General features: G+C 69.8%; 114 protein-coding genes, 3 tRNA genes, 1 pseudogene and 1 riboswitch (1 of these 119 cut by a window edge). Of the genes and pseudogenes, 56 read left to right on the top strand and 62 right to left on the bottom strand.

The window, feature by feature from the left end; translation table 11 throughout:
• Positions 1-137: the beginning of a TatD family hydrolase gene (locus P2F65_RS17815; protein ID WP_275811020.1), read on the bottom strand. The gene continues 727 nt to the left of window position 1, outside the view; the window shows 137 of its 864 coding nt (coding positions 1-137); it begins with the start codon at positions 135-137; its stop codon lies off the left edge, out of view.
• Complete coding sequence (metG, locus tag P2F65_RS17810; RefSeq protein WP_275811017.1) at positions 124-1,944, bottom strand: methionine--tRNA ligase; 1,821 nt, start codon at positions 1,942-1,944, stop codon at positions 124-126. The genes P2F65_RS17815 and metG overlap by 14 nt, the downstream gene beginning before the upstream one ends.
• 56 nt (positions 1,945-2,000) lie before the next feature.
• Between metG and P2F65_RS17805 the strand changes: the two genes are divergently transcribed.
• The 3 genes from P2F65_RS17805 to P2F65_RS17795 all read left to right on the top strand — a co-directional run bounded on the left by P2F65_RS17805 (position 2,001) and on the right by P2F65_RS17795 (position 4,668).
• Positions 2,001-3,170 (top strand): RtcB family protein, encoded by a 1,170-nt coding sequence (locus P2F65_RS17805; RefSeq protein ID WP_275811014.1) that lies wholly within the window; start codon positions 2,001-2,003, stop codon positions 3,168-3,170.
• A gap of 36 nt (positions 3,171-3,206) precedes the next feature.
• Positions 3,207-3,800, top strand: coding sequence for a DUF4126 domain-containing protein (locus P2F65_RS17800; protein WP_275811010.1), 594 nt, complete (start codon positions 3,207-3,209; stop codon positions 3,798-3,800).
• 67 nt (positions 3,801-3,867) lie between these two features.
• Positions 3,868-4,668: a CPBP family intramembrane glutamic endopeptidase gene (locus P2F65_RS17795; RefSeq protein WP_275811007.1), complete on the top strand. Its 801-nt coding sequence runs from the start codon at positions 3,868-3,870 to the stop codon at positions 4,666-4,668.
• A 10-nt stretch (positions 4,669-4,678) separates the two neighbouring features.
• Here the strand turns inward: P2F65_RS17795 and rsmI are convergent, their stop codons facing one another.
• Positions 4,679-5,515 carry a 16S rRNA (cytidine(1402)-2'-O)-methyltransferase gene (gene rsmI, locus P2F65_RS17790; RefSeq protein ID WP_275811004.1) on the bottom strand — a complete coding sequence of 279 codons (837 nt, stop codon included), beginning with the start codon at positions 5,513-5,515 and terminating at the stop codon, positions 4,679-4,681.
• Positions 5,516-5,559: 44 nt separating this feature from the next.
• Between rsmI and P2F65_RS17785 the strand changes: the two genes are divergently transcribed.
• Entirely contained in the window at positions 5,560-7,122 is a 1,563-nt protein-coding gene (locus P2F65_RS17785) for a phospholipid carrier-dependent glycosyltransferase (RefSeq protein ID WP_275811002.1), read from the top strand.
• Between the two features lie 418 nt (positions 7,123-7,540).
• A complete protein-coding gene (locus tag P2F65_RS17780; protein WP_275810999.1) occupies positions 7,541-8,245 on the top strand; it encodes a hypothetical protein in 705 nt (234 codons plus the stop codon).
• 77 nt (positions 8,246-8,322) lie between these two features.
• On the opposite strand, the gene P2F65_RS17775 is transcribed toward P2F65_RS17780, so the two are convergent.
• Entirely contained in the window at positions 8,323-9,063 is a 741-nt protein-coding gene (locus tag P2F65_RS17775; protein WP_275810996.1) for a hypothetical protein, read from the bottom strand.
• Between the two features lie 331 nt (positions 9,064-9,394).
• Between P2F65_RS17775 and P2F65_RS17770 the strand changes: the two genes are divergently transcribed.
• The 6 genes from P2F65_RS17770 to P2F65_RS17745 all read left to right on the top strand — a co-directional run bounded on the left by P2F65_RS17770 (position 9,395) and on the right by P2F65_RS17745 (position 14,556).
• Entirely contained in the window at positions 9,395-9,703 is a 309-nt protein-coding gene (locus P2F65_RS17770) for a metal-sensitive transcriptional regulator (protein WP_275810993.1), read from the top strand.
• Positions 9,704-9,830: 127 nt separating this feature from the next.
• Positions 9,831-10,046: a heavy-metal-associated domain-containing protein gene (locus P2F65_RS17765; protein ID WP_275810990.1), complete on the top strand. Its 216-nt coding sequence runs from the start codon at positions 9,831-9,833 to the stop codon at positions 10,044-10,046.
• Positions 10,047-10,086: 40 nt separating this feature from the next.
• A complete protein-coding gene (locus P2F65_RS17760; RefSeq protein ID WP_275810987.1) occupies positions 10,087-12,363 on the top strand; it encodes a heavy metal translocating P-type ATPase in 2,277 nt (758 codons plus the stop codon).
• Positions 12,364-12,375: 12 nt separating this feature from the next.
• The gene (locus tag P2F65_RS17755; RefSeq protein ID WP_275810984.1) at positions 12,376-12,546 is read left to right on the top strand and encodes a hypothetical protein; all 171 of its coding nucleotides are present in this window, start codon (positions 12,376-12,378) and stop codon (positions 12,544-12,546) included.
• A 44-nt stretch (positions 12,547-12,590) separates the two neighbouring features.
• Positions 12,591-13,898: an MFS transporter gene (locus P2F65_RS17750; RefSeq protein WP_275810981.1), complete on the top strand. Its 1,308-nt coding sequence runs from the start codon at positions 12,591-12,593 to the stop codon at positions 13,896-13,898.
• A complete protein-coding gene (locus P2F65_RS17745; protein WP_275810978.1) occupies positions 13,891-14,556 on the top strand; it encodes a metalloregulator ArsR/SmtB family transcription factor in 666 nt (221 codons plus the stop codon). Before P2F65_RS17750 ends, P2F65_RS17745 begins: the two co-directional genes overlap by 8 nt.
• A 34-nt stretch (positions 14,557-14,590) precedes the next feature.
• Here the strand turns inward: P2F65_RS17745 and P2F65_RS17740 are convergent, their stop codons facing one another.
• Positions 14,591-15,529, bottom strand: coding sequence for a cation diffusion facilitator family transporter (locus tag P2F65_RS17740; RefSeq protein WP_275810975.1), 939 nt, complete (start codon positions 15,527-15,529; stop codon positions 14,591-14,593).
• Positions 15,530-15,709: 180 nt separating this feature from the next.
• Here P2F65_RS17740 and P2F65_RS17735 point away from each other — a divergent pair, with 180 nt between their 5' ends.
• The gene (locus P2F65_RS17735; protein ID WP_275810972.1) at positions 15,710-15,973 is read left to right on the top strand and encodes a hypothetical protein; all 264 of its coding nucleotides are present in this window, start codon (positions 15,710-15,712) and stop codon (positions 15,971-15,973) included.
• Positions 15,974-15,987: 14 nt separating this feature from the next.
• On the opposite strand, the gene P2F65_RS17730 is transcribed toward P2F65_RS17735, so the two are convergent.
• From P2F65_RS17730 to P2F65_RS17700, 7 genes are all read right to left on the bottom strand, one after another.
• Positions 15,988-17,196 (bottom strand): YibE/F family protein, encoded by a 1,209-nt coding sequence (locus P2F65_RS17730; protein WP_275810969.1) that lies wholly within the window; start codon positions 17,194-17,196, stop codon positions 15,988-15,990.
• A 181-nt stretch (positions 17,197-17,377) separates the two neighbouring features.
• Positions 17,378-17,836, bottom strand: coding sequence for a hypothetical protein (locus tag P2F65_RS17725; protein WP_275810966.1), 459 nt, complete (start codon positions 17,834-17,836; stop codon positions 17,378-17,380).
• 22 nt (positions 17,837-17,858) lie between these two features.
• Positions 17,859-18,647 (bottom strand): F510_1955 family glycosylhydrolase, encoded by a 789-nt coding sequence (locus P2F65_RS17720; protein WP_345803716.1) that lies wholly within the window; start codon positions 18,645-18,647, stop codon positions 17,859-17,861.
• Between the two features lie 131 nt (positions 18,648-18,778).
• Positions 18,779-19,381 carry a DUF305 domain-containing protein gene (locus P2F65_RS17715; RefSeq protein WP_275810960.1) on the bottom strand — a complete coding sequence of 201 codons (603 nt, stop codon included), beginning with the start codon at positions 19,379-19,381 and terminating at the stop codon, positions 18,779-18,781.
• Between the two features lie 7 nt (positions 19,382-19,388).
• Positions 19,389-21,944 carry a heavy metal translocating P-type ATPase gene (locus tag P2F65_RS17710; protein WP_275810957.1) on the bottom strand — a complete coding sequence of 852 codons (2,556 nt, stop codon included), beginning with the start codon at positions 21,942-21,944 and terminating at the stop codon, positions 19,389-19,391.
• A gap of 84 nt (positions 21,945-22,028) precedes the next feature.
• A complete protein-coding gene (locus P2F65_RS17705; protein WP_275810954.1) occupies positions 22,029-23,576 on the bottom strand; it encodes a multicopper oxidase family protein in 1,548 nt (515 codons plus the stop codon).
• Positions 23,577-23,608: 32 nt separating this feature from the next.
• On the bottom strand, positions 23,609-23,854 hold the full coding sequence (locus tag P2F65_RS17700) for an SHOCT domain-containing protein (RefSeq protein WP_275810951.1): 246 nt from the start codon (positions 23,852-23,854) through the stop codon (positions 23,609-23,611).
• A gap of 138 nt (positions 23,855-23,992) precedes the next feature.
• On the opposite strand from P2F65_RS17700, the gene P2F65_RS17695 reads away from it, so the two are divergent.
• The 4 genes from P2F65_RS17695 (at position 23,993) to P2F65_RS17680 (ending at position 29,291) form a co-directional block, all read left to right on the top strand.
• Complete coding sequence (locus P2F65_RS17695; RefSeq protein ID WP_275810948.1) at positions 23,993-24,766, top strand: response regulator transcription factor; 774 nt, start codon at positions 23,993-23,995, stop codon at positions 24,764-24,766.
• Positions 24,763-25,893, top strand: coding sequence for a HAMP domain-containing sensor histidine kinase (locus tag P2F65_RS17690; RefSeq protein WP_275810945.1), 1,131 nt, complete (start codon positions 24,763-24,765; stop codon positions 25,891-25,893). Before P2F65_RS17695 ends, P2F65_RS17690 begins: the two co-directional genes overlap by 4 nt.
• A gap of 212 nt (positions 25,894-26,105) precedes the next feature.
• Positions 26,106-27,500, top strand: a complete 1,395-nt coding sequence (locus P2F65_RS17685) for a threonine/serine exporter family protein (protein ID WP_275810942.1) — start codon at positions 26,106-26,108, stop codon at positions 27,498-27,500.
• Between the two features lie 273 nt (positions 27,501-27,773).
• Positions 27,774-29,291 (top strand): MFS transporter, encoded by a 1,518-nt coding sequence (locus P2F65_RS17680; protein WP_345803718.1) that lies wholly within the window; start codon positions 27,774-27,776, stop codon positions 29,289-29,291.
• A gap of 7 nt (positions 29,292-29,298) precedes the next feature.
• On the opposite strand, the gene P2F65_RS17675 is transcribed toward P2F65_RS17680, so the two are convergent.
• The 15 genes from P2F65_RS17675 to P2F65_RS17605 all read right to left on the bottom strand — a co-directional run bounded on the left by P2F65_RS17675 (position 29,299) and on the right by P2F65_RS17605 (position 45,784).
• Complete coding sequence (locus P2F65_RS17675; RefSeq protein ID WP_275810936.1) at positions 29,299-29,424, bottom strand: hypothetical protein; 126 nt, start codon at positions 29,422-29,424, stop codon at positions 29,299-29,301.
• Between the two features lie 49 nt (positions 29,425-29,473).
• A complete protein-coding gene (locus tag P2F65_RS17670) occupies positions 29,474-29,938 on the bottom strand; it encodes a DUF6069 family protein (protein ID WP_275810933.1) in 465 nt (154 codons plus the stop codon).
• A 205-nt stretch (positions 29,939-30,143) separates the two neighbouring features.
• Positions 30,144-31,502, bottom strand: coding sequence for a dipeptidase (locus P2F65_RS17665; protein ID WP_275810930.1), 1,359 nt, complete (start codon positions 31,500-31,502; stop codon positions 30,144-30,146).
• Positions 31,503-31,505: 3 nt separating this feature from the next.
• Entirely contained in the window at positions 31,506-31,949 is a 444-nt protein-coding gene (locus tag P2F65_RS17660) for a hypothetical protein (RefSeq protein WP_275810927.1), read from the bottom strand.
• A complete protein-coding gene (locus P2F65_RS17655) occupies positions 31,946-33,415 on the bottom strand; it encodes an APC family permease (protein ID WP_275810924.1) in 1,470 nt (489 codons plus the stop codon). Before P2F65_RS17655 ends, P2F65_RS17660 begins: the two co-directional genes overlap by 4 nt.
• A 200-nt stretch (positions 33,416-33,615) precedes the next feature.
• Positions 33,616-34,752, bottom strand: coding sequence for an aminopeptidase P family protein (locus P2F65_RS17650; RefSeq protein WP_275810921.1), 1,137 nt, complete (start codon positions 34,750-34,752; stop codon positions 33,616-33,618).
• 441 nt (positions 34,753-35,193) lie between these two features.
• Positions 35,194-36,579, bottom strand: coding sequence for an anaerobic sulfatase maturase (locus tag P2F65_RS17645; RefSeq protein WP_275810918.1), 1,386 nt, complete (start codon positions 36,577-36,579; stop codon positions 35,194-35,196).
• Positions 36,576-37,823 carry a cation:proton antiporter gene (locus P2F65_RS17640; RefSeq protein WP_275810914.1) on the bottom strand — a complete coding sequence of 416 codons (1,248 nt, stop codon included), beginning with the start codon at positions 37,821-37,823 and terminating at the stop codon, positions 36,576-36,578. Before P2F65_RS17640 ends, P2F65_RS17645 begins: the two co-directional genes overlap by 4 nt.
• Before the next feature lie 250 nt (positions 37,824-38,073).
• Positions 38,074-38,532, bottom strand: coding sequence for a DUF6325 family protein (locus tag P2F65_RS17635; protein WP_275810911.1), 459 nt, complete (start codon positions 38,530-38,532; stop codon positions 38,074-38,076).
• Between the two features lie 57 nt (positions 38,533-38,589).
• A complete protein-coding gene (locus tag P2F65_RS17630; protein ID WP_275810908.1) occupies positions 38,590-41,493 on the bottom strand; it encodes an arylsulfatase in 2,904 nt (967 codons plus the stop codon).
• Positions 41,494-41,556: 63 nt separating this feature from the next.
• Complete coding sequence (locus tag P2F65_RS17625) at positions 41,557-42,627, bottom strand: AI-2E family transporter (RefSeq protein WP_275810905.1); 1,071 nt, start codon at positions 42,625-42,627, stop codon at positions 41,557-41,559.
• Between the two features lie 1,329 nt (positions 42,628-43,956).
• A complete protein-coding gene (locus P2F65_RS17620) occupies positions 43,957-44,085 on the bottom strand; it encodes a hypothetical protein (protein WP_275810902.1) in 129 nt (42 codons plus the stop codon).
• A gap of 338 nt (positions 44,086-44,423) precedes the next feature.
• Positions 44,424-44,496: transfer RNA gene (locus P2F65_RS17615), tRNA-Ala, on the bottom strand.
• 50 nt (positions 44,497-44,546) lie between these two features.
• Entirely contained in the window at positions 44,547-45,275 is a 729-nt protein-coding gene (locus P2F65_RS17610; RefSeq protein ID WP_275810899.1) for a zf-HC2 domain-containing protein, read from the bottom strand.
• Positions 45,272-45,784, bottom strand: a complete 513-nt coding sequence (locus P2F65_RS17605) for a sigma-70 family RNA polymerase sigma factor (RefSeq protein WP_275810896.1) — start codon at positions 45,782-45,784, stop codon at positions 45,272-45,274. The genes P2F65_RS17610 and P2F65_RS17605 overlap by 4 nt, the downstream gene beginning before the upstream one ends.
• A gap of 156 nt (positions 45,785-45,940) precedes the next feature.
• Here P2F65_RS17605 and P2F65_RS17600 point away from each other — a divergent pair, with 156 nt between their 5' ends.
• Together P2F65_RS17600 and P2F65_RS17595 are read left to right on the top strand one after the other, a co-directional pair.
• Positions 45,941-46,453 carry a hypothetical protein gene (locus tag P2F65_RS17600; RefSeq protein WP_275810893.1) on the top strand — a complete coding sequence of 171 codons (513 nt, stop codon included), beginning with the start codon at positions 45,941-45,943 and terminating at the stop codon, positions 46,451-46,453.
• A 2-nt stretch (positions 46,454-46,455) separates the two neighbouring features.
• On the top strand, positions 46,456-46,896 hold the full coding sequence (locus tag P2F65_RS17595) for a DUF2231 domain-containing protein (protein ID WP_275810890.1): 441 nt from the start codon (positions 46,456-46,458) through the stop codon (positions 46,894-46,896).
• Positions 46,897-46,913: 17 nt separating this feature from the next.
• Here P2F65_RS17595 and P2F65_RS17590 read toward each other — a convergent pair whose 3' ends face one another.
• Genes P2F65_RS17590 through galU form a run of 6 tightly spaced genes read right to left on the bottom strand, consistent with a single transcriptional unit; the run spans position 46,914 to position 51,663 of the window.
• Positions 46,914-47,906, bottom strand: coding sequence for a hypothetical protein (locus P2F65_RS17590; protein ID WP_275810887.1), 993 nt, complete (start codon positions 47,904-47,906; stop codon positions 46,914-46,916).
• Between the two features lie 11 nt (positions 47,907-47,917).
• Positions 47,918-48,580: a GNAT family protein gene (locus P2F65_RS17585; protein ID WP_275810884.1), complete on the bottom strand. Its 663-nt coding sequence runs from the start codon at positions 48,578-48,580 to the stop codon at positions 47,918-47,920.
• Positions 48,580-49,059, bottom strand: a complete 480-nt coding sequence (locus P2F65_RS17580) for a MogA/MoaB family molybdenum cofactor biosynthesis protein (protein WP_275810881.1) — start codon at positions 49,057-49,059, stop codon at positions 48,580-48,582. The genes P2F65_RS17585 and P2F65_RS17580 overlap by 1 nt, the downstream gene beginning before the upstream one ends.
• The gene (moaC, locus tag P2F65_RS17575; RefSeq protein WP_275810878.1) at positions 49,056-49,544 is read right to left on the bottom strand and encodes a cyclic pyranopterin monophosphate synthase MoaC; all 489 of its coding nucleotides are present in this window, start codon (positions 49,542-49,544) and stop codon (positions 49,056-49,058) included. The genes P2F65_RS17580 and moaC overlap by 4 nt, the downstream gene beginning before the upstream one ends.
• A complete protein-coding gene (gene glp, locus P2F65_RS17570; RefSeq protein WP_275810875.1) occupies positions 49,541-50,761 on the bottom strand; it encodes a gephyrin-like molybdotransferase Glp in 1,221 nt (406 codons plus the stop codon). The genes moaC and glp overlap by 4 nt, the downstream gene beginning before the upstream one ends.
• Entirely contained in the window at positions 50,758-51,663 is a 906-nt protein-coding gene (galU, locus tag P2F65_RS17565; RefSeq protein ID WP_275810872.1) for a UTP--glucose-1-phosphate uridylyltransferase GalU, read from the bottom strand. Before galU ends, glp begins: the two co-directional genes overlap by 4 nt.
• Before the next feature lie 64 nt (positions 51,664-51,727).
• Between galU and P2F65_RS17560 the strand changes: the two genes are divergently transcribed.
• Positions 51,728-52,294, top strand: a complete 567-nt coding sequence (locus tag P2F65_RS17560; RefSeq protein ID WP_275810869.1) for a 5-formyltetrahydrofolate cyclo-ligase — start codon at positions 51,728-51,730, stop codon at positions 52,292-52,294.
• Here P2F65_RS17560 and P2F65_RS17555 read toward each other — a convergent pair.
• A complete protein-coding gene (locus P2F65_RS17555) occupies positions 52,283-54,853 on the bottom strand; it encodes a penicillin acylase family protein (protein ID WP_275810866.1) in 2,571 nt (856 codons plus the stop codon). The genes P2F65_RS17560 and P2F65_RS17555 overlap by 12 nt on opposite strands.
• A 79-nt stretch (positions 54,854-54,932) precedes the next feature.
• On the opposite strand from P2F65_RS17555, the gene P2F65_RS17550 reads away from it, so the two are divergent.
• The 5 genes from P2F65_RS17550 to mscL all read left to right on the top strand — a co-directional run bounded on the left by P2F65_RS17550 (position 54,933) and on the right by mscL (position 58,895).
• The gene (locus P2F65_RS17550; protein WP_275810863.1) at positions 54,933-56,462 is read left to right on the top strand and encodes a potassium/proton antiporter; all 1,530 of its coding nucleotides are present in this window, start codon (positions 54,933-54,935) and stop codon (positions 56,460-56,462) included.
• Positions 56,463-56,550: 88 nt separating this feature from the next.
• Positions 56,551-56,829, top strand: coding sequence for an FmdB family zinc ribbon protein (locus tag P2F65_RS17545; protein ID WP_275810860.1), 279 nt, complete (start codon positions 56,551-56,553; stop codon positions 56,827-56,829).
• 98 nt (positions 56,830-56,927) lie between these two features.
• The gene (locus tag P2F65_RS17540) at positions 56,928-57,779 is read left to right on the top strand and encodes an S-methyl-5'-thioadenosine phosphorylase (RefSeq protein ID WP_275810857.1); all 852 of its coding nucleotides are present in this window, start codon (positions 56,928-56,930) and stop codon (positions 57,777-57,779) included.
• Positions 57,780-57,786: 7 nt separating this feature from the next.
• Positions 57,787-58,464 carry an SAF domain-containing protein gene (locus P2F65_RS17535; RefSeq protein ID WP_275810854.1) on the top strand — a complete coding sequence of 226 codons (678 nt, stop codon included), beginning with the start codon at positions 57,787-57,789 and terminating at the stop codon, positions 58,462-58,464.
• A gap of 59 nt (positions 58,465-58,523) precedes the next feature.
• A complete protein-coding gene (mscL, locus tag P2F65_RS17530; RefSeq protein WP_275810852.1) occupies positions 58,524-58,895 on the top strand; it encodes a large conductance mechanosensitive channel protein MscL in 372 nt (123 codons plus the stop codon).
• Between the two features lie 80 nt (positions 58,896-58,975).
• Here mscL and P2F65_RS17525 read toward each other — a convergent pair whose 3' ends face one another.
• Together P2F65_RS17525 and P2F65_RS17520 are read right to left on the bottom strand one after the other, a co-directional pair.
• Complete coding sequence (locus tag P2F65_RS17525) at positions 58,976-63,142, bottom strand: AAA domain-containing protein (protein ID WP_275810850.1); 4,167 nt, start codon at positions 63,140-63,142, stop codon at positions 58,976-58,978.
• A gap of 142 nt (positions 63,143-63,284) precedes the next feature.
• On the bottom strand, positions 63,285-64,547 hold the full coding sequence (locus P2F65_RS17520) for an MFS transporter (protein WP_345803715.1): 1,263 nt from the start codon (positions 64,545-64,547) through the stop codon (positions 63,285-63,287).
• 177 nt (positions 64,548-64,724) lie between these two features.
• On the opposite strand from P2F65_RS17520, the gene P2F65_RS17515 reads away from it, so the two are divergent.
• Positions 64,725-65,348, top strand: a complete 624-nt coding sequence (locus tag P2F65_RS17515) for a vitamin K epoxide reductase family protein (RefSeq protein ID WP_275810847.1) — start codon at positions 64,725-64,727, stop codon at positions 65,346-65,348.
• Positions 65,349-65,451: 103 nt separating this feature from the next.
• Complete coding sequence (locus P2F65_RS17510; protein WP_275810845.1) at positions 65,452-65,754, top strand: hypothetical protein; 303 nt, start codon at positions 65,452-65,454, stop codon at positions 65,752-65,754.
• Positions 65,755-65,842: 88 nt separating this feature from the next.
• On the opposite strand, the gene P2F65_RS17505 is transcribed toward P2F65_RS17510, so the two are convergent.
• Positions 65,843-66,739 carry a universal stress protein gene (locus tag P2F65_RS17505; protein WP_275810843.1) on the bottom strand — a complete coding sequence of 299 codons (897 nt, stop codon included), beginning with the start codon at positions 66,737-66,739 and terminating at the stop codon, positions 65,843-65,845.
• A gap of 174 nt (positions 66,740-66,913) precedes the next feature.
• On the opposite strand from P2F65_RS17505, the gene P2F65_RS17500 reads away from it, so the two are divergent.
• From P2F65_RS17500 to P2F65_RS17480, 5 genes are all read left to right on the top strand, one after another.
• On the top strand, positions 66,914-67,534 hold the full coding sequence (locus P2F65_RS17500) for a hypothetical protein (protein ID WP_275810841.1): 621 nt from the start codon (positions 66,914-66,916) through the stop codon (positions 67,532-67,534).
• Between the two features lie 142 nt (positions 67,535-67,676).
• Positions 67,677-68,024 carry a hypothetical protein gene (locus P2F65_RS17495; protein WP_275810839.1) on the top strand — a complete coding sequence of 116 codons (348 nt, stop codon included), beginning with the start codon at positions 67,677-67,679 and terminating at the stop codon, positions 68,022-68,024.
• 294 nt (positions 68,025-68,318) lie between these two features.
• Positions 68,319-68,564 carry a hypothetical protein gene (locus P2F65_RS17490; RefSeq protein ID WP_275810837.1) on the top strand — a complete coding sequence of 82 codons (246 nt, stop codon included), beginning with the start codon at positions 68,319-68,321 and terminating at the stop codon, positions 68,562-68,564.
• A 267-nt stretch (positions 68,565-68,831) separates the two neighbouring features.
• Positions 68,832-69,929: a medium chain dehydrogenase/reductase family protein gene (locus P2F65_RS17485; RefSeq protein ID WP_275810835.1), complete on the top strand. Its 1,098-nt coding sequence runs from the start codon at positions 68,832-68,834 to the stop codon at positions 69,927-69,929.
• Between the two features lie 789 nt (positions 69,930-70,718).
• Positions 70,719-70,794, top strand: a tRNA-Arg gene (locus P2F65_RS17480).
• A gap of 15 nt (positions 70,795-70,809) precedes the next feature.
• On the opposite strand, the gene P2F65_RS17475 is transcribed toward P2F65_RS17480, so the two are convergent.
• The 7 genes from P2F65_RS17475 to P2F65_RS17445 all read right to left on the bottom strand — a co-directional run bounded on the left by P2F65_RS17475 (position 70,810) and on the right by P2F65_RS17445 (position 76,905).
• Complete coding sequence (locus P2F65_RS17475; protein ID WP_275810833.1) at positions 70,810-71,958, bottom strand: site-specific integrase; 1,149 nt, start codon at positions 71,956-71,958, stop codon at positions 70,810-70,812.
• Positions 71,955-72,158 carry a helix-turn-helix domain-containing protein gene (locus P2F65_RS17470; RefSeq protein WP_275810831.1) on the bottom strand — a complete coding sequence of 68 codons (204 nt, stop codon included), beginning with the start codon at positions 72,156-72,158 and terminating at the stop codon, positions 71,955-71,957. The genes P2F65_RS17475 and P2F65_RS17470 overlap by 4 nt, the downstream gene beginning before the upstream one ends.
• A gap of 32 nt (positions 72,159-72,190) precedes the next feature.
• The gene (locus tag P2F65_RS17465; protein ID WP_275810829.1) at positions 72,191-73,723 is read right to left on the bottom strand and encodes a replication initiator; all 1,533 of its coding nucleotides are present in this window, start codon (positions 73,721-73,723) and stop codon (positions 72,191-72,193) included.
• 2 nt (positions 73,724-73,725) lie between these two features.
• The gene (locus P2F65_RS17460) at positions 73,726-75,318 is read right to left on the bottom strand and encodes an FtsK/SpoIIIE domain-containing protein (protein ID WP_275810827.1); all 1,593 of its coding nucleotides are present in this window, start codon (positions 75,316-75,318) and stop codon (positions 73,726-73,728) included.
• Between the two features lie 16 nt (positions 75,319-75,334).
• A complete protein-coding gene (locus P2F65_RS17455) occupies positions 75,335-75,583 on the bottom strand; it encodes a hypothetical protein (protein ID WP_275810825.1) in 249 nt (82 codons plus the stop codon).
• Positions 75,583-76,044, bottom strand: coding sequence for a plasmid replication, integration and excision activator (locus tag P2F65_RS17450; RefSeq protein WP_275810822.1), 462 nt, complete (start codon positions 76,042-76,044; stop codon positions 75,583-75,585). Before P2F65_RS17450 ends, P2F65_RS17455 begins: the two co-directional genes overlap by 1 nt.
• Before the next feature lie 84 nt (positions 76,045-76,128).
• On the bottom strand, positions 76,129-76,905 hold the full coding sequence (locus tag P2F65_RS17445; RefSeq protein ID WP_275810819.1) for a GntR family transcriptional regulator: 777 nt from the start codon (positions 76,903-76,905) through the stop codon (positions 76,129-76,131).
• A 56-nt stretch (positions 76,906-76,961) separates the two neighbouring features.
• Here P2F65_RS17445 and P2F65_RS17440 point away from each other — a divergent pair, with 56 nt between their 5' ends.
• The 5 genes and pseudogenes from P2F65_RS17440 to P2F65_RS17420 all read left to right on the top strand — a co-directional run bounded on the left by P2F65_RS17440 (position 76,962) and on the right by P2F65_RS17420 (position 81,445).
• Positions 76,962-77,408 (top strand): NUDIX hydrolase, encoded by a 447-nt coding sequence (locus P2F65_RS17440; protein WP_275810816.1) that lies wholly within the window; start codon positions 76,962-76,964, stop codon positions 77,406-77,408.
• A 138-nt stretch (positions 77,409-77,546) separates the two neighbouring features.
• Positions 77,547-77,684: pseudogene (locus P2F65_RS17435) on the top strand (translation initiation factor IF-2 N-terminal domain-containing protein); the annotation flags it as partial.
• Between the two features lie 234 nt (positions 77,685-77,918).
• The gene (locus P2F65_RS17430) at positions 77,919-79,403 is read left to right on the top strand and encodes an AAA family ATPase (RefSeq protein ID WP_275811065.1); all 1,485 of its coding nucleotides are present in this window, start codon (positions 77,919-77,921) and stop codon (positions 79,401-79,403) included.
• Entirely contained in the window at positions 79,400-80,527 is a 1,128-nt protein-coding gene (locus P2F65_RS17425; RefSeq protein WP_275810813.1) for a hypothetical protein, read from the top strand. Before P2F65_RS17430 ends, P2F65_RS17425 begins: the two co-directional genes overlap by 4 nt.
• Positions 80,528-80,626: 99 nt before the next feature.
• Positions 80,627-81,445, top strand: a complete 819-nt coding sequence (locus tag P2F65_RS17420) for a hypothetical protein (protein WP_275810810.1) — start codon at positions 80,627-80,629, stop codon at positions 81,443-81,445.
• Between the two features lie 385 nt (positions 81,446-81,830).
• On the opposite strand, the gene P2F65_RS17415 is transcribed toward P2F65_RS17420, so the two are convergent.
• The gene (locus tag P2F65_RS17415) at positions 81,831-82,763 is read right to left on the bottom strand and encodes a toll/interleukin-1 receptor domain-containing protein (protein WP_275810808.1); all 933 of its coding nucleotides are present in this window, start codon (positions 82,761-82,763) and stop codon (positions 81,831-81,833) included.
• Between the two features lie 422 nt (positions 82,764-83,185).
• Positions 83,186-83,566, bottom strand: coding sequence for a hypothetical protein (locus P2F65_RS17410; protein ID WP_275810806.1), 381 nt, complete (start codon positions 83,564-83,566; stop codon positions 83,186-83,188).
• A 282-nt stretch (positions 83,567-83,848) separates the two neighbouring features.
• Between P2F65_RS17410 and P2F65_RS17405 the strand changes: the two genes are divergently transcribed.
• Positions 83,849-84,316, top strand: coding sequence for a hypothetical protein (locus P2F65_RS17405; protein WP_275810803.1), 468 nt, complete (start codon positions 83,849-83,851; stop codon positions 84,314-84,316).
• A 311-nt stretch (positions 84,317-84,627) separates the two neighbouring features.
• Here the strand turns inward: P2F65_RS17405 and P2F65_RS17400 are convergent, their stop codons facing one another.
• Complete coding sequence (locus P2F65_RS17400; RefSeq protein ID WP_275810801.1) at positions 84,628-84,906, bottom strand: hypothetical protein; 279 nt, start codon at positions 84,904-84,906, stop codon at positions 84,628-84,630.
• A 1-nt stretch (position 84,907) separates the two neighbouring features.
• A complete protein-coding gene (locus tag P2F65_RS17395; protein ID WP_275810798.1) occupies positions 84,908-85,072 on the bottom strand; it encodes a YjzC family protein in 165 nt (54 codons plus the stop codon).
• Between the two features lie 553 nt (positions 85,073-85,625).
• On the opposite strand from P2F65_RS17395, the gene P2F65_RS17390 reads away from it, so the two are divergent.
• From P2F65_RS17390 to P2F65_RS17370, 5 genes are all read left to right on the top strand, one after another.
• Complete coding sequence (locus P2F65_RS17390; RefSeq protein WP_275810795.1) at positions 85,626-85,982, top strand: hypothetical protein; 357 nt, start codon at positions 85,626-85,628, stop codon at positions 85,980-85,982.
• Positions 85,982-86,320, top strand: coding sequence for a hypothetical protein (locus tag P2F65_RS17385; protein ID WP_275810792.1), 339 nt, complete (start codon positions 85,982-85,984; stop codon positions 86,318-86,320). Before P2F65_RS17390 ends, P2F65_RS17385 begins: the two co-directional genes overlap by 1 nt.
• On the top strand, positions 86,317-87,687 hold the full coding sequence (locus tag P2F65_RS17380) for a hypothetical protein (protein ID WP_275810790.1): 1,371 nt from the start codon (positions 86,317-86,319) through the stop codon (positions 87,685-87,687). The genes P2F65_RS17385 and P2F65_RS17380 overlap by 4 nt, the downstream gene beginning before the upstream one ends.
• A 79-nt stretch (positions 87,688-87,766) precedes the next feature.
• Complete coding sequence (locus P2F65_RS17375; RefSeq protein WP_275810787.1) at positions 87,767-88,471, top strand: hypothetical protein; 705 nt, start codon at positions 87,767-87,769, stop codon at positions 88,469-88,471.
• 97 nt (positions 88,472-88,568) lie between these two features.
• Entirely contained in the window at positions 88,569-89,288 is a 720-nt protein-coding gene (locus P2F65_RS17370) for a DUF3800 domain-containing protein (protein WP_275810784.1), read from the top strand.
• A 59-nt stretch (positions 89,289-89,347) separates the two neighbouring features.
• On the opposite strand, the gene P2F65_RS17365 is transcribed toward P2F65_RS17370, so the two are convergent.
• Complete coding sequence (locus P2F65_RS17365; RefSeq protein ID WP_275810781.1) at positions 89,348-89,650, bottom strand: tyrosine-type recombinase/integrase; 303 nt, start codon at positions 89,648-89,650, stop codon at positions 89,348-89,350.
• 328 nt (positions 89,651-89,978) lie between these two features.
• Between P2F65_RS17365 and P2F65_RS17360 the strand changes: the two genes are divergently transcribed.
• From P2F65_RS17360 to P2F65_RS17350, 3 genes are all read left to right on the top strand, one after another.
• Positions 89,979-91,583: a helix-turn-helix transcriptional regulator gene (locus P2F65_RS17360; RefSeq protein WP_275810778.1), complete on the top strand. Its 1,605-nt coding sequence runs from the start codon at positions 89,979-89,981 to the stop codon at positions 91,581-91,583.
• A gap of 170 nt (positions 91,584-91,753) precedes the next feature.
• Positions 91,754-92,968 (top strand): NAD(P)/FAD-dependent oxidoreductase, encoded by a 1,215-nt coding sequence (locus tag P2F65_RS17355; protein WP_275810775.1) that lies wholly within the window; start codon positions 91,754-91,756, stop codon positions 92,966-92,968.
• An 884-nt stretch (positions 92,969-93,852) separates the two neighbouring features.
• Entirely contained in the window at positions 93,853-94,260 is a 408-nt protein-coding gene (locus tag P2F65_RS17350) for a nuclear transport factor 2 family protein (RefSeq protein ID WP_275810772.1), read from the top strand.
• Positions 94,261-94,573: 313 nt separating this feature from the next.
• On the opposite strand, the gene P2F65_RS17345 is transcribed toward P2F65_RS17350, so the two are convergent.
• The gene (locus P2F65_RS17345; protein WP_275810768.1) at positions 94,574-94,873 is read right to left on the bottom strand and encodes a thioredoxin family protein; all 300 of its coding nucleotides are present in this window, start codon (positions 94,871-94,873) and stop codon (positions 94,574-94,576) included.
• A gap of 105 nt (positions 94,874-94,978) precedes the next feature.
• On the opposite strand from P2F65_RS17345, the gene P2F65_RS17340 reads away from it, so the two are divergent.
• The 5 genes from P2F65_RS17340 to P2F65_RS17320 all read left to right on the top strand — a co-directional run bounded on the left by P2F65_RS17340 (position 94,979) and on the right by P2F65_RS17320 (position 99,169).
• A tRNA-Ser gene (locus P2F65_RS17340) sits at positions 94,979-95,050 on the top strand.
• A gap of 311 nt (positions 95,051-95,361) precedes the next feature.
• Positions 95,362-96,384: an NADP-dependent oxidoreductase gene (locus P2F65_RS17335; protein ID WP_275810765.1), complete on the top strand. Its 1,023-nt coding sequence runs from the start codon at positions 95,362-95,364 to the stop codon at positions 96,382-96,384.
• A 330-nt stretch (positions 96,385-96,714) separates the two neighbouring features.
• Positions 96,715-97,038 carry a hypothetical protein gene (locus P2F65_RS17330; RefSeq protein WP_275810762.1) on the top strand — a complete coding sequence of 108 codons (324 nt, stop codon included), beginning with the start codon at positions 96,715-96,717 and terminating at the stop codon, positions 97,036-97,038.
• A 480-nt stretch (positions 97,039-97,518) separates the two neighbouring features.
• Entirely contained in the window at positions 97,519-97,971 is a 453-nt protein-coding gene (locus P2F65_RS17325) for a hypothetical protein (protein WP_275810759.1), read from the top strand.
• 373 nt (positions 97,972-98,344) lie between these two features.
• Positions 98,345-99,169 (top strand): adenylate/guanylate cyclase domain-containing protein, encoded by an 825-nt coding sequence (locus P2F65_RS17320; protein WP_275810756.1) that lies wholly within the window; start codon positions 98,345-98,347, stop codon positions 99,167-99,169.
• A gap of 16 nt (positions 99,170-99,185) precedes the next feature.
• On the opposite strand, the gene P2F65_RS17315 is transcribed toward P2F65_RS17320, so the two are convergent.
• From P2F65_RS17315 to P2F65_RS17300, 4 genes are all read right to left on the bottom strand, one after another.
• Complete coding sequence (locus tag P2F65_RS17315) at positions 99,186-99,398, bottom strand: hypothetical protein (RefSeq protein ID WP_275810753.1); 213 nt, start codon at positions 99,396-99,398, stop codon at positions 99,186-99,188.
• Between the two features lie 96 nt (positions 99,399-99,494).
• Entirely contained in the window at positions 99,495-99,977 is a 483-nt protein-coding gene (locus tag P2F65_RS17310) for a C40 family peptidase (protein ID WP_275810750.1), read from the bottom strand.
• Between the two features lie 7 nt (positions 99,978-99,984).
• Positions 99,985-100,149: riboswitch (cyclic di-AMP (ydaO/yuaA leader) on the bottom strand.
• 279 nt (positions 100,150-100,428) lie between these two features.
• Positions 100,429-100,863 carry a putative immunity protein gene (locus P2F65_RS17305; protein WP_275810747.1) on the bottom strand — a complete coding sequence of 145 codons (435 nt, stop codon included), beginning with the start codon at positions 100,861-100,863 and terminating at the stop codon, positions 100,429-100,431.
• Positions 100,864-100,871: 8 nt separating this feature from the next.
• On the bottom strand, positions 100,872-101,423 hold the full coding sequence (locus tag P2F65_RS17300) for a hypothetical protein (protein WP_275810744.1): 552 nt from the start codon (positions 101,421-101,423) through the stop codon (positions 100,872-100,874).
• A 203-nt stretch (positions 101,424-101,626) separates the two neighbouring features.
• Between P2F65_RS17300 and P2F65_RS17295 the strand changes: the two genes are divergently transcribed.
• Positions 101,627-101,941, top strand: coding sequence for a hypothetical protein (locus P2F65_RS17295; protein WP_275810741.1), 315 nt, complete (start codon positions 101,627-101,629; stop codon positions 101,939-101,941).
• A 58-nt stretch (positions 101,942-101,999) separates the two neighbouring features.
• Complete coding sequence (locus P2F65_RS17290) at positions 102,000-102,467, top strand: glutaredoxin domain-containing protein (RefSeq protein WP_275810738.1); 468 nt, start codon at positions 102,000-102,002, stop codon at positions 102,465-102,467.
• A gap of 87 nt (positions 102,468-102,554) precedes the next feature.
• Here the strand turns inward: P2F65_RS17290 and P2F65_RS17285 are convergent, their stop codons facing one another.
• From P2F65_RS17285 to P2F65_RS17275, 3 genes are all read right to left on the bottom strand, one after another.
• Positions 102,555-103,070 (bottom strand): DsrE/DsrF/DrsH-like family protein, encoded by a 516-nt coding sequence (locus P2F65_RS17285; RefSeq protein WP_275810735.1) that lies wholly within the window; start codon positions 103,068-103,070, stop codon positions 102,555-102,557.
• A 69-nt stretch (positions 103,071-103,139) separates the two neighbouring features.
• The gene (locus P2F65_RS17280) at positions 103,140-103,454 is read right to left on the bottom strand and encodes a TusE/DsrC/DsvC family sulfur relay protein (RefSeq protein ID WP_275810733.1); all 315 of its coding nucleotides are present in this window, start codon (positions 103,452-103,454) and stop codon (positions 103,140-103,142) included.
• Between the two features lie 5 nt (positions 103,455-103,459).
• Entirely contained in the window at positions 103,460-104,719 is a 1,260-nt protein-coding gene (locus tag P2F65_RS17275; RefSeq protein WP_275810730.1) for an FAD/NAD(P)-binding oxidoreductase, read from the bottom strand.
• Positions 104,720-104,889: 170 nt separating this feature from the next.
• Between P2F65_RS17275 and P2F65_RS17270 the strand changes: the two genes are divergently transcribed.
• Positions 104,890-105,162: a hypothetical protein gene (locus P2F65_RS17270; RefSeq protein WP_275810728.1), complete on the top strand. Its 273-nt coding sequence runs from the start codon at positions 104,890-104,892 to the stop codon at positions 105,160-105,162.
• A 2-nt stretch (positions 105,163-105,164) separates the two neighbouring features.
• Positions 105,165-107,024: a heavy metal translocating P-type ATPase gene (locus P2F65_RS17265; protein WP_275810726.1), complete on the top strand. Its 1,860-nt coding sequence runs from the start codon at positions 105,165-105,167 to the stop codon at positions 107,022-107,024.
• Between the two features lie 22 nt (positions 107,025-107,046).
• Here P2F65_RS17265 and P2F65_RS17260 read toward each other — a convergent pair whose 3' ends face one another.
• Positions 107,047-107,478 carry a MarR family winged helix-turn-helix transcriptional regulator gene (locus P2F65_RS17260; protein WP_275810724.1) on the bottom strand — a complete coding sequence of 144 codons (432 nt, stop codon included), beginning with the start codon at positions 107,476-107,478 and terminating at the stop codon, positions 107,047-107,049.
• Positions 107,479-107,577: 99 nt separating this feature from the next.
• Between P2F65_RS17260 and P2F65_RS17255 the strand changes: the two genes are divergently transcribed.
• Positions 107,578-108,261 carry a maleylpyruvate isomerase family mycothiol-dependent enzyme gene (locus tag P2F65_RS17255; RefSeq protein WP_275810722.1) on the top strand — a complete coding sequence of 228 codons (684 nt, stop codon included), beginning with the start codon at positions 107,578-107,580 and terminating at the stop codon, positions 108,259-108,261.
• 75 nt (positions 108,262-108,336) lie between these two features.
• On the opposite strand, the gene P2F65_RS17250 is transcribed toward P2F65_RS17255, so the two are convergent.
• The 3 genes from P2F65_RS17250 to P2F65_RS17240 all read right to left on the bottom strand — a co-directional run bounded on the left by P2F65_RS17250 (position 108,337) and on the right by P2F65_RS17240 (position 110,214).
• Positions 108,337-108,624, bottom strand: coding sequence for a hypothetical protein (locus P2F65_RS17250; protein ID WP_275810720.1), 288 nt, complete (start codon positions 108,622-108,624; stop codon positions 108,337-108,339).
• 53 nt (positions 108,625-108,677) lie between these two features.
• Positions 108,678-109,115 (bottom strand): adenylyltransferase/cytidyltransferase family protein, encoded by a 438-nt coding sequence (locus tag P2F65_RS17245; protein ID WP_275810718.1) that lies wholly within the window; start codon positions 109,113-109,115, stop codon positions 108,678-108,680.
• A 118-nt stretch (positions 109,116-109,233) separates the two neighbouring features.
• Positions 109,234-110,214, bottom strand: a complete 981-nt coding sequence (locus P2F65_RS17240) for an aminoglycoside phosphotransferase family protein (protein ID WP_275810716.1) — start codon at positions 110,212-110,214, stop codon at positions 109,234-109,236.
• A 165-nt stretch (positions 110,215-110,379) separates the two neighbouring features.
• Between P2F65_RS17240 and P2F65_RS17235 the strand changes: the two genes are divergently transcribed.
• Positions 110,380-111,126 carry a class I SAM-dependent methyltransferase gene (locus tag P2F65_RS17235; protein ID WP_275810714.1) on the top strand — a complete coding sequence of 249 codons (747 nt, stop codon included), beginning with the start codon at positions 110,380-110,382 and terminating at the stop codon, positions 111,124-111,126.
• A 36-nt stretch (positions 111,127-111,162) separates the two neighbouring features.
• On the opposite strand, the gene P2F65_RS17230 is transcribed toward P2F65_RS17235, so the two are convergent.
• Entirely contained in the window at positions 111,163-111,468 is a 306-nt protein-coding gene (locus P2F65_RS17230; protein ID WP_275810712.1) for a hypothetical protein, read from the bottom strand.
• Positions 111,469-111,685 lie beyond the last annotated feature (217 nt).

Below are 111,685 nucleotides of genomic sequence, written 5' to 3'. Positions count from 1 at the left end.
GCCACGTCGGACGGCTCCTCGCCGTCGCGCGCGATGTCGAGGTGGGTGTGGTTGTCGACCACCGGGATGGGAAGCGGGTCGGGGGCCGTGGGCACCCGACGACCGGTCGCCGGACGGGACGGCTCAGGCGTCGCCATCGGCCTCGTCAGCGGCGTCACCCTGCAGCCGCCTGAGCTCCTCCTCGACCACGGAGTCGTCGAGCTTCTGGAACACCGGAGTGGGCTTGGTCACAGGGGCCCCGACACGCACCGGACGGGACTCCCACGAGGGGGTCGAGGAGTACTCACCGGTGATGACCGGGTAGGGGTGGCCGTCGTCGAGGTCGGTCACCTCGTCGACGCGGGGCATCGGCATGAACTGCCCCTCGCCGCCGAAGGTCGCGTGCACCGCGTTGGACGAGTGCGGCAGGAAGGGGCTGAGCATGGTGTTGAGGTCGACGACGGCCTGCGCGGTCACGTGGAGGATCGTGCCGAGCCGCTCGCGCTCGTCCTCACCCTTGAGCTTGAACGGCGCCTGGTCGGTGACGTACTTGTTCACCTCGCCGACCACGCGCATGGCCTCACCGATCGCCTGGCGCAGCCGGTGCCGGCCGATGAGCCCGCCGACGGTGTCGAAGCCCTCGCGCACCTTGGCCAGCAGCGCCTCGTCGTCAGCGGTGAGCTCGGCCGCGGGTGGGATCTCACCGAAGCTCTTGGCGATCATCGACGCCGTGCGGTTGACCAGGTTGCCCCAGCCGGCGACGAGCTCGCTGTTGGTGCGGGTGACGAACTCACGCCAGGAGAAGTCTGCGTCCTGGTTCTCCGGGCCTGCGGCGCAGAGGAAGTAGCGCAGCGCGTCGGGCTGGTAGCGCGAGAGCACGTCGCGCACGTAGATGACGTGGCCGCGGGAGGAGGAGAACTGCTTGCTCTCCATCGTGAGGTACTCGCTGGAGACGACCTCGGTGGGCAGGTTGAGCACCCCGTACGGACCGGGCTCTCCCCCGCGAGCCCCCTTGCCGGCATACCCGATGAGCTCGGCGGGCCAGATCTGGGAGTGGAAGGTGATGTTGTCCTTGCCCATGAAGTAGTAGGTGAGCGCCTCGGGGTCGTTCCACCACTCGCGCCAGCGCTCGGGCTCGCCGAGCCGGCGGGCCCACTCGATGGACGCCGAGAGGTAGCCGATGACGGCGTCGAACCACACGTAGAGCCGCTTCGTGGGCTGCTCGCGCCAGCCGTCGAGCGGCACCGGGATGCCCCAGTCGATGTCGCGGGTCATCGCGCGGGGCTTGATGTCATCGAGGATGTTGAGGCTGAACTTGATGACGTTGGGCCGCCAGGTGCCCGACGCCTCGCGCTCCTCGAGCCACTCGCGCAGCGCGTCGGCGAGCGCGGGAAGGTCGAGGAAGAAGTGCTGGGTCTCGATGAACTCCGGTGTCTCACCGTTGATCTTGGACCTGGGGTCCTTGAGCTCGGTGGGGTCGAGCTGGTTGCCGCAGTTGTCGCACTGGTCGCCGCGCGCCTCGGGGTAACCGCAGATGGGGCAGGTGCCCTCGATGTAGCGGTCGGGCAGGGTGCGGCCGGTCGACGGGGAGATCGCGCCCTTGGTGGTGCGCTCGATCATGTAGCCGTTGTTCCAGACCTGTGTGAACAGCTCCTGCGCCACGGCGTAGTGGTTGGCCGTCGTGGTGCGGGTGAACAGGTCGTAGGAGCAGCCGAGGTCGGCGAGCTCGTGGGCGATGACCCGGTTGTTCTTGTCGGCGAGCTCGCGGGCGGTCGTGCCCTCCTTGTCGGCCTGCACCAGGATGGGGGTGCCGTGCTCGTCGGTGCCGCTGACCATGAGCACGTCGTGGCCCGCCATGCGCATGTACCGGCTGAAGACGTCAGAGGGGACGGCGAACCCGGCCACGTGGCCGAGGTGCCGCGGCCCGTTGGCGTACGGCCAGGCGACAGCGGAGAGGACCTTCATGGGACGCAATCCTAGGGGGCACGCCACACCCGGCCTCGGGGTGCACGATGGTGGGCATGGAGCGGATCAGCCCCAGGCTCGTCAGCTGGGCCTCGGTGGTCGACGCCCAGGCGCTGGAGCAGGCTCGCCGCACGGCCGAGCTCCCGTTCGTCCACCCGCACGTCGCCCTGATGGCCGACGCCCACCCGGGCCTCGGCGCCACGGTCGGGTCGGTCATCCCGACGGACGCGGCCATCATCCCCGCCGCCGTCGGGGTCGACATCGGCTGCGGGATGATCGCCGTGCTGACGCAGTTCCGGGCCCCTGACCTGGCGGGCAAGCCCCTGCGCGCCCTCCGCGGTGCGATCGAGCGGGCCGTCCCGTTGTCCGCCGGCGCGGCCAACCGGCGCATCGTGGAGACCGCCGCACCGCGGGTCGCCCTGCTGGAGAAGGAGGCCGAGGCGATCGGCCTCGACCCCCACCGCTACTCCGACCGCTGGCGCGAGCAGCTCGGCTCGCTCGGCTCGGGCAACCACTTCATCGAGGTGAGCCTCGACGAGCAGGACCGCGTCTGGGCCTTCCTGCACTCCGGCTCGCGAGGGGTGGGCAACAAGCTCGCCCAGCACCATATCGACATCGCCCGGCGGATCATGAAGCGCGACCGGGTCGACCTGCCCGACCGCGACCTGGCCTACCTCACCGAGGGCACCGCCGAGTTCGACGCCTACATCCAGGACCTGCACTGGGCCCAGCACTACGCCCTGCTCAACCGCGAGGAGATGATGGACCGGGTCATCCGGCAGCTCGGCGAGTTCCTGCGTGAGCCGGTCGTCGAGGCCGAGCGGGTCAACTGCCACCACAACTTCACCGAGCGCGAGACGCACTCGGGCCGCGCCGTCTGGGTCTCCCGCAAGGGCGCCATCGAGGCACGCAAGGGGCAGCTCGGCCTCATCCCGGGCTCCATGGGCACCCGCTCCTACGTCGTCGAGGGACTCGGCAACGAGCTGTCGCTCTGCTCCGCCCCGCACGGCGCCGGCCGGCAGTTCTCCCGCACCGCGGCCCGCCGTCGCTTCAGCCGGGAGCAGCTACGCCGGGCCATGGCCGGCATCGAGTACCGCGACACCGACGCCTTCCTCGACGAGCACCCGCAGGCGTACAAGGACATCGACCAGGTCATGGCCGACTCGGCCGACCTCGTCCGCGTGCGGCACACGCTGCGCCAGGCGGTCAACGTGAAGGGCGACTGAGGCGCCGTTCGGGTCCTCGTGCGCCACACTCGTCGTGTGATCGAAGCCCTCACGGGAATGGGGCTGTCCGCAGCCGCGGGCCTGAACGCCTACATCCCCTTCCTCATCGTCGCGCTGGTGGCGCGGTTCACCGACCTCATCACCCTGCCGGCCTCCTACGCGTGGATCGAGAGCGGGTGGGCGATCGGCATCGGCGCCGTTCTGCTGCTCAGCGAGGTCGTGCTCGACAAGATTCCCGCGGTCGACACGGTCAACGACGCGGTGCAGACGTTCATCCGCCCGGCCATGGGCGGCCTGATGTTCGCCGCCACCTCGGCGGCGGCCGAGATCGACAGCTCGACCTGGATGGCCGAGCACCCCTGGGTCGGCATCGTGCTCGGCGTGGTGGTTTCCGGGCTCGTGCACACCGGCAAGGTCGCGGCCCGTCCAGTGGTCAACATGGGCACGGGTGGCCTCGGCGCGCCGGTGGTCTCCACCGCCGAGGACGGCGCCTCGGTGGGCCTGAGCCTGGCCGCGCTGTTCGCCCCCATCCTGTGCCTCATCGGCCTGGTCCTGCTGGCCTGGGCCCTCATCGCCGGCAGCCTCAGGGTGCGCCGGTGGCGCAGGCGCCGCGGAGGGGTGCCTGTCTGACCCGCCACCGAGCCCGCACGGCGGTGGGCGGCACCGGCACGCGGCCACGCGGCATACGCTGGCGCCCATGAGCTCCGGGGAGGCCACCGCCAGCGCGGCCGAGTCAGTGCCAGCGGAGTCGCTGAGCCGCCGCCAGGTGCTCACGGAGACCTGGCTCGTGCTGGGCGTCAGCCTGGGCGCCTCGGCCGTGTGGTCGGTGCTCAGCATCATCCGCAAGGTGACTGCCGAGGCCGCGCTGAACCAGCAGACCACGGCGATGAACTCGTCGGTCACCCCCGACCGGCCGTGGCTCGACCTGGCCTACCAGCTGGCCGGGATCGGCCTGGCCCTCGTGCCCGTCCTCCTGGCCCTGCACCTGCTGCGCCGGTCCGACCCCGACGCCCACCACGCCATCGGGGCCGACCTGCGCCGGCCCGGCCAGGACCTGCTGCGGGGCCTGCTGCTCACCGCAGCGGTGGGACTGCCCGGCCTGGCCCTCTACGCCGGCGCCCGGTCGCTCGGGCTGAACACCACCGTCGCTGCCGCCAACCTGGGCGAGCAGTGGTGGACCCTGCCGGTCCTCGTGCTGGCCGCCGCCCAGAACGCGGTGCTGGAGGAGGTCGTGATGGTCGGCTACCTCTTCACGCGCTGGCGCCAGGTCGGTTGGTCGGCGCCGCTGGTCGTGGGGCTCTCGGCGCTGATCCGCGGGACCTACCACCTCTACCAAGGCTTCGGCGCCTTCGTGGGCAACATCGCGATGGGGCTGCTGTTCGGCTGGGTCTACACGCGCACCCGCCGGGTCGGCCCCCTGGTGGTGGCGCACACCCTGCTCGACGTGGTCGCCTTCGTCGGCTACACGCTGCTGCGCGACCGCCTCTCCTGGCTCTGAGCCGCTCCTGCTACCGGGCGGCGAGGGCCGCGTCGTAGAGAGCCTTCTTCGACAGGCCGGTCTGCGCCGCCACGTCGGCGCACACGTCCTTGAGGCGCTCGCCCGCCGCGACCCGCTCCTGTATGCCGGGCAGCGCCTCCTCGACGGACGTCGTACGCCCGGGCGCCCCGGCGACCACGACCGTGATCTCGCCCTTGACGCCCTCGGCCGCCCAGTCGGCCAGCTCGGCGAGGCCTCCGCGCCGGACCTCCTCGTAGGTCTTGGTCAGCTCGCGGCACACCGCTGCCGGCCGTTCCGACCCGAAGGCCTCCGCCATGGCGCGCAACGACGCCTCGATGCGGTGTGGGGCCTCGAAGAAGACCATGGTGCGGCGCTCGTCCGCGAGCGCCTCGAGGGCGCGGGACCGCTCGCCGCCCTTGCGGGAGAGGAAGCCCTCGAAGCAGAACCGGTCGACCGGCAGGCCGGAGACCGCGAGCGCCATGAGCACCGCGCTCGGGCCGGGCACACAGGTGACGTGGACGCCGGCGTCGACGGCGGCAGCAACCAGGCGGTACCCCGGGTCCGACACCGACGGCATACCGGCGTCGGTCACGACGACCACCCGCTCGCCGGCCCGCAGGCGCTCGACCAGCTCCGGGGTGCGGCTCGCCTCGTTGTGCTCGTGGTAGCTGACGACCGAACCCCCGGGCGCGACGCCGAGGTCGGAACACAGGCGCTTGAGGCGGCGGGTGTCCTCGGCCGCGACCACGTCAGCGCTGGCGATCTCCTGCCCCAGCCGGGGCGCCGCGTCACGCGGGTCCCCTATCGGGGTGGCGGCGAGGACGAGGACACCGGTGCTGGCGGTCACCGGCTGATCCTCTCAGGTGGGGGCACCCCTCTACGATGGCGCCCATGACGCGCACCGAGCAGCTGCGATCCCGCCTGCTCGGATACCGGCCCACCGACGTGTTCTGGGGCTGGGCGGGCCCGCTGGCCCTGGCGCTGGTCGGCGGCCTCATGCGCTTCTGGTCGCTCGGCCGCCCCGACCAGCTCGTCTTCGACGAGACCTACTACGTCAAGCAGGGCGTCTCGATGCTGCGCCACGGCGTCGAGATGCGGGTGCCCGACTCGCTGAAGAAGCCCGACGAGCTCTTCACCAACGGGACGCCCGACGTGTTCGGCACCGAAGGTGACCTGGTGGTGCACCCTCCCGTGGGCAAGTGGGTCATCGCGGGCGGCGAGTGGCTCTTCGGGCAGACCTCGTCCTTCGGCTGGCGCTTCTCCGTGGCCCTGCTGGGCACCCTGTCGATCCTCATGATCGGGCGGGCGGCGCGGCGGATGTTCGGCTCGACCCTGCTCGGCACCGTCGCGGCCTTCCTGCTCGCGTTCGAGGGGCACCACTTCGTGCACTCGCGCACCGGGCTGCTCGACATCATCGTGATGTTCTGGGCGCTGGCGGCGTTCTGCGCGCTGCTCATCGACCGCGACCGGTCGCGGGCCCTGCTCGCCGAGCGTGTGGCGGCCCGCTCCCCGGCCGGACTGCCGTCACGTCTGGGCTGGGGCCCGTGGCTCGGCGCGCGCCCGTGGCGCTGGGTGGCGGGCGCCTGCCTCGGGCTCGCCGCCGGCACGAAGTGGTCGGGGCTGTTCTTCCTCGTGGCCTTCGGGCTCATGACCGTCTGGTGGGACATGGGCGCCCGCCGTGCGGCCGGGGTGCGGCACTGGTTCTGGGCGACCATCGTCAAGGACGGCCTGTTCGCCGCGCTCGCCCTGGTGGGTGCGACGCTGGCCACCTACCTGGTCTCCTGGGTCGGCTGGTTCCGCTCGACCGCCGGCTACGACCGCCAGTGGGCGGCGGAGAACCCGCGTTGGGGGTGGAGCTGGGTGCCCGACCCGCTGCTGTCCCTGTGGAAGTACCACCAGGAGATCTACACCTTCCACGTCGGGCTGACCTCCGACCACCCCTACAAGACCAACCCGTGGTCGTGGATGGTCCAGGGGCGTCCGACCTCCTTCTTCTACGAGGGCCCGAAGAAGGGCCAGGACGGCTGCGCGGTCGAGCAGTGCTCCAAGGCGATCACCTCCATCGGCACGGTCTCCATCTGGTGGCTGGGCGCGATCGCGGTCTTCGTGCTCCTCTACCACTGGCTGCTGCGCCGGGACTGGCGCGCCGGCGCCGTGCTCGCGGGCCTGGCCGGCGGCTACCTGCCCTGGTTCAACTACCAGCACCGCACGATCTACTCGTTCTACTCGATCGCCTTCGAGCCCTGGGTGGTGCTGGGCGTGGTGTTCGTGCTCGGCCTGGTGCTCGGGAGGCGTGGCGCATCGTGGCGGCGGCGCCAGTGGGGCCTGTATGCCGTCGGCGGCTACCTGCTGCTGACCCTCGCCCTGTTCGCGTGGTTCTGGCCCATCTACACCGCGCAGGTGATCCCGCAGCCGCAGTGGTCGGACCGCATGTGGTTCCCCAGCTGGATCTGAGCCAGCGCGGGGCTGCGCCTCATACAAAGGGATGAGGCCCCGCTAGGGCCTTCGTCCACACATGGCGACCGCCGTCCCCCGCCACCCCCGCGCCCGCGGGCTCCAGCGCTTCGGGAGCATCCAGACATAGGCGGGCAGACCGATCCGCGGCACTGCTGCCCAACACGTCGAGTCAGGCCCCTTTGCCATCGTTTGCCTCTTCATGACTGATCCTTGGCGCTCTCTTTACTATCTCTTGACGTTTCCACCAGCCACTCGCAGACTCTCGTCCACTGGCTTCGGAAACGCCCGATGCCACACGATTCAGCGATATCGGGGACAGCAAGCAGGGGGATCGTCCGGTCGGGGCACATCGTGCGCGCGACCGTGGGGGAACTCGTCGGCACCACCTCGGATCGCCAGAGCGAGAGGCACCCCGATGAAGACACGCGTCATGGCCGCCGCCGGGACCCTGGGTCTCGTCGTCGCACTGTTCCCCCTGGCGACCGCGACCGCCGCACCCGGAGACCTGATGGTCTGCCACAACGGCAGCCTCGTCCCGTCCGGCAACAGCAACGGCCATGAGAACCACCCGGGCGACCTGATCGAGGGCCGCGACGGCACCGCAGAGCAGATCCGTGCAGCCTGCGGAGGCTCCTCCACCCCGACCACGAGCACCACGACGACCACGAGCACGTCCACCGCGACATCGACGGTGACCGAGACGGTCACCAGCACCGTCACGGTGCCCGGGCCGACGGTCACGGAGCCGGGGCAGACCGTGACCCTGCCCGGCCAGACGGTGACGCTGCCGCGTGAGACCGTCACCGTCGCAGGCCAGACTGTCACGCTGCCCGCACAGACGGTGACGCTGCCCGGCGAGACGGTGACCCTGGCCGGGAAGACCAGCACGGTCACCAAGACCGTGCCGGGACCGGTCAGCACGGTCACGGTCACCGGCACCGCCACCACCGGCACCGGCGCGGGCGCGGGCGTCGCGGCAACCGAGGACGGGCCGTCGAAGAGCCTTGCCTACACCGGTTCGAGCGCCTGGGAGCCCGTCGGCCTCGGCGCTGGGCTGCTCCTGGCCGGCCTGCTGCTGCTCCTCGGCCGTCGCAGCCTCACCGTGGAGCGCCGCCACTGACGTCGACGCCGCGACAGCGAAGGACATCACAGGAGGAGCCGGGCGACATCGCCCGGCCCCTCCCGTGATGCGGCGGGTCAGCGCCCGACCGCGGAGACCGCGCCGCCCCGTTCTCGCCCTCCCGTCACGAGGACACCGACAGCGAAGACGAGGACGACCACCAGGAACGCGAGGCTGAGCAGGTCCTGCAGCTCGCTCGCGAGTCCGCTGTAGCCCACGTCCACCCCCATGGCCGTGGAGACCACGCCGGCGAGCAGGGCGGTCCAGCCCAGCCAGCCGGGCACCCGCCGGCTGGCGAGAAGCGCCGCACCGAGGAGCAGCAACGCCCCGCCCATCAGGAGGCGGAAGTAGCTCTGGAAGCCCCATTCGAGCCAGCGGACCGTCTCGGCGCTGGCCAGCCGGATCGGTTTCTCCGTTCCGGTCGCGCTGTACCAGGCGTCGACCGCCTGCTTGAGACCGACGCCGTCGAGGCCCTGCAGCAGCGCCCAGGTCGCGGCCGTGGCCACGGTCAGCGCAGCTGCGAAGTGTGACAGCAGGTTCGGCCACCCAGCGGTGCGCGTCGCGAGGGCGAGGACCAGCAGCCCAGCCAGGGCCAGCAGGACGCCCACGAACTGGCCCAGGTGCACCGTGACCCAGCTGTCGCTCGTCGCGTACGCGGTGAAGATCACCGGGTGGTTGTCCTCATCCCCCGCCGGGTGGAAGCGCGTCGAGACGGCGTTGACCAGGAAGCCCGCGACCAGCAGCGCGCCGGCGAGCCCCACATCGCGCCGACCCGTGCCGACCGACTCCGTGTTTCGTTCAATGGTTTTCGAGCTCATGGGAACCAGTCCTCTCGGTTCCGTCGGCCTGCCCTTGTCTTGTCCGGCAGCGGCCTCCTGCTCGCACGTGGGCACCCGGGCGCCACCGGCTGTGAGGGTCCGGCTGCCCGACGGATGGGGCGACTCGTCCTGGGGGCGCTGCCCGCCGTCGGGTGGCCGGCCATGATCAGCGTGCGCCTCGAGGCTAGGCAGTCCGACGACGAGTGGCCTCATCCGTGACGGGTGAGGCCTCACCGCACCCCACTCGCCTCCGCAGGCTGACGACCTCCCCACCCGCGGGCGGAATAAACCCCATAGGGGTATGGTTGCGGCGTCTGAAGGAGGCGCCACCATGACCGAGCACGAGCCGCACCCCGCCGTCATCCCGGGCTACATCGACAACAAGGACGCCCAGCTCAAGCGCCTGCGCCGCATCGAGGGCCAGGTCCGCGGGCTGCAGCGGATGGTCGACGCCGACACCTACTGCATCGACATCCTGACGCAGGTCTCCGCCGCCACCAAGGCCCTCGAGGCCGTGGCCCTCGGCCTGCTCGACGACCACCTGCGTCACTGCATGGCACACGCCGCCAGCGACCCGGTGGAGCTCGACGAGAAGGTCACCGAGGCCTCGGTGGCGATCGCGCGGCTGGTCCGGTCATGAACCACCACCACGGGAGAGGGAAGGACACGAGATGAACCAGCTGCCCATGGCAGACACCGGCGGAGGCTGCGCCTGCTGCTCCACCGCCACCACCACCAACAGCACCACCGAAACCAAGGAGAGACCTGTGAGCACCCAGACCTTCAGCGTCACCGGCATGACCTGCGGCCACTGCGTGAGCGCCGTCAGCAGCGAGCTCAAGGAGATCCCGGGCGTCACCGACGTCACCGTCGACCTCGTCGCCGGCGGCACCTCTGCGGTGACCGTGGCCAGCAACTCCCCCGTGAGCGAGTCGGACGTCGCGGCGGCCCTCGACGAGGCCGGCGACTACCAGCTCGCCTGACCAGCAGCGCGCCCCGAGAGGGGCGGGAAGGACGGCACCCATGACCACCCACGTGGAAGACGCGCAGCAGCAGAGCCGCGATGTCGAGCTCGTGATCGGGGGCATGACCTGCGCCTCGTGCGCCGCCCGCATCGAGAAGAAGCTCAACAAGATGCCGGGCGTCTCGGCCAGCGTGAACTACGCCACCGAGAAGGCCCGGGTGCACTTCTCCGCCGACGTCGCCCCCGAGGACCTCGTCGCCACTGTCGAGGCCACCGGCTACACCGCCGCCCTTCCCGCCCCGCCTTCGCAGGACCAGCCGGCCGAGGACGCCGGCCAGCGCGCCAAGGACGAGGAGGCTGCGGCCTGGCGCCAGCGACTGGTCGTCTCTGCCGTCCTCACGGTCCCGGTGCTGCTCATGTCGATGGTGCCGGCCCTGCAGTTCGACAACTGGCAGTGGTTGTCGCTGACCCTCGCCTCGCCCGTCGTCGTCTGGGGCGCCCTGCCCTTCCACCGCGCCGCCTGGACCAACCTGCGCCACGGCGCCGCCACGATGGACACGCTGATCTCGGTCGGCGTCGGCGCGGCATACCTCTGGTCGCTCTGGGCACTGTTCTTCACGCACGCCGGCACCACCGGCATGCGGATGCCGTTCGAACTGCTGCCCAGCCGCGCCGGCGGCGACGTCCACATCTACCTCGAGGTGGCCGCGGCCGTCACGACGTTCATCGTCGCGGGCCGCTACTTCGAGGCTCGCGCCAAGCGCACCTCCGGCGCCGCCCTGCGGGCGCTGCTCGACATGGGCGCCAAGGACGTCGCCGTGCTGCGTGACGGCACCGAGGTCCGTATGCCGGTGGGCCGGCTCTCCACGGGAGATCAGTTCGTGGTGCGCCCCGGAGAGAAGATCGCCACCGACGGCGTGGTCGTCAGCGGCACCTCGGCGGTCGACGCCTCGATGCTGACCGGCGAGTCGGTGCCGGTCGAGGTCGGCCCCGGCGACGCGGTCGTCGGCGCCACCGTGAACGCCGGCGGACGACTGGTCGTGGAGGCCACCCGGGTCGGGTCCGACACCCAGCTGGCCCAGATGGCGCGGCTGGTCGAGGAGGCGCAGAACGGCAAGGCCGAGGTGCAGCGCCTCGCCGACCGGGTCTCCGCCGTCTTCGTCCCCATCGTCATCGGTCTGTCTCTGGCGACGCTGGCGGCCTGGCTGCTGACGGGGCACTCGGCCACGGCGTCGTTCACCGCCGCCGTCGCCGTGCTGATCATCGCCTGCCCCTGCGCCCTCGGGCTGGCCACGCCCACCGCGCTGCTCGTCGGCACAGGTCGGGGCGCGCAGCTCGGCATCCTCATCAAGGGTCCGCAGATCCTCGAGTCCACCCGCCGGGTCGACACGGTCGTGCTCGACAAGACCGGCACCGTCACCACCGGGCAGATGAGCATGACCGATGTGCACCCCGCCGAGGGCGAGTCCGCCGAGGAGGTGCTGGCGGTCGCCGGCGCCCTGGAGGACGCCTCCGAACACCCCATCGGGCGAGCGGTCGCCGGGTACGCCCGGGGGGCCGGACACACGCTGGCCCCGGTCGAGGGCTTCGAGGGCCACGGCGGCAACGGCGTCTCCGGCGTGGTCGACGGCCGCGCGGCCATGGCCGGACGCCGGTCATGGCTGGCCGAGCAGTGGTCACTCACCGCGCCCGACAGCCTCGTCCCGCTCGCAGAGGCGGCGCAGGCGCACGGCCGCACGCCCGTGTGGGTGGCCTGGGACGGAGCCGTCCGGGCGGTCGTCGTGGTCTCCGACACCGTCAAGGAGTCGTCGGCGCAGGCCGTCGCCGAGCTGCGCGAGCTGGGCCTGCGGCCGGTGCTGCTCACGGGCGACAACGCCCGGGCGGCCTGGGCCGTGGCCGAACAGATCGAAATCTCCCCCGACGACGTCGTCGCCGAGGTGCTGCCGGCCGACAAGGTCGACGTGGTCAAGCGCCTGCAGGACGAGGGCGCCGTGGTGGCCATGGTGGGTGACGGCGTGAACGACGCCGCAGCGCTGGCGCAGGCCGACCTCGGCCTGGCCATGGGCACCGGCACCGACGTCGCGATCGAGGCCTCCGACCTGACCCTGGTCAGCGGCGACCTGCGGGCGGCGCCTGACGCGATCAGGCTGGCCCGTGCCACGCTGGGGACCATCAAGGGCAACCTGTTCTGGGCGTTCGCCTACAACGTGGCGGCCCTGCCGCTGGCGGCGCTCGGCCTGCTCAACCCGTTGATCGCGGGAGCCGCGATGGCGTTCAGCTCGGTGTTCGTCGTGAGCAACAGCCTGCGCCTGCGCCACTTCACCCCGACCCGCTGACAAGGAGGAGCCGTGCCGACGACCGCACACCTCTCCAGCCACCCGGCCACCGCTCTTCCCCGGGCCGCCGTCGACACCGGCGTCGGCAGCCTGAGCGGGTGGGTCGCCGCCCTCCTGGTGGTGATGGTGCTGGGGGCCATCGCCTGGTGGGCCACCCGGCCCTCCCGCCGCCGCAAGCCGTGACCGGCGCTCGCCGTCCTCATTCCAACCATATGTAGAATGATGGAATGAGGACGGCGAGCTCCCTGCAGCTGGGCCTTCGAGAGAACGCGGCCCAGTTCAGCCTCCTGGTCGCGGTCAACGCGCTCGTCGGCGGGATGCTCGGCCAGGAGCGCACCGTGCTCCCCCTGCTCGGCGAGCAGGAGTTCGGGCTGCGCGCCCACACGGCCGGCCTGACGTTCATCCTCGTGTTCGGCCTGGCCAAGGCCGGCACCAACTACGTCGCGGGCGCCTGGTCTGACCGCTGGGGGCGCAAGCCCGTCCTCGTGGCCGGCTGGCTCGTGGCCGTGCCGGTGCCGCTGCTGCTGATCTGGGCGCCGACGTGGGGCTGGGTCATCTTCGCCAACGTGCTCCTGGGCATCAGCCAGGGGCTGACCTGGTCGACCACCGTGGTGATGAAGATCGACCTGGTCGGCCCCGCTCGGCGCGGCCTCGCGATGGGCCTCAACGAGGCCGCCGGGTATGCCGCGGTGGCAGTCACCGCGCTGGCCACCGGATATCTCGCGCAGACCTACGGCCTGCGGCCTGCACCGTTCCTGCTGGGGGTCGCCTTCGCGGCCCTTGGCCTGGGCCTGTCGACGCTCGCGGTGCGGGAGACCCGCGAGCACGCCCGGCTCGAGGCGGCCAACCACGTCGCGCGTGCCGACGGCAGGCACGACCACCTCCACGGTGAGCTCACCGACCGGCAGGTCTTCACCCAGACCAGCTTCCGCGAGCCGGCCCTGTCCTCGGCCAGCCAGGCCGGCCTGGTCAACAACCTCAACGACGGCCTGGCGTGGGGGCTCTTCCCGATCCTCTTCGCCGGCGCCGGCCTCTCCGTGGCCAGGATCGGCATCCTCGCCGCCCTCTACCCGGCCGTGTGGGGCGCCGGGCAGCTGGTCACCGGCGCCCTGTCCGACCGGTGGGGCCGCAAGTGGCTCATCGCCTCCGGCATGTGGCTCCAGGCGGTCGCGCTCGGCCTGGTCGCCCTGGCCGACGCGTTCGCGGCCTGGGCCGTCGCCGCCGCCCTGCTCGGTGCGGGCACCGCCCTGGTCTACCCCACCCTGCTGGCCTCGATCGGTGACGTCGCCCACCCGGCCTGGCGGGCCCGCGCGGTCGGGATCTACCGGCTCTGGCGCGACGGCGGGTTCGCGGTCGGCGCGCTCCTCGCTGGCATCGTCGCCGACCTGCTCGGGGTCCGTGCAGCCGTGTGGACCGTGGCGGCCCTGACCGCCGTCTCGGGACTGGTCGTCGCGGTACGTATGTACGAGACCCATCACCGCCCGGCGCCAACAGGTGGGCCCGCGGCCGACAGGAAGGTCGTCCTCGATGGGTGAGCGACAGGCCAAGGACGCCCTGTTCGCGGAGTTCGCCGCGGTCGGGAAGGTCCTGGGCAACCCCAAGCGACTCGAGCTGCTCGACCTGCTCACGCAGGGACCCCGCAGCGTCGAGGAGCTGGCCGCCGCGGCGGAGCTCGGCATGAGCACCTGCTCGGCGCACCTGCAGACGCTGCGCGAGGCAGGCCTGGTCGCAACCCGTCGCCGGGGCAAGCGCATCTACTACTCCCTCGCTGGTGACGACGTCGCCGGCCTGTGGGCCCACCTGCGCCAGGTCGCCCAGCAGCGCCGTCCGCACACCGAGCTCGCCCGCCGCGCCTACCTCGGCCCCGACGACACCGAGGCCATCGACACCGAGGAGCTGAGGCGACGGCTCGGCGACGGCGGCACCGTGGTCCTCGACGTGCGCCCGGCCACCGAGTTCGAGTCGGCCCACCTGCCCGGTGCCGTGAGCATCCCCTTGGAGGAGCTCGCCGACCGGATCGCCGAGCTGCCGCGTGACGCCGAGATCGTCGCCTACTGCCGCGGCCGCTACTGCGTCCTGGCCCACGACGCGGTGCGCCTCCTCGCGGCCCACGGCCGGCACGCGAGGCGGGCCGACGAGGGCATCCTGGAGTGGCGCCTGGCCGGCATACCGGTGCAGGGAGGCGCCGCCTGAGGCTCGCCCGCCCGGAGCTGCGGCGACCCGGCGCTCACCAGGCCACCTCCTTGCACCCGGTGTGGGTGTCGGGCTCGACCTGCAAGGTGGCGTGCTCGACGCCGAACCTCACCTTCATCATCTGGCTGGCCTGGTCGAGCACGGCGTGCGCGTCGGCCTCCCGGTCGGTCATCAGGTGCGCGGTGGCGACATTCATGCCCGAGGTCAGGGTCCACACGTGCAGGTCGTGGACGTCGACCACCCCGGGGATGCGCTGCAGCTCACCAGCCACCTCGTCGGGGTGCATCCCACTGGGCGCGTGCTGCCCGAGCACCGCGAGCACCTCACGGCCGAGCACCACCGCGCGCACCGCGACGAAGACCGCGATGGCCAGGGCGATGCTGGTGTCCCACCACACGTCTCCGGTGACCGCGACGAGCGTGCCGGCCACGATCACACCCACCGAGCCGAGCGTGTCGGCCACCACCTCGAGGTAGGCGCCCTTGACGTTGAGGCTCTCCTGCGCGCCGCCGCGCAGCAGCAGGAGCGCGACGATGTTGACGACCAGGCCGAGGGCGCCCACGAGCAGCATCGGCCCCGCGGCGACCTCCGGGCTCGACCCGATCCGCCCGACGGCCTCGAGCGCGATGTAGGCCGAGACGCCGAGCATGAGGAGGACGGCCAGTCCCGAGGCGAAGACCTCGGCGCGGTAGGAGCCGAAGGTGCGCCGGCCCGTCGTGTCCTCACGCGTGGCGATGCGGGTCGCCACCAGGGCTGCGCCCAGCGCGACGACGTCGGCGGCCATGTGGCCGGCATCGCTGAGCAGGGCCAGCGACCCCGAGAGCAGGCCGGCGACGAGCTCCACGACGAAGAAGCCGGCCACCAGTCCGAACGCGAGGCGCAGTCGCCAGCGGTGCGTCGCCCCGGCGTGCCCGTGGCCGTGGCCCTGGCCGTGGCCGTGGCCGAGAGACGACACGGTGTCATCGGATCGCATGATCAGACGCTACGTCCCTGGGCAACCAGGAGCAGCAGGGGTGCGGGCGAGTCCGAGCACCGGCAGAACGCCCGCGCAACCCGCATGTTTCGAGTGCCAGGGGTGGGGGCCCTCGTGAACCGAGCGAACCGCGACCGTTGCGCGGTGTAACCCCGCGGCACCTCCGGCGTTGTAGGGGGCGTGACGACCACGCTGAAGGTCCTGGCGACCGCCATGGTGCTGTACCTCCTGCTCGGAGCCTGGTTCGCGGCCGGCGCGCAGCAGCATCAGCTGTGGGCCTGCCCGGCTCCCGAGGAGCCGCACGGACAGATCCTGCACGACCAGCGGCTTTCACCCGAGTGTCAGCCGACGGTGACGACGGCCGACCGGGTGGAGCAGTTCACGGCCGCCATGGTCTTCGGCATTCCGTTCACGATCATCAAGGCCGTCAATGGAGGCGACTGACGACTTGTCGGTGGCTAGGTCCTGATCCTGACTCGCGCCTGCCCGGCGTCACGGCTGGCTCGGCGAGTGACGAAGGCTGCGGCAGCCGTCGTGACCGGCACGGCGGAGATCAGGCCGATCGTCCCCACCATGCTTCGCACCAGTTCGGTGGCCACGAGCTGGTCGGACAGCACCTGTCCGATCGGGTCGTCAAGTGCCACGACGAGGACGAGCAGTGGCAGCGAGGCTCCGGCGTAGGCGAGCACGATGGTGTTGATCACCGACGCGATGTGTGCTCGTCCGACGCGGATGGCGGCTCGGTAGAGGGTCCCCGTGCTGTAGTCAGGGTTGGCCTCGGCCAGTTCCTGGACGGTGGCGGCCTGGGTGACCGTCACGTCGTCGAGGACGCCGAGGGAGCCGATGAGGATGCCCGCCAACAGCAGGCCACGCAGGTTGACGCCGTGCAGCTGGCCGACGGCGAACGAGCTGTCATCGGCAGCTCCCGCGAGCTGCATCGTCTGCACGGCCACCACGGACAGGACCCCGGTGATGAGCAGGCTGACGATGGTGCCCGCCACGGCGACGGTGGTGGTTCGACCGATGCCGTGGGTGAGGTACAGCACGACCAGCACGATGGCGGCACACCCGACGATCGCGACGGCCAGCGGCGGCTTGCCGTCGAGGATGGCCGGGATCACGAAGCCCAGGATGACGGCGAACGTGAAGGCCAGTCCCAGCAGCGCGGAGACCCCACGCCACCGCCCGAACGCCACCACGGCAAGCACGAACGCACCGACGAGCACCCACAGCTGGGTGCCCCGCAGGTGGTCGACGATGGCGTACTGCGTGCCCGGCGGGTTGCCCGCCGAGTAGGACAGCGCGACCTCGTCACCGACCGCGACGGTCGGCGCGCCGGTGCCGGTCGGGAGCGGGACCGTGACCGTGCTGCCCTCGCCGTCGCCGGTGGTCAGGCGCACCTGGGTCGTGCCGCAGGGACCCGTCGGGGCTGGTGCCCCTCCGGGACTCTCGGTCGGTCGCTGCGGACAGGGCTGTTGCGCGATGCTGGCCACCACGCCCTCGACCTGCTGGGTGCTGCCACCGGGCGCCTCGACCGAGCTGTCCGGCCAGAGCCACACCATGGCGAGCGCGACGAGGATGAGCAGCGCACCGACGCCGGCCAGGACCTTCGGCGGGGTCGGGCCGTCACCGCGACGTCTGTGGGCGTGGGCGTGCCGTCCTGCCACGTCGATGAGTCCTCTCGGCGGGGGGGTGTCCGGGTGAGTCATCCTCCCCTGCCGCCGAGTGCACCCGCAAAGCGGCCCGGGGCCTTCGGCATCCCCTGAGGTCCCCTGAAGGGCCCGGGCCAGAACTGTGCGCCGGGCATGACGTCGAAACCCACCCGATGACGTCCCCGACACAGTGATGTCATGCCGTCGCTCGACCGCGTCGTGGCCACCTGAAGCCGGCATCGACCTGCAGCTGGAGGAACGGCACGACCGCCATCTCGTCCTCACGCAGCCGGTCGTCCGGCTCCGGTGGCGCGGAGCCGGTGGCTTCCCGGACGCCCATCAACAGGTCAAGGGCAACCCCGGTGCGATCGCTGACCTGCCTGAACGTCTCACCTCCGAGGGCGGCAAAGCGCTCGTATGCCGCGGCGTCCAGGAAGGCGAACGAGATCGCCCCGCGCTTGACGGCTGCGGCCACGTGGTCGAAGGGGATCTCCGCATCCTCGAGGGACTTGGCCATCAGCGCCCGGCGCACATCACCCGGCGAGAAGCGACTCGGCTCGTCGGGGGCGACGATGCCCAGGGCCACCAGACGATCGAGGCCGGACGGCTCGATCCCGGCGCGCTCGGCCGCCTCGTCGCGGGAGTACCAGGTCACGCCGACCAGCGTACGAGCCGGCTCAGAACAGACGCTCCAACGTGACCAGCCGGTGCTCGGTGGCGGCGACGACCTCGAGGGTCTTCCCGCTGCCTGTGGCGTCGAGCGCCTGGATGTCGGAGGCTCCCGCCTTCGTGGTCTGCCACGACCTGCCGGCGTCCGTGCTCAGGTGGAGGCGACCCTCCGGCGACAGTCCTGCGACCGTCTGTCCGCCGGCCCAGTCGACGAACAGCAGGAGCGGGGCACCCTTCATCGGCGCCCAACGCCGACCGCCGTCGTCGGAGCCCATGAGCCCGTCGGCGGTGGTGGCAAGGACTCGTCGACCATCGGGCGAGATGGCGAGGCTCCTCGGTGGTGAGGCGAGGTCGCCGGTCTCCCAGGTACGGCCGTCCGTGGTGGTGCGCACGGTTCCGTCGAACCCGAGGACGCGTTCCGGGGTCGCGGCGAGGGCGTGGAAGTCCGATGAACCCCCGCGGGAGAGCACCGTCCAGGACCGGCCGCCATCACGGCTCTCGAGGAGGCCTGCCGGCTGCGGGAGGTCCACGCCAGGCCCGGGGTGGCCGGAGGCGTAGTAGTGGCCGGGCCCTGCCACCGTGAACCCCATGAGGTCGATGGTGGGGCCGACCTTGCGTGGCTCGCCCTTCCCGTAGACGTAGAGTCCCTCGTGCGTCGCCACGAGGACTTCTCCGGTGCCGGGCTCGCGGGCCACGGCGTGGACGTGAGCCGACGGCAGTGCCCGCGCAGTCGGTGTGGCTGAGGGCTTTGCGGTGGTGGCAGCCGGGGCGGAGCTCGGGTCAGGTGCCGCGGTCACGCGCGGGGACGGCACCGCAGTGGCGTCGGTCGCCACCGTCCCCCTGCTCGCACACGCCGATAGCCCCAACGAGGTCGCACAGGCCAGCGCGCTCAGGGCCAGGGCGACGGGTCGCCGTGGTCCTACGGAGCTCACTTGAGCAGGCCCTGCATGGTGGCGATCTCCTTCTTCTGCCCCTCCACGACCGCCTGGGCGAGTCCCTTGACCTCGGCGTCCTCGGTGGAGGAGAGGACGTCCTGGGCCATCGTGACGGCGCCCTGGTGGTGGGCGATCATCATCTCCAGCCAGAGCCGGTTGAACTCGGCGCCCTGTGCCGACTCCAGCGATGCCATGTCCGCCACGGACATCATGCCGCTGGTCCCGTGGTCCATCGATGCCGAGGTCGGAGCTCCCCACTCGCTAAGCCAGCTCGTCATCGTCGCGATCTCCGGGTCCTGGGCGGCCTTGATCTGCTGGGCCAGCCTCTCGACATCAGGGGATGTCGAGGAGTTCGCCAGGGCGAGGTCGGCCATCTCGATGGCCTGCCGGTGGTGGGGGATCATCATCTGCGCGAACATCACGTCGCCCGCCCGGCTGCCGGAGCTCGACTGCGCCGAGGTCGAGCCGGAGCCTCCGTGACCGTTCATCCCGCCCATGGACTGCGAGACGTCCTCGTCAGAGCCACAGGCGCCGAGGAGCAGGACGGCGACGAGGCCGGCACCGGCCAGGGTGATGGATCGCTTGGTGTTGAACACAGGTTGTTCACTCCTTCGGAGGGCGTGGTGGATCGACTCGCGAGGACCCACCCTGGATCTGACAGCTGGGCGAATTCGTAGGCGTTTGCTGAAGATTCGATGAAGATGGGCAGTTCGGTTGGGTCGCCTGCCCCGGTTGGGGGCGTCCCTGACGCGCTAACCCACGCTGCCAGCGGGCACCTGGGGGGCGCCGCTCCGCCTCGTGCGCTGCCGGAGCCGGCGGTTTGGGGAGGTTGAGCCGCTTCAGGAGCAGAGCGTTGACAGCCACGATGACGCTCGAGCCCGACATCGCCAGCGCCGCCACCTCCGGCCGCAGCACCAAGCCGAGTGACGGCTCGAAGACACCAGCCGCGATGGGCAGTGCGACGGCGTTGTAACCCACCGCCCAGCCGAGGTTCTGGCGCATCTTCCGCAGCGTGCCGCGCCCGATCCTCAGCGCGGTGGGGACATCGAGGGGATCCGAGCGCATCAGCACCACGTCAGCCGTCTCGATGGCGACGTCAGTCCCCGCGCCGATGGCGATGCCGAGGTCTGCCTGCGCAAGGGCAGGGGCGTCGTTGACGCCGTCACCGACCATGGCAACCCGCCTGCCGGCCCGCTGCAGCTCCGCGACCTTGGCGGCCTTCTCGCCGGGAAGGACCTCGGCGATGACGGTGTCGATGCCCAGCTGGCCCGCGATGCGGCGTGCAGTGGCCTCGTTGTCCCCACTGAGCATGACCACCTCGACGCCGAGCTCGTGGAGCGCCTCCACGGCCTGCGCGGAGGTCTCTCGCGCGGCATCAGCCAGGCCGATGACCCCGACACCGCGACCGTCCACGGCCACCAGCACGGCGGTGCGGCCCGAGTCTGCAAGCTCGTCGCGACGGGCCAACAGGGTGGCCATCTCGACACCCTCCTGCGCCATGAGCTTGCGGTTGCCGACCACGACCGTCCGGCCGCCCACCTCACCGACTGCCCCATGCCCTGGGACGTTGCGGAAGCGCGACGGCGCGGTGACCGCGACACCCCGCTCCGCGGCATACCGGACGATCGCACCGGCGAGCGGATGCTCGGACTCGTGCTCGACGGAGGCGATCAGTGACAGCAGCTGCGCCTCGTCGATGCCGTCGACGATGACGTCGGTCACCTCGGGCTCGCCCTTGGTCAGCGTCCCCGTCTTGTCCATCACGACGGTGTCGATGCGAGCCGACGCCTCGAGCGCAGCAGCGTTCTTGACCAGGACGCCCCGCTTCGCGCCGAGACCGGTGCCGACCATGATCGCCGTCGGAGTGGCCAGGCCCAGCGCGTCGGGGCAGGTGATCACGACCACCGTGATGGCGAACAGCAGCGCAGTCTCCACACTCGCCCCCGACCACAGCCAGACGAGGAACGTTCCGAGGCCTCCGACCAGGGCGACCAGCACGAGCCAGAAGGCGGCCCGGTCGGCGAGCCGTTGCCCGGGCGCCTTGGAGTTCTGGGCCTCCTGCACCAGGGCGACGATCTGGGCCAGCGCGGTGTCCGAGCCGACCTTCGTCGCGCGGACGCGCAGGGTGCCGGTGGTGTTGATCGACGCGCCGATGACCTCCGACCCCGGCGACTTGGCGACGGGAAGACTCTCCCCTGTGACCATCGACTCGTCGACCTCCGAGACGCCCTCCTCGACGACGCCGTCGACCGGCACCTTGCCGCCGGGCCTGATGAGCAGCAGGTCGCCGACGTGCACCTCTGCGGTGGGCACCTCCACCGGCCGGCCCTCGCGCAGGACCGTGGCCATGGGTGGGGCGAGGTCCATCAGGGCGCGGATGGCGTCGTTCGCGCCGCCGCGGGCCCGCATCTCGAACCAGTGGCCCAGGAGCACAAAGGTGGTCAGCATGGCCGCGGCCTCGTAGAAGACCTCACCGCCTCCCGTGAGGGTCACGCCCACGCTGTACAGCCAGCCCGCTGCGACGGCCACGGCGACGAGCACCATCATGTCGAGCGTGCGGTTGCGCAGGGCACGGAACGCTCCGTCGAAGAAGATCCAGGCGGAGTAGAAGACCACCGGCAGGCTGAGCAGGAGCCCGAAGACGTCGTCACGCAGGCCGAACGGTGCCGGCACGGTGAACCCGAGCATGTCCCGGCCCATCGGCGACCACAGCGTGATCCCCAGCGTCATGACGGCCGCGACGACGAACCGGTTGCGCATGTCGCGGACCATGTCGTCCATCGACATCCCCGCGTGACCGCCGTGACCCATCACCTCGTGGGCAGTGTGCTCCCCGTGCCCCGCCTCAGGCGCTGCCTGGGCATGCCGCGGGGTGGCTTCGGGCGCTGCGTGACCCTGGTGCGTGGCCAGTTCCTCCATCGGCTCGCAGACATGGTTCGGCACCGACCGACCAGCGCAGTGGTAGCCGCAGTCACGCACCCACGACGCGAGATCGTTGACCGACGTGACGCCGGGGTCGAACGTGACCGATGCCGTCTGGTTCGCCGCGTTCGCGTCCACGGCCTCCACACCCGGCCGGCGGAGCAGGCTCTTCTCGATCGCCCGCTCGCTGCTCGCCCAGTGCAGGCCGCCCACGTGCAGCACTGTGGTCTGGCTCATGTCGCCCTCATTTCCTCGTCGGGGTGCATGGCCATGTCAACAGCATACCCCCACTGGGTATTCCGACGCGGGCGGCGATCTGCCTCAGGCCTGGTAGGAGAGCGTCGTCATCATGCCCGCCTCCGCGTGGTAGATGTTGTGGCAGTGAGTCGCCCACTGGCCGGGGTTGTCGGCTTGGAGGTCGACCGCGATGCTCTGCATGGGACGGACGATGACGGTGTCCTTGCGGACGCCGGTCCCGTTCAGGGCGAAGGTGTGGCCGTGAACGTGCATCGGGTGGAACATCATCGACATGTTGCGGAACCGCAGCCGCAGTCGTTCGCCCTGGCTGACGTCGAGGGCGTCGGCATCAGGGAAGGTCTGGCCATTGATCGTCCACCGGTAGGACGCCATCGACCCGCTCAGCAGAAGGTCGTGCGTGCGCTCCACCGGTCGCCCCGCAAGCCGCGCCTGCGGAGCCACGAGGAGGTCCATCGCCGTGACGACCAGCCGGTCGAGCTCGGCAGGTCGAGCCGAAGCCGCTGGCGGCGCGCCACCTGAAGTGCGCACCACGGCGAGACCCTGCCCCTGCTTGCCCTCGGCAGCCGCGACCAGCGGGAAGACGCCGTCTTCCAGGGTGAAGCGGACGTCGTAGCGCTCGCCCATCCCCACCAGCAGCGCGTCGCCCTCGAGGGGCTGCACCGGGAAGCCGTCGGTGTGCGTGACGGTCAGCCGGTGCCCACCCAGGGCGACCCGGAAGGCGGTGTCGCTGCCGGCGTTGACGATGCGCAGACGCACCCGTTGGCCCGCCTTGCCCGACAGGCTGGCCGGCGAGGTGGGCACCCGGCCGTTCAGGAGGTAGTGCGGGTACACGACGTCGCCGGCCACGCCCAGGAGCGGAGAGGTCAGCGCCTCCCCCGCCCCGGCCATGCCCATGCCGTCCATGCCGCCCATGCCGCCCATGCCCATGGACCCGTGGCCCATGCCTCCCATCCCACCCATGCCTCCGTGCCCCATCCCGTTCGAGGCTCCACCGGCCTGGAGGTCCGCGAGGACGTCGTCGGGGGTGCGGCCGGTTCCGTCGACCCAGTCGTCGAGCACGACGACCCACTCGAGGTCGTAGTCGCCCGGCTCCGCGGGGTCGTCGACGACGAGCACGCCGTGCAGGCCCCGGTCGAGCTGGACACCGCTGTGGGGGTGGTAGAAGTACGTGCCCGGGTCGGGAGCAGTGAACTCGTACAGGAACCGCGCACCGGCACCGATGGGCTTCTGCGTCATGCCAGGCACGCCGTCCATGTCATTGCGCAGCGCGACACCGTGCCAGTGGATGCTGGTGTCCGCCGGTAGGCGGTTGTCCACGCTCACCCGCAGCAGGTCTCCGGCCGTGGCCCGGATCAGCGGACCGGGCAGGGACTCGCCGTAGGCCCAGGTGTCCACCACGACTCCGCCGAGATCGACCGTGGTCACCTTCGGCGAGAGCACCGCGTTGACCGTGCGCTGCCCTGCTGTGCGACGCGCTGCCTCCGCCCGGCGCACGCTTTCCGCCGTGGCGGCGACCGCACTCCTGGGCGTGGTGCAGGCTGAGATCCCCACCAGGGACAGCGCCCCGGCAGCGGATCCGAGCAGGAGCGAGCGACGGGTGATCGAAGGCACAGGACCTCCTGGTCGTTGTGGCGGTGGCTCCGTCAGCGGGCGGAGTGCAGGACCTGCTTGCGCTGGCGGTACTCCTCGGCGTCGATCTCTCCTCGCGCGAAGCGCTCCTCGAGGATGTGGTCGGCGCTGTCCTCTTCCCGCCGTGCCGGTCGGGACCCGCTGTCGCGGGTTCCGCGGAAGAGGGCGACGATCCCGAAGACCACGACCGCCCAGAAGGCCACCGTGGTCACCAACATCAGGAGCCATCCACCCCAGCCCATGCCGCTGTTCCACATCATGCTGCTCACCTCTTCTGGTTGTTGCCCTCACGGTGCACCGTGACCACTGGCGCGGCGGTGGAGGTTCCATGAAGGTTCGCTGTAGATGCCGCTCGCCGCGGCCTCGGATGCTCGTGGTCCGCCCCGGCGACTGACACCATGTGGGTCGTGGCCGCGACTTCCCGCTCCGCTGACCCGACACCGAGCTCAGAGCGCTCCGGCACCGCGCTGCGCAATGGCCTGCGGGCGCTGGTGGTGGAAGACGATGTCCATATGGCCTCGCTGGTCGGCACCTACCTGGAGCGGGAGGGGTTCGAGGTCGCGCTGAGCCACGATGGTCTGGACGCGGTGCAACAGGCACGCGAAGTGGACCCGGACATCGTGGTGCTCGACCTGGGGCTGCCCCGCTTGGACGGGATCGAGGTCTGCCGCCGGCTCCGGACCTTCTCCGATGCCTACGTCATCATGCTCACAGCCCGAGCCGACGAGGTCGACACGCTGGTCGGCCTCTCGGTCGGCGCCGACGACTACATGACCAAGCCCTTCAGCCCCCGTGAGCTCGTGGCACGCCTGCGGGCGATGCTGCGTCGACCGCGGCCCCTGGGTGGCGGGGGGCCGGAGACTGCCGACCTCCGTCGATTTGGAGCGCTGGCGATCGACCCGGTCGGACGGGACGTCTGGTTGGGGCAGGAGCCGGTCTCACTGACGCGCACCGAGTTCGACGTGCTCGCGGCACTCTCCGAGCGGCCGAGGATGGCGTTCTCCCGGCGCCAGCTCGTCGACGCCGTGTGGGGTGAGACCTGGGTGGGCGACGAGCATCTCGTCGACGTCCACATCGGGCACCTGCGCCGCAAGCTGGGCGATGACGCCACCGAGCCCCGGTTCATCAGGACCGTACGCGGCATCGGCTACCGAATGGGGACCGGCGAGTGAGATCGCAACCGCTGCCGACCGCGAGGGGAAGGCGGGGCAGCCTGGCGGCAAGGCTGCTCGGAGCCCAGACGCTGGTCCTCCTCGGCAGTGCGGTCACGTCGTGGCTCGTCGCCTCCGTGGTCGCCCCCGGCATCTTCCACACCCATCTCCAGCGCGCTGGAGTGGCGCACACAGCGTCCGAGTCCTTTCACGTCGAGCGTGCCTTCACCGACTCGCTCCTGATCGCCCTCGGCGTCGCCCTCGTGGCGTCGGTCCTCATGGCCTTCGGCGTCACGGCATACTTCACCCGGCGCGTGCAGCGATCCACCGCGGCTGTCGCCACGTCGGCAGCCGACATCGCCGCCGGCCATTACGGCGCCCGAGTTCCCCGTCCCGGGCTCGGATCCGAGTTCGACGTGCTCGCCACCACCATCAACGAGCTCGCCGCGCGGCTCGGCGACGTGGAGACCACCCGGCGTCGGATCCTGGCGGACCTGGCGCACGAGATGCGCACGCCGCTGGCCAGCATCGAGGCACACCTGGAAGCCGTCGAGGACGGAGTGCGCGAGCTCGACGCCGCCACCTTGGGTGTGCTGAGGGACGGCACCCAGCGACTGCGACGCCTCGCCGAGGACGTCAGCGCCGTCTCCCACGCCGAGGAGGGACGGCTCGAGTCCCGCCCGGTCCCGACATCCCCCCATGCCCTCCTGGAAGCAGCCGCCGCTGCCGCGGCAGACGCCTACGACGCCAAGGGAGTCGCCCTGGTGGTTCGCCCGGGCGGCGCCGAGGGGTCGGTCCTGGTCGACCCGCAGCGGATGGCACAGGTCCTGGGCAACCTGCTGGACAACGCCCTGCGCTACACCCCACCCAACGGCATCGTCACGCTCACCGTGAACCGACCCGACAGGCGGTGGGTCGAGCTCCAAGTGCGCGACACCGGCGAGGGCATCGACCCGGAGCACCTGCCTCACCTCTTCGAGCGCTTCTACCAGGCCGACCCGGCCCGGGCCCGCTCCCGCGGCGGTAGCGGCATCGGCCTGACGATCAGCCGGTCACTCGTCGAGGCTCACGGCGGCGGCCTGTCGGCCAGCAGTGGCGGCCCGGGGCAGGGCGCGACCTTCACGGTGCGCCTACCGGTCAGCTCCTAGCGCCGTGCCACAGGCCGCAGTACACGCTCCGGGGCACTGGTTGAGCGCGGGCTGAGGTGGGGTGCGCGGAAGGCGCAAAGCGCCTGCAGCGCGGGGCGCCATGCGGGAGTCCGGCAACCCATCACGACGCCGAGGAGGAACCTGGCCCGCCACTTCGCCTCATCCCCTCTGGACGTGTAGCCGTGGAACTCACCGGTGGCAGTCTTGAGCACATGGCTGGCGAGACGCACTCGGCAGCGGAGGAGCCGCGTCGGCCCGCCCCGCGGCCCAGGGTGCGCACGTTCGGCCAGCGCGCCTGGGAGCGTGTGGCCGAAGTGGCGGTACGGCGGATGGCGCCGCTGGCCGCCTCGCCCGTGCCCCAACCCGAGCCGGTCCCGGCTCCGCCGCCGCAGGAAGTGCTCGACCTCCTGCGCCACCTCGGCATCACCATGTCCCGGGCGGGAGAACCCGCGGACCGTGTCGCCCTGATCCTCGGCCAGGTCGCCACCGTGTACGGCGCCACCGGCCTCACGTTCTTCGTGGTGCCGACCGGAGTGTTCGTGCGCATCGACCTGGGACCGTCAAGCAGTGTGGACTTCGAGACGGGCGCCGGCACACCGCTGCGCCTGGACCAGGTGGACGCGCTCTACCGCCTGATCGACGACATCCGGCTCACGCAGGTGGACGCCAAAGGCGCCATGGCGCGCCTGCAGGCCCTGTTGACCGCCGAGCCGAGGTTCGGCGCCGTTGCCGCGATACTGGGCAGCGGTGTCCTCACCGTCGGCCTGGGGCTCATGCTGAGTCCCACGGCCACTGCGCTGCCTGCGTTCCTGTTGCTGGGCCTGCTCGTCGGGATGCTGCGGTGGTGGGCGGACCGCGAGCCGATCCTCACCCTCGTCCTGCCTGTTGTCGCCGCCATTGTCGTGACTTGGCTGGTGTTCAAGTGGCTGGCGCCCGCACTCGACGCATCAGCACTCGACATCGTCATCCCCTCGCTGGTCACCTTCCTGCCGGGCGCGGCTTTGACCATGGCGACAGTCGAGCTGTCAACGGGCGACATGCTCGCGGGATCGGCGCGCCTGGTCGGCGGCTTGGAACGCCTGCTCCTCCTGACCTTCGGCATCACCATGGGCGCGCAGCTCGCCGGGCTGACGCCGTCTACCGGCCAGGGCCGCTCGGCCCTGGGTGCCTGGGCCCCCTGGCTGGGCGTGCTCATCTTCGGGGCCGGCCAGTACGTGGCCTCCTCAGCGCCGCGGCGCACCCTCGGCTGGCTGCTGGTCGTGCTGTACACCGCCTATGGCGTGCAGGCCCTCTCGGGGCGCCTGCTGGGCTCACTGGGCGCCAGTTTCCTCGCAGCCGCAGTGGTCCTGCCGGTGTGTTACGCGATCCAGAGCCGCCGAAGTGGGCCGCCGGTGCCGGTCACCTTCCTCCCCACGTTCTGGCTGCTGGTGCCCGGAGCGCTCGGGCTCGCCGGCGTCGCGCAGATCGTGGGTGCGGACCAGGCGGCAGGGCTCGGCGACTTCCTCAACGCACTCCTGTCGATCGTCGCGATCGCCGTGGGCGTCCTCGTCGGCTCGGGGGTGTCGGAGCGGATCGGACGGTCCACGTCGACGTGGAGAGGGATCTAGCCGTGACGTCCACCCGGGACATCTCCCTGGCTGGCTTGCAGCCTGCATGCGGCCTGGAACTGTTTGGCAAGGACAGCCCGGGCCGTGTTGTCCCTCGCGACCACAGGGCCCACGACGCCTCGCTTGTCGAAAGCTCAGCACCAATCCCAGCACCAGACGGGCTTCGCAGCGGTCACCCCCAGGGGATGAGGCCCCTTCCGGGGTGCCGTCCTAGCGTCGTGGGTGAGTCAGGTGGGCGCAGGCGTGGCGAAGGGAGAGCCTGGTGTCGGGGATGTGCTCGTCCGCAGGCCAGGGGGCGGGGACGTGACGGCGGCCGCTTCGTCGACGTCGACAGCTCGCGGGGTGCTCGCCGCGACGTGCCTGTCCACGCTCGTTGTCAACGCGAACACCTCTGCAGTGAGCATCCTGCTGCCGGCGATCAGCGAGGACACCGGCATGGACGTGACGACGCTGCAGTGGGCTGTCACCGGGTACTCGCTCGTCGGCGCGGCCGTCATCGTGACGTCGGGCTCGCTGGGTGATGTGTTCGGCCGCAGGAGAGTGTTCCAGGGCGGGCTACTGCTGTTCGTGCTGTCGTGTGTCTTCATCGCAATGTCGTCCTCGGGAGGTGCGGTGATCGCTGGCCGCGTCGTCCAGGGCGCTGCCGGGTCGACGATCCTCGCGTGCGGGCTGAGTCTGCTGTCGGTCGCGAACAGCGGCCAGGCGCAGCTCCGCGCGGTGTCGCTGTGGGGAGCCGCCGCGGCTGTCGGGGCAGCGGCAGGTCCGCTCATGGGTGGGGTGCTGGTCGAACTCGCCGGGTGGCAGGGACTGTTCTGGCTGGACGCGGGTATCGCGGTCGTCTGCATGCTGGTGACGGCGGCGACCGTCGCTGAGTCGAGCGACCCCACCCGGTCGCGCGCCATCGACTACGCGGGCTCAGTGCTCATTGCCATGACCCTCGCGCCGATCATCCTGGCACTGAGCAAGGGAGCGGACTGGGGCTGGTTCTCCGCCGCCACGATCATCTGCGTCCTCATCGGGGTCGTGTCGGGGTTCGCTTTCGTCGCCGTGGAGCGCCGGGTGGCCGTCCCGATGCTCGACCTGCACCTGATGCGCAACCGGATCCTCGTCGGTTCCACCATCGCCATCCTCATCGGCGCCGGCACGATCAACGGCCTGATGTACCTGGTCAGCCTGTACTTCCAGAATCCGAACGCCCTCGGGTTCTCCCCACTCCAGGCCGGCCTCGCCACATTGCCCGCTACCGCCGGCCTCGTGGCCGTCGCCCCTCTCGTGCCGCGCCTCGCGGCGAAGCTCGGCGGGCGCCAGGTGATCGCTGTCGGATTCCTCATCACCACGGTCGGATTCGCCGCGGTCGGATTCGTCAAGGCGGACTGGCGGTACGGCGCGTTCGTCCTGCCGCTCGCGGCGATCGCTGTCGGGATGGGCTTGTCGAACGGCCCCTCCTCGTCGGCGTCGACCGCGTGCGTGCCCGCCAACCAGGTCGGCTCGGCATCCGGTGTCTCCAACATGGCCCGGTATGTGGGCGCGGCCGTTGCTACCGCGCTGGCCGCGACGATCTACGGGGCGGTGATCTCCGACCGGACCGCCGCAGGCCAACCGGCCTCGGAGGCGCTGGCGTCCGGGCTGGCGGCCGCGTCGTGGGTCATGGCGGTGATCAGCTTCGTCGGCGTCCTCATGGCTGTCCTCATGGGCAGGCACCGCCAGCCACGCGGCACCGTCAATGACTCCGCGGCGGCAGCGGCGGCTCACATGCATACGTTGCCGACGACCGCCACACCGATCCACTAGCGCTGGATCAGCCAGGACCCCGACCCATGGTGTCCAGCCAGATGCGCACTCGCACAGAGCCCATCGTCTGGCGGGCGGCCTCGACCACCTCGCCGGGCGCTGGCACGTGGTGCTCGCTCTTCCGCTCAGTCATGAGTGCGCTCCCCAAGCGGGCTGGGGTGGTCACGCGCGGCCCGTCCGAGTCATCCCTGCCAGGATCCTTCGCGATCGAAGGCGGTCCTCGAGAGGACGGATGCGAGCAGCGATCCGATGGCCGTCCCGATGAGGAGGTTGATGACGGACGCGCAGACCTGGGCCGCAAGATCGTCGCCTCGGGTGAAAGGGAGGACGACGGCTGCGGCTGTCATCAGGCCCACGATCCAGGAGAAGAATGCACGCGGTGTGGGCGTGGTCAGGACGAGGACGTGGGCCAGCGCGGTCGCGCCGATTGCGAAGGTGGCCGCGGTGAGCGCGTAGTTCGCCACGAAGGTGTCGGTCACCTCGACAGCTGCTGCCGACTCGGCGACCTCGATGTCCAGCAGGGCGCGACTGACCAAGGTGCCCAGCCAGGCGATGAGTGCAGCTACGCCTGCGGTGGCCAGACCACCAGCCCACAGCCGTTTCCCGTCAACAACGGTCTTTCGTTGGCTCACCATGGCTTTGCCCACTCCCCGGAGAGCTGCGCGGACAGCGCCAGCAGCCTGACCCCACCGCCACGCGCCACCGCGTGTGAGTCGACGCCGCTCTCGACATGCGTCACGCCCTCACTACCGTTCGCGAACAAGACGTGGACTCTCCCCTTCGGATTCTCGCGGCCTGCCGAGTGTTGTCACCTGGGGGCCGGCTGCTGCCTTGTCCGCAGCCGGCCAGGATCTACTCGCGGGGGCCGGCGTAGCGTTGGAGGAAGAGCGCCTCGGTCAGCGCCATGGCGGCGATCTCGCGCGGGTCGACGCTCTCGTTGGGGGCGTGGATGAGAGCCTGCGGCTCCTCGGTCCCCATGAGGATGATCTCCGCACCGGGGTAGGTGTCGGCGAACACGTTGCACAGCGGGATCGAGCCGCCCTGTCCGAGAGTGGTCATCGGCACGCCGTAGGCCTCTTCCATCGCTGCCGCGATGGCCCGGTATGCCGGCCCGTCCACCGTCGCGCGGAACGGTGCGCCGGACGCCTCCAGCACCACGTCGGCGTGCACCCCCCACGGGGCGGCCGCCAACAGGTGGTCGCGCAGCGCCGCCTCGGCCTGCTCCGGCTCCATCCCGGGGGGGATCCGCAGGTTCAGGCGAGCGGCGGCGTGGGGGTTGATCGCCGAGGCGGAGCCGACCACCGGCGGGCAGTCGATGCCGAGGACGGTGACGGCCGGGCGCGACCAAAGCATGTCCGAGACGCTGCCGTCCCCCAGCAGCTCGACGCCCTCGAGGACGCCCGCGTCACCGGCGAACTGGGCAGGGTCGTACGGCGCACCTGACCAGGACTGGGTTGCGTCCAGCCCACGGATCGTGGTGTTGCCCTTCGCGTCTCGCAGCGAGGCCAGCATGGCGATGAGCGCGGCCAGGGCGTCGGGCGCGGCACCGCCGAACATCCCGGAGTGCAGCTCGGACCTCAGTGCCCGCACCGTCACCACGACGTTGACCATGCCGCGCAGGCTGACTGTCACGGCCGGACGGCCGACCGCGGCGTTGCCGGTGTCGCAGACCAGAATCGCGTCGGCGGCGAACAGCTCCGGCTGCTGCGGCACCAGCCCCTCCAGCCCACCGGTGCCCTGCTCCTCCGACCCCTCGACCACGAGCTTGAGGTTGACCGGAACGTCGCCCTCCAGGGCCCGCAGCGCGGTGAGGTGCATGAGGATGTTGGCCTTGCAGTCACAGGCTCCGCGCCCGTACCAACGGCCGTCCATCTCGGTCAGCTCGAACGGCGGCGTGCGCCAGGCCTGCTCGTCCAGCGGCGGCTGCACGTCGTAGTGCGCGTACAGCAGCACGGTGGGCGCACCGGGCGTGTCGCACGGCCGCGAACCAACAACAGCCTTGCTGCCGTCGGCCGTCTCGACCAGGCGGGCATCGGTGAACCCCTGTGCGGCGAACCGCTCACGCACCCACTGCGCGGCGTTGTCGCACTCCTGCTGCGGGTACTGCCGCGGGTCGGCCACCGACCGCATCGAGACCAGCTCCGCCAGCTCCGCGCGGGCCAGCGGCATGAGCTCGTCGACACGGTCCTTGAGGTCAGTGCGAACCGTCATGGCTCACCCCCCTGAGCTCTCGAGCTTGAGGCCGTCAACGAACTCCTGGAAGTCGGCGAGCTCGTCCGGGCAGTAGACCTTGATGACCAGCAGCTCACCCTGGACGGCTTTGCTGTTCGCGATGGTGGCTCGCACACCCGGCCCACCCGCACCGTTGGCCAGCCCCGCGAGGAGGGACGCCCTGGCCAGCGCGGAGTTGGGGTCCTGGCACACGAAGCCACCGTCGTCACCGAGGAGCCGCACGATGGCCTCCTGCGAGGGTGCCCTCGCGCCGGCGTTCTCGAGCTCGGTGATGAGCTGGGCAGCTTTCTCCTGCGCCTCCGCCGTCGACTTGGCGGAGCGGAAGGCGATCAGGCCGACCACCATCAGCAGCCCGAGCACCACGGCCAGGGCGATGTAGAGCGTGCGGCGCTCCTGGGTCGTCTGGGTCTCCTGCACGGTGCTCATGACTGCGTCACCTCCGCCCGGGGTTCCTCGGGCTGCTTCCAGGAGGGCTTGCGCATCCGGTAGAAGAGGAAGGGCACGAGCAGGCCGAGGCCAAGGGCACCGCCGGCCACGATGAGGACGTACACGCCACCATTGCCCTCCCCGAACTGCGACGGCGGGATGAACCCGACGAGCAGGGCGGCCAGGGAGGCGGCGAAGCCGACGCCGCACAGCGACACCAGGATGGGCGCCCGATAGCCGCGCGGGTGGTCGGGGTGGCTGCGCCGCAGCCGAACCGCCGCGACGAACATCAGCAGGTACATGATCAGGTAGACCTGCGTGGTGATGACCGAGAAGATCCAGTAGGCGCTCGAGACCGTTGGGATCAGCGCGTAGCCCAAGGCGATCACGGTCGTGATCGCTCCCTGCGTCACCAGGATGTTCTGCTGCACGCCGTTCTTGTTCAGCTTCTGCAGGAAGGGGGGCAGGTAGCCCTCCTGCCGCGAGATCAGCAACAGGCCCTTGGAGGGCCCGGCCAGCCAGGTGAGCATGCCGCCGAGCGAGGCGGCCACGAGCATGATGCCGATGATCGGGGTGAGCCACTGCCACCCGAACTCGGCGAAGACGGCCTCGAACGCCTGCATGATGCCGGCGGTCAGGGAGAGCTGCTCGGCCGGCACGAACCAGCTGATCGCCAGCGCCGGCAGGATGAAGATGAGCAGCACCAGGCCCATCGCCAGGAACATCGAGCGGGGGAACTCCCGGGACGGGTTCTTCAGCGACCCCACGTGCACCGCGTTCATCTCCATGCCCGAGTAGGACAGGAAGTTGTTCACGATGAGCACCAGGCTGGCCAGGCCCGCCCACTCGGGCAGCAGGTGGTCGGCGTCCATGGGGGCAGCCGACTCGTTCCCCTGCCCCAGGAAGACGAGGCCGAGGGTGACCAGCAGGACACCCGGGATGAGCGTGCCGATGATGAGTCCACCGCTGGCCAGGCCGGCAATGCCCTTGGTGCCACGGGAGGAGACCCACACCCCCGTCCAGTAGACGACCACGATGACGAGCGCCGTCCACACCCCGCTGCTCGCGAGGTCGGGGTTGATCACGTACGCGAGCGTGCTGGCCACGAACCCGAGCAGCGTGGGGTAGTAGAAGATCGTCATGGCGAACTGGCACCAGACGGCGAGGAAGCCCATCGGTTTGGAGATGCCCTCCGACACCCACTTGTAGACACCCCCCTCCCAGCCCGAGGCGAGCTCGGCGGAGACCAGCGAGGTCGGCAGGAGGAAGATGATGGCGGGCACGACGTAGAGGAACACCGCTGCCAGGCCGTAGACCGCCATGGTCGGTGCCGGGCGCAAGCTCGCCACAGAGCTGGTGGTCATCAGCGCCAGGGCCACCCAGGAGATGTATGCCGCGGCGGGTGCGCGGGTGCGCGCCCTCTCGACGGGCACGGATCCGCTGACCGGGACGTCAGCGGCACTCATGGTCGAGCACCCCTTGACGTGAGGGTCCGGGAAGAGATGCGGGAGTCAGTCGTCATCGCCATCAACCCCTGTCACGACACTGTGGAAGCGATCGCTTCCACGCTAGGAGCGACTCCACGGGTCGGACTCACCCGGCAGGGATGAGAACCGGCAGGTCAGAGCTCCGTCGTAGACAGCAGGCCGGTGGCGGGTACGCCAGTTCAGGAGACAACGGCGAGACCGTGGTCGGTGGCGTTGAGGCGCCGACCACCCTCCTCGGTCACCACGACGATGTCCTCGATCCGCACGCCGAACCGGCCGGAAAGGTAGATGCCCGGTTCGATCGAGAAGCACATCCCAGGCACCAACTCCTGGGTCTCCCCCTCCACCATGTAGGGCGGCTCGTGGGTCGTGACGCCGATGCCGTGCCCGGTGCGGTGGATGAAGTTCGGGCCGTAGCCCATCTCCGTGATGATCCGCCGCGCCACCCGGTCGATCTGCTGGCAGGTCACGCCGGGACGCACCGCCTCGAAGGACGCCTGTTGCGCGCGCCTCACCACGCCGTGTACCGCGACCAGCTCCGCCGACGGCTCCCCCACCGACACGGTCCGGGTGGTGTCCGAGCCGTAGCCGTGCATGAGGCCACCGAAATCAAGGACGACGGCGTCCCCCGTGCGGATCACCCGGTCACCAGCCTCGTGGTGCGGGTTGGCGCCGTTGGGCCCGGAACCCACCACGGTGAAGTCGACCTGCTCGTGCCCGAACCGCCGCAGCAGCTCGGCGAGGTCGGCCGCGACCTCCGTCTCGCGGCGGCCGGCAAACGCCATACGGAGGATCTCCCCGTAGGCCGCGTCAGCCGCCTGCCCGGCGGCTTCCAGCCGCGCCACCTCACTGCTGTCCTTGACCGCCCGCATCATGGGAAGGCACTCCGTCAGGGACCGGTATTTCGTGCCTGGCAGCTCGCCTTGGAGGCCCAGCAGGTGCAGGGCCCAGGCGGAATCCGAAATGCCGTACGTCCCAGCCGTGTCCAGGAGCCGGGCGGCCGCCTGGTAGGGGTCCGTGCCATCGGCCCAGTCCAACAGCGTCACAGCCTCCACGCCCTCAGCCGACTCCACGTCGGGACGCTCGAGCACTGGGACCAGTAACGCGGGTTGCTCGTCGACTCGGAGCACTAGCATCGTCAGCCGCTCAGTGATCGCGGTGGGCCGGTAACCGGTCAGCCACACCAGGTCAGGTCCGGGAGTCACCACCACCCCGGCCAGCCCGACAGTCGCCGCACTGTCGACCACCCGCTCCATCCGTTGCCGGTAGTCATCGCTGGTGAAGGCCCGCGGAACTGGGCTTTGAGCGGCGGTCATGGCTTGTCTCCCATCAGGCTCGTCTCCACGACGCTATGAACGACTCGTTCGGTGACACATCACCCTCTGGGGATGGTGAGGGAGGGTCTGGCCAACACCGGCACCCGAGCGTCGGGACTACTGCCTGCCATCCTGAAAGCCGCGGGCAGTTCCATACAAAGCACACCGGACTGGAGCGTCTCAACGATCGGGCCACGCCGGGGCACACGAAAGAAGGCGGAGCCGGAATGACCATGGAAGAACCCTGTCCGACTGGCGGCGGCGGTCGTGGCGGCGATCACCATCAGCCCGGCGCTGGAGGTCAGGCCGCCCGCGATCGGGCCCGCAAGGCTCGCGTACAGGCCGCACACCGGGTTCACCCCGATCAGCGCCGCAGAGGCCATGCCGTCGGGGGCGCTGCTGACTGCGCGCGGCAAACCCAGGGGGCGGCTTCTGCGGGTGTCAGCGGTCTGCTTGGGGTCTGTCATCGCCCACCGATCCGTGACACTTCTTCCACGTCCTGCCCGACCCACATGTGCAGGGCTCGTTGTGGCCACGGTCTGCGTCGTCGCGGGCGTACACGGCCATCAGCTCTGACGGGGCGCGGCCCTCCCGCAAGAGGTGGGCCATCGCCTCCATCGGCTCGCGGACATGGTGGAAGAAGGACAGGTATCCCGAGCACAGGTAGTGCTGACCGGACTCTCCGCTCGGAGCAGTCGCGAACCGGTCCTTGGGGCATCCCCCGTTGCAGGCGAAACGTACGTCGCAGTCGCGGCAGAACAGGGTCAGCGTGTCACGCTTGTCCTGCCCGAACTTCCGCTGCTGCGGCAGGTTGACCAGCTCGAGCATGGTCCGGTCGCCGATGTTGCCGAGCAGGTAGCCCGGCTCGACGAAGTGGTCGCACGAGTACAGGTCGCCGTTGTGTTCCAGTGCCAGCTGGGACCCGCAGGTCTCCGCGTGGACACACATGCCTCCGCCCTCGCCGTACCACGAGGCCAAGGCGGTGTCGAAGATCTGGACGTATACCGACCCAATGTCGCGGCGGACCCATTCCTCGAACACTTCGATCATGAACCGCCCGTACTGTTCGGGTGAGACTGAGCGGTGGGTCACCAAGGAGCCATCCTGGACGTACAGGGGTCGGCCGTGCACCCCACTCCCCCAGCCCGCGTCCGCGATCTGCAGAGTCTCCGGCGTCGCCCGTTCAATGATCGGGATGAACTGGATGAACGACGCGCCGAGCTCGTCGCGCAGGTAGCGGTAGACCTCGTCGCCGTGATCGCCGTTGCCGGCGTGGATCGTGGTCAGCACGTTCCACTCGACGCCGTGCTTCTTCAGCACGTCGAGCCCCTTCAGCACCCGCTGCGACGTGGGCTTGCCGCCCTTGTCGACCCGATACGTGTCGTGCATCGCGGGCGGTCCGTCGATCGAGATCCCGACCAGGAAGTCGTTCTCCTGTAAGAAGGCGCCCCACTCGTCGTTCAGCAGGGTTCCGTTGGTCTGCAGCGTGTTCAGGACCCGCTGACCCGGACGCTTGAACTGCTCCTGCAGTTCCATCGCCCGCCGGAAGAAGTCCAGACCCATCATGGTCGGTTCGCCGCCCTGCCAGGCCATCACGACCTCGGACGCGTCCGGATGGGCGTCCAGCATCTGCCGGATGTAGGCCTCCTGCAGGTCCTCGGCCATGCGGAACCTGCTGCCGGGATACAGCATCTCCTTGGACAGGAAGAAGCAGTACTCGCAGTCCAGGTTGCACACGGCACCCGTGGGCTTGACCATCACATGGAAGAGACGTCGTGCCGCGGGCATGGTGGGAGTCGGACCCGTGGTGGCCTCGTACTTCGTCATCGGCTCAACCGACGGCGCAGCGGGGTGACCTCGACAGGCCCACCGGGCTCAGGACCGGCAGCGGCTGCGAACTCGCCGTAGCGTCGTGCGAGCGGTGCCGCAGTGATTCCGTGCGCGACGACGCTGAGCAGGACGGTCGTGGCGAGTACGGTCACGGCTTCGTCGGCCTGGGTCCCGAGCGTTTCCAGGGCGATAAGCGCGAACACCAGCGAGGCCAGACCACGGGGGCCGAACCAGCCGATGAACAGGATCGTGGTGCGGTCCAGACCTGCACCGAGCGAGACGAGCGCGACGGGGAGCATGCGGACCACCGTGAGGCTCAGGACGGCGTAGATGATGCTCCTGCCGTCGATGCGGTCGAGCATGATCGGGACGGCGACAGCACCGAAGGCCATCCACACCAGCGACGCCAGCAGCATGCCCGTCTGCTCGAGGAACTCCAGCTCGACCGGAGCCCGGCGACCGGCGCACGCTCCGAACGCCAGACCCCCGCAGAAGGCTGCGACGAAGCCGTTGCCCTGCAACGCCAGGGCGCTTGCGTACGCCGCCAGCGCCAACGCCAGGACGGCGATGCCGGCGAACGACTCCGCGGCGGTCTCATGGCGACGGGCCGTCCGCAGTGCCAGGCCGCCCACACCGCCGACCGCGACGCCTACCGCCGCGCCGATGAGCAGCTCGACGGCGGCATGCCCCGCGCTCTCGGCGTGCTCCAGTCCCTCAGCGGCAGCGGCTCCGGCGATGGCGAGCATCACCACAGGGGTGGCGATGCCGTCGTTGAGGCCGCTCTCGACGGTGATGAGCTGCCGGATACGTGAGGGAATGACGGGGTTGCTCACGACCGGCACCCCGAGGGCGGCGTCGGTTGGGGCCAGTGCCGCCCCGACGAACAGGGCCAGCCACATGCCGAGCCCTGGGAAGAACAAGGCGGCCAACCCCCAGCCCAGCACGATGGTCAGCGGCAGGCCGATCGCCAGCAGGCGGAGGTAGCGGCCGGCATCGCGGCGCAGCTCCTGCACAGGCAACCGCGCGGCGTCGGAGAACAGCACCCACACCAGCGTGAGCTCGACCAGCGGTGTCACGGCCTCTGGTCCTGACGGGCCGTCGACCAAGCCCAGTCCGGCCAGAGCAAGGCCGACGACGACGAACGCGATCGGCGCCGTGACGTCGGCCCGCTCCAGGCGGTTTGAGATCAGCCCCCAGACGAACAACGCCGCGGTGACCACCACGATGGCCGTGACATCCACGGTGGCTCTCCTGTCTCGGTGGGCCCCGGGCAGGGTCTGTGCCGGTGCGTGAGGTGGGGCGAAGACAGCAGCCGCCTCTGTCGGCTGGGCCCTCTCGCTCGGGGATGGTCAGTCGCGGCCGAAACGGTCGCGGCGGTCGTCGCGGCGGTCTTCTCGTCGGTCAGATCGACGGTTGATGCCGTGCGCCACCACGACGGCACCTCCGACCGCGGCTACGGTCCTCCTCCTGCGCCTGGCTGCCATGGGCATGTCAGTCTCCTTCCTCGTCGGCCTCGGCGGCGTCGGCCTCGACGGCCGCGATCACCGCCTGGATCGGAATGCGCCCGCTGGCTGCCAGCTGGCCGCCAGCACGACGGACGGCGGAACCGAACGGGGCGGCCCACAGGTTCTCCCACACGAGAACGGCAGCCGCGCTTCCCGGCTCGATGGTCTCGACCAGGTCGTTGACGTCCTGCTCGCTCAGCAGCATCGCCAGCTCCGTCTCGTAGGCGCGCAGCTCACCGATCTCGCTGTCCTCCATGTCGGTGGCCTCGAGGACCTCGTACCCGCCTTCCCGGTCCCTTTTCAGGAAGATCAGGTCCAGGACGCGGATCAGCTCGCGGTCGACCAGGTCTTTGAGGATCGGGGCGATCTCGCCGGTGAACCTCGGCTCAGGGAACTCGACCACGATCCAGTCGACCGGGCCGAGCTCGTCGATGTTGATGCTCATGCATGACTCCTATCGTGCTGCTGGGTACGCCGTACCGGTTGGTTCCGGCGCGGAGGCTCAGCCGGCTGCCCCGTGGGCGAGTGCGGCCTGGGCGGTGGACTCGTGGAGGGAGAGGTCCTCGTCGTGGGCGTGGGGCGCCAGGTCGAAGACGACGTTTCGGACGGTTCCGGTGAAGGCGTAGGGCGCCCGGTCCTCGTAGTCGAGGTCGACGACGCCGCCGTTGTCTCGGGAGATGTCCATGCCTGCGTAGGTCGTGAAGATCAGCGAGACGGTGCGCGGGATGTCTCCCTCCCCGATCTGCTTGTCACCGGCCCACAGCGTGACGTGGCCGGATGTGCCCGGGGTCGGCTGGTCGGCCTCGAACAGCATCTTGAGGGTGATGTCGCCTGTGGGGATCGGCTCGGTGGAGGTCTGTCGGTAGGTGTCGATGCCGAGGTACTGGTAGGTGTGGTTCAGGAGCCGCTTCTGGTCGACCCACAGCGCGAACCCGCCGATGAAGTCGGCAAAGGCCACGAGCACGCCCTCGGCGCCCCCTTCGGGCACGTGCACGTCCGCCTCGATGGCGTACGAGCGACCGATGATCCGGGGGATCTGCGTGGTCTGGATGTTCTGGACGTCGCCTGCGAAGGTGAACCGGGTCTGGGTCGGCATCGGCGGCAGGATCCCGAAGAACACCGCGAACCCGCCGAGCAGCGGAAGGACGCGGTTGCGTTCGGCCTCGGCCCAGAAGAGCTCGACCAGCTCGGCGACCTTTTCGGGGTTGTCGGCAGCCAGGTCATGGGCCTGGGAGAAGTCGTCGGGCAGGTAGTACAGCTCCCAAGGATCCCGGCCGGGGTCCCAGCCGCTGCCGGGGCCGAACCTCGAAAGGGTGGCGGGGGAGAAGTCCCAAGGCAGCTTGTCGAGCTTGGTGCAGGCCCACCAGCCGTCCTTGTAGATCGCGCGGCTGCCGTACATCTCGAAGTACTGCACCGTGTGTTGCTCGGCGGCCTCGGGTGTGTCGAAGGTGTAGGCGAAGCTGGTGCCGTCCATCGGCTCCTGCTCGATTCCGTCGACGACGGTCGGCTCGGGTAGCCCGATGACCTCCAGGACCGTGGGAACGATGTCGATGCAGTGGGTGAACTGCGCCCGCAGGTGGCCACCGCCGGCGATCCTCTTCGGCCACGAGATGATCATCGGGTCACGCGTCCCACCGAGGTGGCTGGCCATCTGCTTGCCCCACTGGAACGGCGCGTTGTTCGCGTGGGCCCAGGCAGCCGCGAAGTGTGGGGCGGTGTGGAAGCCGCCGAGCTCCTCGAGGCCGCCGTACTTGTCGATCATCTTGAACTGTTCCTCGGCGTCGAGCACCACGCCATTGAAGAACGTGGTCTCGTTGAACGAGCCCGTTATGGTGCCCTCCATCGAAGCCCCGTTGTCGCCCCAGACGTAGATGACCAGAGTGTTTTCGAGCTCGCCCATCTCCTCGACCGCGTCGAGCATCCGGCCGACGTTCCAGTCGGCGTTCTCCGAGTAACCGGCGAACACCTCCATCTGGCGGGCGTACAGCTTGCGCTCCGCGTCACTCAGGCTGTCCCAGGCCGGGTACGCTGCGGGCCGCTCGGTGAGCTCGGTCCCGGGCGGGACGATGCCGAGCCTCTTCTGCCGTTCGAGGGTCTTCTCGCGGTACACGTCCCAGCCGTCGTCGAACTGGCCCTTGTACTTGTCCGCCCACTCCTTGGCCACGTGGTGGGGGGCATGGGTTGCACCGGTCGAGTAGTAGACGAACCATGGCTTCTCGGCGTCCTGGGCGCGGACCGCGTGCAGCCACTCGACCGCCTTGTCGGTGATGTCGTCCGGGAAGTAGTACGGCTTCCCGTCCGGACCCTCGGGAACACCGAGGGTCGAGTTGTCCTGGGTGATGATCGGGTCGTACTGACCCGCGGCTCCGGTCAGGAAGCCCCACCAGTGGTCGAAACCCCATCCTGTGGGCCAGTGGTCGAATGATCCTGCCGTGCCCATGTCATGCCCGGGGGTGATGTGCCACTTGCCGAACCCGCCGGTGACGTAGCCGTTCTCCTTGAGGATCCGAGGCAACGCGGCACAGGACCGCGGGCGGATACCGGTGTAGCCGGGGAACGGCGCGGGGAACTCCGCGATCCCACCCATGCCAACCCGGTGGTGGTTGCGCCCTGTCAGCATCGCGGCGCGCGTCGGGGAGCAGACCGCGGTCACATGGAACCGGTTGTAGGTGATGCCCTGCTGCTGGACGCGGGTGAGGTTCGGCGTCCGGATCCCTCCCCCGAAGGTGTCGGGTCCCCCGAAGCCGGCGTCATCGATGAGAACGACGAGGACGTTGGGCGCACCTTCGGGTGCCTTCGTCGGCGCCACGATGCTCCAGTCGCCCACGGACTCGTCGATCGTCCGACCGCCGACGCCGCTGAAGCCGCGGTCCGGTACAGGCAGGACGCTCCGGTCGGGGTTGAAGTTGCCCATCGCCTCCGCCAGCTTCGCCTTCAGCTCATCGATGCCGCGCTCGTCGCTCTCGACCACGGACTTCAGGGGTGAGCCCGGAAGAACCCGCTCGACGTCGAGCCGAGACTCGGCCGGGAACACGCCGATGATCGCCGCCGTGCCCGCCTTCAGCCCCGCACCCACCTGCTGTTGGATGGCCGCGGTGAGCTTGTGGCCGGCGAAGTGGCCGACCACCGCCCCGGCGGCGGCGCCCACCGCCGCCGCTCCGAGCATGGGCGGGGCGAACAGCCCCACCAGGACACCCGCTCCACCGCCCCAACCCGCACCACGACGGCCGAGGTGGTTGCCGGTGTCCATCAGTCGAGGCGTACCGTCGGCGTCCCTGCCGACGAGGATCATGCCCTGGCTCGACAGCTCCTTGGCTCGAATCTTGTCGGCAAGCGTCCGGAACTCAGCCTCGGCGACCTCGACATCGGGGTAAGCCGCCACGAGCAGCATCTGCGTATTGGTCATAGTCCGATTCCTCTCGTACACGGCCACCGAGCTGCGCGCCTGTGACCACTGGACCGCGGGACCTCAGAGGCCATCAGAGGCGAAAGGCCCACGCTCCATGAGGTTCTCGCCCCGTAGCTCGTGATAGGCGTTCACCGCAGCGGAGGTCAGCGGCGCGGCCAGAATCGCTCCCATCACTCCGAAGAGCAGCGTCGCCGTCGTCACGGTGAGCAGGACTGCGAGCGGGTGCAGGCGCAGGCGAGTCCCGAACGCGAAGGGCTCCACCACGTTCTGGATGGTGTTGTTGGCCAAAAGCACAATTGCCAACATCGCCACCGCGTCGCCGAGGCCGCCGGACCCATATGCGATCAGCACAGCGAATGCGCCGGAGACGAATGCACCGAGGTAGGGCACATAGCTGGTGACGAAGGAGACAAGCGCGATCGTTCCTGCAAGCGGAACGCCTAGCACAAGGGCCCCGATGGCAACGACCACAGCGTTCGCCGCACCGATCAAGGTCAGCCCGGCGGCGTATCCACGAAAGGCGTTCACTGTCCCGTCGAGGACGCTACGACCCAGCGCCGGAGGCAGCCCGAGGCGGCCGGCCGACCAACCGACGATCTGCTCCCAGTCCTTCAATAGGAACAGCAGCATGAACATCGCCAGAACCGACCCGACGACGAGGCTGCCCGCAGAGCTGAACAGGGACCCCAGGACCCCTGAGGTGAGCACGCGGACCACCTCATGGGCCGCGTCTACGAGGCCGCCTGAGGCTCCATCCGAAGACGCGGCCCCGTCGTCCACGTGCTTGAACGAGGCTTCCACCTGGGCCCAGATCTCGTCACTCTGGCTCGTGAGCCCGTTGATGACCACGGCGATCGTGACCACGATCATCGAGAGCGCAAGGATGAGGACAAATGTGGCTCCCAGCCACCGGGGCACGCGCCACCGTTCCAGACGATCAGCAAGTGGAACCAGGATGGCCGCCAGCACAGCAGCGATCGCCAGCGGGATGGCCACGTCCGCAACTAACGCGATCAGGACCAGCAGGAGGCTGAGAACTCCGGCGATGCCGAGCAACAGCCAAGCGCCGACGCCGGCGTTACGGAACCAGGCAGGGATATCCGCACCGGCCAGTCCCCGCTGCGCCCCCACGGGCGATCTATGGGTGGATGCACCCTCGACATCACTGGCCATCGGAGTGACCCAGTGAGGAAGTTGCCATGCCTCCCCCTCTCGCAGCAGGCCGCGACGGCAGCTGTGCACACCGCTGATCAACTCCACCGTGCGCAGGTCCTGCCGTCCTCGCGTCACCCGCTGCGGATGACCCTGGGCGAAGCGTTGGGTCCGGCAGCCCGCGGAGTCGCCGTCTCAGCCTTCGTCCGTCTTTGGGCCATACGGTTCGGGTCCTGGGTAGAGATCCGGTCAAGGGAACCGGGCAAATCGGACAAAGAGTGGACGAGGGGCACCCCGACTGTCACCGTCGAAATGTCGACAACGCAGACCTCGGCTGCCCGACAGGACCGCAACCTGTTGTGGTACAACGCAATTCGAGACGTGAACTCTGCGGAAGCTCGTCGTTGTGCGCGGTTGGTGGGGGTGGCTCCCTGCTCAACCGCACGATGACACCGACGGCTGGCTCAAGCTCATAGACCAGCGACCGAGGGGGACCAGGGCGCTGACGGCTCCCCCCAAGGTGGTGCGCCCACATACCGGGTGTTCCGTGCGGACCGGTCCCCCTCGTTCCGCACGGCACACCCTTGTGAGGGGGTTGCCATGTCGCCGACAACCCGCAACCACGCGGAGCATGCGCCGCCTCCCCTACGCTCCGGGGAAGACCGCCCGCTCGAGCTCGATCTCAACGAGATCGCCGAGCGCCAGCTCCTCGCCCGCATGCTGCCCAGGGACTACGACGACTGGTCGCAGGCCCTCTCACGGGTGGGGTTCTGCGCCAACCCCATTCGCCTGGTCGGGCGGTCAGAAGAGTTCGACACCACCACCGGGTCGCTCATCCGCTCATACGGCTCGGCGGACGAGAGGCTGGGCGTGACGTTCACCCGGTGCGGGAACCGCCGTACGGACAAGTGCGAGTCCTGCTCGCGCCTGTATGCCGCGGACACCCTCCAGCTGATCCGCCGGCATCGCCGGAGGCAAGACCGTCCCGGAGTCCGTGGCCGACAACCCGCTGGTCTTCGCCACCCTCACCGCCCCCTCCTTCGGACCCGTGCACGGGACCGGCCGAACGGCGGACGGTGCCGGCCCCGCCGCGACGCCGGCCACCGCTGCCCGCACGGACTCCCGACGCCCTGCATGACCGTGCACGGCGAGGACGACCCGAACGTGGGGCAGCCGCTCTGCGCGGGCTGCTACGACTACGCCTCGCAGGTGGTGTGGTAGTGGTGGGCGCCGGACTGGCGGCGTCGACCCGAGGGCGGGACGTGCAACGGTCCGTTCCCGGCTGCCGATGTGGCTGCAGGAACGCCGTCACTCGGTCTCGGCGAAGACCGACGTCTCCGACGCTGCGCTGGTGCGGCTGGTCCCCCACTCGCTGGCCGCGCTTTCGGTCAACGCCGTGACAGACCGCGAGGTGAGCCGGGCGCTCATCGCGCTCACCCAGAGTGGTCTGGCCGAGTCCTCGGTCCGCCGGTTCCGCGCGTCACTGTCGTCCTTCTTCGCCTGGGCGGTGCGAGAGCGGCTGATCCTGGCCAACCCCGTTGTGCTGACCCGCGTTCCCAAGGTCGGCGGAGCTGCGCGCCGTTCGGGTCCGCGACTTCGTGGAGGTCCCGATGCTGACGCTCGTGGTACCGCGGGCCGAGCCGGAGGGCGGCCTGGAGCGCCTCAACGCACGGGGACGCGCCGCGGGCACACGAAGAGAGGCGGGGTCCGAATGGCCAAGGAAGAACCCCGCCCGACCTGGCGCGTTTGCGCTGGTCAGACGGGGTTCCGTCGGGTGGAGCTGAGGGGATTCGAACCCCTGACCTTCTCATTGCGAACGAGACGCGCTACCAACTGCGCCACAGCCCCTCGATGCGGACGAAACTGTAACACCCGGCGCGAGCGGACAACCAACCGGCTCACGCACGCGCGGCGCGCATCACCGTCTGACCGGTGTCGACGCGGCGGATCTCCACGGCCGCGATCTCCTCAGGCGCCAGCGGCGTCCGCGCCGTGGGGCGCATGACCCGGTTCGGCCGGGCCGTCCAGGTCTTCTCCAGCTCGGCATTGCCCTCCCGGTCGACGACCCAGATGGCGTAGTCCGCCCAGGCCGCCTCGGGGTCGTACCCGGTGGGGCCGGTGGTCGCGTACTGGCACTCCACCCTCAGCTCGGTGCCGGTGCCCGAACGCGCGACGTCGAGGACCGCGGTCATGGTGGACGGGACCACAGCGGAGAAGGCCAGCCGCACCGGCCCCTGCGTCACGCTCGTCAGCGGCGGCCGGCCGGTCTCGGCCCCCATCGAGGACAGGGCATAGCCGCCGAGCCCCCCGACGACCAGAGCCGAGGCGGCCGCGACCGCCGGCACCAGCCAGGCCCTCCGCCGCGGCACCGACTCCCGCGAGAGCTCGGGCATCAACGAGGCCGGCGGCCGCACCGTCAGCGGTCCTTCGTCCGGGGCCCCCACGGTGAGCGCCTCGTGGGCGGGCACCTGGGCGAGCAGCCCCGGCATACCGGCGAGCTCGGCGACCGCCCCCCGGCACGACAGACACTGCGCGAGGTGCCCCTCGTACTCCTGCCGCTCGGCGGCGGACAGCGCTCCGAGGACGTAGGCGGCATCCCACTCGGCGTAGCGGTCACCTGGTCTCATGGCCGCGTCACTCCCCTCTCCTGCAGGGCCAGGCGCAGGCTGCGCAGCCCGTAGTGCAGACGCGACTTCACGGTGCCCGCCGGGATCCGCAGGGCCTCGGCGATCTGGGCCACGCTCCTGCCCTCGTAGTAGGCGGCGGCGATCACCTCACGGTGCTCGGCGGACAGGGCCCCGAGCGCGTCGGCGATCAGCCACCGGTCGAGCACCTCGCTCGTCCGGTCCGCCACCGACTGCTCCACGCCCTCGGCGCCGTCGACCTCGTGACGCACGGCCGCACTGCGCCACCGGTCGACCACGATGTGCCGGGTCACGGTGAACAGCCAGGCGCGCGCTGCGGCGTCGCTGCGATCGGCCAGGCCGGGGTCGCGCCAGGCCCGCAGCAGCGCCTCCTGCACGACGTCCTCGGCGACCTGGGGGTCATGCGTCAACCGCAGCGCGAAGCGCCAGAGCTCGGGCGCGTGCCGGTCGTGCAGGCCGCGCAGCGCCTCTTCCTTCCGGGTCGATCCCACGACCACCCTCTCCCGCACCGATCGTCTCGCCGGAGCACGATGCCGTAAAGGACGAAACAGCCCCCTCGCCGGTTCACCCACCGCCGAGGTGAACCGCGCACGCGGGTGCCTCGTCTCCACCACCAGGTCACCAGACTCACGAAAGGAAGATCCGAGATGGTCTCTCGAATCCTGGGCAGGGCGCCGGTGGCGGCGCTGGCCGCGGTGGCGCTGGCCGCGTTGGCCGGGTGCGGCTCGTCCGACGGCGGCTCCTCCACGACGGCCGGCTCCTCCGGAAACGCCGCCGCCGACCTTGCCGTCGCCGAGAGCGCCCTGGGGCGCATCGTCGTCGACGGGAAGAAGATGACGGCCTACTACTTCACCAAGGACACGCCGAACTCCGGCAAGAGCGCCTGCTCGGGACCCTGCCTGCAGGCGTGGCCGCCGATCACGACGACGTCGTCGAGCCCTGCCGTCAGCGGCGTGACCGGGCAGGTCGGCACGATCACCCTCGCCGACGGGTCGAGGCAGCTGACGGTGAACGGCCGGCCGCTCTACCTGTTCGCCAAGGACTCCAAGGCCGGCGACGTCCTCGGCCAGGGGGTCGGCGGTGTCTGGTACGTCGTGCGACCGGACGGGACCATGGTGACCGAGAAGCCCTCCAGCCGCCCGGCCACTCCCGCCTACTGATCATGGAGGTCAACGGGCTTCCCGCCCACGCACTCCTCGTGCACGTCGCGGTGGTGGTCCTGCCGCTCACGGCTGCGGCCGCCGTCGCCGTGAGCCTTTGGCCTGCGGCGCAGCGGAAGCTGACCTTCCTGGTCCCGCTCGCCGCCGTCGCGGGGCTGCTCGTGGTGCCGCTGACCACGGCGGCGGGCCTGGCCCTGGCCGAGGACCTCGGCAACCCGCCCTTCATCGCGCGCCACCGTGACCTCGGCCTGCAGGTGCTGCCGTGGGCTGCGGCGCTGGCGGTGACCACGAGCGCCCAGTGGCTCTACCTGCGCCGGCCACACCGTCGCGGCGCCACCGGGCGCTGGGTGCTCGCCGCCGCCGTCGTCGTCTCCTCGGCAGGGACTGCGGCGGTGGTCGCCCTGGCGGGCGAGGCCGGCGCGCGAGCGGTGTGGGGCCGGTGAGGCGTGGGGGGTGACCGTCAGGCGCCGGCGACGCGGCGCACGGGCTCGTCGTATGCCGGTTCGGCCAGCTCCGGGGGCACGCCCGAGGCCACCGGCGGAGCCGGCGTGCGCGACGCGACCGCTTTCATGGTGTAGGTCGGGCGCGGGACGGGCACCGGGTCCCAGGTGAGGGGGATGTCGTCCTCGTCGACCAGCGGCGTCGCCGGGGCGGCGTGAACGGCCGGCGCCTCGTCGGCCGCCTCGGCGGGGTCGACCGCGACGCTCGGGCGCTCAGCCGCCTCGATGTCGTAGAAGGACTCGCGCACCGGCGCGCCCGGCCCGTCGTCGGCGGACGACGGGGCCTGGCGCTCGGCCGCGGGGGCCGGGGCGGGTGCGTTCTCGCGCACGGAACTACGCGCTGCGGAAGACGACGCGGAGGACGAGCCGGTGCGGCGCGCGTCCCGGCCGGGACGCGCGGCGTCGGCGGCCCGGGCCTGGGGTCGACCAGTCGCCATCGGCCCCACGGCTGCGCGGCGGGCGGCCTGCTCGGCCCGCACCCCCTGACGCACCCACACGAGGGCACCGGCGAAGGCCCCCACCGGCACGAGGACCGCGACCCACGGCACGACACCGAAGGCGGCGAGACCGACCGCGACGAGGATGGCGGCAAGGGAGCCGAGCAGGGTCAGGCCGCGCGTCCTGCGAGTGAGCCGGGAGGCCGGGCGGGCGGTAGCCGCCGGCGCCGCTTTCGGAGCAGCGGCCGGGTCAACGGCCGGCGCCTGGCCGGCGCGCTTGACCAGGATCTCCGGACGGGCCGTGCGAGCCGGGCTCACGGCATACGAACGCGGTTGCGGGGCAGAGAGGTCGGCGACGGGCAGTGCCGAGCGGTGCTCGAGGACGCGCATCGACTCCGAGAACCGGTCGACGGAGCGGGCGGTGGCGAGGTGCTCGCGGCGGCGGACCCAGTGCTGGATGAAGTAGGCAGCCCAGATTGCAATGATGACAAGGAAGATCAGACTGCTCGGCTGCACGGGCACAAACGTTAGGTGCCCTCCGCGCCGCCACCGGGGACGTGCGGCGGTGTGTCGCCAATGTGACTGTTGTGGTTTGTGTGAAAACGCTCGAGGAGGGTCGTCCCACCGAGGTCCTCACGGGTCAGGGCGAAGGTCCGGTGGTCGCGCCAGGCGCCGTTGATGTGCAGGTAGCGCTCGCGCAGCCCCTCGTCGCGGAAGCCCAGCTTGCGCACCACGGCCAGGCTGGCCGCGTTGTCAGGACGGATGTTGACCTCCACCCGGTGCAGGCCGAGGTCGTCGAGGGCGAGGTCGACCGACGCCGCGAGCGCGGTCGGCGCGATGCCGCGACCGGCCACGGACTGCGACACCCAGTAGCCGGCCGCGCACGACAGCAGCGACCCCCACGAGAGGCCGAACAGGTGCATCTGGCCGACGATCCGCCCCTCCGACCGGATCACGAACGGCACCATCCGCCCCGCCCGCGCCTCCCGGTTGTAGTGCCGCACCAGCGCCCGGAAGCCCAGGCCCGGGGCGCGCCCGTCCGGGGAGGTGGCCTCCCACTCCTCCAGCCAGGGCCGGTTCTGCTGGCGCACCGCCTGCCACTCGCGGCGGTCGCGCCGGTGCAGGGGCCCGAGCTCGATGACCTGCCCGGCGGGCGTCGACGCCCGCAGCTCCACCGGCCAGCGGGCCATCAGTGGTCGCCGCCGCCGATCTGGGACACGATGTGCGGCATCACCGGCCCGAGCACGGCCAGCCCGTCGCGGACCGCGCCCGCGGAGCCGGGGAGGTTCACCACGAGGGTCGACCCGGCGAGGCCGGCGATCCCGCGCGAGAGCATCGCGGCCGGCACGCCGCCTGCGATCCCCGCCGCCCGCAGCGCCTCGGCGATGCCGGGAACCTCCTGGGTGATGAAGGGAGCGGTCGCCTCCGGTGTGCGGTCCGTGGGGGTCAACCCCGTGCCGCCTGTGGTGATGAGCACCGCTGGGCGCCGCTCCAGGGCCGCCGCGATCGCCTCGGAGACGGCCTCGCCGTCGGCGACGACCACGGGGTCGGCCGCGTCGAAGCCCCAGTCACGCAGGGCCGCGGTGATCTGCGGGCCACCCCTGTCCTCGTAGACACCGGTGGCCGCGCGCGTCGAGCACGTGATCACCGCGGCACGCAGGGCACTCACTGCCCCTCCTGCCAGTCGCCGGAGCGCCCACCCGACTTGGCGGTGATCCGCACGTCGGTGATGCGGGCGTGCCGGTCGACCGCCTTGACCATGTCGATGACCGTGAGCGCGGCGACGCCCACCGCGGTCAGGGCCTCCATCTCGATGCCGGTGCGGTCCGCCGTGCGGACGGTGGCCGCGATCTCCACGCCCTCGTCGACCACCTCGAGGTCGACCGCCACGGCGTGCACGGCGATGGGGTGCGCGAGCGGGATGAGGTCGGGCGTGCGCTTCACCGCCTGTATGCCGGCGATGCGGGCCACCGCGAGCGCGTCACCCTTGGGCACGTTCCCGGCGCGCAGCGCCGCCACCGCCGCCTCGGACAGCAGCACCCGGCCCTTCGCGCTCGCCTGCCGCGCGGTCACCTGCTTGCCGGAGACGTCGACCATGTGTGCCGAGCCGTCGTCGCGGACGTGGGTGAGCCGCTCGCCCGGGCCCTCGCTCACGGCGCGTCCGTCCCGAGCAGTGGCAGGCAGAGCAGCTCGTCGCCCTCGTGCACCTCGGTGACCTGCGGGGGAACGACGGCCAGCGCCTCGGCAGCGGCAAGCGCGCCGAGCATGTGCGAGCCCTGCCCTCCGGCGAGGCGCACCCGGTCGTCGTCGAATACCACCCGGGTGAACTCCATCTTCCCCTCCACCGAGCGCCACGACTCGGCTGCGGTCGCCGGCACGAACCCCGGCGGCCACGCCTTCTCCGGCCGCCCGGCCATCGCTCGCAGCGCGGGGGCGACGAACACGTGGAACGAGACCAGCGCGCTGACGGGGTTGCCCGGCAACGTGAAGACCGGCACCCGCTCCACCCCGAGCACGCCGAAGCCCTGCGGCATGCCCGGCCGCATCGCGACCTTGTCGAACTGCACGGTGCCCACGCGCGAGAGCACCTCCTTGACGGTGTCGAAGGCGCCCATGCTCACCCCGCCCGTGGTGATGATCGCGTCGGCGCGCACGAGCTGGCCCTCGAGGGCCTCCATCAGCTGGCGGGCGTCGTCGGGCACTCCCCCGACCCGGTGGGGCGTGGCCCCGACGGCCCGCACGGCCGCCGTGAGCATCAGCGAGTTGGAGTCGACGACCTGGCCGAACCCCGGCTCCTTCCCCGGCTCGACGAGCTCGTCGCCGGTGGAGAGCACGACCACGCGAGGCTTGGGCACGACCCGCACCCGGGCGGTCCCCGCCGCCGCGAGCAGGGCGATCTGCCCCGGACCGAGCAGCGCACCCGCGCGCAGGATGACCTCGCCCGCCTGCACGTCCTCACCGGCGTGCCGGACGTGCTGCCCCGGGACCGGCGCGGACCGCAGCGAGACGTGCACCACGCCACCGTCGGTCGCCTCGACGGGCACGACGGCGTCGGCGCCACGAGGCATCGGGGCGCCGGTCATGATGCGCATGGTCTGGCCCCGCGCCAGCGAGAGGGCGTTGGTGTTGCCGGCCGCGATGTCGTTGACCACCGGCAGCACGACGGGGCTCTCCGGGGTGGCCCCCTCGAGGTCCGCCGCGTGCACGGCATACCCGTCCATCGCCGAGTTGGTGAAGCCGGGCAGCTGGCCCTGGGCCACGACGTCGTCGGCGAGCACGCAGCCCTGCGCCTCCAGCACCCCGAGCTCGAAGGGGGGCAGGGGCCGGACCGTGCCGAGGATCCGCCCGAGGTGCTCCTCGACCGAGATCATGACTCCTCGGCGGCCCGCTTCGCCCGCTCCTCGGCGAACTCGTCCAGCCAGGCGCCGAAGTCCTTGCCCAGCTCGGGGTGCACCAGGCCCAGCTTCACGACGGCCTTGAGGTAGTCGAGGCGGTCGCCGGTGTCGTAGCGTCGGCCGCGGAAGACGACGCCATGGACGCCACCGCCCGGCTGGCCGGAGACCGCGAGCTCCTGGAGGGCGTCGGTCAGCTGGATCTCGTTGCCCCGGCCCGGCTTGGTGTGCTCGAGCACCTCGAACACCGACGGGTCGAGAACGTAGCGACCGATGATCGCGAGGTTGCTCGGGGCCTCGTCGGGCGACGGCTTCTCGACCAGCCCGGTCACCTTGACGACGTCGCCCTCGACGGGCTCCACGGCGGCACAGCCGTAGAGGTTGACCGACTCGCGCGGCACCTCCATGAGGGCGATGACGCTGCCGCCACGCTCCTCGCGCACGCGGACCATCTCCTCGAGGAGGTGGTCGCGGCCGTCGATGAGGTCGTCACCGAGCAGGACGGCGAACGGGTGGTCTCCCACGTGCTCCTTGGCGACCAGGACGGCGTGGCCGAGGCCGAGCGGCTGGCCCTGGCGCACGAAGTGCACCTTGCCGAGGTCGGCCGACTCGCGGACTCTCCTCAGCCGGTGCTCGTCGCCCTTGGCCTCGAGGGCGGCCTCGAGCTCCCAGTTGCGGTCGAAGTGGTCCTCGAGGGCTCCCTTGTTGCGCCCGGTGATGACGAGGATGTCGTCGAGGCCGGCCCGGACCGACTCCTCCACGACGTACTGGATGGCCGGCTTGTCGACGACCGGCAGCATCTCCTTGGGCGTGGCCTTGGTCGCAGGCAGGAAGCGGGTGCCCAGTCCAGCGGCAGGGATGACGGCCTTCGTGACACTCATGGGGGTCACCCTACTTGCCGGTCACGGCGCCGCACGGCGGGTCGGGACAGGTCACACTGTGCCTGTGACGGGGTATGCCGGCGGGCCGGCCGAGGATTCCAAACGGGCCCTGCGCGCGCGCTTCCGCGCCGAGCGCCGCGAGCGTGCCGCGCTGCGTGAGCGCGAGACGGACGCCGCCGCCCTCGCCGAGGCCGGCATGGCCGTGGTCGCCGAGACGGGGGTCGCCCCCGGCGAGTGGGTGAGCATCTACGAGTCGACGCCCGTCGAGCCACCCACCCACGCCCTGGTCGACGCGCTGCGGGCGCGCGGCATACGGGTCATGATGCCCATCACCCTCCCGGACCTCGACCTCGATTGGGCCGAGGCGGGGTCCGGCGCCCCCCTGGGCCGGGAGGCCGTCGGGTGGGCCAAGGTGGTCTTCGTGCCGGCCCTGTCTCTCGACCGGGGCGGCACCCGGATGGGCCAGGGCGGCGGGTGCTACGACCGGGTGCTCCCACGCGCCCCGGGCGCCCGCGTCGTGGCCCTCGTGCACCCCTGGGAGGTCAGGGACGAGCAGCTGCCCCGCGAGGCGCACGACCTGCCGGTGACCGAGGTCATCACCGCCGACGGGCCGGTGCGCTCACTCGGGTGAGCCCGGGACGAGCTGCAGCGTGTCGCCGCTCTCCTCCCGCACCGCCTTCTCCGAGAAGGGCCACGGGAAGGTCTCGTTCTCGGCCCAGGCGTCGACCTGGTCGTCGTAGTTGTCGTGGAAGGCGTGGCCGCTGTTGCCGGTGGCGTTGACCCACCGCGAGCGGTCGAGGTTGCCGAGGTCGACGACCATGCGCATCGACGGCCCGAAGCGCGCCTCGAAGCCCTGGCTGGCGTCCCAGCTCGTGGCGTTGACGACCGCCGAGCCGCCGGACACCGCGATGGGCCCGCGGTTGAACAGCATACGGACGGGGCCGGGCACGGTGTCGGAGCCGAGCACGCGGTGCTCCAGGGTCAGGTCGTGCAGCTTGCCCCACTCCCAGGCCCCGGGATCCTTGCCCAGCTCCTTGGTCAGGTCGAGGCGGGCCTCGACGAGGGCCTGGCGCAGGATCTCGGCCTCGCCCTCGGTGACACCCGGGGTGAGCTTGTTGTCCCACCAGGCGCTGCGCGGCTTGTCGAGCAGGGTGGTGACGGCCTGCATCCACTGGTCGCTGCCGTTGGCCCGCAGGTCGTCCGGCAGCTCGTCGTTGAAGGTGAGCTCGACGAGGTTGGACCAGACCGCGTTGAAGTAGGCGGCCGACGCGCTGGAGTCGGAGCGGCCGACGGGGTTGGTGAAGTCCCACCCGCGCAGCAGGTCCTGGCCCTCCTTGGTGAACTCGTCGCTGCCGAGGTCGACCTCGAGCAGGCGCTTGACGAGGGTCGGCGCGAACTCGCTGCGGGTGTCGCCCTGGATCTGGGACATCCGCTCGGGGGTGACCTTCTTCTCCTTCTCCAGCAGCGCGCGGATCCGGTGGGCGCGGAAGCCGTAGTCCCACTCCGTGGTGAGGAACGGCGTGGGGCTGGCCGTGACGGCCTGGTTCGCCGTGACGATCAGGCCCTCCGGCGGGTCGTAGACCCAGGGCATGTCCTCGAACGGGACGTAGCCCTTCCAGTCCCAGGCCGAGCGCCAGCCCGCGGTGGGCCAGAAGCCTGGCACCGCGCCGGGGGTGTCCGAGCGACGGATGGGGATCATGCCGGGCGCCTGGTAGCCGATGTGGCCCTCGCGGTCGGCGTAGACGAGGTTCTGGCTGGGCACCGCGAACCACTTCGCCGCCTGCCGGAACTCCTCGAAGCTGGTCGCCGTGTTGAGCCCGAAGATCGCGTCGGCGGTCCGGTTCGGGGTCAGCGCGGTCCACGCGAGCGCCACCTCGTACTTGCCGGCGCTGGGGCGGCCCGAGACCGGGGCCCGGTCCCCGGTCTCGTCGAGCTCCTTGACCGCCTCCGAGACCAGGGGCCCGTGGACCGTGCTGCGGACCGTCATGGTGTGGTCGCCGCCGCCCGCGACCTTGATGGTCTCGGTGCGCTCCTCGAGGGCGACGTACTTCCCGTCGCGCTGGTAGGTGCCGCCGCGGACCTGCTCGAGGAAGAAGTCGGTGACGTCGGGGTCGAGGTTGGTGAAGCCCCACGCGATCTGCTGGTTGTGCCCGATGACCACGCCGGGCAGCCCGGCGAACGAGAACCCGCTGACGTCGAAGGGGCACTCGCTGCTCACCGACCGGCAGTGCAGCCCGACCTGGGCCCAGACGCCCGGGATGCTGACGCCGAGGTGCGGGTCGTTGGCGAGCAGCGGCTTGCCCGTACTCGACCGCTCGGGTCCCACCACCCAGGAGTTGGAGCCCACACCCGGGCCCCGGCCCACCGACTGGGGCACGGCGGCCAGCGCGCGCTGCACCGCGGCATACGCCTCCTTGGCCCCACCTGTGGTGCGCTCCTCGAGCGGCACCGCCTCGGGCACGGCGGCCCCGGGCACGGCGGAGGCTGCGCCCTGCGCGCCGGCCCCGGGGCTCCAGTTCTGGGCCGACAGGATCGGCTTGTTCTGGCGGTAGGGGTAGGGCGGGTAGAGCTCGTTGATCTGCGCGACGGGGACCCGGCCGAACAGCCGCGCCCGCGTGAGCTCACCCTCGTAGTCGCCTCGCAGGTCCCACGCCATCGCCTTCAGCCAGGCCAGTGAGTCGGCGGGGGTCCACGGCTCGACGCGGTAGTCGTTCACCTGCTGTCCGAGCACGACGTACTCGAGGGCCATCCGCGAAGGGCTGCCCTGCCGGTCGATGTAGGCGTTGACCCCGTCGGCGTAGGCCTGGAGGTAGCGGCGGGTCTCCGGGGCGAGCATCGGCAGCTCGGCCTCGGCCACGCGGCGCCAGCCCATGGTGCGGATGACCTTGTCGGTCTCGAGGCCGCTGGAGCCCACCAGCTCCGAGAGCCGGCCGGCGGTGATGTGCCGGCGCAGGTCCATCTCGAAGAACCGGTCCTGGGCGTGCACGAAGCCCTGCGCCCGGAAGAGGTCCTGGGCGTTGTCGGCGTAGATCTGCGGGACGCCCCGGTCGTTGCGGAGCACGGTCACGCTGCCGCTCAGTCCCGGGACCGAGATCTCACCGTCGGCCGTCGGGAAGGGCCGGCGCACCCACGTGACGCCGAGGATGGCGGCGACCACGAGGAGGACCACGACGAGGGCGGCGACCGACACGGCAATACGACGAACAAGAATGGCGCGCGACACCCTGCGAGACTAGGACACACCGCGAGCGAGAGGACATGACGGGGCCGTGGACGCGACTTTCCTCGCGGAGCAGGGTGACTTCACGCTCGAACACCTCACCCCTGTGCTCCTCATCGGCTCCGTCGTGCTGCTCGTGTCCGTGGCGGCCGTGCGCCTGTCGGTGAAGTCGGGGCTGCCGTCGCTGCTCCTCTACCTCGCCATCGGCCTGGCCATCGGCGAGGCGGGCTTCGGCATCAACTTCGACGACAACGCGCTCGCCCAGGTGCTCGGGTACGCCGCACTCGTCCTGATCCTCGCCGAGGGCGGCCTGAGCACGAAGTGGGACGGCATCAAGGACTCCGTGGCGCCGGCCGCCGCGCTCTCCACCGTGGGCGTCGTCGTGTCGGTGGCCGTCGTCGGGGTGGCCTGCCGCTATCTCCTCGACCTGCCCTGGATCACCGCCCTCATGGTCGGCGCCATCCTCAGCTCGACCGACGCCGCCGCCGTCTTCTCGGTGCTGCGGAGGGTGCCGCTGCCACGGCGGATCACCGGGCTGCTCGAGGCCGAGTCGGGGTTCAACGACGCCCCGGTCGTGATCGCCGTGACGGCCCTGGCGGCCGCGAGCGCCGACCCAGCGCACGCCGATCCGTGGTGGGTGCTGGGCTGGCACGCGGCGGTCGAGCTGGCCGGCGGGGCCGTCGTCGGGCTGACGATCGGCTGGCTGGGCGGCCAGTTCATGCGCCGGGCCGCCTCGGGGTCCTCGGGCCTGTTCTCCATCGGGATCATGTCGCTCACCGTGCTGGCGTATGCCGCTGCCGCCGCCGTGCACACCAGCGGGTTCCTCGCCTGCTACCTCGCCGCGCTCGTGCTCGGCAACATGGCCCTGCCCCACCGGCAGGCCGTCTCGGCCTTCGCCACCTCGCTGGGCTGGTTCGCCCAGATCGGGCTGTTCGTGATGCTCGGACTGCTGGCGTCGCCGCTGGGGATGGGCAGCCAGGTGCTGCCGGCCATCGTCATCGGCCTGGTCCTGCTGCTGGTGGCCCGGCCGCTGTCGGTGCTGGTGTCGATGACGCCGTTCCGCGTGCCGTGGCACGACCAGGCCTTCCTGTCCTGGGCCGGCCTGCGCGGCGCCGTGCCCGTCGTGCTGGCCACGGTGCCGCTGACCGCGGGCGCGCCGGACGTGGACTGGATCTTCGACCTCGTCTTCGTGCTGGTCGTCGTCTTCACCCTCGTGCAGGGCCCGACGCTGCCCTGGGTGGCCCGCCGGCTCGGCGTCGCCGACACCTACCAGGCACTCAACCTGGCGGTGGAGTCCACGCCGCTCGAGGAGCTGGGCGCCGAGCTGTTCCAGGTGACGGTCGGCCCCACCTCGAAGCTGCACGGCGTGGAGGTGTTCGAGCTTCGCCTCCCGCAGGGCGCGAACGTCACGCTGGTGGTGCGGGGCGGCTCGGGGTTCGTGCCCACCCCCAACACGACCATCCGGCGCGGCGACCAGCTGCTCATCGTCGCCACCGCCGAGACCCGGCAGAAGGTCGAGCAGCGGGTGCGCTCGGTCAGCCAGTCGGGCCGCCTGGCGGGCTGGCGCCGACGACGCTGACCCCCCGGCCGGCCGGCCGACGTTGCGACCCCGCCGGACGACGTATACTTGGCACTCGAAGTCCGACAGTGCTAATCGGGGAGGAACCGTGCCGACGTACGCCTACGCGTGCACCGCGTGCGATCACCGCTTTGAGATCTTCCAGTCCTTCAGCGAGGACTCCCTGTCGCAGTGCCCGCAGTGCGAGGGCCGGCTGCGCAAGCTGTTCAACGCCGTGGGCGTGGTGTTCAAGGGTGGCGGGTTCTACCGCACGGACTCGCGCAGCGGCTCCTCCTCGTCAGCGCCCGCCTCGACGGACACGAAGAAGCCCTCCTCGGCCCCGTCGACCTCCTCGTCGTCCTCCTCGGCCGACGGCTCCGCCGCCTGAGGCTCGCTCGTCCACAGCCCGGTATGCCGGGGGGCCGGCTTCCACAGCCCCGCTCCTGACCGCGAGCGGGCCGGGCCCCGCCTCGTAGGCTCGGGCCCATGACTCACGCACCCACCCACACCGACGGGCCGAGGGCCGACCTGGGCGTCATCGGGGGCTCCGGCTTCTACGAGTTCCTCACCCACGCCGAGCGCGTGCCGGTGTCGACCCCGTTCGGCGACCCGAGCGACGACCTGGTCATCGGTGACCTCGAGGGCCGCCGCGTGGCGTTCCTCGCCCGGCACGGCCGCGACCACCGCTTCCAGCCGCACAAGGTGAACTACCGCGCCAACCTCTGGGCGCTGCGCTCGGTCGGCGTCCGCCAGGTGCTGTCGCCGTGTGCCGTGGGGTCGCTGCGCGAGGAGCTCGGCCCCGGCACGATCGTCGTGCCCGACCAGGTCGTCGACCGCACGTGGGGCCGGGAGCACACGCTCTACGACGCCGAGGGGCCGGTGGTGCACGTCGGGTTCGCGGACCCCTACTGCCCGCACGGGCGTCAGGTCGTCATCGAATCCGCCCGGGCTGCGGGCAAGCAGGTCGAGGACGGCGGCACCCTCGTGGTCGTCAACGGCCCGCGGTTCTCCTCCAAGGCCGAGTCGCGGTGGCACCAGCAGGCGGGGTGGACCGTGGTCGGCATGACCGCCATGCCCGAGGCGGCCCTGGCCCGCGAGCTGGCCATGTGCTTCACCACCATCGCCCTCGTCACCGACCACGACGCCGGGGTCCACGGCGTCGAGGCCGTCACCCACGAGGAGGTGCTGCGGGTGTTCGCCGAGAACGTCGAGGACCTCAAGCGGGTGCTCCGCTCCACCCTCGTCGCGATGCCGGAGACCGAACCGGACGATGCGGCCTCGTGCCCGTGCCGTCGCGCGCTCGACGGCATCACCCTGCCCGCCCCGCTCCCGGGCTGACCCGGTCGTGCGCGGCCTGGGGGGAGGCGCCCGGCTGCTGGGTGAGGGACGCCGGGGCGCCTGGCGTCGCCGGGTGCTGCGGCGCGGGCTCTCGGCCGGGCTGGCCGGGGCCGCAGTGCTGGGGAGCGTGGCCGTGGCCCGCACACCGGAGGGCGGACCACGGGTGACCGTGCTGGTGGCGGCCCGCGACCTGCCGGCCGGTCACGAGGTCGGCCCGGGCGACGTGGTGGCGCAGAGCCGGCCGGCAGGCTTTGCGCCGAGCACGCCACCTCGCGAGGTGGGTGCCGTCTCGGGCCGCCGGCTGGCCGGGCCGGTCGGCGCCGGCGAGGTGCTCACGCCCGGTCGGCTGGTGGGGCCCGGGCTGCTGGACGGACAGTCCCCCGGCACTCGGGCCGTGCACGTCCCCGTTGCCGACCCGGGCGCCCTCGGGATGGTGCAGCCGGGTGACCCCGTCGACCTGGTGGCCCCGACCGGCGAGACGGTGGCCGCAGCGGTCACCGTCCTGGCGGTCGTCAGCGGGTCCGAGGCCGGCGCCGGTGGCTTCACCGGCATGCCCGCCGCAGGGGGCGGCCTGGTCGCGGCGGTCACCGCCGAGCAGGCGCGACATCTGGCGAGCGCTCCGCCGGATGAACTGGGAGGCTCGGCGGTGACGGTGGTCCTGCGCAGCGGCTCGTCGCTACGGTGAGGGTCACCGGAACGTCCGTGAACCACGGGTACGTCCGAAACCGAAAGGCGGGGCAGTTCGTGAAGGGCTTCAGGGACTTCGTCATGCGCGGCAATCTCGTCGAGCTGGCCGTCGCGTTCGTCATGGGCGCGGCGTTCGCCACGGTCGTGACCGCGTTCACTGCCATGCTCATGAGCTTGCTGGGCAAGGTCGGCGGCCAGCCGGACTTCGACAACTATCGGCCGGGGGGCGTCCCCGTCGGCGTCTTCCTGACCGCACTCGTGTCGTTCATCATCATTGCCGCGGTCGTGTACTTCTTCGTGGTCAAGCCCTACGAGGCTGCCCGTGAGCGCTTCGTGAGGCAGGAGGAGGACGCCGCTCCCCCGGAGGACGTCCAGCTGCTCAGGGAGATCCGCGACCTGCTGGCCGGACGCCCCACCGGCACCATGTAGTCCGACCACCACGTGCAGGAGGCGCCGACCCCGCGGGGTCGGCGCCTTCTGCACGTGAGGCCCGGGGAGTCAGTCGTTCCTCAGTCCCTGCCCCAGTGCGGCGGGCGCTGCTCCTGCAGCCACCGGTCGTGGGCGCTCTCGTCGAAGAGCTCGCCCCAGCCGGCGTCGGTGTCGTCCTTGGTCTGCTCCGGGGCCCGCTTCGGCTTTCGCCGCAGCACGCGGCGCTTCCGCCCGTCCTCCTCGGCCAGCGCAGGCGCCTGCTCGGGAGCCGGGAACAGGGTCTCGGCCTGGGCCTCGTCCGGCCCGGCGGGGTCGGCAGCACCGGCCGGCTCGACGGTGTCGGGTGCCTGCTCGTCGGCCCGCGACGGCACCGGCTGCTCCTGCTGCTCGTTCTCTGGCACGACCCCAGTCTCCCGCTCGTCACGCCTGCCGGGGCGCGCCTTCTCCGAGGCCCGCTGGGTCAGCGCCACCACCCGGGCCACATCACGGGCAGGGTCGCGGAACAGGTCGGTGCTCCAGACGCGCACGTGCTCCCAGCCGAGCCGGCCGAGCTGCTCGACCCGCAGGCGGTCACGGTCGCGCGTGCTGCGCATCGCGGCATACGCGGGTCCGTCGGACTCCACCGCGACGAGCACGTGGCCCGGCCGGCGGGGGTCCTCGACGGCGAGGTCGATCGGCTGTGCCGAGCCGCCGTAGGCCTCGTGCACCACGAGGCCGGCCTCGCGCAGGCGGCGGGCGAACTCGGCCCGCACCGGCTCCGTCGTGGTCGGGACAGGCACCGCCGGTGCGGCACTCGCGGCGACCTCGCCCGGGCCCTCGGACGGGGCGGGGAGCACGGCGCCCTGCGACTCGGCATACGCGAGGAAGTCGCGGAGCATGGTGGCCCCGCGCGCCTTCAGGCGGGTGGGGTCGAGGTCACTCGCCAGCAGCGACGACACCACGGTCATCCGCCGGCGGGCGCGGGTGATGGCGACGTTGAGACGGCGCTCGCCGCCCTCGAGGTTGAGCGGCCCGAACCGGTGGAGCACCCGGCCGTGCGGGGTCTTGCCGTAGCCGATGGAGAGGAGGACGGCGTCGCGCTCGTCGCCCTGCACCCGCTCGAGGTTCTTGACGAAGAAGCGCTCGGGGCGGTCCTCGTCGAAGAAGTCGCCGACCCCGTCGGCGTCGACGAGCGCCCGGCGCAGCGCCTCGTCGATCCGGCCGGCGTGCTTGATGCCGAGCGCGATGACGCCGAGCGACTCGTGCGGCCGGGTGCGGGCGTGCTCGAGCACCAGGTCGACGACCCGGGCGACCTCGGCCTCGGTGGACTCGATGGCCTCCTCGCCGGGCTGCACCACGCCGGCCCCCTCGACGGCCTCGAGCCGCACGACCGGGTCGCTGCCCGTGCCCGGGAAGGTGACCAGGCCGCCGTCGTACACGTGGCGGTTGGCGAAGGCGATGAGGCGCTCGTCGAGGGAGCGGTAGTGCCAGGACAGCCGCCGGGTCGGCAGCGCGGCGGCGAGCACGTCGAGCACCGACTCGAAGCCCTCGGTGAGCGCCTCGGTCTCGGCAGCACCCTCGTCGTCGACCGCCGCGGTGAAGAACGAAGTGGGCGGCAGCTGGCGCTCGTCGCCCGCCACGACCACCTGGTGGGCACGCGAGATCGCCGAGATCGCCTGGGCGGGCGGCACCTGCGAGGCCTCGTCGAAGATGACGACGTCGAACCAGCGGCCGGGCGGCAGGACGGACGCGACGACCAGGGGGCTCATCGCCCAGGCCGGCTTGATCGCCGTGAGGGTGTGCCCGGCACGCGGCAGCAGCTCGCGCAGCGGTCGGTGGCGCCGCGCCTTGCCCGCCTCTGCGCGCACCAGCGCCTCCTGCTCGGGGTGGTCGGCCAGCACCTCGCGCAGCCGTCGCCCGGCCGCGGCACGGACCCGCTCGGCGCTGCCCTTGAGGTGGGCGTGGTCGGCGGCGACGTACTCACGGGCGACGCGGCGCAGGTGGTCGCCGTCGTGGGCGCCGTAGGCGGGGTCCTGCACGGTGAGGTGCTCGGCGAGCGAGGCCCACCAGACGAACTCGAGCTCGGAGGCCACGTCGTCGACGTCGACCTTGCGGCGGGCGAGGTCGTCGACGAGGGCACCCATGCCCGCCGCGCGCAGCGCATCGACCGTGCCGAGCACGCGTGGGAGCACGGCGAGGCGCTCGGGTCGGGCCGCGAGCGCCGCCATCCGCTGCTGCAGCGCGTCCATGTCGGTGCCGAGCAGGTCGCCGCCCTCGGCCGTGGGCGCGAGCCGCTCCCCCAGCCAGCGCAGGTCGCCGGCCAGGGAGTCGTATGCCGTGCGGGCCCCGTCGAGGTCGACCGGGATCTCGGGGCGCCCGCCGGCGCCGGCCATCTGGTGCCAGGCCTGGCGCTGGTGCTGGGCGTCGACGAGGGCGGCGTGCAGGTCGGCGGGCGGCGTGCCCGGTCGCAGCAGGCCGCGGGCCTGCCGGCGCAGCCGCCACCGGGCGTACCAGCCCAGGGCCACGCCGTTCTGCTCGCGGTACTCCGAGGTGCCGGTGGCCGCGACGAGGTCGCCGAGCGGCAGGTCGAAGACCTCGGGCCGGAAGACCTCGAGGGTGTCGCGCACCCGGCCCACCGTGTCGAGCACGTCGCCCCAGTCGGCGACCCGCCGCGCCTCCGGCAGCGTCACCTCGGCGAAGACCTCGTCGATGGTCTTCTGCACGTCCTGCAGGCCGCTCTGGCTGAGCCGGCCGGTGATGTCCTGCGCGCGCACCGCGTCCTCGGCCGTGGTGATCCGGGCGGCATACCAGGGGTCGGTGCCGTCGTCGGTCGACCAGGCGCCGAGCGAGGCCGCCTCGGTGAGCTCGCGGGCCAGCTCGTCCACCCGCTCGCGGCTGAGGCCGGTGAGCTGTTCGCCGCGGATGCGGACGCGGGAGGTCGGTGAGTGGCGGCGCGCCGACAGGGTGGCGATGGCGTCCTGCACCTGGTGGGCGCTGACGCCCCAGGGCTGGCGCACATCGTGCAGGGCCTTGGCGTGCTCCACGAGCCGTGCCCGGCGCTCGACCAGGGCCTTCTCGACCGCGGAGGTGTCGGGCTCGGCAGCGGCCGTGCCCCGCTCGAGGGCGGCCCCGAACTCCTGGGCCAGCCGGCGCCTGTTGCTCGCCCCGTCGTAGGCGTCGAGCACGAGGTCGGCGAGGCCGACCCGCTCGAGGCGCGAGAGCACGGCGTCGATGGCGGCCCGCTTCTCGGCGACGAAGAGCACGCGCTTGCCCTCACCGGCCAGAGAGGCGATGAGGTTGGCGATGGTCTGCGACTTGCCGGTGCCCGGCGGGCCCTTGATGACGAGGTGGGCGCCGCTGCGCACGGCGTCGATGGCGGCCTGCTGGGTGGAGTCGGCGTCGAGGATGAGATGCTCGCGCGAGGGGTCGGCGTCGGCGGCGGTCTCGGGGACGGTCGAGCGCACCGCCTTCAGCGCGCCGGGGTCACCGGCCAGCGCCGCGACCACGTCGTGGTTGGCGAGCTCGGCCCCCTGCGCCGCGAGGTCGGCCACCATCGGCAGCTTCGCGTAGGAGAAGGTGCCGAGCACGAGCCGCGGCGCCACGGAGAAGTCGGGCACCTGCCCGCACAGGCTCGTGAGCGCGGCATACACGGGGTAGGGGTCGAAGCCGTTGCCCGCGCTGGCCATCTCCTCCAGCGCCGCGGTGTCGATGTCGAGGCCCTGCTCGGAGCGCAGGTAGTGCTCGAGCACGGGGTTGAGCTCCACCTCGTTGCCGAGGTCGATGCTGAAGTCCTCCTGGGCCGCGCCGGTCGGCTTGAGCACGCACGAGCGCAGCAGCACCGGCGCCGCGGGCGGACGGGAGGCGCCGCGGACCGTCCACGTGGCCATCCCGATGGCGATGAACCCGGCGGCGATGCCCCGCTCCTCGGCGAGCTCGAGGGTCTTGGCCCGGATCGTGCGGGCGCGACGGCGGGCCTCGTCGAGGGCTGCGGGCTCACGCACGAGGTCGGACAGCCGGGTCGGGCGCCCGGCGAGCAGCATCGCGACCCCACCGGGGTGGGCGGTCGTCAGGTCGAGGGTCCCGCTGGGCAGGTCGCGGTACCACAGCAGCGTATTGCGGCCGCCGAGGTCGACGAGGTGCCGCTGCCAGACCTGCACGGCGGCGGCGACGCGTTCGGCCCGGGGGTCGGCCGGGGCGGGGTCGGCGGCCTCCGAGGAGGGCGAGGGCGACGCGGGCGACGCCGCCGCAGCGGTCGCCTCAGCCCCCACGCCTGCCGGCTCGCGGCTCTCCCGGCGCGGCTGCGGGGCTGCGTCGTCGGGGGGCGGGACTGCAGGTCTGGGGCGTCGCCGAATCACCCGAGCAGGCTAACGAACGGCACCGCCGGCGACCGCGGTGACAGACCGGCGGGGCTCAGGCGGTTGTGGTCGGGCGGCGCACCACGAGGGCCGCGACGGCGATCACGGCAGCCAGCACCGCCGCTCCCATGCCGAGCACTTCGTAGCCGAGCCGACCGACGACCAGCCCGGCCAGCGCGCCGCCACCGCCGGCCGCCAGGCCCATGGCCAGGTCGGAGGCGCCCTGCACCCCGGCCCGCTCCGCGACCGGCACCGAGCCGGCGATGAGCGTCGAGCCGCTGACCAGCGTGAACGACCAGCCGAGCCCCAGCAGGAAGAGGGCCACGGTGAGGCCGAGCGACCAGCCGGTCGGGGCCTGGGCGGCCAGCAGCGCCGAGGCCACCAGCACCGCGGAACCGGCCAGCACCATCGGCCGGGCGCCGAAGCGGTCGACGGCGAAGCCGACCAGCGGCGAGAAGGCGAACATGCCCAGCACGTGGATGCTGATCACGAAGCCGATGACCCGCAGCTCGGCCCCGCCGTGGTGCATGTGCAGGGGCGTCATCACCATGACGCTGACCATGACCGCGTGCCCGAGCCCGACGGTGAGCATGCCGAGCAGGGCGGCCGGGATGCCGGCCGCGACGCGGAAGCCCCGGAGCACGGAGCCGTGGTGCTCCAGCGGCTCGACGGCGGCCGCCTCGGCGCGGGCGCGGGCGTGGAGCAGGGGGTCGGGTCGCAGGCGCAGGGTGAGGAGCAGGGCCGCGAGCGCGAACCCGGTCAGCGAGAACAGGAACGGGCCGGTGAGGGACGGCAGGCCGAGGCCTCGCGCCACGCGGCCGGCGATGCCGACGAGGTTGGGCCCGAGCACGGCCCCGATGGTGGTCGCCCACACGACGATCGAGAGGTCTCGCCCACGGTGGCGCTCCTCGGCGAGGTCGGCCGCGGCATACCGGGCCTGGTTGTTGGCGGCGGTCGCGCCGCCGAAGAGCACGCTGCCGGCGAGCAGCAGAGGGAAGGACCCGATGAGGCCGGCGGCGACGAGGGCCACGGCGCCGGCGATGCCGAGCAGGTAGCCGAAGTCCAGGCCCGGGCGGCGGCCGCGGCGGGCCATGATCCGGGCCATCGGCACCGCGATCAGGGCGCTGCCCAGCACCTGGAAGGTGCCGCCGAGCCCGGCCAGGTCGGGCGAGCCGAGGATCTCCTCGGCGAGGAGGGAGCCGACCGCGATGCCGCTCGAGACCCCGACGCCGCCGAGCATCTGCGAACCGACGAGGGTGCTGACGGTGCGGCGCTGGAGCGCGTGGTCGGCGGGCGTGGCGACGCCGGAGATGGGCACCACGACAGTATGCCGTCGGGCCCGTTCCGCCCCGCGCCGCCTGCCCGTGGGGGCTGCTCTCCCGGCCGGCGAGCAAACTCTCACAACGGACGAATCGGGGCTTTCGGCCCTGCTGGCCAGGAGGTCCGGCTGGCTAGCGTCGGGCTGCCGAAGCCGACCTGTGCCCGGAGGCCACCGATGACGACCACCCTTCCGCGCCCGGCCGCCACCGGGGCGGCCGCTGCCCCGCCCACGAGCCTGCGGCCGTGGTACGCGCTGATGCTGGTCGGGGGTGCGCTCGGGCTCTTCACCGCGGGGTGGCAGACCGTGGAGCGCATCGCCTGGGCGGCCGACCCGTCGGCGTCGTCGGTGTGCGAGATCAACGCCGTGCTGTCGTGCAGCAGCGTGTTCTCGCACTGGCAGTCCTCGGCGCTGGGCGTGCCGAACTCGCTCATCGCCCTGGCCGTGTTCGGCGTCGTCGCGACGACCGGCCTGGCGGGGGTCCTGGGCAGCCGGCTCTCGCGCAGCCACCTCGCGACGGTCTTCGGCGTGACCCTCTTCATGACGGCGTTCGTCGTCTGGTACCTCGAGCAGTCCGCCCTCTCGATCGGGGTGCTCTGCCTGTTCTGCGTCGGCTGCGCCGTCAACATCATCGTGGCCGGAGTCGGGGTCACGCGGGTGGCGGCGGGCGAAGGTGCCCTGGGTCGTGGCCGCCTCGGTCGGGGGGTCGCCACCATGGTGGAGGCGAACGCCGACGTGGTCGCCTGGGCGGGCCTGGCGGCGCTGCTCACCCTGATGATGGTGCTCGGCCTGACGCTGTAGCCGGTCGCGGGGGAAAGCAGGCTCCGCCCCGGTTGCGTCCGGTGGTCGCGCTCCTAGAGTGAGAGGCAGCCCCCTGTTGACGGGCATGCGCTGGGAGGAAGCCATGACGCTGCAGAGCACGAGGAGCGAGCACGCCGTTGCCGTGGGAGCCGACCACGACCTCGCCGACCTGGGTGTGCGTGAGCTGGTCGCGGCGCTGGCGCAGGTCGAGGACGAGCTGCGGAGGGTCCCGTTCATGGTGCGCCGCCACGGGATGATGGTGGTCAACCCCGAGGTCGCCCCGCTGCTGGCCCGCGAGCGCGCGGTCTCGACGCAGCTGAGCCAGCGCAGGGCCTCGTGGAGCAGCCCGCACCACCACGTCCCGCGCGGGGCCTCGGCCTCGTGGCCGGCCCCGCCCTGGACCTGAGCAGGGCGCCCTGGACCTGAGCACCGCCTGAGGGCGCTGCCTGATGGCGCCGTGCCGGGCAGGCCGGGGCGTCAGCCCACTGCTCGGCTCACTGCTCGGCGCGCACCACCATCACGGGGCACTCCGCCTCGTGGATGACCTTGTGGCTCACCGAGCCCAGCAGCAGCCCGGCGAACCCGCCCCGCCCCCGGCTGCCCACGACGATCAGGCCTGCCGTGGCCCCGAGGCCGCTCATCACCTCGCCGGGGTCGCCGTAGAGCACCTCGGTCTCGACGGACAGGTCGGGGTGGTTGGCCGTGAGCCGCGCGCGGGCGTTGTCCAGCGTCTGCTGCGCCTCTTCCGTGACGGAGCGGGAGTGACTGGTGCCGCCCTTCTCCGACTCGGCGTAGGCCCACCCCTCAGGCGAGAGGAGGTGGCCCACCCGCACGACGTGGAGCCTGGCACCGGCCCTCGCCGCGATGTCGGCCGCCGCGTCCAGCGCCCGCTGCGAGGGCAGGGAGTCGTCGACGCCGACGAGCACCTTGTGCTCGGCGTCGGGGTGGGCGGGCGCCTCGCCGCGCACGACGACCGCCGGGCAGCGGGCGTGGGCGGTCACGGCATACGACACCGAGCCGAGCAGGCCCGCCGCGAGCCGGCCCCTCCCCCGGCACCCGGTGACGACGAAGTCGGCCTTCTCGGAGGCCTCCACCAGGGCGGCCGCCGGGCTCTGCTGGGCGGAGACAGCGCTCACGTCGGAGGGGTCGAGGACCGTGGTGACCCGCTCGACGCCGGCCCTGAGGATGCCCTGGGACTCGTCGGCGAGCTCCTCGGCGAGGCGCTCCGCGCTGTATGCCGGCTCGACCGGGAACGCGGCCGGCTCACCGGAGTGGAGCACGGTGAGCGGGCGTCCCTGCCGCTTCGCCGAGGCGGCCGCCCACATGAGGGCGACCTCCGCGCCGGGCGACCCGTCGTACCCGACGACGATGCCACGAACGTTGCCTTCCATCGCTGACCTCCCTGTCGCCCGATCCGGGGCCCACCCGGAACGGCTCCTTCATCGTGACGCCCCGCGGCGACGGCGTCGAGGGCCCTAGGTCCCCGGCGCGGGCCGTTGGCCTCTGGGGATCGGCACCGGCCCGGCGTCGACTGGGCGGTGAGGTCGGTCCAGGAGGTGGTGCAGATGACGGGCGGGGCGAGCGGAGCGGACCGGCGAGCAGGTGTGCTGCTCTACTGGCTGCCGCTCGGCGCGGGAGGCCACGTGGTGCGGTGGAACGGCCGGGTCTACGAGGTCATCGCCGCACGCTACGGCCACCGGACGGTCAACGACCTCTACCACTCGGCGCTGGAGGTGCTCCTCCGCGGCGAGCGCTACGTGGTCGAGATGGCCCCGGTGTGGAGCGGTGATGCTCCGGAGCGCGGTGTCGTGCGGGTCGGTCCGGTCGGGCTGCCGCTGCTGGGGAGGTCGGCGCTGTTCCGCTACGAGGTGCGGCGGTGGCGCGGCGGGGTGATCCCCGATGCCGACGAGGCGGTGGCCAGTCCGGTGCTGCTCAGCGGCGACACCTCGCGCGCCACGCGGGTGCTCGACCTCGTGCCCGAGGTGCCGGCCCTCACCTGGGGGCGGGACGAGCTCGGGGCCGGGGACATGTGGAACTCGAACTCGCTCATCTCGTGGCTGCTGGCCCGCACCGACCACGACGTGGCAGGCATCGCGCCGCCGCCCAACGGGAGGGCGCCGGGGTGGCTGGCGGGGCTCGCGCTGGCCGCCCAGCAGAGCGGGAGCCGACCGGCTCTGACCGAGTAGACCGTGCGGCCGCTGCCGTGACCCGCCTGGGTCGTGGCGTGAAGATCCTTGTGTGACAGGTGTGCCAGATGTCCATCCACTTTTTGAAATGACTACCCGCGGCATGGCCCGAAATGACTAGTCATCAGGCACCATAGGTCAGGTGATCCCCCGCAACACCCCCCTGTCGAGTCTGAGTGGCACGCCCCGCAAGACGCGCGCCCCCCGCGGCTTCCGCCGCCCACTGACGGTGGACCAGCGCCTGAGCCTGGCACGGTACCTCGTCTACTTCACCCTTCCCGTCCTCAGCATGGCCGCCATGGGTTTGGCCCTCGACGGCAGCAGACGCGCCGTCACGTTCCTGGCGCTGCTCGCGCTCATGCCGACCCTGCTCTTCCTCTCCCGTTCCCGGGTCGAGCCGGTCGGCCCTTGGGTGGCGCGGCGCATCCGTCGTCGCGAGATCGCCCTGCTCGAGCGACTCTGGGCCTCGTCGCCCACGTCCCAGTCGTAGCCAGCCCTCCACGGGCTGCGCACACGCGTCTGGGCCGCGGTGGCGGCATCACCTCGGGTGCAGGTACGTCGATAGGACTCCTCCATTCGCCGGGTCTGACGGGCCCGGTTACCCGATGCCGCTGAGGCGTGCACCAGGCGTTCCATGAGCAGTGGGGGCGCGCGGCGTGTCGAAGGCACGCGGCTCGCGATACCGCTGCTGTACTCGCACGAGAGACGGCACGTTCGTCAGCACGGAGGGTGGGCCATGCAGGACCAACCACATGAACACCAGACGCTTGAACATCGCGTAGACATGGTGGCGGCCAGCACCGTGGCCGCCGCGCACCGCCGGGACCACCGGCACGACAAGACGGCCGAGGAGTGCCACCCGCACTGCGTCGAAGTCGTCCACCTCGGTCACCGCGCCGTGGCCGTCTGCCACTGCTGCCAGGCCGACTCGGGCTTCCTGCCCGCGCGGGAGGCGGAGGGACTGGCACGACGTCACTCGGAGCAGACGAGCGGCCTGGTCAGCGTGCCGCTGGTGGCAGCAGTCGCCTGAGCTCGAGCCCCGGGAAGGCGGACCGGTCGTCCGAACCGACCGCGCCGGTCACGGTGCCCGTGGCGGCAGTGCCAGATCTACCGTGCCCGCCGGAGCTCCGTTCAGAAGGGTGTTGTGGTCTAGCCCTCAGGCACCTCGGAAGCCTGCCCAGCCGGCAGCATCGGTGAGCGGGGTCTCGCGGGGCCGGACGCGATGACGTTCGAAGGCAGCGCCGTCTGTGGGGCCAAAGGCCCTGTTGGGGCCGCACGTGCGCCGTACCTTCGGGGCATGGAGCGGGTGGTGGTCGACCGCTACGGCGGGCCAGAGGTGATTCGCGTGGTGCAGGCCGAGGATCCGCGCCCGGGGCCGGCCGAGGTCCGGGTCCGGGTGTTGGCCGCCGGCGTCTCTTTCACCGACGCACAGTTGCGCGCCGGCACCTATCTGGGTGTCCCGAAACCGCCGTTCACGCCCGGGTACGAGTTGGTCGGGGTCGTGGATCAGGTCGGTCCCGGCTGCTCTCAGCTGCAGGTGGGTGATCGGATCGCCGCGCTGACGGTGTGGGGCGCGGACGCCGAGCGGGTCTGCGTGTTGGAGTCGGATGCGGTGAAGGTGCCGGAGGACCTGGATCCGGCAGAGGTCGCCAGTCTCGTGCTGACCTACATGACCGCGTACCAACTGCTGCACCGCATGGCGAAGGCGCGCCCCGGTGAGTCGGTGCTGGTTCACGGCGCGGCGGGGCGGGTGGGCACCGCAGTGCTGGAAGTGGGAGCGGCGGCCGGACTTCGCCTGTTCGGGACCGCCGCGCAGCGGGACCTGCATGCGGTGGAGCGACTCGGCGCGGTGGCGATCGACTACCAGCACGAGGACTTCGTCACCAAGGTGCGGTCTTTGCCGGAGCGCGGCGTTGACGTGGTGCTCGACGGACTGGGCGGGGTGCTGTCGCTGCGGTCGTTCCGCGCGCTCCGACCCGGTGGCCGGCTCGTGGTGTTCGGCCATTACTCCACGCTGGCCCACGGCCGCAAGAGCTGGCGTGGGTGGGCGCAGTGGTACGCCGCGACCGCCGCCGTAGGGTTGTGGGGGCTGTTCTCGCCACGTCGGAAGGTCACGGCCTACCGGATCCAAAAGCTTCGGGAGGGCCACCAGTTGGTCCCGGTGAGCAGACGGTCCCCCGCGCCGCTCGTCGGCGGAGGACCTCGGGAGCCGGAGCAGTTCCGGGAGGATTTCACCGCGCTGCTCGCCCTGCTCCGAGAGGGCCGGATCCATCCGGTGATCGCCGAGCGGCTGCCGCTGTCACAAGCGCGTCACGCGCACGAGTTGCTGGAGACGTCGGCGGAGAAGGGGAAGCTCGTCCTCGTTCCCGACGGGACGAGAATGGGCACCGGCTGACGGCCGGCAATGGGCCGAAGCGGCCCGCTGCCCTGCTCATCGGCCTTGTCGAAGCAGCCGCATCCTGCTAGCTGTTCCATAGGTCAGCGCGCAGGAGGCATACGACGACGCTTCCGAGCGGCGTTGGCGTCGTCGCGCTGGCCCCGGTAGCGACCCGGTCCGGCATCCGCCCCAAACGGGCCGGGCAGTACCTGGTGTTCACCCCGCTAGACCAGCCGGACCGGCTGCCGATCTTCGAGACGGGGGAAGACAAGCGGGGTCACCTCGTTCCGCGCCGGGCATGCCCAAGTGGTCCGGCTCATCGAAGGGTGCCTGGGAGCGTCGCCGCCGACTGGCCCGGTGATCGGTGAATCCGACGCCCGGAGGGCCGGCGCCGTGCACGGCCAAACGAGCGTGACGCCGAGACGGCGCTGCGCCTCGCCCGCCGAGCCGGTCAACGACCACGCCGGGCCATGCTGCATAACCGGCCGCGACCACCCTGCGTGTTGAGCCAGATCTTGCCCGGCAGGCGGTGAATCAGCCGACCTTGATGGGCCGCCGGGGCGAGCATCTTGGAGTACCGGCCCGGCGCCAAGCGCGGCAGTTGGAAGTGGTCATGTGGACTCACAACCTCCTCGAGGTGCAAGACGCGAGCAGAGACGCCGGGCAGTGGGTGCGCCCGAGGATCGCTTCGACGCGTCTGCTAGCCCGTGCATAGACTCCCCACAGCGTCGGCTAGGCTGCACGCTGCATGACATGCACCCGCTTGGGTTTCCGCGAGGCTTCCAGCGAGGGTTTCATCCATGCACCGCCCTCGTAGCTCAGGGGATAGAGCACCGCTCTCCTAAAGCGGGTGTCGCAGGTTCGAATCCTGCCGGGGGCACCACCACGTTTCCGCAGGTCAGAGCCCATTGGGCCGCTCCTGCTCGCCCGCTTCGTTCCGGCGCCGGGACTCATCCGTACCCGTGCCGTACCCGAGAACGCGGTTGACCCGTTCCAGAGCCGCCCGGTCGGCGTCCGTGCCCATGAGGTGCCCGTACGTGTCGAGCGTCAGCTTCGCCGTGGAGTGACCCAGCCACGCGGACACCGTCTTGATGTCCACCCCGGCCGCGATCCAGAGGCTGGCCGCGGTGTGCCGCAGGTCATGCGGACGCCGCCCCAGCCCGGTCGTCGACCAGTGGACGGACCGCCGCCAGTTCTGGGCGTGCAGGTAGCCGCCCTCCGGCGCGGGGAACAGCAGGTCGTCCGGTTCCCGCCCCTCGGCCCAGGACTCCACCACCGGGCGGACCCGATCAGTGAGCGGCACGAGACGGGACCGGCCGCTCTTGGTGGTGGCTCGTTCGATGACGGCACCCGTGCGCCCCGACTGCGGAACGGACCGCTTCACCACAAGCCCCGGATAGGGCACGTTGACAAGATCCCTCACCCGCAGACCTCGCAGCTCGCCGAAGCGGAGGCCGGTGAGGCCGAGCACAAGCGTGATTTCGACATACCGCCCCGCGAACTCCCGCTGGGTGCTGACGACGTCGAGCAGCACGTCCAGCGCGAAGGGATCGACCTCCACGATCTTGCCCGTCCTCGAGTCGGGGTGAGGCAGCGGGACGGACTCGGCCGGAGACACCTGGAGCCGCCGCGTCCGCACCGCATACCGGAACAGCCCCCGCAGGGTGGTGCGCACCCGGGCCGCCGTTCTGACCGACCGGCACACCGCGAGGTCGGTCAGGAATCGCTCGATCTGCACCGATGCGACCGACGAGATGGGGAGCCTCCCGAAGGCCGGCACGATGTGGACGCGCAGCGCACTCTCGTCCGACTCCCACGCCCGCACCGACACCTGGCCCTGCCGAGAGTCGCGGTACTCCTCCGCCAGCTCGCGCACCGTGATCTTCCCGGCCGATGGCGAGACGAACTCCCCAGAGAGCAGGAGCCGCTTCTGCTCCATCTCCCAACGGACGGCGTCGCCTTTGCGTTGGAACGTCCGGTCGGCAACCACGACGCTCCGGTACTTCACCTGGACTCGCCATGTGCCGTAGGGAGTCTTGACGATCACGCCGATTCCTTCTGCTGCTCCAGCCACTCCAGCAGGTCCTCCGGACGCCAGAAGCAACGCTTCCCGATCTTGATCGCCGGAGCGAACCGGCCGTGGAACCGCAAGTGGTTCAGCGTGTTCCTCGTGACGTGGCACCACGCAGCCGCCTCGTCCACCGTCAGCAGGACCGGAGCCTGCACCTCGTTCGTCTGCCCATCCATGACACTCCCCTCTCACTCGATTCTTCTTGTGCTTACTGCTTCCTCATGCGCTTCTGCTCCGCACGGTGCTGGGCGTACTCCCTCGCTCGGGCGGCAGCTGCGCGGGCCAGCTCGACCTCCCCCTCGTTGTCCCAGCCGACGCCGACGAAGCGCCACTGACCCACGATGAGCGTCGTCTCGTCCTCGTCGTCCGCGAGGAGGTCGGCCTCGATCGCAGCCAGGTCGATGGAGCGGCCGTCTCGCTGAGCGTCGGCGATGAGTGCCTGGGCGCGACGGCGGGCACGGCGGAGGACACCGAGGGTGAGCGAGTAGCGGCGCGACTTGGTCGCGAAGTGCCCCCGGAAGCCCAGCGAGGGGGCCCACTTCCGCAGCAGACCGTAGGGCCAGTCGTTCAGCGGGACGTCGATCTCGGCATGCGCCCAGGCACCTTCGGCCAGTCCGGCGAACTCGGTGGCGACCTCCTCGACCCTGCGCAGGTGAGGGTTCAGTCCGTTGGCGTCGACCGTGTCGGTGGCCGACTTCGTCGAGTACTTCGCGAGGTAGCCGGCAACCTGCTCGGCGGTCAGGGCCTGCTCGGGGTCGTCGGTGCGGTGTCCCGTGCGGACCGGGCGCGTGTCGACCTGGGCACCGAACGCCAGCACCCGTGGGGCGTCGCCATCGAAGACCGGTGGGGCGGTGAACCGCACGGCTGCAGCTGCCTCCGCGACGAGATCCGAGACGAGGTCGGCGGTGAGCCACTCCGGCGCAGCAGCGAAGCCGGTGTCCGTCTTGGGTCCGTCGAGGCGGATCAGGGCGTGGAAGTGGATGAGTCCGCGCAGCTGGTACTCGGCGACCTTGGCGTACTGCACCGTTGCGTAGTCCGGCAGCTGCTTCTCCTTGACCCCGACCCGGTCCGCGAGGAGTCGCTTGAGAGCGATGGTGAAGCGTCGCCACAGCTCCGGGGCCCACCACTGCCACACGACGTGGGAGGCGTAGTCGTAACACTCCCCGCACAACGGCTGCCCCAGCAGCGAGTCCCCATCCTCGTGAGTGGCGAAGCAGGTCGTCGGCCTGCCGTGCTCGCACCGCTTCTCCTTGGCGTGCTGTCGGCAGCGACGGCCGTTGTCCCGCTTCCCGTGGACGTGCCCGAACGACGGTGCGGTGACGGTGGCGAAGACGAGCGGGTTCTCGCTGACTGTGGCGGGGACGCCCTTGCCGCCGCTGACCCCGGCTCGGATGAGGTGGAACATGTCGGCCGCGTAGACCCGCGAGCAGGACGGGCACACGCTGGCTCGGCGGTTGCCGCACCGGGTCAGGGTGGTGCCCATCGGCTCATGGTCGGAGGAGTAGACCGACAGCACCTCCCCCGTCCCGGTGTTAACGGTGGTCGAGGACCCGACGAGGTGGATCGGGTGCAGACAGAACCCGACGCGGGAGACGGCTTCGGACCAGTCGTCGAAGTCCGGCGACAGCATGCGTTTGGCGATTTGCCGTGCCACGGCGGCGGAGCTCAGGTCCAGGTCGAGCGGAGCGTTCTCCCCGTATCCGGAGAACCGCTGGAACCCCGTGGCGTTGTCCGTGGGCATCGTCAGGCCACCCAAGACCCGTCGCGATTGCGGGGCTTGCGCGGCTTCCGCGGTTTGCGTGCGGGCCTCGGGGCAGGACTCTCGTTCTTGCTGGTCGCAGCAGGCTTGGGGTCGGCCTCGACCGTGGGCGCTTGGGCAGGCTCGGCCATCAGGTCGTCGAACAGATCGAGCGGCTTCGGCGGTCGTGGTGCGCTCAGGGCGGGAGATGCGGTAACGGACGACGCGAGAGCCGCGATGTCGTCGTCCGTGAGGTAGGAGGCCCGCACGCGTCGGATTGCACGGGTGCCCTCGACGCGGACGAACGCCACACCAGGCGTGTGCTCGGAGATGTGGTCGGCGGTGGCCCCGAGGTCGCGGGCTCCCTCGCCGAGGACCATGTCGACCTGGATCGGGTTGTCCAGGCGCATCGCCACCCGGGTCGGGAACAGGTCACGCCAGCCGACGACGTCCTTACCGGGGTCCTGCACCGCGGCGAGGACGGTGATGCCGACCGCACGGCCCTTGGTCAGCAGCAGCCCCAGAGCCTGCTCGATGCGGCGCACCACCGACCGTTCCGCGAACGCCGTCAGGGTCGCCAGCTCGTCGATAACGGCCAGCACGTGCGGGGAGTCCGGCGACGGCTGATGCTTGCGGACACCCTGGGCGGCCAGCGTCTTGGCGCGGGCGTCCATCACGGCGGCGAGGTCCTCGAGCAGGTCGCACATCGTCTCGGGAGTGCCGTCTTCGAACCGCGAGAACAACCGAGCACCGGGGCGAAGCTCCATGCCGCCCTTGGGGTCGATGGCCCACACCTGAACCCACCCGGCATCGATGGCCGGGGACAGCCCGTGCAGCAGGGACCAGAGGATGGAGCCCTTGCCCGCACCAGTTGCTCCCGCAATCAGGACGTGGGTTTGCCACAGGGAAAACCGCCACAACGTCCCGTCCTCGTGTCGCCCGATGGGAACCGCGGCAAGGTTCAGCGCGTGGGCGGGCTCGGCCGGGAGCGGTCGGATCGTTGAGGCGAGGACGTCGGAGCGGTGCAACTCGATCCAGACGGACGTCGCCCCGGCCGCAGACACCCGTGCTTCCCTCGCTCCGAAGGCGACTGCAAGGGCATCGGCTCGGCGGGCGTAGTCGTCGAGGGTGAGCCCGACCGGGATCGCCACATGGAGGCGGACGATCCCGGCCGGAGTCACCTTCACCTTGTGCAGTGCGCCGTAGACGTACCGGCGCGAGCGGTCGTTGTCGTAGTCGTGCGCAACCAGACCCACCCGGTGCGCGACCCGCCGCCACTTGCGCGGGTAGGTCAACGACAGCCACAGCTCGTTCAAACGCGGTCTCGCCATGCGCCTATAGGAGTCCGGCGAGCCCAGGCGCCACACAGCCAGCGCGGCACCCAAACAAGCGACGAGGAGGAGAACGGCTGCGTGGCCGGCATAGCGGTCCAGCAGCACCAGCCCAACGACCGGCAGCGCACGCAACGGACGGCGCACCGCGAACCTTGCCAGCCGGAACACCGACCACGCCGCGAACATGACCAGCCGGACCGCCGCCTCGAAAATCAGGGCGACTGGCTCGTCGCTATCGAACATCGCTCCCCTGCGCTCCCCCACGACGGCGCTCCTTCCCTCAGGCGGATCGACGAGCGTCGGAAGCAACCGCCATCACCCGAGACTGCGCGGCACCTAGTGCGGAGTACGCCCGGTAGACACCACGCCGAATCTCGTCGTCCGGTGCGTTCACGAACTCGCGCACCAGCTGTGCCAGCTCGTTGCGGACCCCGTCGACCCGGGCCACCTCGTGGGTCAGAACCGAGGGGAGGTCCTTCACGTCGACGTCGAACGCGTCGGCCCACGCCACGGCATCAGCAGGACGCATCACGCCGCCCCCTTCTCGGGCTGACGCTGACCGTTGCTGGATCCACTCACAGACTTGGTGCCCGGGGCGCGTACAGCATCAGCGCGGTACGACCACGCGATGTTCGGACGGCTGCCCCGGTCGTCGATCCACGCCGTAGCCGTCAGGTTCTCGAACTCAACGGGCCGCAGCTTCTGCCCATCCGGCTTCGGCGGCGGCACCGGCTGGACGTCGGCGGAGATCTTCACCGTGACCTCGCCCTGCCCCTTGCGAGCGTTCTCGTCGAGGTCGACCACGCGGACTTCCCAGACGCGCAGTCCGGTCACCTTGTCCCGCAGCTGGATGTCCCCCGGCTCTCGTCCCGCAGCCCTGGCCGCCTGCAGAGCGTCGAAGTCCTCGACCGCCGCGACCTCGCCACGCATGAGTGCCCCATCCGGGAACACGTCTTCGAACAGCACACGAATCCTCGGCTGAATAGCCATTGCAAATCACCTCTACTTGTCTAGAGCAGTACCGACAGCAGTCAGTAAAGCACACTCCTCTAGACAAGCAAGAGATTGCCGAAGTCAGATCGCTGGGAAGCGGTACTCCAGCACGTAGCTCGGCGCAGCCTTGACCGTGTCGGTCAGCTCCACACGACGACCCTCGGTGTCGAACGCCACCCGACGAACCGTGAGTACGGGAGTCCCAGCAGGCAGACGAAGTCGCCGCCGCTCCTCGGGTGTGGGCATTCGTGCGCCGACCTCTTCCGTGAACTCGGCCAATGTATGGCCGGCCTCCTCGAGACGGGCATATACGCCGCCGGGGCCGGTGTCGGCCTGCTCGATCTGAGTGCCCTTGGCGATCGTCGCAGGAATGTATGAGGACCCGAGTTCCACCGGCTGTCCGTCCATGAGGTAGCGGCGATGGCGCGCCACAACACGGCTTCGCGCTGGCAACTCCAACGCCTCTCGAACCACAGCCGACGCCGCCTCGTAACCGACCTGGATCTCGTCTACGGACGGGGTCCCCACTCCCTCAGCCTCGGCGATGAACGCGGCATGCCCCGCCGCACGGTGCCGGCGCGCGAAGCGATCCGAGGCCACGCGTCGCACAACCGGACGCTCACGAACGAAGACGCCGCGCCCATGCTCGGCAACCAGCAGCCCTTCGGCCCGCAGCTCCGATAGCGCCTGCCGCACGGTCATTCGGGCTACGCCGAAATGCTCCATGAGCTGCGACTCGGATGGAACCTTGTCCCCTGGCGCCAGCCGACCAGCACCGATGGACTCGCGCAGTCCAGCAGCGATCTGCTTGAAGGCGGGCGTGTCGGAGGACTTGTTGACCTCGCCCAGGTCCAGCATGGCTCACTCCTCCAGTCGTCCGTACTGCCTACACTCTGGCAGATGGAGGTGACCCCATGAGCGACACACCGCGCCACTCAGTCAGCGTCGCGGCGGCGATCTTCGACGACACCGGTGAGAACGTCCTGCTCATCAAGCGCCGCGACAATGGGCGCTGGGAGCCTCCCGGCGGTGTGCTGGAGCTCGAAGAGACCATTGAAGATGGGCTCCGTCGAGAAGTCCGCGAGGAGACCGGGGCCGAGATCGCGGTGGGCCCCCTGACCGGCGTTTACAAGAACATGAACCTTGGAATCGTCGCCCTTGTCTTTCGCAGTCAACTCGCATCCAAGCCAAGCGAGGAGTCCCCGGAAGCAGCTGAGGTCGCCTGGCATCCACACTCCCAACTGCCGGACTCCATGCTCGAGGCATACGCCGCTCGGATCACCGACGCACTGGCCCAATCAGGACCCGCGATCCGCGCGCACGATGGAGCGTCCCTGCTGAGGCAGAACCCCACACAGTAAACGGGCACCTGCTATCCCTGGCGCTGGCCGCGGTTTGACGAGCCCAACGGATGAGGTCCCGCGGCGTCGCACCTCCTGTGGGTAGCCTGTGCGCGGCGACAGGGGGCACCACTCTGTCTGCCTGGGAGTGGAGGGGACATGGCGAAGATCAGGGTCTACGAGCTGGCCAAGGAACTTGGCGTGGACTCCAAGACGCTGCTTGCCTACATAAAGAGCCAAGGCGAGTTCGTTCGATCAGCCTCAAGCACGATTGACCCGCCAGTGGTCCGACGAATCAGACAAGAGCTCGCGGGGTCCAGGAACATTCCTCGCGCCGCTGCTCGTTCGACACCTCGGCCCGCTCCTCGTCCGACGCCTCGACCCGCCCCCGTTCGCCCTTCGAGGGAAGTGCAGCCTCCGGGACTGCCCCAAGGCGCACCTGCCACGACTCCGGCCTCCATCTACAACAGTTGGCGGGCAGGGGCCATACCCGAGCCCAGTAGCCCAGATCTCGCCAAGAACGTTGAGCGCTTGGGGCGCCGTTTCCCCGAGTTCATGCGGCACCGCGAGTCACTGCGGAAACTCGGGTCACAGGTCGTTTTTGCTGGCTTGTGCAAGGAGTCCGGCTTCCAGGATTGCGGCATCGCTCTTGTCCGATTCAGCGGCGCCATCGAAGCAGCTTTCGGCCTGACGCGTGAAGTCGTCCTCTTCTATAGCCCGCACCGGGACATCCAGGTCAGGACATACCAAACAGCACGCAATGTCCTCAACCGCCTCGGCCGCGAGGTGTCCCCAGATCTCTTGTTCTTGAGCGCCCCCGACCCCCGCCTTCGGGTCAAGCTCGATGACTGGTCAAGGCCGGAAGTTATGGCGATCCCACTTGAGGCTGAAATGGGAGAGGATGCGTTGTCGTTCATCTCCCTCATCCGGGATTACATTTACAGCCGCGATCTATTCTATGAGACGACCCCCGTCCGTGGGAGCCGATTCTTCGGCCGGCGCACGCTTCTTCAAACCCTGCGGGACGACGTCAAGAACCAGCGCGTCGCAGGCGTGTTTGGCCTCCGAAAAGCAGGCAAGACCAGCGTGCTGATGCAGCTCTCAGACATGCTGCAGTCGACGAACACGGTGACGATTCTGATGGACTTGGAGGCATTTCCGTCGCCCCCAGCCGACCCCACGCCCGACATCTTGGCCGAACTACGCCGCAGGCTTCTGGTGGCCTTGAAAGAGCGTGGACTTCGAACCCAAGAGCTAGCGCAGCTCTCCAAGACGCCCACCATCGTGGAGATGAAGACGGCGCTCCAAACCCTACTTGGGAAACTAGACGCTGACGGCGTAGCGATCCTGCTTCTCCTCGATGAGATCGAGTATCTGACGCCTGCAGACCAGATCGATGTAGCCGAAGGGGCCATGCCTCAAGTAGCGCAGATGCTCGGAGCACTTCGCAGCCTGGTGCAGGAGACGCCCAACTTCACATTCGTTTTGTCAGGGCTCACCAGCGCCATCATCGAGGGCGGACGGCTTTACGGTCGCCCAAACCCGCTCTTTTCATGGGCCAAGGCTCACTACCTTGGACCATTCGAGAGATCTGAGGCTGACGAACTAGCCACGTCAATCGGGGCGAAAATGGGCATCGAGATTGAGGCTGGCGCTCTCGAAGCTCTGTTTGACGCTTCGGGTGGCCATGCATTTCTCTACCGGAACCTTGCCTCTCGAGTGGTCAGTGACTTACCCATAGACGTCTACCGTCGCCGAATCACGCGATCCGAGGTCCTGCACGCTCTGCTGCCTTGGAAGGCATCCGTCACAGGCAACGTCGGCGAGATGGTCGACCACGTGCGTCGCTACTACGCGACAGAGGCGATTCTGCTCGAAATTCTGATGGATTCTCCTAACGACTTCGGGACCCTGGCCGAGACTGAGCCCCAGGCGCTCGACCACCTGTTGAACCTTGGGCTCGTGCACCGAGCGGATCGCGGCTATTCGCTCAACTCACTTCTGGAGCTGATGTGAGCAGCGATTCCTCGTATCTCTCCCAGTGGATCGAGGATGTATCCCAGCAGTCCTCGCGATACGGCCTGGTTCTGGCGCTGGTCGGTTACGCCCATGAGCCCTTGAGAACCGGCTTCACCGCTGTTTCGGAGCATGTCATGACGGTCTCGGACTACTTGGCCGAGACCCTTGACGACGGACCCATTCGAGTGGTGCTCACCGACGTGGAGTCGATGTGCTCCGATTCCGCGGGCAACGGCCTCGGCCTTCTGCGAGAGCGCGTTAGTTCAGACCTGGACAGAAGCATCAACGTCGTCCTGGTGTCTCGATACCCCCGGATCCGATATCCCGCTGTTCCGGGCAGCTCGTTGTTGGAGGACGCAAAACTGCTCCTGCCTCCGCTGGCGACGCCTGTCAGTCGCGAGAGGGGGGACCCCGCCGCGGTCCTGCCCATCCACGCTGAACGTCCCAACCAAGATCTTTGGCAGACTCTTGCCTGCATCTTGGAGGAACTGGGGGACGAAGTTCTCGCGTCCCTGGACCATGCGCTGTTCGAGTCAATGTGCACACGCGATGAGGCTCTGACCCTCCCTACGCCCCGAGTGCTGGAGGCCCTCTGCGGTGCCGGGCTCGTCCAACTTCAGGGCGAGGACTTCAAATGGACAATGCCGACTAGGCACGGCGAGCTCAGAGAAGCCCTCGCGGACGCCCTTGCCGCCATGACGCATACGCCTAGGTCCATGAACGAGACATTCGGCGCCGTATGGTCGCTGGAGCGAACCCTTCGGCGAGCTATCCGCGCACGAGCTAGAACTCTCTGGGGCGCCACCTGGAGGCAGGAGGCGCTGAATGGCGACCTTCCGACCAAAACTCTTGAGAGGGCCAAGGGCGACGCATATGCCGCGGCCAAGAGCATTCGAGAACTCCGGGATCCCCTCGAATGGTTGTCCCTTGGCGAACTCTTGGAGCTTCGACGACGACCTGAGTTCGGCGGCCTAGGCGTTGAAGAGATTGTCTGGACGAAGTTGGCAATGGAGGTGCTTCCAGTCCGCAATCGGCTGTCTCACATGCGCCTCCTTCAGGACGGCGATCTATCGACCGTCCGTAAGTGGCAGCGCATTTTGGACCGCAAACTCCATCGGTGATCTAACCGATGCCACAGAATCTGCCTGTCCACAGTGCCGTCCCCCACACTCCAGCGGACTGCGCTGCCCGCACTACACAACCGACAGAGAGGTGTCCACGTGGCTAAGTCTTCGGACGGCTTACTCGCCCAGATCGAAAACGGAGCACTGGACAGTTCGGTGCCACTTGCCGACACCCTTCGTAAGTGTGTCGCCCTCGGCGGCAGAGCCGGTTCCACGGAACTGCGTGACTGGGCGAGGCGCGAGCTAGACGGCTACGGACCAGACGACGAGTTGCCGGAATACAGAACCGTCGGAGCCATGATTGCCATCGATGGCGCGACAATGCACGCCATCATAACTGGCCAACAGATCGCCCACAGTTCACTGCCTGAATTTGCCCAAGAGGCCATCAAAGAGGAGGTCGATCTGCGCTTCGGAGTCGCTCAACTCGAGGACATGGTTAACAACAGCCGAAAGGGGTTCGTCCGAATCCAAGACGCGGCAATGCCCGACTTGGCTCGCATCATGAATCACGAGGCGCCCTATGGAAACAGCATCAGCGCGGTCTATTGGCAGGTCTCAGCCAACTCAGTCCTCGGGGTGCTTGACCGAACGCGCACAGCACTCGTTTCACTCGTCGCGGAGATGCGCGCGGCCGGACTCGACAGTCAGCAACTGCCGACTCCTGAGGCGGCCAATCAGGCTGTGAGCGTGGTCCTCCACAACGCAAAGCGAAGCGTCATTAACGTCACGACATCCCAATCCTCGGGAGCCGCGCCGGCCACTGCCATTGCAACCGTCGGCGGCGGTAACTCAAGTCAGAGCACGCGCCTCCCTGCCTGGATCCGTGGGCCGTGGGGCTTCCTGGTCGGAGCCTCAACCATCGTGGCTGGAGCGGTCGGTGTTGCAACGTGGCAGGGGTGGAATCCTCTCTGAGTGGCGATGATTTCGTGTGCGCTAAGGGCACCCTTGACTCTGCTGCTTGATTCGGCGCCAAATCAGAGCGAGCGCGGGACCTCCGCGAGGTCGATCTCTTCGCCGTCTACGTCAACCAACGCAGTGTCACCAGCGCACAGCGCAGATCGCGCACAGCGTTTGCATCCAGCAAGGGCGAACCAGGTTCTGCTTGGCCTCCCGATCATGTTGCCGCAAAGCGTGCTCGCATCAGGATCCATCAGTGTGGCGGCGTCGGCCAAGTGAGGTTGAATTCCGCCGGGGCTGTCGACAACGACTAACTCGCGAGTCACCAGTTCACCCTCCTGCCTCTCTGCCGGTCCGTGCTGCTCCAATGCCGGTATGCCCGGAGTCAAGGCCCCGCCGTTTAGCCTGCTTGGACGCCCGTGATAATCGCCCCATCTCCCATCACCACCGCAGATTGCGTTCCCAGATAGGCACAAAGGTCGGTGGTCAACTGGTTCATTGTTTGTTGGCCGAGCCTAGAACCCGTAATCACGGCCACCTCATATCGATGGTCCCCGAGGGCGACCTCAGTCTTGACCCGATACTTGCCCAAAATGTCGTCGAGGCCCGAGCTCGCAACCCATCGCCGCACATCCTTCACGAGGTCGCGTCGCGGTTGCACCTCTGGCATCCGCACAGGAAGACTCCTCACGATCGACCGGACTGCAACGTCGCCATCTCTCATCCCGCGCAGGATCTGCAGCATCTCCTCGAGCATTGACTCGTCGCTGCGACGCGAATTATCGGCTGCATCGGATGCCCCTGCTGACTCGTCGCTCGCAATCGTGGACCCCGATTCATGACGTTCGAGAATTGAAGCCACCTGGTCCTCGAGTTGTGACCAGTAGACCTTTATCCGACGCTCGGCCTTGGACTCGTCCATACCGAAAGCGATGTAGAGGCTTTTAAGCAGCCGGGTCAGCCCATCTTCGTCGAACATGCACGCTTGCAGGATGTTCATCGGACCAGTGAGCTCCGCCGGACTTCCGAAGTCGATGAGCAGCGGGATGACGCGGCTCTTCTCCTCGCCGACCTCCTTGCTCAGGGCCCCGGCCTCGAAATTGAGCCACGGCTTCTCCATGTTCGCTTTGGTCGTGATGATGATTCCGATTTTCGCGTCCTTCAAGGCAGTCTCGATGTCCGCCATACTCCGCGACCCCGCCTCGATGTCGGCGTCGGAGACCCAAGGAGCGATGTCGTCAAAGATGTCCTTCAGCCATGCCCTCATCGCCAGTGCGATCTCCTTAGACGGGCTCCCGGACCAGCTGATGAAAACCTTGTTCTCCGATTCCATGCTCATCCCTACTCACGTCGTCCCCTCCGCTCGCCCGGAGGTTCACTTGCGTCAAATCGGAGACAGGCTCGCCTCACCGACTACTCGGCGCACAGGCTATGCGAGAGATGCCCGTTGCGCTTCGAGCCGCAAGAATAGAGCGCCAGACTCCCCGAGGGCCCAGGGACGCCCTCCGTCCGGCATCCCGCCCATCGTCTCGAACACCACAGGACGTCGGTTGTTCACGGTGTCTCGGACCACGTGTCCGGAGCCGGCCGTGAGTACTTTCTTCACATGGCTCAAGAGCGGCTTCGCCGCCGCGGGGGCCCCGCGATGGGGCCCCGCGCTCCGGGCGCTTCGCGCCCTGCGCGCACCCCACCGCACCCCGCGCATACGACGATGCCCTGGCTGCATCAGCCAGGGCATCTTCCACATGTGAACGCCTACGGCGCCTTTGGCTCCCAGAAGAGCTCTGCACGGACCCGCGCGGCCTCTGACTCGGCAAGCCAATGCAGCTCGTAGATCACGCCATCCCAAGTTAGGGAGGACGAGGCGATGCACTCCTCATACATGGCGTGGGCCCCAGCAGCGTCATGCGTGAACCACACCGGCCAGGCATAGTCACGCTGCGCCGCCGTCTCCTTATCCCAATAGGCCATGTGCAGGGCCGGCAGCGCCTGAACGCCCGTCAGGCGCTTCCACCACAGGTGGCCCTCGATGGTCGCCCAGTCCTGGACCTCCATCATCGCGTAACCCGCCCGAGCACCCGCACAGCGCATCTCGGCGATTGAGCCGTTATACCCCTCGAAGCGTTCGTCAGGCACAACGTCTGAAGGCCAGTGCTCTCGAATCCAGCGCCGACTCACCACAGCGCCAGTCTCGCGGACACTGCCAGACCAGCGGACGAAGACACCACCGCAACTTTGCGTTTCACCTTCACGCCGCCGACCCTGCGCTCCACTCTCCGCCCGCCTCCGGACCGCATCAAGGGCGCTACGCGTCACTCCGTGATGGCCTGCGGCCACCCTTGACCCGGCCACTCCGGCAGGCTCCCCTGCTCCGCTATCGGGTCGGTGGCTGCCTGTGGTCGCCCTAGGATCCACACCGTGAGCGTCAAGCGGAGAGTGCACGTCTACAGCCGGATGGCACGTGCCCTCTATGTCGGGACGTGGGTGATCGGACTGGGCGCGACTCTCGGGGGCATGTTCGACCCGACACCCGGTCCGGACAGGGCAGAGATCTTCCCTGGCCTTCTGTTCGTCGCCCTGGAGGTCCTGCTGATCGTTCGCTCGCTGCGCATAGGTCTTGTGATCGACGACGACCAGGTCAGTTCGCGCGGGATTCTCCGGACGCGCAGGTTCCCGCGAGACTCCGTCACCAATGTGAGGCCGACCGGCTACAGCGGCACCATCAACTGGGGAGCAACCTCCGGGTACTTCAAGATGCTCAAGCTCCGCGCCGCCGGGAACCCGGTCGAAGTGCCCCATCTCATCGGTCCACCGAACGCCGTACGCAGGCGCGCGAACGAGGCCCAAGCCGCCTTGGGTCTGGCACCCGGCCCACAATCGTCCTAGGTACCCCAGAGGTACCCGCAGGGTCCGAAACAGCCGCAAGCAGCCTGTATAGAGCAGTACGAAACCCGTTGCAGCGCAATGGAACTCGAGACACCGCGGAGCCAAGGTCGGACTCCTAAAGCGGGTGTCGCAGGTTCGAATCCTGCCGGGGGCACCACCATTTCCGCAGGTCAGATGGGGAGCGACCGCATATTTGTGCTTCTGCGCCCTGGCGGGTTGCCAACCAGTTGTCAACTGTCAGCCACTGCCAAGGCGCGCCGTCGCATACGGCAACGCCCCACACCCAAACGGTGCGGGGCGTTGCCGCCGTGCTACTTGACGCGGTCGGCCTGAATGACGACGCGGCCCCCATCACTGATCTGCTTGGCGTACTCCGTCAGCTCAGGGTCGGTGACATCGAAGCCAGCGCGCTTCAGTTCGCGCCGGAGGATCGGCTTCACGACTTCCACCGGCTGACCACCATGGGAAGCAAGCACTCGGTCAGCCGCTCGGGTGCCCTCTTTGGCGAGCTTGTCGACGTGAGCCTGGACCATGCGGTTCAGGCCACGCTCCCAGTCGCCGTTGAACTTGATTTCGAAACCGTTGCCCATGTCAGGACTTGTGCTTCGTCTTGTCGACCAGCGTCCACGAGCGTCCCGGCTTGGACGTCGGCGGCAAGGGCTTCCCCTTGATAGCCGTGATCTCGGTCTTGCGGCCGGGCTGTCTGTACTGGCCGGATGCAGGCGCGGGGCGGCCCGGCTTGTTGTTCGAGGCCATAACGGCTCTCCGTTCTGCTCCCGAAGGAGCGGTCTGGAGCACTAGAAGGCCAGGCAACGACTCGGTCACACCCTTGCGTCCCAATTGGAACGCAAGGGTGTGACCGGTGTAGATTCAGTGACCTACCCGCCAAAGTAGACACCGAACCCCGCGCCCGGTCCCCCGACTGGTTGCCGGGGTTTTGTGCTCTCTAGAGAGTTTACCGGTCCCGGATGACACCGATGTAGTTCGTTCGCGCTTGTCCACAGGGTGTGTACGCCAAGGGCGCACCCGTTCGTCCTGTTTGTAACCTTTGTCGAGAATCTCATTAGTCTCTGGGACGCAATACGCTGATCAGATTTCATTATGTGACTTGCGTCACACACCCCTTATCCCCCGGATATCCACAGTGAGTAGCCGGTTGTCCACTTGTCTTCCACAGACTTGGCGGCTTCCGCCTGGACGCGCGTGCGCCCAGCTCTCCGAGGGGGCGCTGTGCGCTGCCTTGGCGGCTCCTCGGGCTATAGTTCACCCTCGGCAGGAGGGAACAAGGACGTCAGCCGGGGGGTGAGCGATGAGCACGTCTGTGACAGCCACGCAGCAGTCCTTGACCTACGTTCAGGCGCTCCCGGTGCTTCTCACCGTTGAAGGCTTCCTCTTGGCGGTCATCAGCCTGGCTGTCACGCTGGGCACGCCCGGCCGTCGTCGACCGGCGGGCACTCCGATACCCCCTTCGGCGATCGCCTGGTGCGCGGCTGGTCTCGCCATCGTCGTGGCCGTGGGGGCGCTGTCTGCGTGGCTCGGCATGTACACGGGTGACACTTGGCTGCCGTTCCCTCAGCTCGTCATCGCGGCCTCCCTGCTCCTGGCCGTCGTCGCACAGCCCGTCATCGCGGTGCTGATGGCCATGGGCCTGCGGTCGGGCGACTGATGGCTTTCAGGATCCCCGCTGAGTGCCAGGACATGGCCAGGACCGCTGACGTCCGCAAGTGGGTACGCAGCAAGAAGTTTCCCCGGAACGAGTACTTCGAGAGCATCGATCTCTTCAGGTCCGAACTGAAGAAGTATGACCCGGACGGCGAGCACTACCCGCACCTGGCAGTCATGCTCGCCCGCTCGATCGACGTCGAGGGGTGCCTCCTCACTCACGTGCTCGAGGTGGGTGTCGAGATCGCCGACGCCAGCAAGTGGGACAAGATATGTGTGGCTGCCGCTTGGGCCGTCCTGCAGGAGTATCAGAACGCACTGGAGAAGGGGGACTGGCCATGAAGCGAGCGCCTGGCAGTGTGATCACAACCGAGGACCTTGATTCCGCCCTGGACGATCTACTCGCCCTCGCAACCAAGGAGGGTGAGCGCCTTCGGGGGCTGTCCATCCGAAACCGGGTGGCGACCTCGTCGCCGCGCAAGCCGGACATCAGCGGTCTGCTACGCGACAGGCTGCGTACTTCGCTAGAGGACGAACTCGTTCCGGCGCCCAAAGCAGAAGAAGGGGAGATCAACTCCTCCGAGGTCGAGCACGAGTTGATGAAGAAGGCACTAATCGGCCTCAAGCTTTCTGCGCTCCGGGAACTCGCAAAGGAACGTGGGGTGCCTTCGTCTGGTGTCGCTGAAGAAGTGGCATCTCGCGTTGCCAGGGCGTACGAGTGGGACCCGGAAAGAGTCGCGAAGCTCGTCATTGCCCATGAGGACGAGCCGACCCCTGAGAGGGGACACACGTCTCGAATCTTCCCCATCCGGGATGGGATCGACCTTGCCAACGCTCACGAGCGCCTGCGCGTGGTGGCTGGTCGCTATGTCCGTGTAGGCGTTGCTCGATGGTTCGTATTTGATTCCATCAAGCGAGATGACCCTTCGACAATTGACGTGACCGGGACCTACCGGGCGTACCGTGCGGCAGTTGATGAAGTCGACGGGGAAGCCTCGCTGCGGCCAGTTCCGGAGAAGCAGCAGGTACACATCCGCGTCGCGGAGGGAAGCACGGTCGAAGTCCTCGGGGCGACGACACAGGCAGCCCGCGCCGCAGCACGCGCTCTCGAGATAGCGGTGGGCGTCGAGCTTCGTGGGTACGTGCCCTTTGCGGATGTCCGATCTACTGGCGTCCCTGGCGGAATTCACCCGGTCTCGGACTTTATGCTGGATCTTCTAGAGACTCGATTCCGGGCGGAATCCCTAACAAAGCTCAATCTCATCGTTGCGCGGTTCAAAGTTTCGGACGAGGAGACAGAAACTCCCGAAGGAGTCATAGCAAAGCCGGCTCTGCGCGCTGTTCGTTTCGAGGGTACGCACCTACTTGATTCCATCGCTGCATGCAGGCTCTTGGCCCACGATGGTCGCCCACTAGTCGACATAGTCCTTCGCATGTCGCACAAACAAGTAGAGAATGACGAGGAAGGACGCTTCCCAGTAAAAACCACATTGGAGAGCGACCATGTGCTAGTCGCCACCGGTTTCGGTAGCGTCCCCGAAGGGTCTTTGCTGGCCCACCGCGCCGTTGTCCGGGCTGTCATGCAGGAAGTGGACGAAGGTGTGGCGGACAGGGAGAAGCTTGAGGTGTTCGTGAACAAGATCCGAGCAAGGGCTGCGGAGACCGAAGCCCCAACGACCGCCACGATGCTCCTGCATGACGAGGATTAGCACCGCTTGCTGCTGACTCGTCTCGCGATCGCGCACGGGCGGTGCGATTGGTGCCAATCGCTCCGATAGCCTCACCGGCGTGCAGAAACACTTCACGATCGGGGTAGGCCTGGCGACGCTGTGGGGCCTCGCCCTAGCGCTCGGGCCTGCTTTCACCCCCGACCTCTACGCCTGGTTGCGGAGAGATGCGGCTTGGTGGTGGTTGCTGCCAGCCTTCGCGGTCACGGGTGTGCTCTGGTGGCTCATCTCAACTTGGTGGGACCGGCGTGGAAGCTCGGAGCAGATGCCAGCGGCCCCTCCCGCCACCGACCATGACCAAGCGCTGTTCGAGGAGCTGCTTCACCTGTTCCCTATGGGAACAGGGGTCATGGGCTGGCTGGAAGTCGTATTCGTGGGGCTGCACTGGAGAAACAAGGACGTTGAGCCGCTGTTTCGCTTTTCAGCCAAGTATGAACATCGCTTCTTTGACGACGAGGCGGTTGAGGCTGCCTTCACCGATTTCAAGACCGCCTGCCAGCGCTTCACGACCTGGCTGATCGAGGAGGCCGGCGAAGAGATCCAGCCTGAGAGCGGTGAATGGGGCGACATACTGAACCGCACCAAGACCCACGTAGTCCGAGGCTGCACTTACGCGGACTACCTGATGGTGGTTCGGCATGGAGAAGGCCTAGCGGGTGACATCCTCCGGTGCAGGAAGGAGCTCGAGAGGGTTGGACGCCGAGAAGGCCTCCGCCCCCCGGCTTCCGTAAGCGCGGCGCAAGGGAACGATTCGTCGAGCGCTTGATGGCGAGCATCGTCCCCCGGCGCGGCAGGGCTCCGTACGCCGGGGGCATGTGTGCGCCGCTGGACCTCTCCAGAGCCTGGTGCTGTATTACTGATCCGTGGCGTCCCTCATCTATGTCGACGAGACGGGCTCGGTAGGCAAAGGGGCCAGCAAGCAGCCGCTCCTGATCCTTGCGGCCGTCATAGTGCACGAGGACCAAGTGCAACCCCTTGCCGCGTCCCTGGGCTCCCTGGCCTTCCGACACTTGGATTACCGCCCAAAGGGGTTTGAGTTCCACGGCGTCGACTTGTGGAACGGGAAGGGCTACTGGGCGGAACTCGACCATGCTCAGCGACTGGCCGCCTACGAGGACGCCATTTCCGTCCTACAGGAACTGGAATTAGAGGTCGCCTACTCAAGCATTCACAAAGCTCGCCTTCACGCGCGACACGGCGGAGCCGCGGACGCCAACGCTTACCTACTGGCTCTCCAGTTTCTCCTCGAGAAGATCGATCTCAACGGTGGCGGAAACAAGATTGTGGTCGCCGATGAGGCGAAGGAACAAGAACTGAGGGCGATCAACATGGTTGCCGACATGGCGAAAGCGGGCGGCGGCGAGGTGCCCGGACGCCGTATCAATACGATGATCGACTCACTGCACTTCGTGAGTTCGCACGCGAGCCCCGGAGTACAGTTGGCGGACCTCGTGGCGTTCATACTCCAGCGCCATTGGTATGCCTACGACCGCCATCCCCTCGCGCAGGCCGCCGTCCAGCGAATGGCCAACGTCGTACAAGCCCGACGGCTCACGTGGCGAGAAACGTGGCCCTCACGCTGAGGTCAGAAGGACCCGATCCGGCGCTATCGGTTCGGGGCTCGTCGCTGTGTGGTTTCGCGTCAGCCAAGTTGGATGACCTTCGCTGCTTCGGCGGCAGCCTTCGCACGGGCAGCCTCGCGACGCTCCGCCACCCGGTCGCCTAGCCCAGCCCCGGAGTCGGTGAACAGATGCCCATAGGTGCGGAGCACAAGAGTTGCGTCGGCATGCCCCATCCGGGTGCTGACGTCCTTGATGCTGAGCTGCGGGTCGCGAAGCAAGTCGGATGCGTAGAAGTGCCGCAGATCGTGGAAGCGCAGCGTCGGTAGGCCGACGGCTTTGGCCGTGGGCAGGAAGACTCGGCGGTAGTAGTTCTTGTGGCGCATCGGCGTCAGACCGTCACCGAAGACCGAACTCTTTACCCTCTTGGCCGACAGCGCAGGGCGTCTGCGTCCATGAGCGATGCGTCATTCCGCCCACTATGGGCGCCCACTCCGCCCACTTCGACTCTGCGTCGGAGGGACGGCGGTCAGCAGCGGCTCCGGCACGGTACGGATTACTCTCGGGGCGGACCGGGATGTGCGCTGGGGAATCATGCCGGCGCTCATCGGGCCGGGTTGACCGGCGGTGTCACCGCCGTCGATTCTGGTTCCGGGAGTGAGGCCGATGCTGGGTGCGGTTGCGCTAGACCGGGGTCGAGCGGCTTTTGCCCGCATGGCATGGCGGGAGGCGTTCGAGCAGTTGTCGGCGGCGGACGATGAAGCGTCCCTGGAGCCCCCTGATCTCGAACGGCTCGCGACGGCGGCCTATCTCGTCGCCGAGGAGGCCGACGCAGCCGCGGTGTGGACGCGCGCGTTCCACGAGTTCCTCGATCGAGATCAGCCCGAGCGGGCAGCCCGGTGCGGATTCTGGCTGGCTCTGACGCTGCTGCTGCGAGGCGATGCTGCGCAGAGCAGCGGGTGGCTGGCCCGAACCCAGCGGCTTCTCGATGAGCGGCGGCTGGAGTGTGCGGAGCGGGGGCTCGCCCTGACGATGGCTGCCCTCATGGCCATGGGCGGCGGGGACGCCGGTGCCGCCCTGGCGACGAACGACGAGGCCGCCAAGATCGGCGAGCGGTTCGGCGATCCGGATCTGGTCGCCCTTGCCCGGCTGCAGCGGGGTCAAGCGCTGATCCAGAGCGGCCGTCCTGCCGAGGGCGTTCGGCTGCTCGACGAGGCCATGATCGGCGTCGTGGCGGGTGAGGTCTCACCCGTCACGGCCGGCATCGTCTACTGCGCCGTGATCCTGACCTGTGCACGCGTCTTCGACCTGCGCCGGGCGCATGAATGGACCGCCGCCTTGGACGAATGGTCCGCGTCCCAGCCCGAGCTGGTCCCCTTCCGCGGGCAGTGCCTGGTGCACCGCTCGGAGATCATGCAACTGCACGGCTCCTGGGCACAAGCACTGGTCGAGGCCCGTCGCGCCTGCGAGTGGCTGACGGACACCACCAAGGGTGCGGCCGGGATGGCGTTCTACCAGTGGGGCGAGCTCCACCGGCTCCAGGGTGCGTACGACCGGGCGGAGGAGGCGTACCGGGAGGCGAGCCGAAGGGGCTACGAGCCGCAGCCTGGCCTGTCGCAGCTCAGGTTGGCCCAAGGTCGCGTCGATACCGCAGTGGCGGCCATCCGCCTCGCCGCAGCCGAGGCCGGGAGCACGCAGGGTCCCGGGGCTGGCACCCCGCTGGCCAAGCTGCTCGGTCCGTATGTGGAGGTGATGCTGACAGCAGGCCAGGTAGCCGCCGCGCGCACCGCCGCCGAGGAACTGTCGACGATCGCATCTGTGTTGGATGCACCGTGTCTGCACGCCATGTCCGCGCAGGCGATGGGGGCGGTTCTGCTCGCGGAGGGGAGGAACCGGGAGTCGCTCGATGTCCTGCGGGCGGCGCGCAGGGTCTGGCAGGAGCTGGCGGCGCCCTATGAAGTGGCGCGGGTGAGGGTCCTGATCGCCCATGCGCTCCAGCAGCTCGGCGACGACGAAGGCGCTGAGCTCGAACTGGACGCCGCACACACAGTATTCAGTCATCTGGGCGCCACCCCCGATCTCGAGGAGGTGGAAGGACTGTCGCGAACCCGACGCTGGGGGTCTCCCGGCGGGCTCACGAACCGGGAGGTGGAAGTAGTCGCGCTCATCGCAGCGGGGCGATCGAACCGACAGATCGCCTCCGCGCTCGGCATCAGCGAGCGGACGGTCGCCCGACACGTGAGCAACATCTTCACCAGGCTCGATGTCTCCTCGCGGGCCGCCGCCACGGCGTACGCCCTCAAGCACGGCCTCATCTGACGTGCCTCCTGGCGTGAAATGACCAGGCGGCCACCCCGCGAGTTTGGTCATTCCAGCCGACGCGGTCTCCACCGGCTCCTGGCTACGGTGACGCATCTTGCCTCGCGGAAGCACGACAGGAGACGGGCGATCGGCGAGGACACGCTGACTGATCCAGAGAGGAGCTGGACATGTCCAAGTCCGACTATGACGCGATCGTGGTGGGCGCGCGGTGCGCCGGATCGCCCACGGCGATGCTGCTGGCGCGCAAGGGCTACCGCGTCCTCCTCGTCGACCGAGCAACCTTCCCGAGCGACACGGTCTCGACACACCTCATCCATCACCCTGGCGTGGCGTCCCTGAGCAGATGGGGGCTCCTGGATCGCGTCGTCGCGACCGGATGCCCGCCCATCCATACCTACGCGTTCGACTTCGGCCCGTTCACGATCTCCGGGATGCCCGGCATCGACGAAGCTCCCGTCGCATACGCGCCTCGCCGAACCGTGCTGGACAAGCTCCTCCTGGACGCTGCCGCCGAGGCCGGCGCCGAGGTACGCGAAGGCTTCAGTGTCGAGGAAATCGCCTTTGACGACGGCCGGGTCACCGGCATCCGTGGCCATGGCAAAGCAGGCGCGACCATCATCGAGCACGCGCGCGTAGTCGTCGGAGCGGACGGGCGACACTCGCTGGTCGCCGAGGCCGTGGCCGCCGAGCAGTACAACGAGAAGCCACAGCTCCAGGGCAGCTACTACAGCTACTGGAGCGGCCTTCCCATGGACGGCCGGTTCGAGACCTACATCCGCCCCGGACGGGGATTCGCGGCCTGGCCCACGAACGACAACCTGACCCTGGTCATCGTCGGCAGGCCGTTCGCGGAGTTCCCCGCATATCGGGAGAACATCGAGGAGACCTACATGGCGACCCTCGGGCTGGTCCCAGGCTTTGCCGAAAGGATCAGCGCCGCAACCCGCGAGACGCGCTTCGTGGGCACCGCGGTGCCGAACTACCTCCGCAAGCCGTACGGACCCGGTTGGGCGCTTGTCGGGGACGCCGGCTACAACAAGGACTTCATCACCGCGTTCGGGATGGACGATGCGTTCCGCGACGCCGAACGATGCGCCCGCGCCCTCGACGAGGGGTTTACCGGCACACGCCCCTTCCACGAGGCCCTGGAGGACTACCACTCTGCGCGCGACCACCACGTCCTGCCCTTCTACCAGCTCACCGCCCAGATCGCGGCGCTCGAGCCACCGCCCCCCGACCTCGCCCAACTCCTCAGCGCCGCCTCACGCAACCAGGAAGCCATGGTCGACTTCGTCAGGGTCACCGCCGGCGTAACCTCGCCGGCCGAGTTCTTCTCCGAGGACAACGTCCGCCGCATTCTCGCGGTCGCGACTGCGAACTGAGAGCCCGCAGATCCGAGCCTGCTGCTCACCGACAGCGGACTCGCCTACCGGTCGGACGAGCCACGACGGCGGGGTGCCGTCCCGGCGGATATGACCGCCTCGCCGTGTCGCTGTTCGGGACCTACATGGACGTGTCATTCCGCCGCGGCGGACCGCGGACGCGAAGCGGCGCCGAGATGACACCGTGGCGAGCGTCCATAGCGTTGGTCATCCTGCCCGGTGAGGACTTTCTTCACTGGCTCAAGCGCGGCTCCGCCGCGGGCCGGGGCCTCCGGCCCCGGCCGTGCCGGGCATGCGGCCTGGCGGCCGTTCCGGGCGCGTCCGGTCCCGTCGGCCGCCGGCACGCAGGCAAAAGCCCCCGGTGACAAACCAGGGCGCTGCCCTTCGCTCAACTGCTACTCACCATCTACAGCGCTGGGGACGGCAGGGGCCAGCGCGTGTTTGGCGGCCGCAAAGCCCCAGCAGTCGCCTCCCAGAGCTGCTGGCTATGCAGACCCGTGCTCGCAACGCCCGCACCGGCATCGCAGCCGGTCACCCTCCAGCCAAAATGAGCAGCTGTCCGAGTGCCAAAGCGCCTTGCAGGCGTTCGACGAGCGACGGACGCTAGCCAGGGCTCTCGTAGGTGAGGCGGAGGCAGCGAGAACACGCGTTGTGCGTCAGGTCTTTAACCACGCCTGGCTCATCAGATCCGCGGGCCTGGTCTCCGTACCGGCATCGCAGCCGGCCACCTTCCAGCGTCGCCCTTCGTGGTCACTGCGCCGACCCGCATCAAGACAACCACCCCCGCCCGCTGGCCCCATGGTCACCCTTTGGCGGGAGGTGAGGCTCTCGCTATCGACGAACACTGAGGGTGGATCCGTTCTGCCGGCCTCGGGAGGTGGGCGATGCTCGACGAGGAGAACCTGCTGTTGGCCCTGCGTCGTCACTGGGACTACGAGGGCAAGGACTACGACATCTCCCATGAGATCTACCACGACGACGCGGTACTGGAGTTCCCCCAGTCCGGTGAACGATTCGAAGGCGTGGACAACTTCAAGACATGGCGCAAGCAGTACCCAGCCAACCTCAAGTTCCACACCCGACGAATCACCCACCGCGAGGACTTGGTGGTGGTGGAGAACCTCATCAGCTACGACGGAAAGCCTTGGATGCACACCGTGAACCTGATGGAGTTCAGGGGTGACAAGGTCGCCCACGAACGGATCTACATCATGGACGGCTGGGAGGCTGCGGAGTGGCGGGCCCCCTGGCGGGCAGAGACCCCTGCGGATCCGCCCCCACCACCCCCGTAGACATGGCAGCCACCCGGACTTTGTGTGCGCTTCCGTCGGTGTCCTAGCATGGACGCCGCAGCGCGAGGCATACGCCCGCAGGGGTCCCCCCACCCCGGTCCGCTGCGCACCGAGCGCCCTCCGACTGTCCCCCCTGCCGGAGGGCGCTCGCTCTCTCCCGGCAGAATGCCAGGCCCATGTGCCGCCTTGCGTACCGGCATCCAAACTGACGATCCCCAGGGGTGCACAACTCGATCACGACTACCGTCCCCGTGTCGGATGGCATGTCCTCCCGGAACCCAGGACACCCCCAAGGGCAGTACGACCACCTACGTCAGGACAGCACCTCCACCAGCTGCCCAACAGTCGGGGAGCCCGCCAGTCCGTCGGGGGTTGTGAAGACACGACATGCCAGTGCCGGCTGCTCTTTCCCTGTTGCGAACGGGTCCCGGCCGTCCACGAGCACCGTCGGTGAGCCGATGAAGCCCAGCCGCTCAGCGTCCTCGGGTGACTCCACCCGGACGTGCTCGACCGCGTGGTCACCGCTTCCGATGGTCGCCAGGGCGGATCGAAGCCGCTGCTCGACCACAGCCTTGTGGGGGCACCCCTCGAAGTACAGCAGCTGAACGTGCACGCCCACATCATGGCCCGCGTGACATGGACTGGGCAGGCAGAGCACCCACGCGAGACTGCCGTCAGACCTCGGCTGCCTCCTGGGCTGCCAAGGTGCCTGAGGGGTGCCCCCAGGCCAGACGGCCCTGTCGAACTCCTAGACCGGGTGTCGCAGGTTCGAATCCTGCCGGGGGCACCAGAACGCTTCTCAGTTGCGTGGCCCTCCAGAGTCGGACAGTCGCGAAGCCTGCGCCGCCCAGCGTGGGTGTGGCTACCCTCAGCGCGTCCGGGCCGGCTGGGGATACCGGTCCCCGGCAATGCCCAGCCGTGCACAGCCAGCCGCCTCGGTGGGGGTACCTACGGCGGTCCGGGAAGCCGCCCTCCGCCTCAGCGTCGCCTCCCCATCGGCCGTGCCGTAGCAAGCGGTGAGAAGGGTCACGGCATACCGGAACGGGCCATCGCTGTTGCGCACAGAGGCAACCTTCCCCCGAACCACTCAGGAGGTCATCCATGACCGACGCCCCCGCACCGACCACCGCGCCGCGCGAGTGGCGGCTCGCGTCCCGGCCGACCGGCTGGCCGACGCCGGAGAACTTCGAGCTCGCCGAGTCCGAGGTCCCCCCACTGGCTGAAGGCCAGATCCGGGTGCGCAACGAGGTGCTGTCCGTCGACCCCTACATGCGCGGCAGGATGAGCGCGGCCAAGTCCTACGCTGCGCCGTATGCCGTCGGCGAGGCGATGACCGGAGGCGCCGTGGGTGTCGTCGAGGAGTCGCACGCCGAGGACTTCGCGCCGGGCGACCACGTGCTGCACGGCCTCGGCTGGCGCGAGGTCGCCGTGCTCGACGCCAAGGACGCCCGCGTCGTCGACGTCGCCGCCGCCCCGGCCTCCGCCCACCTGGGCGTGCTGGGCATGACCGGCCTCACGGCATACACGGGTCTGACCCGGACCGCCGCCCTGCGCGAGGGCGACGTCGTCTTCGTCTCCGGTGCGGCAGGCGCGGTCGGTGGCGCCGTCGGGCAGATCGCCAAGGCGCTCGGCGCCGGCACGGTCATCGGCAGCGCCGGCTCCCCCGAGAAGGTGCGCCACCTCACCGAGGACCTCGGCTTCGACGCCGCATTCTCCTACCGCGAGCAGCGGCCGTCGCAGGCACTGCGCGAGCTCGCGCCGGACGGCATCGACGTCTACTTCGACAACGTCGGCGGCGACCACCTCGAGGCGGCCATCGGGTCCCTGCGGCTCGGTGGCCGGGTCGCCGTCTGCGGGATGATCTCCGTCTACAACGACACCGAGCCCGCGCCGGGCCCGCGCAACCTCGCGCGCCTCATCCAGACCCGCGGTCGCATCGAGGGCTTCCTCGTGGGCGACCACTACGACCTGGCGAACGAGTATGCCGCGCGAGCGGCCGGGTGGCTGGCCGACGGTTCGCTGTCACTGCGGGAGACCACCGTCGACGGGTTCGAGAACGCGGTCGACGCCTTCCTCGGTGTCCTGCGTGGCGACAACACCGGGAAGATGGTCGTCCGCCTCTGACCCCCAGCCTCGCCGCCGCCCCCACACCAACCGACCTCGAGGGCGAGGGGCGGCGGCCGGTGCCGTTCACAGGAGCAGCCGCAGCTGCTCGCCTTCCAGCACCAGTTCGGCACGACGCAGTTCACCAGCACGCCGAATCCAGCGCCGATGTCCTCGACCGCGGTCGCAAGCGGACCAACCCCGCCGTGGCGGCCGCATACTCCGGCGACCACCCCGTCGAGCTCACAGAGCAGATCCTCAGCCGAGTGACATCCCGGCCTAGACCCGCGCCGTGGGTGATGCGACTCCGGGCCACTGGATTCTTCAGCACTTACGTTAGATCATATATTCATGGACTCTGGCACCGAGCTACTGGCCATCCGCGCACAGGTCGCTTCCCTCCTCGACCGCCTCGACAGACTCATCTGGGAAACCCAGGGTGCCCCTCAGGGCGATGCCAATCGCGTCAAGTCCCTCGAACGCACCAAGGCGATCGAGTGGGTACTGCGCCAAAGTGGCAGTCCCATGCGCCCCGTCCAGATCTGGGCCGAGCTTCAGAAGCTCGGCAGGGAAGACCCCAAGATGGAAGTCCAGGTCACGACATACGACCTCTGGCAGAGGGGTCGGATCGACAGGGTTGGACGCGGCCTGTACGTCACCAATCCAGACGCCTGACCATCTCGGCGACAGCAGCACAAGCCAAGCCCGCGCAGGTTCCTGAGAGGTGGCCCGAAGGGGGCTCGACACGGCGTGAGGACCGCCGCCCGGAAGATCAGCCAAACCCACTGAGAGGCACCCAGGCTGCCGGGCAGATCCAGGTCACCTCTCGGACCGCGTGCGCGGTCCACGGACGACGCCTCCTCCACATCTTCACGACGGCGTGGTCGGGTCACGGTCCACCTGTTCCTTTCAGCGCGGAATCCGCCATTTGGCCGTTTCCCCATCCGAAGGCACGGCGCAACGCTGGTCCTGTCAAAGGGCGCAGACCTGCGCGGCACGGCAGGGCCGCGTGGAGTCGGGAGGGGAGGCCATGGGGCAGCGAGGACATCGACGCGGCGGGAATCGGACTGGTCCTCGTGCTCCCTTGCGACAGGCTGGTCGGCCAGCTGAGCGAACAGCAATGCGCTGTTCCGACCTGATGGCCCGCGGACGGCCATGAAGAGCGAGACGAAGTGGCTGGCAGGCCTCGCGACGATCACGGCCCTCGGCTTAGGAACCATCGTGGTCGTGTCGGAGACGGGGGTTCTGCTTTCGCCTGGCCCCCCACCCCCGGTCGTCACGTACGCAAGCGGGGCCGACTCACACGCGGCTCAGCGGGTGCGACAGTGCATCGACACCGGAGATGAGTGCGAGCACTACCGGACGTACAAGAAGCAGATCTTCGCCGTCGCCGTGTCTGACCAGAACGAGAAGTGCAACGGCCTGCGCACCGATTATCTGAAGGGGTACTGCGACGGCTCGGCGGAGAACGAGACCCAGCAGAACGGCATACACGACCGCGCCACCCAGATCCTGATCGACGGGCGAGACAGTGACCCGCCAGAAGACTCACCCGGCCGAGCGCGGCCTCGACCAGCGGAGCGTGGCGGAGATGTCGCACCAGGCTGACTTGGTAGGACGCGCCGACGCACACCGCCGGGGTGCCGGAGTGGGTGCGTGCGTCCGACGCAAATGCTCCGCAGCCACTGGTTCGGATCGTCGAGGACGTCACCGAGGTGCCCCTGCACCGTTACCTGACCGAGCACGTCGCGCCTTCGGGAGGCCGGGTGAGGTGAGAGCTGTCGCAGAAGGGCCCACCGAGATGAGCCGGCCGCGTACCGGCTCTCCCTGGCGGCGCACCGTGGCGGGCGGGGGTCCACCTCGTCCCGTGGGGCCGCCGACACCCCCGACCTGGGAAGGGCGGCCGGCCGGATGGAACCCGGCCCGGTGGAACCCGGCAATGGCCTGCCCGGTCGGGCCCTGCCGGCGTACATTCGATGGCATGGCCGACAAGGGCCACCAGTGGACACCTGACGAGGTCCGCGCGTTCATGCGCGGCGAGAGTCCCGAGTTCGCCCGGGAGCGCCGCCGGTTCATGCGGATCCCCGCCAACCCGCGCTGCAAGCTGTGCCTCGCACCGTTCGGGGGCGTCGGCGGCGTCATGTTCAAGGCCGCCGGCTTCGGCCGCTCCCCCGGCAACCCCTCGATGTGCGTGAAGTGCCAGAAGGTGCTGCGAGACCAGGGCCTGACGGGGGTCGAGATCCCGGTGACGCTGCTCTTCTCGGACATCCGCGGCTCCACCGGGCTCGGCGAGCGGATGCGCCCCAGCGAGTTCAAGGACTTCCTCGACCGCTTCTACCGCCTGGCCACCGACGCGATCGTGCACAACGACGGCCTCGTCGACAAGATCGTCGGTGACGAGGTCATCGGCCTGTTCTTCGGCGGGATCAGCGGGCCGAACCACGCGGGTGCCGCGATCGCCGCCGCGACGGAGCTGGCCGACCGGACCAGCCGCCCCAACGCCTCACCCATGGGGCCGATCCCCGCCGGCACCGCCGTTCACACCGGCGACGCGTTCGTGGGGTCCACCGGCCCGGAGGGGACGGTCCACGACTTCACGGCGCTCGGCGACCCCGTCAACACCACCGCCCGGCTGGCGTCACTGGCCTGTGCCGGAGAGGTCATCGTCAGTGTGGCCGCCGCCGAGGCGTCCGGCACCAACATCGAGGGCCTCGAGCGCCGCAGGGTGGAGCTCCGCGGACGCTCCGCCCCGCTCGAGGTCGTCGTGCTCCGGGCGGCCCAGGCCGGGATGGCGGCGCGCTCCTGACGGCGGTGGCCCGCCGTCAGGAGCCGCGCCTCTCCTGCGTCCGTCGCTCCCGGTCGAGCCGGGCACGGCGGGCTGCCGCGACCTTGTCGGCCCGCTCCTGCTCGAGGCGCCGCACCGGGTCGTTGTGCTCGTCGAGCTGCGCCGGACCGTAGATCTGGTAGCCGAGGTGCTTGATCCGGTAGATGATCCGGTACCCGATCGAGAGACCTTCACGGTCCGCCTTCGCCACCACTGCTCCGATCGCCGCTGCCTGCTGCCTCCACACCCACAGTAGGCGTGTTGAGGCGTGTTCGGCCCGGCGACCCGGTCAGCGGACCCGACGACGTCAGCGGACCCTGGCGAACGTGACGGCTGACGTCCAGAGCCTGACCTTCGAGACGACCTTGCCGGGTCGCGGCGAGTGCCAGATGTAGCCGCTGCCGGCGTAGATCCCGACGTGGTAGATGCTGCGGGACCCGCCGAAGAACACGAGGTCGCCGGGACGGGCACTCGTGCGCGGGATCTTGATCGTGGCGTCGTACTGCTGCTGGGCCGTGCGAGGCAGGCGCCTGCCGACCTTGCCGTAGACGTACATCGTCAGTCCGGAGCAGTCGAAGCCGGTGCTGGGACTCGCTCCACCCCAGGTGTAGCGAACTCCGTTGAGGGAAGCGGCGACGCGCACTGCCTGGTAGCTGACCGAGGCGGGGACGGCGGCCTCCGCCCGTTCGGTGGACGAGGGGGCGACGAGCAGGCCGGCTGCGAGGAACAGGGCCATGAGGAGGGATGCCGCGCGGGCGGGCAGGGGGATGCGCAGGGTGGATGTGAGCATGGGGCGGCCAATCTTTCGGATCCGCCTGCGAAGAGTGACCTGTCGGGTTCGGGCGCCGAAAGATGGCCCGGCCGCAAAGCGGCTTCACCCCAAGGGACCTCATGACCTCGACGGCCGGGCCCCGCACTTCCTGGGTTCTCCGCCCCCACCACGGTCAGGGTGCTGCTGGCTTGTCGCCCGCGCGAGTGGTGGGGTTCGGCGTCCGCGCGGACCGCCCCACCTGATGGTGGGGACTGTGAAGCCCTCTGGGGGCGAGTCCTCGGCGTCCCGCCGGCTGCCTGGTGGGCCGGGGTGGCGTCGAGGCTTGGCGCCAGAGACTAGTTCGAACGAACTAGTTACTGCCAGAGGCAATCCGCCCGATTGGCCCTATTCATCCGCAATCTCGGAGCAATTTCAGCCATTTGGCGTAGGGGCCTCGTACAGGCGTCGTAGGTGCGCCGTCGCCGCCACGTCAGGCGGGGAAGGCCACCCGCACCAGGTCCCGGGGCACGCGCGCTTGCTGCCACCGTCGCTCCGCCGCCGCCGCAGCCGGGTCCCCCACTCCCGCCAGGCTGGCCGCGGTCGCTGCGTATGTCGCGGCGTGCGACGCGTGACGCGCGACGCGCGCCGTCGCCGCCGCATGCCCGGCCGCCCGGGCCGCGGCGCGGGCAGCGGGGTCTTCCGCCCGCCGGGCCGCGGCCTGTGCCGCCAGGGCAGCTGCGGCAGCCTCTCCCGCCCTGATCTCTCCCGCTGCCCAGGCGCGTGCGGCCTGCACCGCCGTGCGCGGGCGGTCGTCCCCGGGGCACGCCCGCTCGAAGGCGGGCAGCACGTGCTCGGCGCAGTCGGCTGCCCAGCGCGCCAGGGAACTGCGCCCCTGCCCGTCCAACCGTGTGGCGACCTCTCCCATGACGACCCCTAGTGCGCGAACCGGCTTGCGCCAGAGGAGGACTGCTCAGCGGAGCCTGTGCGTGCGGCCAGCAGGAACAGGACCCCGGAGACCACCGCAGGAACGAGGACGAGCGCGATGGACAGCGGTCGGGCCCACTGGTCACCCGCGCCGACCATGCTCAGCACCAGCGGCACGACGACGATGGCGAGCAGCAGCGCCCCGGCCTCGGCCGGACGCGAGAGGCCCAGCACCGCGAGCGCCACTCCCACGATCAGCACGAGCACCAGCCCTACCGGCCCGTTCTGGTCCTCCCAGTCGGACCAGCGCCCGTAGTCGAGCAGCTGCAGGACGCCGAAGGCGATGGGCACCAGGCTGACCACGGCGAGGACGGGCACGGCGACCGAGGGGCGCAGCCACGCCAGCAGACACAGCAGCCCCAGGGGCACCCCCACTGCGGCGATGAGGCCGATCGCCTCCCAGCCACCCACATCGGTCACCGTGTAGCCCACAAGCATCAGCGACGTGAAGCCGCCGAAGGCGGCCATCACCGCGAACCCGGCCCACCTCAGCGCTGACATCGACAACACCTCCGTCCCCTCACGGTGGGCTTCCGATTCCCTTGCCCGCCAGAGCCGTTGGTCCCCTGTGGTTGCCGTGACGAAGCACCGGCCGGCACGTGGACGGGGGGACCAACGCCTCTGACCGGCCGCCGGCCCCTCGCACAGGCTGGGCGTGGAAGGGCGAGGGCCGCCCCTCCGGCGCCACCCCGAGGAGGGAACCGATGACCGAGCACGGCATGGCCGTGACGACCCACACAACCGAGATGCGCCAGATCCGTGAGGCGAACGCGGCCCTGGCGCGAGGCGCGCACCCGACCGCGCGGTCGATCGGACTCCGCAGCAGCTTCGCCGACGACGCGGTGCTCTTGCGCCTCAGGCCCGTCGGCCCACCGTCGTACCCCTACGTCTACGGCGTGTTCGCCCGCGACGAGCGTCGGCACCACGACGGCCGAGGCGTGTCCATCGAGCTGCACACGGCACAGCTGCGAGCTATCAGCGCACAGCTGCACCTGCGCGGGCACGCCTGGGGCGTCTGACACCCAGCGGGCCGGGCCGCGGTGCCAGCGCCGCACCGCCGGCGGCTACCGTTGCCGCATGCCCGCCCCTCCCCCACCGCCCGACACGAGGTCGTCGACCGTGCGGCGCTGGTGGCTCCCTGGCTGGGTGGCGGCCGTCGCCGTGCTCCTGCCGGTCCTGACCGCGCCACCTTCGGTGTCCGACCTGGCCGTGTCGGCGGCCATGCTCGTCGCCGCGTGGGTGCTCTCGCCGAGGTTCTTCCCCGCGTCGCCGGGCGACCACGAGGCGCGACGCTTGGGCGAGGAGACCGGCGCACCAGTCATCTACTGGCGCCCCGGCTGCAGCTACTGCCTGCGACTGCGCCTGGCGCTCGGTCGTCTGGGCAGCCGCGCAGTGTGGGTCGACGTCAGCACGGACCCTGCGGCGTCGGCTCGGGTGCGCGCGGCGAGTGGCGGCAACGAGACGGTGCCCACGGTCTTCGTCGACGGACCGGCGGCGGTGAACCCCCGCCCGTCCTGGGTGCGCGAGCGCCTGCGGTCGCGGTGATCACACAGGCGCGCCGCGCGGTCACCCCGTCGTGGACCGCACGGCATACCCACCCCGCACCGGTCGTTGCCGGCGCGCACAGTCTCCCTAGATGAACAGCAGCTGCGCGCCCTCGGTCATCTCGATGAAGTCGCTGGCGCTGATGATGCCCTCGACCTCCTCGTAGAGGTCCTCCTCGGTGAGGTGGTTCATGTCGGCCGACATCCGGCAGGCCCACAGGTGGCCCCCGGAGGCGACGATCTGCTCGAGGAACTCCGGCACCTCGGGCACGTCGAGCTCGGCAATCGACTTCTTCAGCTTGGAGGTCGCCATGTGCGTGATGCCCGGGAGCCCTCCCAGGCCCTGAGGCATGTGTGTCGCCGGGTTGCCCAGCGGCGTGAACTTCAGGTCGCCCATCGTCTTCTTGTTGATCATGTCGAAGCCCCAGAACGTGAAGAACAGGTGCGTCTCCACGCCCTCGCCCAGGGCGGCATTGGCCAGGATCAGGCCCGGGTAGGCCATGTCGAGGCTGCCCTTGGAACAGATGATGGCGAGCTTGCGGCCGGTGGTGGCTTCGCTGCCGAAGTCGGGAATGATGGCCGGGGCCGTTTCAGTGGTGCTCATCGAGAACCTCTCATGTGAATGCGGTTGTGCGGTGCGGGTGCTCGGCACGGAGGGCGTCAGGACGACGGGTCACACACAGCCGTGGGGCTTGGGCAGGCCCGCGATGTAGGCCATCTTCTTGGCCGGCTTCTGCGGGAACAGCTGGAACAGCTGCTTGGTCGGGATGCCGCCGGCAACGGTGACGCGGCGCAGCGTCGGGGTCTCGCCCTGGGCGGCGAAGTCCTGGCGCAGGAAGCGGATCGCCTTCCAGTGCTGGTCGGTCATCTCGATGCCGATCTGCGTGGCCAGGGTCTTGCCGAGGGCCTCGTCCCACTCGCTGGGCTCGGTCATGAAGCCCTCTTCGTTGACCTGCACCTGGCGGCCGTCGATGGTCGTGACGGGCATCGTGTTCACTCCTTGTTTCCGGTGGTGGTGTCTGCGGGGGTGACCTTGCCGGCCATCGACATGTGGACCGGAAGGGGCATCGGACGCCCGGGAAGCAGGACGTTCCAGTAGATCCAGCGGAACGCGAGCTTGCCGAGGTGGTTGGCGCGGGTCTCCTTCAGCAGGCTCATCGGCCCGACGACGGGGACGGGGAACTTGCCGGGCAGCGGCTGGGTGTCGTAGTTGAAGTCGATGAGCAGGCCCTTGCCGTTGCCGGACTCGACGAAGCAGTTGGCGTGGCCGTCGAACGACCCGGTCATCGGCTTGCCGGCGATGTGCGCCAGGAAGTTCTCGACGAAGACGTCGACGGCGAAGTGGGCCACCGAGCCGGCCTTCGAGGCCGGGATGTCGGAGGCGTCACCGATGGCGAAGATGTTGTCGTGCTTCTTCGACAGCAGCGTGTGCTTGTCGACCGGCACGTAGTTGAGCTCGTCGCCGAGACCCGAGCGCGCGACGAACTCGGCGCCCATGTTGAGCGGGACGGTCACGAGCAGGTCGAAGGGCACCTCGCGCTCGTCGTAGGAGACGAGGGCCTTCTTCTCGTTGTCGATGCTCTCGACCATGAAGTCGGGCTCGACGAGGATCTTGCGCTCCTCGAGCATCGAGCCGAGCTGGGCGGAGGCGATCGGCTGGGTGAAGGCGCCTGAGAGCGGCGTGACGTAGACGAGCTCGACGCGGTCGCGGATCCCGCGCTCGCGCAGGAAGGCGTCGGCGAGGAAGGTGAACTCCAGGGGCGCCACCGGGCACTTGATGGGCATCTCGGTGATGTGCACCACCAGACGGCCGTGGTCGAACTCCCGCATCGCGTCGGCCAGCGCCTTCGAGCCCTCGAACGAGTAGAAGTCGAACACACTCTTGCGCCACTGCTCGCCGAGCATGCCGGGGGTCTGGTCGGGCCGCGGCGAGGTGCCTGTGGCGATGACCAGGTAGTCGTAGGCGAGGGTCCGGCCGTCCTGCAGGGTCACCGTGTTGGCCCCGGCGTCCACCCGGTCGATCTCACCCAGCACGAGGTCGACTCCGTCGGGGATGAACGAGTGGCGCTTGCGCACGACCTGCTCGGGACGGTAAGTGCCGAACGGCATGAACAGGTACCCGGGCTGGTAGAGGTGGTCGTCGTCCTTGTCGACGACGGTGAGCTCCCACTGGTCGCGGGCCAGCTTCCGCCGAAGCTTGTTGACGATCATCGTGCCGGCGGTGCCGCCACCGAGGACCAGAAGGCGCCTCATCACGGTCCACTCCTTGAGTGTGCTCGTTGCCCTGCTGTGGACGACGCTAGGAGACGGGTCCAGGTGTCAGTAGTGCCGAAGGTCCCTATTACCCCCAGGGGTATCCGTGGTGGTCTGGGAGCACACTCGGAAGATGCGAAAGGACCACCCGTGACCACGTCACCACCGCCGTGCACGTCGGCCACCTCGACGGCGACCGTTTCGAGATCGGCATCCGCAGGCACCGCGTCACGGTGGACCAGCCGGTCGACGCCGGCGGCGAGGACACCGCGCCCACCCCGACGGAGCTGTTCATCGCCAGCCTCGCCTCCTGCGGCGTGCCGGAGTCGCGCCGCGAGCCCCTGCTCGCCGTGGCGAGCCACTGCACCGTGCACAACACCCTCACGACCGAGCCGGAGGTCGCGATCCACCTCGTCGAGCCGGAGGCAGCGGAGGTCGCCTGACGATGCGCACCGCGGCCGCCCTCGCGCGGCGGCACTCGGTGGTCACGCTGACCCTGCTGGTCGGCGCGGTCGCTGGTGCGCTCGAGGCCCTCGGCCTGCCGGAGGCGGCACGGTATGCCGTGTCGGCCTACACCCTCGCCTTCGCAGCGGTGCGGTCGGGCCACATGGTGGCCGAGCTGCGCGCCGGCCGCTACGGCGTCGACATCCTGGCCATCACCGCGATCGTCTCCACGGTGGCCGTCGACGAGCACTGGGCGTCGCTGGTGATCGTGCTCATGATGACCACGGGACGGGCCCTCGAGGAGCTCGCCGTCGGCCGTGCCGAGCGGGAGCTGTCGGCCCTCCTGGCCCGAGCCCCCCGCACGGCCCACCTTCTCGACCCCCACGGCGACCACGTCACCGACGTGCCGGTGGGCCACGTGCGCCCCGGCGACGAGCTGCTGGTGAAGCCGGGCGAGGTGCTGCCGGTCGACGCGACGCTCACCACCGCCTCCGCGGCCTTCGACGAGTCCTCGCTCACCGGGGAACCGCTGCCCGTCGAGCACGTGCAGGGCGAGCGCCTCATGTCCGGGTCGGTGAACGGCTCGCGCCCGATCTTCATCCGCACCACCGCCTCCGCCGCCGACTCGCAGTACCAGCAGATCATCAACCTCGTCAGCGAGGCCCAACGCTCCCGGGCACCGTTCGTGCGGCTCGCCGACCGGGTGGCCGTGCCCTTCACCGCGGTGTCGTTCGCCATCGCGGGCGCGGCATGGTGGCTCAGCGGCGATGCCACCCGCTTCGCCGAGGTGCTGGTGGTGGCGACACCGTGCCCCCTGCTGATCGCCGCGCCCGTCGCGTTCATGGCGGGCATGTCGCGAGCCGCCCGACACGGGATCATCGTGAAGAACGGCGGCACCCTCGAGCAGCTCGCCCGCATCCGCACCGCGGCCTTCGACAAGACCGGCACCCTGACCCGCGGCGCGCCCGAGCTGTCCGCCGTCGACGTGTCAGGCGGGATCGAGGCCGACGAGCTGCTCGCCATGGCGGCGGGCGTGGAGCAGCTGTCGACCCACCCCCTCGCCGAGGCGATCGTCGCCGGCGCCCGCGAGCGAGGCCTCCGTGTGCCCAGCGCCCACGACGCCCACGAGTCCACCGCCCACGGCGTGAGCGCCACCGTGGGCGGCCACGACGTCGTCGTCGGCAAGGAGGGCTTCGTCGCGGGCCACGTCCGCGGCATACCCGACCTGCCCCTCGCGCCCGGCGCCAGCGGGGTGCACGTGGCCGTCGACGGCCGGTATGCCGGTCGGCTGGCCCTGTCGGACCACGTGCGCGACGACACCCGGCGCACCATCGCGGCCCTGCGGGCCGCCGGGGTGCCACACGTGCTGATGCTGACCGGTGACGCGCCGGCGGCCGCAGCCCACGTGGGCGCGGAGATCGACATCGACGACGTGCGGGCCGGCCTGCTGCCACAGGACAAGGTCGACATCGTCGCGGGCCTGCCGCACCGCCCGGTGATGATGGTCGGCGACGGGGTGAACGACGCACCCGTGCTGGCCGCAGCCGACGTCGGGATGGCGATGGGCGCGCGCGGGTCCACGGCGGCGAGCGAGTCCGCCGACGTCGTGGTGCTGCTCGACGACCTCTACCGGGCCGTGCAGGCCGTGCGGATCGGGCGGCGCACGATGGCGGTCGCGTGGCAGGCCATCGGGCTCGGGGTCGGGCTGTCGGTGGCCCTCATGCTCGTGGCCTCGGTGGGCCTGCTGCCCGCGATCATCGGCGCCTGGACGCAGGAGGCGGTCGACCTCGCGTGCATCCTCTGGGCGCTGCTGGCCCGGCAGCCCGGCCGCGAGGAGCGCGAGGAGCCGGCGCGGGCGTAGAGGGTGTCCACCGGAGACCGGACTACCGGTAGGGGTCGGTGATCTCGCGCAGTGCGGTCAGGGCCTCCCGTAGCTGCCTCATCCGCTCGGGGCCGAGGTGGCCCTCCCACTCGGCCTCGATGCGCGCCTCCTCGGCGCGGGCGACCGGGCGGGCGGCCTCGGCGCGCGCCGTCAGCCGCACCAGGCGGGCCCTGCCGTCCGAGGGGTCGGGCACGCGCTCGACGTAGCCAGCCCGCTCCAGCTTGTCCACCAGGGAGGTGGCCGTCTGCTTGGCGATCTGGGCGCGGTCGGCCAAGACGCTCAGTCGGGTGCCCTCGGGGTCGACGCCCATCAGGAGCCGGCCCTGGGCGATGGTCACGTGGTATCCCGCGTCGTGCATGGCGCCGAAGATCCGGTCCGAGGCGGCGCGCGAGGTGATGAACATCAGGAGGCTGGTCGGCAGGTTCTCGGTCATCACACCCCTTGGAGGTAGTCCTACAGTCGAACTATAATGGTTCGATCCTGGGACTACACGCCGGGTGCGGCCGCCGGTGTTCACCTGAGGGAGGGTGAGATGGCAACGATGACGGGGCCGGAGGCGGATGCCGTATGGGCCGCGATCGACGACCAGCGAGCACGGACCGCCGACCTGCTCGAGCAGCTGACCGACGAGCAGTGGCAGCACCCGTCGCTGTGCCGGGGCTGGACCGTGCGTGACGTCGCCGCACACCTGACCATGCAGCAGCAGCGCGTCCGTGACGTCGCGGTCACCGTCGCCCGGAACCCGAGCATGCTGCACAGCGTGACGCTGAACGCGATCATCCACGACTCGGCCCTGGTCCAGTCGCGGCTGCCCACCGAGGAGATCATCGGCAGGATCAGGGCGATGATCGGGTCGCGGCGGCACAACACCTTCGTGACGCCGCTCGAGACGCTGACCGACATCCTCGTGCACAGCCAGGACATCGCCGTGCCGCTAGGCGTGGAGCTCGTGATGTCCCCGTCGGCAAGCGCGCTCGCCGCGACGCGTCGGTGGGACACGCGAGCCGGCTGGCTCGCCACGGTCTTCCGCCTGCTGCCGCTCGAGGGCTACCGCCTCACGGCCACCGACGCCGACTGGACACGCGGCAGCGGGCCCGAGGTGGCCGGGCCGATCGGCGCCCTCCTGCTCCTGCTCACCGGGCGGAACGCCGCCCTCAGCCACCTCACCGGAGAGGGCGCTGACGCCCTGCGGGCTGCTCCGTCCAACCCCGGCTGAGAGGTCACGTCGCGCTCGTCACACCCGACAAGGTGCGGTGACGACGCCCGTCGACGTCAACTCGCCACGTGCGTGCTACTCGATCACGGTTGCAGCAACTCGAGCCCCTGAGGCAAGAACCCGCACCGACCGAGCTGATGCCACAGCGGCATCCCATCCCTCCGGTCCCAGGTCGCCGTCGGGGCTGGTCCTTCGAGGCAAGAGAAAGCCCTCCTCTCCTGGACCGTCCACAACGAGCAGGGTCGCCCGATTCAGAATCGACCAACCTTCGGTGGTCGAGACCGTGACGTCCTGCAGGGTGATGGTGGGCGTTCCATCGGCGATGCTCATGGTGAACTGCTCGGGCTTGAGGAGCTGAGGCATGACGTGAACGTATCGGGCCTGCGCCCACCCCGACCTGTTCGCAGCAGACCCGGTCACTCAGTTCGCGGGGCGGCCGCGTCGAGCACCCGCTGTATCAACTGGGTGGTCGAGATCTCTCCCGTGCGCCGAACGTACGTGAGCTTCCCGGCAGCTGCTGCGGGCGCGTACACGAACTCGGCCCCTTCGGGGGACAAGTCATCACCGTGCACCACAGTGGTGATCCCGCGCTCGGCGAGGAACTCTTCGGTCACCTGGAGCGGGGCGTCCTCGATCACCTCGTCGACGTACCGGCACGACTCGATCACGGCGACACGCTCGGCGAGGGTCATGATCGGACGCCTCTTGTAGGAGGCTGCGGTGTCGTCGGACAGCACGCCGACGACCAGCCAGTCACCATGACCGCGCGCCTGGCGGAGGAGCGACACGTGTCCCGCATGGAACAGGTCGCCAACCATGTCGACGTACACCCGGGACATGGCAGCCGCACCCATGTCTGAGTTCTCCACAGCTCACCCGCCCCTTCGCCCATCAGTCGCGGTCGCTCACCGTTCTACCGGACGGGACGGGCAAGGCGCGCACAACGGCAGCATCGACCGCCCCCATCCGCGGCTACGTGCGGACGCCCCGCCCCGGGTGCACCGAGACCGTCGGCCTGGCGGAGTGACTGCCCGAGTACTCGGAGAAGATCCCGTGGAGGATGCGCTTCGCACTCGCAAACTTCTCCGCGTCCTCGGAGTCTGCGTAGGCGTGCGAGCAGGTGGCGAGGGTCTTCCACAGCGCCCAGCCCCGGCCGCGCGCCCAGGACGCCGCATCCACCGACAGCCGGTCCCGAAACGCCTGCCGCGCGTCGTCGGGCAGCAACGTCCAGGCGATGGCCAGATCGCAGGCAGGGTCGCCGACGCCGCATGTCCCGAAGTCGATGACCGCTGCCAACTGCCCGCCTCGCAGCAGGAGATTCCCCTCGGCGACGTCTCCGTGGAACCAACGGTCCACGCCGTCCCAGGGCGCGGCCAGTGCGTTCGCCCAGATCTCGCGAGCCAGTTCCACGTCGACGTGGCCGGCCAGTGCCTCGAGCGCGCGCTGGGTGTCATTGTCGTAGGTGCGCAAAGTGCCGCCCCGGAACCAGTTGTGGACTCCCGGCTGTGGGCCCTCGGCGGCGTCGATGCCCTGCAGGGCGGCCAGGAAGTCGGCGAGGTCGAGGGCGAACCGGACCGGCTCGGCGATGCGGTCCGCCGTCGCAGTCACGCCGTCGAGCCACCTGTAGATGGACCATGCGAGTGGGTATTCCGGGGTGGGCTCGCCTTTCGCGAGCGGCACGGGGACCGGCAACGGCAGCTGCGGGCCAAGTGCCGGAAGCCAGCGGTGCTCCTTCTCCACCGCCTTTGCGTACTCAGAAGCGCTGGGCAGGCGCACCGCCATGTCGGTGCCGAGGCGGAAGGTCCAGTTGTCCCAGCCGCCGTTGGCCACCGGTTCGATCGGAAGATCGCTCCACTGCGGAAACTGCGCTGCCACCAGACTCCGCGCCAGCTTCTCGGTGACGCGGATACGGGCCGGCACAGGCCCCAGGTCGAATGCGTCGTCGGCAGGCACGGCACCAGAGCCTGACGCGATCGTCGGGATCGGACAACCGGATATCTCGGCATCGGGCGCATGCGCGGTCGTATCGAAGGGCCTCTGTCGGCGGCAGATGAGTGCGCCGCTGAGTGGACCGCGCGCCGGCTTGGCGCACAAACGGGCGCCGGGTAGAAACCTGTCATGGCCGACTCCGTGAGCACGTCCGCGACCCCTGCCGCTGACTACGACAGTTTCGCGGCCGCATACTCGGCCAGCAACGAGAACAACCTCTTCAATGCTTACTACGCGCGTCCGGAGATGATCCGTCTCGCCGGTGACGTCGCGGGCCTGGAGATTCTCGACGCCGGATGCGGGTCAGGCCCCTTGATGGAGGCTCTGCGCGCCAAGGATGCGGTCGTGTCCGGCTTCGACCTGAGTCCCGCCATGGTCGAACTCGCCCGCCAAAGGCTCGGCGAGGACGCGGACGTCAGAGTCGCAGACCTTGGGGCACCCCTGCCCTATCCCGACAAGGCGTTCGACGTCGTCGTCGCATCGCTGTCTCTGCACTACGTCAAGGACTGGGCCTCGGTACTGGTCGAGCTGCGACGCGTGCTCAAGCCCGGCGGTCGGCTCATCGTCTCGATCATCCACCCCACGGTCTACGCGATCGTGTACCCCGAGGCCGACTACTTCGCCCTCACTCAGTACTCCGAGGACTACGACTTCGGCGAAGGGACCGTGTGGATGACCTACTGGCACCGCCCCCTGCAGGACGTCATCAACGCGTTCCTCGACGCGGGGTTCGGAATCAAGACGGTCACTGAGCCGCCGCCCGCGGCGAACACCCCAGCGGAACTACTGCCCACGGCGGACGGTCGCTCATTCATCTGCTTCCTGTTCTTCGACCTCGAAGCGCATCGAACGGGTGCGGCACTACCTGCGACCTAGGCAAGAGCGGTCGCTGCACGAGACCGTTTTGCCACGTCATGCCGCTTGATCCTCCGCTTGGAGGGCGACGACGAGGGTGGAGAGACCGAGCACGACGAGCGCGAGAGCCACGATGGCCATGAGCATCACGAGGACGCGACCTGGCCGACGGCCTGATCGCCAGCTCCACAACCCCGTTATCAACGATGCTGCGCCAAGAGGGCTGATCCAGAGCGCGATCGCGCGACTAAGTGCGGTGGCGTAGAGGAACAAGGCAAAGCACGACACCGCCAAGCCGCCCGCAACAAGGAACGTGGCCATCGACTTCATGGTGATGTGCAGGGGCGCGGCGGGCTGGGCCATTGCTCAGGATCGCACGACTGGGGTTCAGGAGAGCCTGAATCGCGAAGGCGGCCGACATCCACTCATCGGCAGTTTCGCTCTTTCACTTACTGCGGCTACTTAGAGACTGGTCGCAGGATCGGTGTCTGGCCAGACTCGGTCCAGGTGCTCGGCGAGGCGCTCTCTCAATGCGGCTGCCCACCGGTGTCATTGGTGTGGCTCTCTCATGGCATGCGTC

Source organism: Knoellia sp. p5-6-4, assembly GCF_029222705.1.
GTDB lineage: Bacteria > Actinomycetota > Actinomycetes > Actinomycetales > Dermatophilaceae > Pedococcus_A.
This window is presented reverse-complemented; position numbering and strand designations above follow the sequence as displayed.

What these genes read in the sequence shown, in the direction of transcription:
- P2F65_RS17655 (WP_275810924.1), bottom strand. Translation starts at nt 33,415, where the DNA reads ATGAGTGCCGCTGACGTCCCGGTCAGCGGATCCGTGCCCGTCGAGAGG.
- P2F65_RS17350 (WP_275810772.1), top strand. Translation starts at nt 93,853, where the DNA reads ATGCTCGACGAGGAGAACCTGCTGTTGGCCCTGCGTCGTCACTGGGAC.
- P2F65_RS17415 (WP_275810808.1), bottom strand. Translation starts at nt 82,763, where the DNA reads ATGGAATCGGAGAACAAGGTTTTCATCAGCTGGTCCGGGAGCCCGTCT.
- P2F65_RS17795 (WP_275811007.1), top strand. Translation starts at nt 3,868, where the DNA reads ATGAGCTCCGGGGAGGCCACCGCCAGCGCGGCCGAGTCAGTGCCAGCG.
- P2F65_RS17440 (WP_275810816.1), top strand. Translation starts at nt 76,962, where the DNA reads ATGAGCGACACACCGCGCCACTCAGTCAGCGTCGCGGCGGCGATCTTC.
- P2F65_RS17355 (WP_275810775.1), top strand. Translation starts at nt 91,754, where the DNA reads ATGTCCAAGTCCGACTATGACGCGATCGTGGTGGGCGCGCGGTGCGCC.
- P2F65_RS17455 (WP_275810825.1), bottom strand. Translation starts at nt 75,583, where the DNA reads ATGCGTCCTGCTGATGCCGTGGCGTGGGCCGACGCGTTCGACGTCGAC.
- P2F65_RS17385 (WP_275810792.1), top strand. Translation starts at nt 85,982, where the DNA reads ATGGCTTTCAGGATCCCCGCTGAGTGCCAGGACATGGCCAGGACCGCT.
- P2F65_RS17695 (WP_275810948.1), top strand. Translation starts at nt 23,993, where the DNA reads ATGTGGGTCGTGGCCGCGACTTCCCGCTCCGCTGACCCGACACCGAGC.
- P2F65_RS17775 (WP_275810996.1), bottom strand. Translation starts at nt 9,063, where the DNA reads ATGAGCTCGAAAACCATTGAACGAAACACGGAGTCGGTCGGCACGGGT.
- P2F65_RS17805 (WP_275811014.1), top strand. Translation starts at nt 2,001, where the DNA reads ATGGAGCGGATCAGCCCCAGGCTCGTCAGCTGGGCCTCGGTGGTCGAC.
- P2F65_RS17260 (WP_275810724.1), bottom strand. Translation starts at nt 107,478, where the DNA reads ATGACCGAGAACCTGCCGACCAGCCTCCTGATGTTCATCACCTCGCGC.
- P2F65_RS17390 (WP_275810795.1), top strand. Translation starts at nt 85,626, where the DNA reads ATGAGCACGTCTGTGACAGCCACGCAGCAGTCCTTGACCTACGTTCAG.
- P2F65_RS17650 (WP_275810921.1), bottom strand. Translation starts at nt 34,752, where the DNA reads ATGACCGCCGCTCAAAGCCCAGTTCCGCGGGCCTTCACCAGCGATGAC.
- P2F65_RS17500 (WP_275810841.1), top strand. Translation starts at nt 66,914, where the DNA reads ATGACGGGCGGGGCGAGCGGAGCGGACCGGCGAGCAGGTGTGCTGCTC.
- P2F65_RS17465 (WP_275810829.1), bottom strand. Translation starts at nt 73,723, where the DNA reads ATGCCCACGGACAACGCCACGGGGTTCCAGCGGTTCTCCGGATACGGG.
- P2F65_RS17310 (WP_275810750.1), bottom strand. Translation starts at nt 99,977, where the DNA reads ATGCTCACATCCACCCTGCGCATCCCCCTGCCCGCCCGCGCGGCATCC.
- P2F65_RS17770 (WP_275810993.1), top strand. Translation starts at nt 9,395, where the DNA reads ATGACCGAGCACGAGCCGCACCCCGCCGTCATCCCGGGCTACATCGAC.
- P2F65_RS17745 (WP_275810978.1), top strand. Translation starts at nt 13,891, where the DNA reads ATGGGTGAGCGACAGGCCAAGGACGCCCTGTTCGCGGAGTTCGCCGCG.
- P2F65_RS17515 (WP_275810847.1), top strand. Translation starts at nt 64,725, where the DNA reads ATGACGACCACCCTTCCGCGCCCGGCCGCCACCGGGGCGGCCGCTGCC.
- P2F65_RS17290 (WP_275810738.1), top strand. Translation starts at nt 102,000, where the DNA reads ATGCCCGCCCCTCCCCCACCGCCCGACACGAGGTCGTCGACCGTGCGG.
- P2F65_RS17710 (WP_275810957.1), bottom strand. Translation starts at nt 21,944, where the DNA reads ATGAGCCAGACCACAGTGCTGCACGTGGGCGGCCTGCACTGGGCGAGC.
- metG (WP_275811017.1), bottom strand. Translation starts at nt 1,944, where the DNA reads ATGAAGGTCCTCTCCGCTGTCGCCTGGCCGTACGCCAACGGGCCGCGG.
- P2F65_RS17595 (WP_275810890.1), top strand. Translation starts at nt 46,456, where the DNA reads ATGGAGGTCAACGGGCTTCCCGCCCACGCACTCCTCGTGCACGTCGCG.
- P2F65_RS17300 (WP_275810744.1), bottom strand. Translation starts at nt 101,423, where the DNA reads ATGTCAGCGCTGAGGTGGGCCGGGTTCGCGGTGATGGCCGCCTTCGGC.
- P2F65_RS17785 (WP_275811002.1), top strand. Translation starts at nt 5,560, where the DNA reads ATGACGCGCACCGAGCAGCTGCGATCCCGCCTGCTCGGATACCGGCCC.
- P2F65_RS17600 (WP_275810893.1), top strand. Translation starts at nt 45,941, where the DNA reads ATGGTCTCTCGAATCCTGGGCAGGGCGCCGGTGGCGGCGCTGGCCGCG.
- P2F65_RS17325 (WP_275810759.1), top strand. Translation starts at nt 97,519, where the DNA reads ATGAAGAGCGAGACGAAGTGGCTGGCAGGCCTCGCGACGATCACGGCC.
- P2F65_RS17750 (WP_275810981.1), top strand. Translation starts at nt 12,591, where the DNA reads ATGAGGACGGCGAGCTCCCTGCAGCTGGGCCTTCGAGAGAACGCGGCC.
- P2F65_RS17685 (WP_275810942.1), top strand. Translation starts at nt 26,106, where the DNA reads ATGGCTGGCGAGACGCACTCGGCAGCGGAGGAGCCGCGTCGGCCCGCC.
- P2F65_RS17320 (WP_275810756.1), top strand. Translation starts at nt 98,345, where the DNA reads ATGGCCGACAAGGGCCACCAGTGGACACCTGACGAGGTCCGCGCGTTC.
- galU (WP_275810872.1), bottom strand. Translation starts at nt 51,663, where the DNA reads ATGAGTGTCACGAAGGCCGTCATCCCTGCCGCTGGACTGGGCACCCGC.
- P2F65_RS17445 (WP_275810819.1), bottom strand. Translation starts at nt 76,905, where the DNA reads ATGCTGGACCTGGGCGAGGTCAACAAGTCCTCCGACACGCCCGCCTTC.
- P2F65_RS17280 (WP_275810733.1), bottom strand. Translation starts at nt 103,454, where the DNA reads ATGCCCGTCACGACCATCGACGGCCGCCAGGTGCAGGTCAACGAAGAG.
- P2F65_RS17265 (WP_275810726.1), top strand. Translation starts at nt 105,165, where the DNA reads ATGCGCACCGCGGCCGCCCTCGCGCGGCGGCACTCGGTGGTCACGCTG.
- P2F65_RS17285 (WP_275810735.1), bottom strand. Translation starts at nt 103,070, where the DNA reads ATGAGCACCACTGAAACGGCCCCGGCCATCATTCCCGACTTCGGCAGC.
- P2F65_RS17645 (WP_275810918.1), bottom strand. Translation starts at nt 36,579, where the DNA reads ATGACGAAGTACGAGGCCACCACGGGTCCGACTCCCACCATGCCCGCG.
- P2F65_RS17485 (WP_275810835.1), top strand. Translation starts at nt 68,832, where the DNA reads ATGGAGCGGGTGGTGGTCGACCGCTACGGCGGGCCAGAGGTGATTCGC.
- P2F65_RS17365 (WP_275810781.1), bottom strand. Translation starts at nt 89,650, where the DNA reads ATGCGCCACAAGAACTACTACCGCCGAGTCTTCCTGCCCACGGCCAAA.
- P2F65_RS17760 (WP_275810987.1), top strand. Translation starts at nt 10,087, where the DNA reads ATGACCACCCACGTGGAAGACGCGCAGCAGCAGAGCCGCGATGTCGAG.
- P2F65_RS17700 (WP_275810951.1), bottom strand. Translation starts at nt 23,854, where the DNA reads ATGATGTGGAACAGCGGCATGGGCTGGGGTGGATGGCTCCTGATGTTG.
- P2F65_RS17330 (WP_275810762.1), top strand. Translation starts at nt 96,715, where the DNA reads ATGGACTCTGGCACCGAGCTACTGGCCATCCGCGCACAGGTCGCTTCC.
- P2F65_RS17630 (WP_275810908.1), bottom strand. Translation starts at nt 41,493, where the DNA reads ATGACCAATACGCAGATGCTGCTCGTGGCGGCTTACCCCGATGTCGAG.
- P2F65_RS17235 (WP_275810714.1), top strand. Translation starts at nt 110,380, where the DNA reads ATGGCCGACTCCGTGAGCACGTCCGCGACCCCTGCCGCTGACTACGAC.
- P2F65_RS17740 (WP_275810975.1), bottom strand. Translation starts at nt 15,529, where the DNA reads ATGCGATCCGATGACACCGTGTCGTCTCTCGGCCACGGCCACGGCCAG.
- P2F65_RS17245 (WP_275810718.1), bottom strand. Translation starts at nt 109,115, where the DNA reads ATGGGTGCGGCTGCCATGTCCCGGGTGTACGTCGACATGGTTGGCGAC.
- P2F65_RS17780 (WP_275810999.1), top strand. Translation starts at nt 7,541, where the DNA reads ATGAAGACACGCGTCATGGCCGCCGCCGGGACCCTGGGTCTCGTCGTC.
- P2F65_RS17230 (WP_275810712.1), bottom strand. Translation starts at nt 111,468, where the DNA reads ATGGCCCAGCCCGCCGCGCCCCTGCACATCACCATGAAGTCGATGGCC.
- P2F65_RS17250 (WP_275810720.1), bottom strand. Translation starts at nt 108,624, where the DNA reads ATGCCTCAGCTCCTCAAGCCCGAGCAGTTCACCATGAGCATCGCCGAT.
- P2F65_RS17665 (WP_275810930.1), bottom strand. Translation starts at nt 31,502, where the DNA reads ATGACGGTTCGCACTGACCTCAAGGACCGTGTCGACGAGCTCATGCCG.
- P2F65_RS17610 (WP_275810899.1), bottom strand. Translation starts at nt 45,275, where the DNA reads ATGAGACCAGGTGACCGCTACGCCGAGTGGGATGCCGCCTACGTCCTC.
- P2F65_RS17395 (WP_275810798.1), bottom strand. Translation starts at nt 85,072, where the DNA reads ATGGCCTCGAACAACAAGCCGGGCCGCCCCGCGCCTGCATCCGGCCAG.
- P2F65_RS17585 (WP_275810884.1), bottom strand. Translation starts at nt 48,580, where the DNA reads ATGGCCCGCTGGCCGGTGGAGCTGCGGGCGTCGACGCCCGCCGGGCAG.
- P2F65_RS17380 (WP_275810790.1), top strand. Translation starts at nt 86,317, where the DNA reads ATGAAGCGAGCGCCTGGCAGTGTGATCACAACCGAGGACCTTGATTCC.
- P2F65_RS17295 (WP_275810741.1), top strand. Translation starts at nt 101,627, where the DNA reads ATGACCGAGCACGGCATGGCCGTGACGACCCACACAACCGAGATGCGC.
- P2F65_RS17675 (WP_275810936.1), bottom strand. Translation starts at nt 29,424, where the DNA reads ATGACTGAGCGGAAGAGCGAGCACCACGTGCCAGCGCCCGGCGAGGTG.
- P2F65_RS17660 (WP_275810927.1), bottom strand. Translation starts at nt 31,949, where the DNA reads ATGAGCACCGTGCAGGAGACCCAGACGACCCAGGAGCGCCGCACGCTC.
- P2F65_RS17400 (WP_275810801.1), bottom strand. Translation starts at nt 84,906, where the DNA reads ATGGGCAACGGTTTCGAAATCAAGTTCAACGGCGACTGGGAGCGTGGC.
- P2F65_RS17255 (WP_275810722.1), top strand. Translation starts at nt 107,578, where the DNA reads ATGGCAACGATGACGGGGCCGGAGGCGGATGCCGTATGGGCCGCGATC.
- P2F65_RS17510 (WP_275810845.1), top strand. Translation starts at nt 65,452, where the DNA reads ATGACGCTGCAGAGCACGAGGAGCGAGCACGCCGTTGCCGTGGGAGCC.
- P2F65_RS17360 (WP_275810778.1), top strand. Translation starts at nt 89,979, where the DNA reads ATGGCATGGCGGGAGGCGTTCGAGCAGTTGTCGGCGGCGGACGATGAA.
- P2F65_RS17505 (WP_275810843.1), bottom strand. Translation starts at nt 66,739, where the DNA reads ATGGAAGGCAACGTTCGTGGCATCGTCGTCGGGTACGACGGGTCGCCC.
- P2F65_RS17490 (WP_275810837.1), top strand. Translation starts at nt 68,319, where the DNA reads ATGGTGGCGGCCAGCACCGTGGCCGCCGCGCACCGCCGGGACCACCGG.
- P2F65_RS17635 (WP_275810911.1), bottom strand. Translation starts at nt 38,532, where the DNA reads ATGAGCATCAACATCGACGAGCTCGGCCCGGTCGACTGGATCGTGGTC.
- P2F65_RS17335 (WP_275810765.1), top strand. Translation starts at nt 95,362, where the DNA reads ATGACCGACGCCCCCGCACCGACCACCGCGCCGCGCGAGTGGCGGCTC.
- P2F65_RS17470 (WP_275810831.1), bottom strand. Translation starts at nt 72,158, where the DNA reads ATGGATGGGCAGACGAACGAGGTGCAGGCTCCGGTCCTGCTGACGGTG.
- P2F65_RS17450 (WP_275810822.1), bottom strand. Translation starts at nt 76,044, where the DNA reads ATGGCTATTCAGCCGAGGATTCGTGTGCTGTTCGAAGACGTGTTCCCG.
- P2F65_RS17305 (WP_275810747.1), bottom strand. Translation starts at nt 100,863, where the DNA reads ATGGGAGAGGTCGCCACACGGTTGGACGGGCAGGGGCGCAGTTCCCTG.
- P2F65_RS17275 (WP_275810730.1), bottom strand. Translation starts at nt 104,719, where the DNA reads ATGAGGCGCCTTCTGGTCCTCGGTGGCGGCACCGCCGGCACGATGATC.
- P2F65_RS17540 (WP_275810857.1), top strand. Translation starts at nt 56,928, where the DNA reads ATGACTCACGCACCCACCCACACCGACGGGCCGAGGGCCGACCTGGGC.
- glp (WP_275810875.1), bottom strand. Translation starts at nt 50,761, where the DNA reads ATGATCTCGGTCGAGGAGCACCTCGGGCGGATCCTCGGCACGGTCCGG.